The following is an 84,643-nucleotide window of genomic DNA, read 5'->3' on the forward strand; positions in this document are numbered from 1 at the left end:
CGGCCTGTTACTACAGTACCACGACCTGAGATTGAGAATACGTCTTCAATAGGAAGAATGAACGGCTTGTCGATAGCACGCTCTGGCTCTGGAATGTATGAATCAAGTGCTTCACCTAACTCAACAATTTTCTTTTCCCACTCTTCTTCGCCTTCTAGCGCTTTAAGTGCAGAACCTTTGATTACTGGTAAGTCATCACCTGGGAATTCGTATTCATTAAGAAGTTCACGCACTTCCATTTCTACTAATTCTAGTAATTCTTCATCATCAACCATGTCACACTTGTTCATGAATACGATGATGTAAGGTACACCTACCTGACGACCTAAAAGGATGTGCTCACGCGTCTGTGGCATTGGGCCGTCAGTCGCAGCTACAACCAAAATTGCGCCGTCCATCTGTGCCGCACCAGTGATCATGTTTTTAACATAGTCAGCGTGTCCAGGACAGTCTACGTGCGCATAGTGGCGGCTAGGCGTGTCATATTCTACGTGTGAAGTAGAGATGGTGATACCACGAGCCTTTTCTTCTGGCGCGTTATCGATTTGATCAAAAGCCTGAGCTGAACCACCGTAAGTCTTTGCCAAAACAGTAGTGATCGCTGCAGTCAGAGTGGTTTTACCGTGGTCAACGTGGCCGATTGTTCCCACGTTTACATGGGGTTTCGTACGTTCAAACTTTTCTTTTGCCATTTTTCTCGTTTCCTAAGTTAAAAGCCCGACCCAACATAGACCGGACCGAACCTTCATTTAGATTTACATTCTAGCTTCAATAATAGCTTGCGCCACATTATTTGGCGCCTCTGAATAATTGAAGAACTCCATAGAGTACGATGCTCTGCCCTGCGTTGCAGAACGCAAGTCAGTTGCATACCCAAACATTTCCGAAAGTGGCACTTTAGCGCGAACAATTTTAATGCCTGCTACACCTTCTTCCATTCCTTCGATCATGCCGCGACGACGGTTTAGGTCACCTACAACATCACCCATCCAGTCTTCTGGAGTGGTTACTTCAACTTTCATCATGGGTTCAAGCAACACCGGATTTGCTTCAGCGGCGCCCTTTTTGAATCCCATCGAACCGGCGATCTTAAACGCCATTTCAGAAGAGTCAACATCATGGTATGAACCATCAAATAAGGTGACCTTTACATCAAGTAACGGATACCCTGCGACGACACCATTTTGCATCTGCTCCTGAATACCTTTGTCCACCGCAGGGATGTATTCTTTTGGAATCACACCACCAACGATTTCATTGACAAATTTGTAGCCTTCACCTTCTGCCTGAGGCTCAATGCGAAGCCAAACATGGCCAAATTGACCACGACCGCCAGATTGGCGAATAAATTTACCTTCTATTTCAACTTTTTTGCGTATCGTTTCGCGGTAGGCAACCTGTGGTTTACCTACGTTACACTCAACTTTGAATTCACGCTTCATACGGTCTACGATGATATCGAGGTGGAGTTCACCCATACCAGAAATAATCGTTTGACCTGATTCCTCATCAGTTTTAACTCGGAAAGAGGGATCTTCAGCAGCTAATTTACCTAGCGCCATCCCCATTTTTTCCTGATCAGCCTGCGACCTAGGCTCAACCGCGATGGAGATAACCGGATCAGGAAATTCCATACGCTCTAAAGTAATTACGTGATTAGGATCACATAAGGTGTCACCTGTAGTGACATCTTTTAGCCCGATTGCGGCAGCAATATCACCTGCACGTACCTCTTTCAGCTCAGCACGATCATTGGCGTGCATCTGCACAATTCGTCCAAAACGTTCGCGTTTTCCTTTTACTGGGTTGTAAACCGTGTCGCCCGTATTGACCACACCAGAATAACAACGGAAAAACGTCAGCGTGCCCACAAACGGGTCTGTGGCAATTTTAAATGCGAGTGCTGAGAAGGGCTCGTTATCATCAGAGTGACGCTCCGCTTCTGTTTCTTTGCCATCATCTAATATACCGGTAATCGATTTTACATCGGTAGGAGATGGTAGGTATTCAATTACGGCATCCAATACCGCTTGAACACCTTTATTTTTAAACGCACTACCGCAGGTAGCGAGGACTATCTCGTTCTTCAACGTACGTTCTCGCAAACCTTCAAGTATTTCTTTTTCTGAAAGCTCTTCACCTTCCAGATACTTATTCATTAATTCGTCAGACGCTTCTGCTGCGGCTTCAACAAGCTCACTGCGGTATTTATCTGCTTTTTCTTGCAGTTCTGCTGGAATATCTTCATAGGTAAAGGTCATACCCATGTCTTCCATATTCCAGTTGATGGCTTTCATCTTCACTAAGTCGATGACGCCACGGAATTCTTCTTCGGATCCAATATTTAATTGGATGGGTACACAGTTGGCACCTAAACGCTTGCGGATCTGCCCGACAACGCGTTCAAAATCCGCACCAGCACGGTCCATCTTATTAACGAAAACCATGCGTGGTACGTGATATTTGTCCGCCTGTCTCCAGACGGTTTCAGATTGAGGCTCAACGCCCGAAGACCCACAGAACACAACTACCGCACCATCGAGCACGCGCAATGAACGCTCTACCTCGATAGTAAAGTCGACGTGTCCAGGCGTATCTATGATATTGATACGGTGCTGGTGGTACTGCTGTCGCATTCCCGACCAGAAGCAGGTTGTGGCGGCAGAAGTAATCGTAATTCCGCGTTCTTGTTCCTGCTCCATCCAATCCATAGTGGCTGCGCCATCATGGACCTCACCTATCTTGTGTGAAAGTCCTGTATAAAACAAAACTCGCTCTGTAGTTGTGGTTTTACCCGCATCCACATGAGCAACAATTCCAATATTACGATACCGCTCAATTGGGGTCTTACGAGGCATACGTCTCTCTCAATCAGTTTCTTACCAACGGTAATGTGCGAACGCTTTGTTCGCTTCGGCCATACGGTGAACGTCTTCACGTTTCTTAACCGCAGAACCTTTGTTGTCAGCTGCATCAAGCATTTCAGCAGCCAGGCGCTGTGCCATAGACTTCTCGCCACGTTTACGTGCCGCATCTACCATCCAACGCATACCTAGTGCATTACGACGAACTGGACGAACTTCTACCGGAACCTGATAGGTAGAACCACCTACGCGTCGAGATTTAACCTCAACAGTAGGGCGGATGTTGTCTAGTGCATCTTCGAATACATCTAAGTGTGCCTTGCCGGTTTTTTCAGCAACAATATCAAGCGCACCGTAAACGATTTTTTCAGCGACAGATTTTTTGCCGTCGAGCATTACGACATTCATGAATTTAGCAAGCAGCTGTGAACCAAATTTTGGTTCTGGTAGGATTTTACGTTGACCTACGACTCTTCTTCTTGGCATCTTAATTCTCCGTGGAATTCAGGGATAACCCAAAACTCTAAAATTTCAGTTTGGCCTTACTAACGGAGAACCGTTACGATTTAGGCTTTTTCGCGCCGTACTTGGAACGGGCTTGTTTACGATCATTTACACCTGCGCAGTCTAGCGTACCGCGAACAGTGTGGTAACGAACACCTGGTAGATCTTTAACACGACCACCACGAATTAATACAACGCTGTGTTCTTGTAGGTTGTGGCCTTCACCGCCGATATATGAAGAAACTTCATATCCGTTAGTTAAACGCACACGACATACTTTACGTAGCGCTGAGTTTGGTTTCTTAGGCGTAGTGGTATATACACGCGTACATACACCACGTCTTTGTGGGCAAGCTTGTAGTGCCGCTACGTTGCTTTTCGCAACCGGCTTTCTACGTGGCTTACGCACTAACTGGTTAACTGTTGCCATTAACTAGCTCCTGATTAAAAACTACAAAAACCCGATACACATGTTCGGGTCATTCATTTTCGGCTTTTTACTTCCGTTTTCATATTGTGCTCGTCAATATGAAAAATGACTCTGAAAATAAAAATTCCGCTTTCCGAATGGTTACCACTAGGGTTGTCCAATTTTCGGGTCGCGGAATATTAAAGATCAAAGCCGCAGCTGTCAAGCTGTACACTGGATAAGCAAATTAAATCCTGTACAGTTTGACAGATTACGCAGGATTTACCGAGCCTTTCAACCCGGTAAATCTCAACGCTTACTCTTCGTTTGGAGACTGCTCACCTACTTCAGCATTTAATGCTTCAGTAAGCGCCTGCTCTGCTTCAGCGGCAGATACAGACATCTCTTCAATTTCTTCAATACGTCTCTGAGCACGGCGTTCGTGATACGCGAAACCAGTACCCGCTGGTATCAGGCGTCCAACAATTACGTTTTCTTTAAGTCCACGTAAATCGTCTTCTTTGCCCTGAACAGCCGCTTCGGTTAGGACACGGGTAGTTTCTTGGAACGATGCCGCTGAGATGAACGATTCAGTTGAAAGCGATGCTTTAGTAATACCAAGAAGCTGCGTTTCATAAGATGCTGGGATCTTACCTTGCTTCTCAATTTCACGGTTAGCAACTTTCACATTGGAAACTTCAACCTGCTCGCCTTCAAGGAACTGAGTATCACCTGGGTGGGTAATAATACACTTACGCAGCATCTGACGAATAACCACCTCAATGTGCTTGTCATTAATCTTAACACCTTGTAAGCGGTATACTTCCTGAACCTCATTTACGATGTAGTTCGAAACCGCACTGATTCCACGTAAACGAAGGATATCGTGTGGAGACTCAGGTCCGTCAGCAATAACCTCACCTTTTTCAACGTTTTCACCCTCAAATACGTTAAGCTGACGCCATTTTGGAATCATCTCTTCGTAAGGATCACCATCTTTAGGTGTGATCACCAAACGTTTCTTACCTTTGGTTTCTTTACCAAAGCCGATACTACCCGATATTTCCGCTAATATAGCTGGCTCTTTCGGCTTACGCGCTTCAAACAAGTCAGCAACACGTGGTAGACCACCGGTGATGTCGCGTGTCTTCGAGCTTTCCTGAGGAATACGGGCTAACACATCACCTTCGTTGGCAACTTTACCCTCAGATGCTTCGATAGTGGTAAAGCTTGGCAGACGAATTTCTTGTAAACCGTGTTCATCACTTTCAAGGATAAGCTTCGGCTCTTTGGCATTCACTTTGGCCAGGTCTTTAACCACAATACGGGTTAGACCAGTCAGCTCGTCCTGCTGCATCTCAGTGTTAGAGTCATCAATATCTGAGAAGCTGATTTTAGCTTTACGCTCAGTGATGATCGGGTGACTATGCGGATCCCAGTTGGCAACGATATCGCCTGCTTCAACTGAGGCGCCGTCATCTACACTCAAGATTGCACCGTAAGGCACTTTATAGCGCTCTTTCTCACGACCTTGGTCATCGATCATGGTTAACTCTGTTGAGCGCGATACGATAACCACTTTATTATCAGTATTACGAACGTACTTAGCGTTATGCAACTTCAGGTTACCAGATGTTTTTACCTGTACGCTGTTTTCAGCAGAGGCTCTTGATGCCGCACCACCGATGTGGAAAGTACGCATCGTAAGCTGAGTACCCGGCTCACCGATTGACTGAGCAGCAATAACACCAACCGCTTCACCTTGACCAACCATGTGTCCACGCGCAAGATCACGACCGTAACAATTCGCACATACACCGAAGTCGTTGTCACAGGTAATAACTGAACGAACCATAATTTGGTCGATAGAGTTAGCTTCAAGCATGTCCACTAACGCTTCATCAAGCATAACGTTACGCTCAACCAACACTTCGTCAGTGCCTGGTTTCAAAACGTCTTCAGCGACAGTACGACCAAGTACACGTTCACGTAGCGGCTCTACAACGTCACCACCTTCGATAAGTGGAGACATTTGTACACCTTCAAAGGTGCCACAGTCTTCATTGGTGATGACCAAGTCCTGAGCGACGTCAACCAAACGACGAGTCAAATAACCCGAGTTTGCCGTTTTCAAAGCTGTATCAGCCAAACCTTTACGCGCACCGTGAGTAGAGATGAAGTACTGAAGTACGTTTAGACCTTCACGGAAGTTTGCCGTAATAGGTGTCTCGATGATTGAGCCGTCTGGCTTTGCCATCAATCCACGCATACCCGCCAACTGACGAATCTGAGCGGCACTACCACGAGCTCCGGAGTCAGCCATCATATAAACAGAGTTAAACGATGACTGTTCTTCTTCTTCACCGTCCTTGTTGATAACGATGTCTGTTTTCAGGTTATCCATCATCGCTTTCGCGACTTTTTCGTTGGCGTTTGACCAAATATCGATAACTTTGTTGTAACGCTCACCAGCGGTTACGAGACCGTTCTGGAACTGCTCCTGAATTTCGATTACTTCAGCTTCAGCAGAGTCGATAATTTCTTTCTTAGCTTCTGGGATAACCATGTCATCGATACCAACCGATGCACCTGCCACCATTGCGTAATGGAAGCCGGTATACATAACTTGGTCAGCTGCGATAACTGTATCTTTTAAGCCCAGCGTACGGTAACAAGCATTGAGAAGACGCGAAATCTGCTTCTTACCCATCGCCTGGTTAATAATTTCAAACGGCAAACCTTTAGGCAAAATAAGTGAGAAAATTGCACGACCAACTGTAGTATCAGTCAAGGTGACTTTCTCTGTCTTACTGCCATCTTCTGCTACATCGTATTCCGTAATACGAACTTTAACTCGTGAATGTAATTCTGCATTACCTGTACGGTATGCTTTTTCAGCTTCGTTCGGGCTGGTAAATACCATGCCTTCACCCAAGCCGTTTACCTTGTCACGTGTTAGGTAATAAAGACCTAATACAACGTCCTGTGAAGGCACGATGATTGGCTCACCGTTAGCTGGAGACAGAATGTTGTTGGTTGACATCATTAACGCACGGGCTTCAAGTTGCGCTTCGATAGTCAACGGAACGTGTACCGCCATTTGGTCGCCGTCGAAGTCAGCATTATACGCCGCACACACCAACGGGTGTAACTGAATGGCTTTACCTTCAATTAGAGTAGGTTCAAACGCTTGAATACCTAAACGGTGAAGTGTAGGGGCACGGTTTAGCAATACTGGATGTTCGCGGATAACGTCATCAAGTACGTCCCATACTTCAGGAGCTTCACGTTCTACTAGCTTTTTCGCCGCTTTAATCGTTGTTGCTAAACCACGACCTTCTAATTTACCGTAGATGAATGGTTTGAACAGCTCAAGAGCCATTTTCTTAGGTAAACCACACTGATGTAAACGCAGTGTTGGACCAACTGTAATAACAGAACGACCTGAGTAATCAACACGCTTACCTAGTAAGTTCTGACGGAAACGACCTTGTTTACCCTTAATCATATCGGCAAGTGATTTCAGAGGACGTTTGTTAGATCCTGTGATAGCACGCCCACGACGGCCGTTATCTAACAATGCATCAACTGCTTCTTGCAGCATACGCTTTTCGTTACGCACAATAATATCGGGCGCGGCCAAATCAAGTAGGCGCTTCAAACGATTGTTACGGTTGATTACGCGACGGTATAAGTCATTCAAATCCGATGTCGCAAAGCGGCCGCCATCCAGTGGTACCAAAGGACGAAGGTCCGGTGGTAATACTGGTAACACGGTCATAATCATCCATTCAGGTTTGTTACCTGACTGTTGGAATGACTCCAGTAGCTTAAGACGCTTTGTGATTTTCTTACGCTTAGTTTCAGAGTTGATACTCGGCAGTTCTTCACGCATTGAAGCGACATCTGCATCGACGTCAAGATGTGTCAGTAAGTCAAATACTGCTTCAGCGCCCATTTTGGCGTCGAATTCATCTCCATTTTCTTCAAGCGCATCAAGGTATTCTTCTTCAGTGAGAAGCTGACTGCGTTCAAGCGTCGTCATACCTGGCTCGGTAACCACGTATGATTCGAAATAAAGTACACGTTCAATATCACGTAGCGTCATGTCCAACATCAAACCGATGCGAGACGGCAGTGATTTTAGGAACCAGATGTGGGCTACCGGACTTGCAAGTTCAATGTGCCCCATACGTTCACGACGAACTTTAGTCAGCGTAACTTCAACGCCACATTTCTCACAGATTACACCGCGATGCTTAAGACGCTTATATTTTCCGCACAGACACTCATAGTCTTTAACCGGGCCGAAAATACGGGCACAGAATAATCCGTCACGCTCGGGTTTGAACGTACGATAGTTAATAGTTTCTGGTTTTTTTACTTCACCGTATGACCACGAACGAATCATGTCCGGAGAAGCCAAACCAATTCGAATATTATCGAATTCTTCAGTCTTATTTTGTTGCTTTAGAAACTTTAATAAGTCTTTCACATTACTCTCCCAGCGGAGTCAGTCTCTATAACCCGGCGCAAGGCCGGGTCAGTTACGTCAATTACAAGGCCTTCGCCTGCTTAATTCTCTTCAAGCTCAATGTTGATACCCAGTGAGCGGATTTCTTTAAGCAATACGTTGAAGGATTCAGGCATACCTGGCTCCATTCTATGATCGCCGTCAACGATGTTTTTATACATCTTCGTACGACCATTCACGTCATCCGATTTCACTGTTAACATTTCTTGCAGAGTATAAGCTGCACCGTATGCTTCTAGTGCCCATACTTCCATCTCACCGAAGCGCTGGCCACCAAACTGTGCTTTACCACCTAGAGGCTGCTGCGTAACAAGGCTATAAGAGCCAGTAGAACGCGCGTGCATCTTGTCATCAACAAGGTGGTTAAGTTTAAGCATATACATGTAGCCGACAGTTACTGGACGCTCAAACGCACGACCGGTTCGACCGTCAAACATGCTGATTTGTCCACTTTCAGGCAGATCGGCAAGCTTTAACATTGACTTAATTTCTTCTTCGCGAGCACCGTCGAACACAGGGGTTGCAACTGGTAGACCTTTACGAAGATTTTCGGCAAGACGTTTAACTTCGTCATCGCTGAATGAGTCAATATCCACTTCCTGATGGTTTTCACCAAGCGTATACACTTCTTTCAAGAAGTCGCGGAGGTGAGCGATTTCCCGCTGTTCTTTAATCATGTTATCGATCTTCACACCGATACCATGGGCAGCCATACCCAAGTGTGTTTCGAGGATCTGACCGATGTTCATCCGCGACGGAACACCAAGCGGGTTCAAGACGATATCGACTGGTGTACCGTTGGCATCGTAAGGCATGTCTTCAACAGGAACGATGGTTGAGATAACACCCTTGTTTCCGTGACGACCAGCCATTTTATCACCAGGCTGGATATGACGTTTAACCGCAAGATAAACTTTAACAATCTTCAATACACCCGGCGCTAAATCATCACCCTGTGTAATCTTACGACGCTTGCCTTCAAACTTCTTATCGAAGTCCGTTTTAATTTCGCTGTGCTGTTCAGCTATCTGATCAAGATCGTTTTGCATATCTTCATCAGTCAGCGTGATATCAAACCATTTTTCACGCGGCATGCTATCAAGCTTGGCATCATCAATACTGGCTTTGTTCAACAAGTTACGAGCGCGGGAGAAAATACCATCAGCTAAGATGTTAAACTCGTCAGATAAATCTTTCTTAACCTGACGCAATTGCATATCTTCAATTTCTAACGCACGCTTGTCTTTTTCTACACCATCGCGGGTAAAGACTTGTACATCGATTACTGTGCCGTGAACTGAGTTAGGTACGCGAAGTGACGTATCTTTCACGTCAGAAGCTTTTTCACCGAAGATTGCACGTAATAGTTTTTCTTCAGGAGTAAGCTGTGTTTCGCCTTTAGGCGTCACTTTACCTACCAGAATGTCGCCGCCTTTCACTTCTGCGCCGATGTATACGACACCAGACTCATCAAGTTTTCCTAGCGCAGCCTCACCTACGTTGGGTATGTCAGAACTTATTTCTTCTGGCCCAAGTTTGGTGTCACGCGCTATACAGCTCAGTTCCTGTATGTGAATAGTGGTGAAACGGTCTTCTTGCGCTACGCGCTCTGAAATAAGGATGGAATCCTCGAAGTTGTAACCATTCCAAGGCATGAATGCAATACGCATGTTCTGCCCTAGCGCTAGCTCACCTAAATCAGTAGACGGACCGTCTGCTAACACATCACCTGTAACAATCGGATCACCTACGTTACAGGTGGGTCTCTGGTTAATACATGTATTCTGGTTAGAACGGGTGTATTTAGTCAGGTTGTATATATCGATACCTGCTTCACCCGGAAGCATTTCGTCTTCGTCAACCTTGATCACGATTCGACTGGCATCAACGTAGTCAACAACGCCACCGCGTTTAGCTACGACGGTTACACCAGAATCGACAGCTACCGTTTTCTCCATACCTGTACCCACTAGCGGCTTATCTGCGCGCAATGTTGGTACCGCCTGACGTTGCATGTTTGAGCCCATCAATGCCCGGTTTGCATCATCGTGCTCTAGGAATGGAATGATAGATGCGGCAATCGACACGATTTGCTGAGGCGAAACATCCATATACTTGATGTCTTCTTTAGGCATCAAAGTAGTTTCACCACGGTGACGACATGGAATCAAGTCATCTACCAGCTCACCATTTTCTGTTAAGGCTATATTAGCCTGAGCAATTGGATACTGGCCTTCTTCAATTGCAGATAAATAGTCGATTTCATCACCCACTACACCATCGACAATGCGACGGAAGGGTGTTTCTAGGAAGCCAAAATCATTGGTACGTGCAAAGCTTGCCAATGAGTTAATTAGACCAATGTTAGGTCCTTCAGGTGTTTCGATTGGACACAAACGACCATAGTGAGTCGGGTGTACATCTCGAACTTCAAATCCTGCTCGCTCACGCGTCAAACCACCCGGCCCTAATGCAGAAATACGGCGCTTGTGCGTCACTTCTGAAAGCGGGTTGTTTTGATCCATAAACTGTGACAACTGCGAAGAACCGAAGAATTCTTTCACTGCTGCGGAAATTGGCTTCGCATTAATCAAATCCTGAGGCATGATGTTATCAAGATCACCTAAACTTAGGCGCTCTTTAACCGCACGCTCAACACGAACCAAACCTACACGGAACTGGTTCTCGGCCATTTCACCAACCGAACGGATTCGACGGTTACCTAAGTGATCGATATCGTCGACTTCATCTTTACCATCACGAATCAAGATGAGTCGCTTCATGACCGCAATAATATCTTCTTTATCTAATGTACCAGAGCCAGTAAGTTCATCTCTGCCTAAGCGGCGGTTGAACTTCATACGACCGACTGATGACAGGTCGTAACGCTCTTCAGAGAAGAATAAGTTTTCGAACAACGTTTCTGCGGCATCTTTTGTTGGTGGCTCACCAGGTCGCATCATACGATAGATTTCAACTAATGCCTCAAGGCGATTACTTGAATTGTCTATACGTAAGGTGTCAGAGATGTAAGCACCGTGATCCAGCTCGTTAATATAAAGCGTCTCAAACTCTTTGATACCAGCTTTGCTTAGCTCAGCCATAGTCTCGAGTGTGACTTCATCGTTTGCATTAACGATGACTTCGCCACTGTCTTCGTCAATGAAAGATTTAGCGTAGACACGACCAACCAGATATTCCGCCGGTACTTCAAGTTCTGAAATGTTTGCTTTTTCAAGTGCACGCGTGTGACGAGCTGAAATACGACGACCCGTTTCAACTAGTACATTGCCATCAGCATCAAGTATATCGAACTGTGCAGTTTCACCACGTAAACGGTCCGGTACGATTTCCATCATCAGGCGGTCATCATCAATCCGTACCTGGACTTTATCGAAGAAAGTTTCAAGGATCTCTTCGGTGGTCATCTCTAACGCACGCAATATGATAGTTGCAGGCAACTTACGACGACGGTCAATACGTACGAACAAATTATCTTTTGGATCGAACTCAAAATCTAACCATGAACCACGGTAAGGAATAACGCGAGCGTTATAAAGCACTTTACCAGACGAGTGCGTTTTGCCCTTATCATGATCATAGAACACACCAGGTGAACGGTGTAACTGAGAAACGATTACACGCTCAGTACCATTGATAACAAAGGTTCCGTTTTCAGTCATTAACGGAATCTCACCCATGTACACTTCTTGTTCTTTTATATCTTTTACGGTACCGGGTGCGGCTTCTTTATCGAATAATACTAACCGCAGTTTTACTCTTAATGGAGCTGAATAAGTTACACCACGAATTTGACATTCTTTGACGTCAAATACGGGTTCACCCAGGCGATAACTGACAAATTGTAATTCAGAGTTACCTGAGTAGCTTTTAATAGGAAATACAGAACGGAAAGCGGCTTCCAGACCGTATTGCCCGTCGATATCGACTTCAATAAATTTTTTAAATGAATCTAGCTGAATTGAAAGAAGATATGGAATTTCCAATACCTGTGGGCGTTTGCCAAAATCCTTACGGATACGTTTCTTTTCGCTATAAGAGTAAACCATGGGTTCCTCAGCCTGCTGATTTTAGACCCAACCTGCTATCTGAAATACGAACAGATAACAAACTTCCTCAACCCTTTTTCGGGCAATCTCACCAGCATACAACAAATATTGACCAAATTGGTAGAAACTTGTTGGTTTACTGCTACTTAATGTGATATCCCGTTGTGGTTATCCTGTGTACAACTAAGGGTTAAAAACTGTACACCCCACAGCGCAAAAAGGCTGGTGGTTAAAAAAACCACCAGCCTTGCCGTTTAAGGCAGGTAATCCAATTAATTCAGATTACTTAACTTCAACTTCAGCACCAGCTTCTTCAAGCTGCTTCTTAAGTTCTTCTGCTTCGTCTTTGCTTACGCCTTCTTTGATAGCTTTAGGAGCAGACTCAACTACTTCTTTCGCTTCTTTAAGACCTAAGCCAGTCGCGCCACGTACTGCTTTGATAACAGCAACTTTGTTCGCGCCAAATGAAGTCATTACTACGTCGAATTCAGTCTTTTCTTCTGCAGCAGCTTCGCCACCAGCAGCAGGACCTGCAGCTACTGCAACAGCAGCAGTTGCTTCAACGCCGAATTTTTCTTCAGCAGCTTCGATTAGCTCAACCAATTCCATAACTGGCATTTCAGCAATCGCGTTTAAAATATCTTCTTTAGTTAGAGCCATGTCTCTAAACTCCCGGGTTTAATAAGTTAAAAAAATCAATATGCCAAAGAAACCAATTACTTGGTGTCTTTGATCGCCGCCAATACGCGCACAAATTTGGTAGGTACTTCGTTGATAGTGCGAACGAATTTGCCCACCGGTGCTTTGAAGGTTGCAAGAAGTTTTGCAAGCGCTTCGTCGCGAGTTGGAAGTGACGCCACTGCATCCAGTTTTTCCGGACCAAGAAGACCACTACCAATTGAAAGTGCAGTAACTTTAAGCTTATCGTTCTTCTTCCCATAGTCTTTGAAAAGACGCGCTGCACCACCAGGTGCATCAATAGAGAAACCGTAAATAAGCGGACCAGTTAAGGCGCTGTCTAAGTCAGCAAATTTACTGTCTGCCAATGCACGTTTAGCCAGAGTATTACGCACAACCTTTAGGTATACGCCTTGCTCACGAGCTTGAACGCGCAGGTCAGTCAGCTCTGCAACTTCCATCCCACGGTATTCAGCGACGGCAACAGATAGAGCGCGAGACGCAACTTCGGAAACTTCCGCTACGATCTCTTTTTTAGCTGCTAATCCTAGTGCCACTGAGTTCACCTCTTTGTATCTGATGATTAAGCTATTCACTTGCACATCAGGGTTCACAGATTGATATAACCAACATGGTCATACCGCTCTACGGTGTTTGTTACCCCAGAGAGTCTGAGTCAAACCACCGTCTGCGCAGGCTTTTATATTAAGTGAGCATTGAATGTAAAAGTTCTCTTACCTCTTTTACTGCTGCACGCCTGCGGTCTTGGACGGGAGCTAATAGTCAGTTTCCTGACTTTCAGCTCCAACCCATAACCTTAAGAGATGCCGACATGTTGCCACGTCAGCAAATTGCATTACTGACCTACAGAGGCCTTATCAACAGAAACACCAGCGCCCATAGTTGTGCTTAAACTGATTTTCTTGATATAAGTACCCTTTGCTGAAGAAGGCTTTGCTTTCTTCAGTGCTTCAAGTAATGCTTCTAAATTTTCTTGAATTTGGTTCGCTTCAAACGCAATCTTACCAATGCTTGCGTGAATGATACCGTTCTTATCGTTACGGTAGCGTACCTGACCTGCTTTAGCATTCTTAACTGCTGTAGCCACATCTGGCGTTACTGTGCCAGTTTTAGGGTTAGGCATCAGGCCACGTGGACCTAAGATTTGACCTAGTTGGCCCACTACACGCATTGCATCCGGGCTGGCTACAACAACGTCAAAGTTCATTTCGCCTTTTTTCACTTGCTCAGCAAGGTCGTCCATACCGACGATGTCTGCGCCAGCTTCTTTCGCTGCATCAGCATTAGCACCTTGAGTGAATACCGCAACACGAACATCTTTACCCGTGCCGTTTGGTAGTACCGTTGCACCACGTACGTTTTGATCAGATTTTTTCGCATCGATACCAAGGTTTACTGCTACATCTACGCTTTCAGCGAACTTTGCAGTCGCTAATTCTTTTAAAAGAGTAACAGCTTCGTTGATTTCATACTCTTTAGTTGAATCAACTTTGTCGCGGATTAGGCGAGCGCGTTTAGTTAGTTTAGCCATTCGATTAGTCCTCTACGTTCAAGCCCATTGAGCGAGCAGAACCCGCGATAGTGCGAACTGCAGCGTCAAGGTCAGCAGCAGTCAGATCTGGTTCTTTAGTTTTCGCGATCTCTTCTAACTGAGCGCGGGTAACTTTACCCACTTTTTCAGTATTTGGACGGCCAGAACCACTCTTAATGCCAGCTGCTTTCTTAAGCAAATAAGACGCTGGAGGCGTTTTAGTTTCGAATGTGAAAGAGCGATCTTCGTATACAGTAATTTCTACTGGTACCGGAGCGCCTTTCTCAAGACTTTCAGTTTTTGCATTGAAAGCCTTACAGAATTCCATGATGTTTACACCATGTTGACCTAGTGCAGGACCAACTGGTGGACTTGGGTTTGCAGCACCTGCCGCAACCTGTAGCTTAATTAAGCCAGTTACTTTTTTAGCCATAGTGATTGCTCTCTTTAGTGGGTCTAGCGCCTCGCAAATATCGAGAATATTTGCTCAAATGGCTTCCCGTTTCCATTTAAAAGGGCGCGAATTATAGATTAATCCGCACCCCTTCGCAACCCTAAATGTTGATATTTTGAACTTTCGTGTTCTCGCAGCGAGCGAACGAAGTAGTTTAATCGTTTTGTGCTTGCCCGGTTTCCTTCCTGATAGGCAGGGGTTCTTTAAAAGTAAGCGTACGATAAGGAAACGGTATTTCTATGCCTGCATCATCCAGCGCACGCTTAATCGCACTCACCACTTCACTTCGTGATTTACGGTGGCCTAAGGGAGTAGGACTCGTCCACCAGGTTACTTCAATATCGATACTACTAGCCCCGAAGCCATTAAGGAAAACTTCAACCGGATAGTCCTGTTCAACCGATTCACAGTTCTTAAGAGCATTCTCGATTACTTCGACCGCCTGGTCTGCATCTTCATCATAAGCCACGCCCGTCATCACAGTAATTCGTCTCACATCCCTGTCGGTTAATACGTTAACCGGGTTTTTGAATAAAAAGGAATTAGGCATAACAACCAATTCGCCATTTGTCTGCCGAATTTGGGTCATACGCACCGAGATATCTTCGACTTTACCGAGAATTGACTCGCATTCGATAAAATCGCCTGTTTCAAACGGATATTTCCATAGCAACAGTATGCCGGCGAAAAAGTTTTCAAAAATTTCTTTAAATGCAAAGCCGATTGCTACTGACGCTAAGCCCAATCCGCCAAGCGCTTTTGCCGGGGTTAGGCCTGGGAACATAATCATAGCGGCTATCAACAAACCTAGTATCCATACCAGAATTATGGTCAAACGCGAGAATAACTCGCAGAGGGAGCGTCTCAATTTACGTGATTTTGCTATTTTGAAAACTGCGCTACCGACGAGATTAGATAGGATCCAGGTAATGATTATTACGAGCAAGCCTGCACCAAGATAAGGTAAACGCTCTATAAAACCCTGATAAATATCATTTAGTGTCTGTTGCAGCATTTCTATTGGCGACAGATGGGGATCTGTTTCCGCTAGTTCAACTGACCGACCCTCTGCGGTTTGTTCGTTCTGTATTGTTTGGTCTTGCTGACCTAATGTCGAAATCAAGTCTTGTCCAAAAGTAAGTTGCGCGCACATTGCAATCCACGCGATCACAAAAACTCTTACCAACAAAATGATCCCCCTTACGCCGGTTAATTGACTTAAGTGTAGAAGAAGATTCACGAAATTTTGGAAAAAAAGCGGATGGGAGATAGCCAACTTGACTAAAAACAAAAAAAGCGGCTTAAAAGCCGCTTTTTAAAAACGAGGTGAATTAGCCCTTTTCGACTTGACCGAATTCTAAATCCACCGGTGTAGAACGGCCGAAAATCAATACCGATACCTTCACGCGACTTTTTTCGTAATCAACTTCTTCAACCACACCATTAAAGTCAGCAAAGGGACCATCTGTAACCCGTACCACTTCGCCTGGTTCAAATAATGTTTTCGGCTTAGGCTTATCAACCGACTCTTCAAGGCGGTTCAGAATCGCATCTGCTTCACGTTGTGAAATGGGCATAGGACGATCCGATGTTCCACCGATAAAACCAAGAACGCGCGGAACACTTTTCACCAAATGCCATGAATCTTCATTCATTTCCATTTCTACTAACACGTAGCCAGGGTAGAACTTTCGTTCAGATTTACGTTTTTGGCCGGCACGCATTTCAACAACTTCTTCAGTAGGTACTAAGACCTGACCGAAATATTGTTCCATGTTGTGCATTTTGATGTATTCAAGCAAGGTTTTCTTAACCCGTGATTCGTATTGAGAATACGCTTGAACTACATACCATCTTTTCTTTGCTTCTTCTGTCATGGCTTAGGCTCCTATACCAGTAATGAAGCCCACTACGCGGACGATAATACCATCCAGACCCCACAAAATTAATCCAACCACAACTGTCGCTGCAATTACAATAAGCGTGGTTTGATTGGTTTCCTGACGCGTTGGCCAAATAACCTTACGAACTTCTGTTCGCGAGTCCTTAGCGAAGGCAAGGAAGGTGCTACCTTTCTCAGTCGTCGCGGCAATAAATAACGCTATCACTCCGACGGCTACTGCTACCAGGGCACGGTAAAGTACTGAGTACTCACCAAACATATAGTTTGCTGTGATTAAACCAATCAGCAAAGCAAAAACCACTAACCACTTTAAAATGTCGAGTGGATTTGATGTACTTTCCGTTTTTTCGCTCATGTTACGATCCTAACAATACTGCATCGTTCAAACTTACCTTTTCATAAGATAAGCGATAATTTGGCAGGGGTGGAGGGACTCGAACCCCCAACCATCGGTTTTGGAGACCGCTGTTCTACCAATTCGAACTACACCCCTAAAGCTTTCTACGCAAATTTTACTTACATTACCCTTGGGAATTCAGCTTCTTTTATTGGAAAGTGCGGTATCGCAAGGGAGGGAGGCGTATTATACCTAGGAACCTTGTCAATACAAGCCCTCAACCCTTTCTTTTTTATTACTGGGGCAAATTAATCCATATTATTTATTAGGTCTTGATCAGACCGGTTCTTACCCTAACGTGAATGAGTATATGAATATTGCCGGTCTTTGTTTGCGTCGCTGTCAAATCATTCTACCCCTAAGAACCCGCCAGTTTGATGTGCCCAAAGTTTTGCATAGATACCCTGTTTTGCAATAAGTTCGCTGTGTGTTCCTGCCTCGACAATTTCACCTTCATCCAATACAAGTAATCTGTCCATTTTAGCTATTGTTGAAAGCCTATGGGCGATGGCCAATACTGTTTTATTTTGCATAACCTGGTTTAAGCAATCTTGAATAGCGGCCTCCACCTCAGAGTCCAGCGCTGACGTGGCTTCATCGAGTACCAAAATAGGTGCATCCTTAAGTAATACTCTGGCGATTGCAATCCGTTGTCGTTGTCCACCAGAAAGCTTGACGCCTCGTTCCCCAACATGCGCGTCATAACCTGTTCTGCCTGCGCTGTCTGAAAGTGTAAGAATGAATTCATGTGCTTCCGCCTGCTTAGCAGCGCGGATCATTTCTTCTTCAGTGGCATCGGATCTACCGTAGAGAATATTGTCTCTTACTGATCGGTGCATTAGTGACGTATCTTGCGTTACCATACTGATTTGCGCGCGTAAATGTTCCTGGGGAACCAATCTAATATCCTGCCCATCAATTTTAATGCTTCCTGCCTGTATATCGTAAAAACGCATCAACAAATTAACCAATGTGGATTTACCAGCGCCGGACCGGCCCACTAGGCCTACTTTTTCGCCAGGCTTAATTTTCAGGTTAAGGTTTTTAAAGACTTCAATAGGATGCCCCTTTGCGCCAAGGTAACCAAAGTTAATTTGGTCAAAATGCACTTCTCCTCCCTTAACACTGAATAATTCGGGTTTAGTGGAGTCTTTCACTGTTACAGGTTTTGCCAGGGTATTGATACCGTCTTGTACGGTACCGATATTTTCAAATAATGCTGAGACTTCCCACATGATCCAGTGGGACATGCCATTAAGTCGCAGACATAAACTAACCGCCACGGCGATGTCTCCGGGAGTGGTGACGTTGTGTAACCATAAATAAATGGACATAGCAGCAACCGAAAATATAAGTAGCGCATTAGCAATTTCTACACAGGTTTCCAAAATGGTTACCAAACGCATCTGGGGATAAACAGTATGGAGAAAGTTCCCCATACTATCCTTGGCATAATCCGCTTCTCGATTACTATGGGAAAAAAGTTTAACAGTTGTAATATTGGTATAACTATCGACGATACGTCCGGTCATCATGGAGCGTGCGTCGGCCTGTGCCTGTGATACAGTTTTTAGTTTGGGTACCAACACTTTTAAGATAGTCAGGTAAACACCGCCCCATATCACCAGGGGAATGGCCATACGCCAATCAATACTGAAAATCAGGGCTACCATGGAAATGAAGTACACACTAATATAAACCATCAAATCGAGTAACTTCATAACCGTTTCGCGAACGGATAAAGCGGTTTGCATTACCTTTGTGGCAACCCTACCCGCAAACTCATTCTGGAAAAAACTTACACTTTGATTAAGCAAGTACCGATGCGCGTTCCAGCGGATTCGCATCGGATAGTTTCCCATCAAAGACTGACGATTAAACAGGGAGCGTATAAGAATAAGACCCGGAATGAGCACAACTACTACAACCCCCATCCATAACAGGGTCCATTTTTTCTGCGCTAAAAAGGTTTCTCTATCGTAGGAAGCAAACCAATCGACTAATTCTCCCAGAAAGCCAAACAAGGTCACTTCTAGCATAGCTACTAGGGCACCTAAAATAGATACAATCGCAATGACCCACCACATGCCCTGCGTATAATGGCGGCAGAACGCAATTAACTCTTCGGGTGGTTGACTTGGGGGTGGCTCAGGGAACGCTTTTGTCAATCGTTCGAAAAATGAAAACATCGATAAGGCTCAGGATTGTCTAGTAAACTCTAGCTTTGTGAGGGTAGATTTTACTTTTTCAAGATGTTGTTTCTGCCATCCCTCTAAAGTGGTGGCATTGTCTGTTTGGTTTCTTCTTCTTGCAATATCATATGTAGACTGGCGTTGCTCAAAAGGTATTACGGCAATACCGTCTTCGTCGGCAACAACAATATCACCGTTTTCTACATCGACACCACCACATGATATGGGTTGGCGTATAGAGCCTAAGGCTTTTTTTGCTGCAGGTTTGGGAAAACAGCCTTTTGCATAAATTGGAAACTGTAACGCGGTAATTTCAGCTACATCTCGTACATAGCCATCTACAATCATTCCCTGGATACCATTTTTCTGCGCAATTGCACATACATTTGGGCGCGCTGGCGCCAATCTTTCATCGCCTTTTACGACTAAGACATCGCCAGGGCGAACTCGGTAAATAGCTGCATGGAACATTATGTGGTCGTTTGGAGGACACTCAACGGTAAAAGCGGACCCAGCGAGCCGTTGAGTTTGAGGCCATAGCGCCCGAATATCCTCCCGCATAAATAGGTTCGCATTATGTGCGTCAGCATAATCTCATGTGGAAACAGTGGCGTATTGCAAGGATAGCTCCTTTTGTTAAAGCAATCTTTGATAATGGATGCTCGTATTGTTCACCCGTTATGGTGGATGGATGGCGTGTAAAGAATTAACGTACCGCGTGAACAATCTTGAGTTGTTACAAGTTATGTATATTCGCTATAAATAGTTTTACTAGCGCGCTGGCCATGGTATTAAAGAGTATGCAAAGCCCTGCTCGCCAGAAAAGTTCAAACAGATGCGATAATAAAAACGCACCAGACAGGAAACATCATGCAACGTACATTACTAAGTTTAAGTGTAATCTTAGGGTTGGCGGCGTGTAGCCCTCAATCTGCCGATTCAGTTAAGACCGAATCAGCGCAAACACAGCAAGTAAAAGAAACCAAACAACTCACCTCTGGTGTTATTAAAGAAAACATGGATCTTTCCGTAGACCCGGGTGACGATTTCTTCCGATATGTAAATGGAAACTGGGTAGATAATACCGAAATGCCCGCCGATAAATCGCGTTACGGCGCGTTCAATATTTTACGAGACGCCGCGCAAGAAGATGTCAAAGCTATCATTGAAGAGTCTGCAAATGGTAGTTTTGAAGCAGGTTCAGACGAGCAAAAAGTAGGCGATTTTTATGCGTCATACATGGACATGGAAACCCGCGACAAATTGGGCATCGAACCACTTAATAAAGACCTCTCTATGATAGAGGCAATTACTGACTATTCAGAACTGGCGTCATACTTCGCATATGCTAACCGTTATGGTTATGGTTCCCCTTTCGCGCTTGGTCAATACGTAGATTTTAAACAGCCTGATACTTACATGATGTATATATGGCAGTCGGGTCTGGGGTTACCCGAGCGCGAATATTATTTTAAAGATGACGAAAGCTCACAAAAAATTCGTGATGCTTATGTCAAACATATTGAAAAGATGTTTACCCTTGCTGGCTTTGATGAGCCTGCGAAGAATGCTGAAATGCTAATGAAGTTTGAGACCGAAATAGCCAAACTTCATATGAAAAAAGAATTAACGCGCGACTGGGCTTCTAACTACAACAAAGTATCACTGGATGAACTGAAAACCGTAATGCCCGACTTTGACTGGAGCGCTTTTCTTTCTCAAGCGGAAATTACTGACATTGACGGTTTAGTATTTATGCAGACCGACTTTGCTAAAAAACTTGATAGCCTAATTACCAAAACGCCTCTTGAAGAGTGGAAAACGTTTCTACGTTGGCATTTGATTAATGCTACTGCCTCACAGCTTACCAGTGCTATAGATGAAGCCAATTTTGAATTTTATAGCAAAGTGCTTCACGGTGTTGAGGAACAACGGCCCCAGTGGCGTCGCGCAGTGGACTTGTCAAACCAACATGTTGGTGAAATTATCGGTAAAGTATACGTTAAGAAACACTTCCCACCCGAAGCCAAAGACCGCATGATGGAAATGGTAAATAACTTATTGGCCGCGTACGAAGACAGCATCAATGAGCTTGAGTGGATGACCGACGAAACTCGCAAACAAGCATTGGATAAGTTATCCAAATTTACCGTTAAAATTGGTTACCCGGATAAGTGGACAGATTACAGTTCGTTAATTGTCGAAGCCGATGACTTGTTTGGCAATATCAAACGCTCCGCTGATCGCCAATATGCTGAAATCCTTGAGAAGCAAGGCGGGCCGGTTTGGGATCATGAGTGGGCCATGACGCCTCAGACAGTTAATGCTTATTATAGTCCTCCGCAAAACGAGATTGTATTTCCTGCTGCTATCCTGCAACCGCCTTTCTTTGACATGAATGCTGAAGATGCAGTCAATTACGGTGGTATCGGCGCTGTAATCGGGCATGAAATTGGGCATGGCTTTGATGACTCAGGGAGTACATTTGATGGCGATGGTGTACTGAGAAACTGGTGGACTGACACTGACCGCAAAGAGTTTGAAAACCGAACAAAACAGCTTGTTCATCAATATAATGAATTTGAAGCTTTACCAGACTTATTCGTTAATGGTGAATACACTTTGGGTGAAAATATTGGAGATTTAGGTGGCATTAGCATTGCTTTGAAAGCCTACCACATGTCGCTAGACGGCGAAGAAGCTCCCGTAATGGATGGCTTTACTGGCGACCAGCGGGTATTCATTGGTTTTGGTCAGGTCTGGGCGAATAAGTATCGCGATGAAGCGCTTCGCAGTCAGGTTCAAACCAATACTCACTCCCCTGCTCACTTCCGGGCAAACGGTGCAGTAAGAAACGTACCGGAGTTTTACACAGCGTTTGAAGTAAAACCGGATGATGAACTTTATTTAGCACCAGAAAATCGCGTTAAGATTTGGTAAAATCGTGGGTAGTTTGAAAAAGGTCAGCGCATGCTGACCTTTTTTTCTTATTCACCAAAATGTGAACAGCACCCGCAACAAGAAGTATTCTTAACTACGCCGCATTGATGGGAAAACACCGTTGGCTTTCAGATCAATATAATGCACTTTAGATACTTTTTATTTTCTTCTTTCGCCCTCGGCTTTTTACCTTCGAGGTTTTACGTTTCGTTCGCTTAAACTACACTAAACCTTTTCAAACGTGGCGTTTAATAACCCCAGCAATACTTGCTCTGAGTAGACGTCCCTTGGTGCGAAACTGCAGAATCTTAGCGTGTTTAAAAACTATAGCTTAGCCTTACACCGTACTCAAAATCCGTTTTTTCCACCGCCGAGAAAGGTTTCGAGTTATGTTCTAACTCAGTTTCTAATGTGAGCGCTAGCGCTTTGGTAACCTTGAATTCCAGCCCCGAGATAACTACCGAGCGAAAGTTATCCAGTTCATCAAGTGCGGGTTGATAGTAAACGGTTAAATACGCATCAAATGGATATTGAGCAGACTGTGAATAAAGAAGTTTCACATACAAATTGGCTCGTGTGGTATCTACCTCACCACTGCTGGATAGTGCCTTTTCAACTTCATAGAATACGCCTGTACCTAGCGATGTTTTTAATTCAGCGTTGTCGAAACTGTTAGCAAACCGCCAACGCGCACCGCCACCGGCTAATTTTCGGCTGGACAGGTCGGCAAAGTCATCGTATTCGTACTGAGCAAATAACTCGGCATCAACTTTTGGACTAAAAAAGTTAAACCGTGTCCATCGTAAGTGACTGTAGAATTCGTCTTCGTCCTTTATGTCATTCGTTTCAGAGTAATTGTAATCGGTAATCAATACCCACGAGTCTTGGCGTTGGCCATAGCGTAGGATACTGCTCAAGCTATACTCGTGCTCATCTTTGTTGCCCGCTTGGCCATTTATACTTACCCCAACATTCCCGCTGACACCTTCTTCGGCCACATTTGCCTGATCCACTGGCACAATTGCATATGCTTGAGTTGAAAGTAAAACGCCTGCTAGCATGGTTAGCGTTGTGGTGCTTATATATTTCAATGGTCGCTCCGACATTCAGTTAAAGAAATTCGATGTTAAAAAAACGGAGCCTAGGGTATAGATTTAAAAGTTTTTATCAATGGTAGTGGGATATTTAAATATTTTTTAGAACGGCCACTGCGCGGCGGGCGTCCGCTTGCGGAATGAAAATATGGTCATGGTAGTAACCTGCTACAATATTGGCGCTTATATCATGCTCAGCCAGGACTGCTGATATTGCAGCAGTTAAACCAACGGCCTCTAAACTGGAGTGTACTTCACACGTCAGACAACAGAATAATGCTGAATACTCGAGTCCGTTATGGTCGGCGATGCGTTGTTCAATGATACACGTATACCCTTCACGTTCCCGGAACAAACCTTTAATTGGAAAATTGGGAATAAAGCGCTCGTCATCGCTGGGAATTGAGACAAATACGTAAGGTTGCTCGTCTAACGTTGGATTAAGGTTCTTCAATAACGCGGCTAAATTTCGCTCACCCTCATCAGCATTTATCTCAGCTTCTTGCATCGCACTTTTTTACCTTTAATTTTACCTTCACGAAAGTGAGTCACTGCCCTTTTTGCATTGCGGGTTTTCACTGCCACGTAGGAAGTATTGCTCATCACTTTAATATTCCCGATATCATCCGCGGGAATTTCCGCGTCACTGGTCAGCGCTCCTACGATATCGCCTGGCCGGATTTTACTTTTTTTACCCGCTGACAAAACCAGACACGAATACGCAGGTTGCGGGACATTTTTAGGCTGAAAGGTGAGACTTTGCGCATTTTTTTTGACGAACTCCATGTCCCTGAATGCTTCAATTTTTTGCAAAAACGCATGTTCTTGGTCATCGTACATTGTGATAGCCGTTCCTTCGGCACCCGCTCTCCCGGTGCGGCCTATCCGGTGTACGTGCGACTCGACCTCTTCACTTACAGAGTAATTAAAGACATAGTCGACCTGATCAATATCTAGACCTCTAGCCGCAACGTCGGTAGCGACTAGCAACTGGAGTGCTTTTGCGGAAAAACGAATGAGCACCTCGTTGCGCTTCGTTTGTTCCATACTTCCGTCCAAGCCTTGAACGCTAAACCCAGCCGAACTTAATTCCTCCACTACTTCTGCGACCTGCACTCGGCGGTTACAAAATATGATCGCTGAGGCAGGTCGGTAAGTGGTTAGAAGTGCTTTTAGCGCCTGTGGTTTAGACAATGTCCCAACATGATAAGCCATCTCTTTAATGTGCGATTGCGCAGCTTCCGGTTCGTTTATTTCACACTTCAAAGGTTTAGATAGATAGCGTGAAGCCAGAGACTCTACCGCTGAAGGCATTGTCGCCGAAAACATCAACGTCTGTACAGGAGAAGAAACACCAGAGAATATAGCCGCTACGTCATCATGGAAACCTAAATCTAACATGCGATCTACTTCATCGAGAATACGAAAGGCGAGTTGAGTTAAGTCCAACTCCTGCCGTAAAAGCAAATCTTTTACCCGACCCGGTGTACCCACCAGAATGTGCGCGCCATGCTCAAGAGATTGAATGTGATGGCGTATAGGTACACCACCACAAAGGGTCAGTACCTTTACGTTACCCATCACTTGACCTAAGATTCTAGCTTCCTCAGCAACTTGGTCAGCCAGTTCGCGAGTGGGGCATAAAATAATTGCCTGGGGAGAGTATTCATTCAACTTAAGTTTATTGAATACAGGTAGCAGAAAAGCGAGTGTTTTTCCACTACCCGTTTTGGCCTTGGCTAATATATCCCGGCCAGACAATGATTCAGGCAATGTTTTTTGTTGAACAGGCGTCATGTACTCGAAATTGCGCCTTTCGAGTACTTCGCTGAGCGCTTGATTGAGCGTTAACGTAGAAAAAGATATCGACACTAGCGGGTGCCCCTCCATAGATTAATGACCCCATTTTCAACATGCTGTTCCAGACCTTGCTCCATCTTTATATTCCTGCTCCATTGTCTGGCCCATTGCTTGTATTCGTCAGATTGTTTAACAACGACTGAGGCATTTTTAAGTTTTTCGACTAATTCTGGTTGCGTACCAATTTTAGATAGTACGACATATGTAGTGACATAACGGTGAGGCATTACTAGCTCGACTTGCCTACAGGCTTTGCGTAGTTCTTTACACCCATACTGAACGGCACCATGTGAGCCAAAGATATAATCAACTTCACCACTGAGGACAGCAGCCATAGCTGCACCCCATGAGTCAAATTCAATGGTCGCTAACCCGGCCTCTTGACTTACTTGAGTTCGATAATCGGAACGCAGCGTCGCCACTTTTTTATGTTTAGGTATTTCGCTTAACGATTCATAGGTTTTTCCATCGATACCAAACAAAGCATGCATGTTTCGGGTGACCGGAGTTAGCCAATGGAAAAGATCTTCTCTATCTGGTGTTCTTGCAACAGCAAACGCCATTACATTTGATTTGGTCTGGGCCTCCCTTACAATTCTCTCCCAGGGTGCGGCAAGAATTTGTTGCTCCAACCCAGCCTGATTCAATATTTTTCTTACTAAATCAGGTATATATCCAACTATTTGGCCACGAATATCTATTTCAGCAAAATTAGGAACCAGATCAGCTATGACCCATAAATCATCCGCACTTCCAAGTTGCTTATTGCCGACAAAGCTAATAATGCCTTCTTCGACGTTTACGTTAGGTAAATGTTGCTTAAGTTGGGGAACCGTTCTTTCTATAAGCTTTTGATACTTGGTAGAAGCCTTATACTCACTGGCTGCCACTGTTAATTTAGCTGCCAGCTCCGAGTTTTCTACCGTTTTTGGTAATACAATGTAACTGTAGACTGTATCCCAAAGCAGCACATTCACTAAGCTATCACAATCAAGTTGATTCTGCTTGCATACCAGCGCCACCCCCATTTGTGAAAAAAATAGCCCATCCGATTCACCTGAGAGTGTAGCCTTAACTGCGTCTACCCAGCTTTGCTTAGCGTCGATTTGGTCTACTGATTGTTGTTCGAGAATTATTTCTCGATAATCTCTACCCAAGACACTCACTTTCGGTATGTCGCGCAGCGTCACGGTTTCGCGGTTTACAAATGACGAATCTGCTCTAACGAAAAGTGCTACCGGGTTCGCCGTTACTGGCGTAATCCAGTAATAATCATTTTCGCGCTCAGCGGTTCGCGCAAGCACTGAAACCAGACCGGCCTTTCCTGTATCCAGCTCATCTATTATGGCGGCGAAAGGTAATGATTTAAATTCAGCATTGATTCCCGCTGTATTGAGTACGCCTTTAACTAAGCTAACAGTAAACCCTGAAACGTCGCCTTGGGCGTCCACTTCGCTAAATAACGGCGCGCTACTTGTCAGTACTGTGAATGTATTTTTTTGATTATCAGACGCAGCAAAACCAATGCTTACCAACGCAGCTACAACTAATAATGCAAAAAGCCACTTCTTCCACATCAACTTAGCGAATTCTCCAATTTCCAGTTTAGTGTTTGCCCTGCATAAAACGGCACCAACTCAGTACCATCAGCCAAGGTGATCCGGTCGGGTACTTGCCACAATTCCTGAACTAAGGTTATCGTATCTGTATTGCGTTTTAAGCCATAAAAATCGGCACCGTGGTGGCTGGCAAACCCTTCAAGTTTATCCAGCGCACCTAAATCATCAAATACCTGGGCATAAAGTTCAATTGCGCTCCAGGCACTGTAACAACCCGCACAGCCACAGGCGTTTTCTTTATTATCACGGGTATGGGGTGCCGAGTCTGTGCCAAGGAAGAATTTGTTGGAGCCGCTGGCAACCACATCTCGAATAGCTTGTTGGTGGGTATTGCGTTTTAACACAGGTAAACAATAATTATGCGGCCGGATACCACCAACTAATAAATCGTTTCTGTTTAACAACAAGTGCTGAGGCGTAACTGTAGCCGCGACGTTTGCGGAGCTGTTTGAGACAAACTGCACGGCATCCGCCGTGGTGATATGCTCAAAAACTACTTTTAGTTGAGGGAATGCCTCTACAATGGACGCAAGATGAGTATCGATGAATGCTTTTTCACGGTCGAAAATATCAATATGTGAGTCAGTCACTTCACCATGTACTAACAATAACATTCCCTCTTCTTGCATTGCTTGAAATACAGGGTAAAGCGCATCGATTCCTTTTACTGCACTATCGGAATTGGTAGTGGCGCCTGCCGGATAAAGCTTGCACGCATGAATACCCGCTTGTTTCGCATCCACTATGTCTTGCGTAGATGTAGCGTTAGTCAAGTAAAGTGTCATAAGCGGTTCAAACTGACTATTTGCAGGGCTAGCATCTATAATACGCGATCGATACTTCAACGCCATATCAGCAGAGGTAATCGGAGGTACTAAGTTTGGCATAACGATAGCGCGTTTAAAGCAACGGGCGGTTGCGGGTACGGTTTCATTAAGCATATCGCCGTCGCGAAAGTGTAGATGCCAATCATCAGGCGTAGTTATAGTTATGCGGTCCATTTTGCCCCTTACCAAATTTTAGTTAATGACACGTCGCTAAGCGTGTGTCGACCTTTTCTGTCCAATATTGTGCAGAGTTATCATGCATCTTCGCAGCGTGATAATTGTAAATATTAGTAGTCTACTTGAACAGCCACTGGACGATGAAAAAAAATGCGTCCCACGCTGTTCCCTGGATTTCTGTTAAATGTTTACGGGTTCGGATTACTCACCCTTCACTCAGCGCCCTTCGTTATTACAGCTCCGTTTGGAAGCGGACGGTGAAAACAAATTTTTCCTAATTAACGCACACCACGCTGATATTAGTTTACGCTTTTTTTGTGTAAGCTGCGATGATTACAATTCGCGTGCCATTGACTTTCCCCTCGATATGCTCAGGGTTATCACTTAATGAAATATTGCGCACTGCTGTACCACGTTTAGCAGTGAAGTTTGCCCCTTTTACATTAAGGTCTTTGATCAGGTGAACCGTATCTCCGGCAGATAAAAGCGTACCATTGCTGTCAACTGTAGGGGTGTTTTCAGGGCCGTCTACGCCCGCAGATGCCCATGCTAAGGTATCTTCTTCGAGGTACACCATATCAAATAAGTCTTGTGCCCACGTTTCAGTACTTAACCGCTTTAACATGCGCCACGCTACCACTTGCACTACTGGAATTTGTGACCATATTGCATCGTTCAGACAGCGCCAGTGATTTATGTCCAGCGCGGTTTCATTAGTTAACTGCGAATAGCATTTCCCGCACGCATAGATACCAGCATCTTCGTCTTCTGAAGGTGAGTGGGGAACCATATACACCTGAAGTTCTTTTTCACTTTCACAAAGCTCACACTTTCCTGCGGCACGAGCTGCAATTCTATTTTCTATCACCCTGCTTACCTACTTACGCATTTTCAGCTAAGTATACCAGTTCCAGTATAGATTTCTCAGACATCAGGTTCGTGTTTTACAAATATGAGATCATTCACCGGATAACCTAGAGCCGCGGCTTGTTCAACCAGTTTTTCCATTACGTCGCTACTTAACTCTGGGGTGCGTGATAGTAGCCACAGGTAGTCGCGATCAGGCCCGGTTACTAACGCGTGTTGGTAATTTTCATCTACATTAATAATGACGTAGCTGGCATAAAAAGGCCCAAAAAAACTCACTTTCAAGTGGCCAGTATTTTCATCTTTGACAAAATAAGCCTTACCTTCTGCTTCGTCCCATTCTTGTTCTTCTTTGTTATACCCCCGGTTGATAACCTTCACCCCGCCATCCTCTCGCAGACTATATTGTGCGGTAACATGGCTTAGTCCCTCTTCAAAAGAGTGAGGGAGCCTTGCAATTTCATACCATTTGCCCAGATAGCGTGAAAGTTCAAAGTTTGTAACTGGCTTTATATTATCAGGCACACCGGTACAACTGGTTAATGCCGCTATTATTACAAGAATGATCAGTCGCATATCTTCTCCATATTTTTTGCTTTAAGCGTATGCCAGCCATGGTAGGCTATGAGTGATTGAAAGTTGATACGGGCTGAACAATGCTAAAGACTATTTTTCCGCAGGCAAGTAATTTGATATACGGATGTATGGGCCTGGGTGGGGGCTGGGAGTCGTCTCGTTATGATAGTTCTCATATCAATCAAGCAGAGGAAGTTATCGAAACTGCTATTGATTCGGGTATCCGGGTTTTTGATCATGCGGATATTTATACGCACGGTAAAGCCGAAGCTGTGTTTGGTGAAGTGTTGAAAAAAAAGCCATCGCTGCGAGATAAGATGATATTACAATCTAAGTGCGCTATCCGATTTAAAGATGATCTGGGTCCGAAGCGTTATGATTTCAGTACTGAGTGGATAAGGTCATCGGTAGAACATAGTTTACGCAGATTACATACCGAGCAGTTAGACATACTTTTACTACACCGCCCTGACCCGCTTATGCAGCCAGAGCAATTAGCTGACGTGATATCACAACTTATAAGTGAAGGGAAAATCGCTCATATTGGTGTATCGAATATGCACGCTCATCAGATCGCATTTTTAGAAACTGCCCTAAATATGCCAGTGATTGTTAATCAATTAGAGATGAGTCTTGCCCACAGAGATTGGTTGGAAGATGGACTTACCACGGGCAGCAAACTTAACCGACACGTCGGTTATGCTCCTGGTACGTTAGAATATTGCTGGACGCATAACGTACAATTACAAGCATGGGGCAGCCTTGCTCAAGGGCGTTTTAGTGGCAGGCCTACGCAAAGTACTCAGGATGAAGTGACCACTGCGCTCGTTCGCCAACTAGCTGAAAACTATTCCACCAGCGCTGAAGCCATTATATTAGCTTGGTTAATGCGCCACCCCATCGGAATTCAACCCGTGGTGGGGACAACTAACATTCATCGTATACGCGCGTGTGCTCAGGCAAATAACCTGACCCTAAGCAGAGAAGATTGGTACTTACTGCTTGAAACAGCACGAGGGCAGGAGGTGCCATAATGGAGTCGTTAATCACTGGTGTCCATCATGTGGCAATTATTTGCAGCAACTACCGAAGGTCTAAACATTTCTACCATGAAATATTGGGCTTTCAGATTGTCACCGAGAATTATCGCGCAGAACGCAAGTCATGGAAGTGCGATCTACTGACACCCGATGGAACCCAAATTGAGTTGTTTTCTTTTCCTGATCCACCGTCTCGCCCGTCTGAACCAGAAGCTCAGGGTCTACGACACCTTGCGTTTAGTGTCCCGGATATTGAGACGATGATTAACTATTTAGCCGAATACGATGTGAGATGCGAGCACATTCGTGTCGATCCTTACACACAAAAACGCTTTACCTTCTTCAGTGATCCCGACGCTCTTCCATTGGAATTATACGAATTACCTTTATGAAATTTTCTCTTCGGGGAAACCATTTCAACTTTCCTAGAGTAAACCATTTGAACGTGGCTCATTTTTCACGCGACTTTTTAAATATCAGCTATATTTAATTACAGTTGCTCTTCTGTTTTCGACAGTATTGTGTGGTTGTCTAAGTAAGAAATTGAGTCACTGACATCGTTGGGGTGGTTTTTCAAAGGATTTCAAATGAACGCATCGAGTCACCACGAATATATGTGCCCGCAGTGCAACCATATTAATACTTTTCCGGAACGGGCGTTGCGCAACATGTACAAAGAACAAATGACGATCTGTGAAAAATGTGGTTGCCAGCTGGAAGTAACCCCTGCAGATGGTATTAACAACCAAATAAACTTGGTAGTTTCAATTGCAGGTCAGGAATACACCCTCTCCTAAACGGCGTAAAACTCTCGGCGCAAATCTGGGTTACGCATAAATTCCCCGCCCAAAGCAGATGTGCGGGTAAAGGAGTTTGTATCTCTGATACCTCTGGCTTTTACGCAATAATGGGTGGCATTAATGGTAACAGCCACATCTTCTGTACCGGCCAAAGCTTGCAAGGCCACCATAACCTGTTGGGTTAAACGTTCTTGCACTTGCGGACGCTGCGCAAAAAAGCTAACCAAACGGTTTATTTTTGACAGGCCAATAACAGTTTCTTTAGGAATGTATGACACTGTGGCTGTGCCATCAATGGTAACAAAATGATGTTCACACGTACTGGTTAGACTGATATCAGACACTTTTACAGGCTCTGCCAATTGCATCTTATTTTCAATTTGCGTAATTTTGGGAAACTTTCGATAATCAAGCCCCGAAAATATTTCATCAACGTACATTTTTGCTATACGTTCTGGCGTATCCATAATGCTATCGTCATTTCGATCAAGACCGAGCACATCAAGAATCTCGCACATAGCAGCGGCGATTTTGGTGCGTTTTTCATCATCACTAAAATCCACATCAACCATGGGCGTTTCAAGCCCTTTTGCTTCCAATGCATTACGCACCAATAACGCTTCTCTTGATATTGATGTTTCAAGTGCATTTCGCACGATCACTGCTTTATTTACTGACATCCACACAATCCATCTGTTTAAAACAAATTTCTAAGACCGCCTTAGGGTCGCTGGGGGGTGATTTTATCACCACCAGCAAATAAACGCGAGTTACGTAAATTCGCTGCACGTATTTTGTTGCGGGTGATAAGATCATAGCACTGTCAACAACAAAGATAACGTCATGAAAAAGACGATCAAGAAGCTTGATAATAACGTAATTAAGGCGCTTACCGCAGCGTGTGAGACAGCCAAACAGTGGGGAATAGGCTTTGAGTGGTTAACGCACACTGCCCGCTATGAACACTTTCCAGGCAGCTTGATGATAACGTGTATATTTAACACACGTGCGGAAATGGAATATGCCGTCAACAACAATTTCGATAGGCAGCTTCGGCAATTGATCCAAACGGAGTTATTAAAAGCCGGGATTCGAGTCAACGATATTCGCCGCCACGTTCGTGTTGATAACGAAGAAAGCTGCGACATGGAAGATCAAGGTGATTGGCAGGCGCGACTGACACGTTGGAAAGGCTAAGGTCACGCATGTATGCAAATGTGCGACGCTGTATTTTAGCTCGATGCGGAATATTTTAAGTGGTTACCAACCCATCTTCTGAAAAGCTTGCATTACACTTATTCCAGGGCAATGACATGAATAGATTGACATATTGTTGGTGCTGGCGTTAGATAGGTTAAAAAGGACCACCTAGTGATGCAATCTGGAGGCGATGGTGATTTTACGTGTGCCCGTTATTTTAATCATGGTTATGGTGACGCTATCATGCGGTGGCGGCGATTCAACCAATGAAACTACGCCCGCGAAATCGCATCAACTAAATTCCGTTCCAGACCACGTTATCCGCGCGCCATCAGCCGTTATAGAATTATTACTTATTGGAAATAGCCATAGCGCGGTGAATGATTTCCCTATTATCATCGAAAAACTTATTGCAACAGGGACAAATAAATCCGTTAATGTGTTTAACACCAGCGAATCGGCGTACCTTGCAGATAGAAGCAGAAGTAGTGGTAATACTTACGAATTAGTACATAGCAGGGATTGGACCCATGTTGTATTGCAAGCACAACGCTACTCAACTTCAGGTAGTCGCACCTATCCAACCACCGCGGCGCAGGAATGGGTGGCCTTACTCAAGAAGCGCAACGCTATTCCCATCATGTATCCGGAACATCCAAGACTAAATAATACCGAAGAAGGGTATAGAATATTTGAGCTTCACAGCACTATAGCGCGTTCAGCTGAAGCGTGTGTTGCTCCGATTGGTCCTGTATGGGACCTAGCCCTTCAATGGTATCCTGAAATGGCTTTGTATCAGGATGACGGGAATCACTTTAGCCATTTAGGCGCGTTTTTGTCAGCCCTTGTATTCTACCAAATTGTAACCGAACAACCTGTCGACGAACTGCCCGTTATTGATGGATTAAGCGTCGATAAGTCAACTCAATTGCAATTAAAACAAGTGGTGGCAGACTCATTGGCTATTTATCCGCCATGTGAATATCTCTAAATTACACGAATTTGCGTTTTCAAATTCTTTCAAGTCACACGCTTTTCGGTTGAAATTGTCGGTTTACTGTAAGACAACTATTGGTGCCAACTCAACGAATGGCTATACTTGCTGCCTGGATAAATTTAAGGCGCAATATGCATCAGCAACTTTTACCTGAATGGGAATCTTTAGAAGCGGTTATTCTTGCATGGCCCCACCAGAATACGGATTGGGCGCCCTGGCTGAATACGGCCAGACAGACGTATTTAACACTTATTGATCAAATTAATACTGCTGGCGTGGGTGTTATTTTACTTACGTCCAGTGACGATGTAAGTGATGTACAAGCGTGTTTACCCCTTAACGCAAAGGTTCTGATTTTACCCGCGGTTTTCAATGATACTTGGGTAAGGGACTATGCTTTTCTCACCTGTCACAAAGAGGGTGAAAATATTCCTGTTGAGTTTCGATTCAACGGTTGGGGGAATAAGTTTGACGCCGTGGAGGATAATAAAGTTAATCAGCGGTATCTATTTGACTTATGCCGCAATGAAGCAATCCATTCCAATATTGTGGCCGAAGGTGGCGCACTTGAAATTAACGCTACGGGTCACCTGCTCAGCACTTCGCTATGCCTGCTTAATCCCGAACGAAACGGCGATTTCAGCTTAGATCAGTACCGAGATGAGTTTGCGGCTAAGTTAGGGGCTACCCAAATCACTATTTTAGAACAGGGGCATTTGGAAGGCGACGACACTGACGGCCATATAGACACCTTGGTGCGCTTCACGCCAAACAACAGTCTGATAATACAAGCTTCGTATAATAGAAGGGATGATTCGCATTTCTCTTCGCTGGATGCATTATGCAAAGAATGTGCAGTGCAGTTACCGAATCATAGACAATTTCATTTGCCGTTACCTGCTATTTATAGTGCGGACGGTGATAGACTTCCCGCTTCCTACGCAAATTTTTTGATCTGTAATGACCACATTTTGCTACCTGTTTATCAACAGCCGGAAGATGACCTGGCCATTAGCGTAATGCAATTAGCGTATCCACATCATACTATTGTACCGGTGAATTGCGCGATACTGGTGCAGCAATATGGCAGTTTGCACTGTATCTCAATGCAGGTCCCCATCAACACACTTAAGGCCGAAGTGGTCTCCCAACTCAATAATGGAGTAAGCGTTTATGCGACCCAATAAATTGAAAATAGGCTTGGTTCAGCAGGCCGTTGCAGATAACGATAAACAGACTAACTGGCAAAAAAGTGCAGATAAAATAGCCCAATTAGCAAGCGAAGGTTGTGAATGCATTATGCTTCAGGAGCTACACAGCACGCTTTATTTTTGTCAGGATGAAAGTGTAGATGCTTTTGATTTAGCAGAGCCTATTCCCGGCCCGGCAACTGAGTACTTCGGTGCATTGGCTGAAAAGCACAATATTGTATTGGTCACCTCGCTTTTCGAAAAACGAGCCGCAGGTTTGTATCACAATACGGCGGTGGTATTCGACCGCAGTAAAGAGATTGCCGGTCGTTATCGTAAAATGCATATCCCCGACGACCCCGGTTTCTACGAAAAGTTCTATTTTACCCCAGGCGATATGGGCTTTACGCCAATCGATACCAGTGTTGGCAGACTTGGCGTGTTGGTGTGCTGGGATCAATGGTATCCGGAAGCTGCGCGTTTAATGGCGTTGGCTGGCGCAGAAATTCTCTTTTACCCCACCGCTATTGGATGGGACAAACGAGATACCGACGAAGAAAAGGCACGTCAGTTCGGTGCCTGGCAAACGATTCAGCGTGCACATGCGGTAGCGAACTCTTTGCCTGTGATTGTGGCAAACCGAACAGGCTTTGAAGCGTCTCCAGCTGAAAATGATCCGGGCATCCAATTCTGGGGACAAAGCTTTATTGCTGGGCCTCAAGGTGAAATTCTGGCGCAAGCTGGGGTAGATGATGAAACGACCCTCAGTGTTGAATTGGATATGGAAAGAACCGAGCATGTTAAGCGAATCTGGCCTTATTTCCGTGATCGTCGCATTGATGCGTACGACAATTTAACGAAACGTTGGTTGGATTAACACAGTTAATCTGTAGTAGATCATGCACAGGTTGATACATCATCTGACAGGCAGCTACAGACAAAGAGCGGACATTTGATCAATATTTTGAGGATTGTTGATGACATCGATTGTCACGTAGTTATCATCTTTTTAATAACGGGGTATAAAAGTAGGTGAACAGTCGCTGACAATAAGGCAAGAACTAACACAAATGCGGTGGGTAATACTGCGCCAAACGCTACCGACATGCCGAATACAAATCCAAGTATATATTGCGGTTGATAAACCCTCACAATGAGAGATATAGCGAGCAATATTAGCCCAAGCCATGATACCAGTGGCTTAATATTGTTAAGAAACACTACTGATACAATTATGCCAACTAAGATCGCCGATATCCATCCGGCAATTACTTTTTTATCAAAGGGTGAAGCTGAGTATTTTTCGTGTAAACCAGTGCATATGTATGTGAGCATTGGAATTAATAGTGCTCCCCAAGCGTTGGTCAACGAAGGCATGTTTTTGTCATGCAGAATATAATGACTAGGGATTCCTCCGTTTAAAAACTGAAATGCTAATAATAGCCAGATACCTAAACTGGCGAATAACGTCAAACCTATCTTTTTGCTCAAGAATACCGCTCCCTTATGCTATTTAAACTCATATTACCTTGCGGTTAGTGATATCAAATAGCAGTTTTTTGTAACAAGCTTTTCCAGTAGTTACGTTTTGAAATATTGTAAGTAAGAATTTCATCAAGGTATTTTTCGCCGTAGCGAAGAGAAGGTTGTCCTTTTCTCAAGTAAAACTCTGAATAATGTGATAACGCATTATGAATGCTTCGTTTGACCGTCCGAAGTACGTACACAGGAGACAGTCAGAATTGATTCAACCCTGAAATTGATTCTGTCAGGTCAAATTACGACTAATCCCTTGGTAATCACACTAATCCAGTTAATCTACTACAGACTAACTGTACAATCTTGTGCTGCCTGCCCGTTGCAGGTAGCTTTACTGCCTATCTTATACGTTTTCTCTCGTTGATTTGATAGATTGCCCCTTCATACATCAAGTAGCAGTGTCTGGAAGGTTTAGTCGCGTGGCGGGTTATCGCCTCATCGTTAACGTCCAGCCCCCCTGTATATTGACCGAATGAAGGCATAATAAGTAGATTATCTGTACGCACAAAACACTTTCCGGTCAAACGATGGCGATTTACCGTAACTTTACCTTTTGGATGGAAGTGCCCAACTATCTGATAGTGACTATCATTTTCAGGGTCATGTTCAACTTCAGGTTCGTGAAGTATATGAATGGACCCGACAACCACCCGCTGTCTTTTCTGACCAGGCAAAGTGACGGGTAGCTCTGGATCGTGATTACCTAATATCCACACCCACTGATTGGGCATATTGATCACCTCTTCCAGTGCGTGCCGATTTTCTTTCGATAGACGGTTTAACGCGCCTTTGTCATGAAAGCTATCACCAACACAAATAACCTTGGAGGGATTAAATAACTTAATCAGATTAGTCAGTCGCTGTAGGGTGGCATGTGTATCCAAAGGCGAAAGCGGATTACCCGACTGAAGTAAGAAGCTGCCTTTTTCAAAATGTAGATCTGAAACAAGTAAAGTGTCATGGGCGGGACAAAATGCCACACCCTCTGCATGCAACAACCAGCTTAATTCTGCAAGCTTAACCAAAACACCTTTTTTTTGTGTGACCGCTTCACATATCCAGTCAGCTGATACTGCCACCCAATAACTCCCTCACGTCTTCCATCATCGCTTCAGCTTCCGCATATAAGTCTGCTTGTTCTAGAAGCGCATGTGTGCCCGCCCCTTTGATCTGCTCGCTACGCACATCCAGCACAATCGGAATCGCCATAGGAGACACTTTTGGTAGGTTAATCAACTTGGTTTTTCCCACGTAGCGAATTAACATATCAGCCAGTCGCCGTAGATCAAGAAGCTCTCTTTCTGCATCCGCGCGGGCGACACTTAATAATATATGATCCGGGTCATATTCTCGCAGTGTGTCATAAATAAGATCGGTGGAGAAGGTTACCTGCTTCATAGTTTTCTGACTGCTATGGTATCGTTGTTCAGTCAGGCCACTCACCACAGCCACCTGTCTAAACGATCGCTTAAGCATAGGCGCTTGTAACATCCAGTCTTCCAATTCATCCCCAAGGATATCAGGTTGAAATAATGCAGACAGTTGCTCAGCGGAGATCTGTTTTATCGCGCTGATAGAAAGACCATAGTCTGTGACACTGAAGCTGAGTGGTTTAAGTCGCAGTCTTTCCATGCGGCGAGTAAGTAACATGCCTAAAGTTTGATTAGCTTTACGCCCTTCAAACGTATAAAAAAGCGTATAAAAGGTTTTGCGAAAAGGGAATTGTTCCACTAGCACTGTTTCAGGGGTGGGGATCTGTGAAAAGCCCGCTTGTAAATGTAACCATTCAGTAACTTGAACAGGTAATTTCTTCCACTCTTTTTTGTTATGTAGCAGCCGCTTTACATTATCCGCTAAAAACGTCGACATCGGCATTTGACCGCCGACATAGCTGGGAATTTTGGGATCTTTACCTTTCGCGGGACGGGCGTGTAACTGCATATCCCTTATAGCTTCGTATTGCAGAACTTCTCCTGCGAAGATAAAAGTATCGCCGGGTGTAAGCTGCTGGGCGAAATACTCTTCGACCTCTCCAATGATGGTTCCTTGATTTCCTCTACGCAATCGTTTTACCTTTAATCTCCCCGCTTCAACGATAGTACCAATATTTTGTCTATGTCGCTGCATTACACGTTTGTTAGCGGGTACAAGCTTTCCTTCGTCATTCGGCACTAATCGCTGATAGCGTTCGTACGCACGCAGTGCGCTTCCACCATCCCTAGTAAAACTCAGTAATTTTTGGAATTCTTCCCAACTTACCGCTTGATAGGGAGCAGCATTTGTAATCTGTTGATATATTTCTTTTGGGTCGATAGGCTCATGACAGGCACAATTAAGAATAAATTGCGGAAGGATATCCATCGCCCCAGGTTGCGGTGCGTCGCCATCCAGTTGTCCAGCATCGATGGCGTCAATAGCCGCCTGACATTCCAGTACTTCAAATCTATTGGCTGGCACTAAAAGTGCGATACTGGGTTCGTTTAAGCGGTGATTCGCTCGACCTATACGTTGCATCAATCGACTTACGCCTTTCGGCGCGCCCACTTGGATGACCAAATCGACATCGCCCCAATCTATGCCAAGTTCCAACGCCGAGGTGGATACAATGGCACGCAACTGACCAGCCGCCATCAAGGCCTCAGTTTTTCGTCGTTGTTCCTTACTTAACGAACCATGGTAAAGCGCTATAGGTAAACCAAGTTTGTTTTCCTCCCACAGCATTTGGAAAATTAGCTCTGCCTGGGCACGCGTATTGACAAACACCAAACACGTTTTCGACTGTTCAATGGCTGAGTAAATGTCACCCATAGCATATTTCGCCATATAACCACCAAATGGCATGCGGTTAGAAGACGTTAAAATACTGACTTTTGGTTTGACTGGTGAAGGAACGTTGATGATCTCTGCAGGTTCGCCGCTTCTACCCAACCAACTCGCAATAGTATGAGGTTCGGCGATGGTAGCAGAAAGACCGATGCGTTTAACATTTGGCGCAAGGACCGACAATCGGCTAAGGGCTAGCGCAGTAAAATCTCCCCGTTTATTGGCGACGACACTGTGTACTTCATCAATAATTATTCGTTCCACTCTGGCGAACAACGTGCTGGCGTCCGCATAAGACAACATCAACATAAAAGACTCAGGTGTTGTAAGAAGAATATTAGGCGGATTTTTCCGTTGTCGCTGCCGTTTATGTGACGGTGTATCACCCGTGCGGGTCTCTGCCGAAATTTGCAGCTCCATCTGTTCGATAGGTTCAAGCAAATTACGATGAATATCCTGGGTTAACGCCTTTAGTGGTGAAATATACAGGGTATGCAAGCCTTTTCGAGGCTGACTGTCCAATTCAAGTAAGCTAGGTAAAAATCCAGATAAGGTTTTCCCTGCGCCAGTGGGTGCTACTAATAAAGTACTTTGTTTTTTCCAACTAGATTGCAACATTTCCAGCTGATAATCGCGCAGCTTCCACCCTTTTCGAGCAAACCAATCTGCAAATTTTTTCGGTAAAATAGGCTTTCTCAACTTAATAGACTTGGATGCTGTTACGTTCTGATGCCTCCCTGCGATTAAAATTTAAATCAAATGTTTACGTTATGGCGTATATCAAAACATAGAAATTCAGGAGATGCCTTTTGCACCCACAGGAATGGATGTCAGTCGAGTCACCGGGATTATACTGTAAACCCGCGAATCTCTACATCGACCCCATGCAACCCGTTGCGCAAGCGATTGTTACCCATGGTCATGCGGATCATGCTCGTTCAGGTCACGGTTCTGTTTATGCCAGCGGCGATACGATCGCTATCATGCAGACCCGTTATGGTGAAGAGATGGCTAAACAAACCTTCGCACTTAACATGGGGGAAATAAAACAATTTGGAAAGACAAACGACCCCGTTTTAGTCAGTTTGCATCCGGCCGGGCATATTTTAGGTTCGTGTCAGGTAAGGATTGAATATCAGGGGAAGGTATTGGTGATCTCAGGCGATTACAAACGCAGACGCGATCCCACCTGTCCTCCATTTGAAGTGGTTCCTTGTGACGTGTTTATCACAGAAGCAACTTTTGCGTTGCCAGTTTTTACACACCCACCTATTGAACAGGAAATTAAGAAACTGATGGCGTCAGTCGCTATATTTCCTGACCGCTGTCATTTGATAGGAGCTTATGCATTAGGTAAGTGTCAGCGTGTCATCATTGGATTGCGTGAAGCGGGTTACCACAAACCTATTTATCTTCACGGAGCACTGATCAAACTCTGTAATTTGTATCAGGAGAAGGGCATCGAACTGGGTGAGCTCGTCCCGGTAAGTGACGTGGAAGACAAACAATCATTGGCAGGAGAAATCGTAATTGCTCCTCCTTCTGCGTTGGCAGACAGATGGTCCCGCACCCTTCCTAAATTACGTACCGTAATGGCATCAGGTTGGATGCAGGTACGCGCCCGAGCCAGACAGCGTTTAGTAGAACTGCCGCTTATTATTTCCGACCATTGCGATTGGCCAGAACTATTGCAAACGATTGAAGAGGTCAATCCCAAAGAAGTGTGGGTAACTCACGGCCGTGAAGATGCGTTAGTTTATCAATCCACCAAAATGGGCTATAAAACCAAAGCGTTACGGCTGATTGGTTACGAAGATGAGGATGAAACGGGCTAATGCAGGCTTTTAGCGAACTATTAGAGCAGCTGTATTATACCAGCAGTCACAACGCTAAAGCGGCGTTAATCATAGATTACTTAAAACGCACACCTGATCCTGATCGGGGGTGGGCAATCGCTGCTATCGCCGGTTCACTTCGCTTTGAATTTTTCAAACGAAATACGGTAAAACAGCTCATACTGGAACGGGTCGATTCAACCTTGTTCGATTTAAGCTACGACTATGTAGGGGAGATGAGTGAAACGGTAGCTCACCTATGGCCGGAACAATCAGCAACTGAAGTACCGCTACCTACATTAGGCGAATTAGTCGAAAAGTTCAGCCGCGCTACCCGCAAGACTGTACCTGAATTGCTTGCTCACTATTTATCATCAATGAACTCCGCCCAGCGCTGGGCGTTAATTAAATTAGGTACGAGCGGACTACGCGTAGGCGTGTCTGCGCGAAGTATTAAACAAATTCTTGCCCGCTACGGCAATAAGTCAGTAGAGGACATTGAACGGTTATGGCATGGCGTGGAACCGCCCTATACTGATCTGCTGGGGTGGCTTGAAGGCAAGGCTGACATGCCCGATATCAGCGATCAAATTACCTTTTCGCCAGTGATGCTTTCCCATCCATTGACCTTGAATGAGGTATTGCCTTGGGACAACAGCAAATGGCAAGTTGAACATAAATATGATGGCATCCGGGTACAGTTGGTAGTGAAACGCGATGAAAAAGCTTTGTTTAGTCGTAATGCCGACGACATCAGTCACTCTTTTCCCGATCTTCTAGAAGAGGTTTCAGCAGATGCAGTGATAGATGGGGAATTATTAGTGATGCACGGCAGTGACGTCGCCCCTTTTAATGACCTGCAACAAAGATTGAACAAAAAGAAACCGAACAAAATATTGATGCAAACTCATCCAGCTGGACTGATTGCCTACGATATTTTATCGTTAAACGGACAGTCACTCGTCGACAAGCCTCTGTCTGAACGACGCCAATACTTAATCGACTGGGTAGACAAGCAGCATTCTGCTCGCATTCAAATTTCTGAAACGCTGGAGACACCTTCTGAAGCGGCGCTTAAATCACTGCACGAGTTGGCCTCAGAAAACCTCGCGGTAGAGGGATTAATGCTAAAACGAATTGATAGTGCCTACGTACCTGGCCGTCCTAAAGGTCAGTGGTATAAATGGAAACGCGATCCTAAGATAGTTGATGCAGTGATGATGTATGCACAGCGCGGACATGGCAAACGCTCGAGTTACTATTCCGATTTCACCTTCGGCGCATGGCAGGGTGACCAACTACTGCCGATAGGTAAGGCTTATTCGGGATTTACTGATGAGGAATTGAAAAAGCTGGATAACTGGGTAAGACGCAATAGCATCGGCCGCTTCGGTCCGGTACGCGAAGTAAAAAAAGAATTAGTGGTAGAGGTTGCATTCGATGCCGTGCATCCGTCGACTCGCCATAAGTCCGGTGTCGCTATGCGTTTTCCACGTATAAACCGTATCCGTTGGGACAAACCAGCGAGGGAGGCAGATACTTTGGAAACGGTAGTGGATCTTATTGAACCAAAGGAAAAGGAATGAATAGTCTTATAATCATACTTTCCACAAGTCAGTCACACTGTTTAGCTGAAAGTTTTGATATATAAGGCTTCCACTTTATCCCTCGCCCATTGTGTTTTGCGCAGGAATTTCAGCGACGACTTAATTGAAGGATCGTTCACAAAGCAATTCACTCGGATACGTTCATGTAGTCCGTCCCAACCATATTGGTCAACCAGTTGAGTCAATATTTTTTCCAGCGTAAGACCGTGCAGTGGATTGTTTGGTTGTTCGTTAGGCATGTTAAACTCTATTAGGTATCAATTAGTCACTAATGATGTGTGATGGTGTACCGATGTTCGGTCCGTTACGCGTATTACATCAGTTACATTCTACTATTACAAACGTGATTTTAAATTAGTGAAAAACTGTTACCGCTGTTCAGGCGATAAGTTGCCGATTGCACAGAAGCCGCATGGGAGACTGCCGTATCTTTAAGCCCCAACAAGGAGTCTATGAGTATGCTTAAGTGTGTTTCCCGACGAGCGAAGTTAACGCCATTGAAATTGCTGGCGTGCGAGATCGCACCTTTAATTGCTGTTGGACTTATAATAGTGTAGCGGGTGAACCATCATCAGGCGATTTCAGATAGGCTGCCGCAGCCGCCATCCTCTTTTGGCCTGCTTGCACAACGAGCCTAATCCTGCAAAAAAACCACGAAACACAGCCGTATGATTTTAGGGCCGAATTTCATTATCGAATTGTGCCGGTGTGAAATGGCGCCACTCTTGAGTAGGCTGTCCATCTGGTTGCTTGCCTTTCCTCTCAAACGAATTTTAAGCCAGGCTTTACCCGGCGCCATTTGATGCGCTAACGGATTACACCAGATTGAATTATGATTATCTATTTTATGTGAACGAATTACACGGCATCGCAATCCAGTTGAAATTTCAACATCAGGCTAATCCGTGTCCAAGATTTGGTCGTTCCAAAGAAAACCTATTCCGCAGACCAGTTCACTCTCATCACCTATCCCCTAAAATACAAAGCTTTATGATTGCGAAGTTATTTTATGAAACACATTTATTGGATTAGCTCCCTGATACTACTTTTTTCTCAGTGTATCAGTGCTGGTGAAACAACGAGATTTGATACGGGCCCCATACAGTTGGCGAAAGCTTATTCTACTGAAATCAAAGTGAGCGACTACCTGATTAGCGAAAAATTAGACGGTATACGCGCTCGCTGGACAGGAAAAATGCTGCTCAGCCGAAATGGAAACAAGATTAACACACCAGCTTGGTTTACTAAGGGCTGGCCCAACGTAGCGATGGATGGTGAACTCTGGACAAAGCGGAGTGATTTTCAACGGATCGCGTCAATTGTGCTCAGCGACATCCCTGATCAGCGTTGGCAGGAGATCAGAATGATGTTGTTTGATCTGCCAAATGAAAACACGCCTTTTTACCTTCGCGTTGCAAAAATGAAAAAGCTTATTGAACAAACAAAAAACCCCACCTTAGTAATGGTTCCACAAACCACAATGCGTTCCACTCAACAATTAGAAGCAAAACTAAAAGCCGTCACCAATGCTGGTGCGGAGGGGCTGATGCTTCATCACAGGCACGCATTGTATCAGAATGGCCGCACCAATAAGTTACTAAAAGCTAAACGTTATGAAGATGACGAAGCAAAAGTTATTGCTCACTTGGAGGGAAAAGGAAAATTTGTTGGCATGATGGGTTCATTATTGGTCGAAACCCGGGAGGGAATTCAATTTAAAATAGGCAGTGGTTTTACACAATCAGAACGGGGGGCACCTCCGCCTATAGGTAGCTGGATTACCTTTAAACACTACGGTGTTACAAAGCGTGGTATTCCTCGCTTCGCGAGTTTTATGTATGTCCGCCCCCACAAGGAATGACCTGATATGAATGGGCCCGATAGAAGTTACCCTCAGAAAGTCGACCTATTGAGTTATAGCATTAGAGGAGAAAGCCATAAACAGCAGATAGCGGTTATTGCTCGAAAAGGGCCTACAGCCATCTTTACTATGCTTGGATTCGGTATAGGCGCATTAATTTATTATATTTTCGGCGCAGAAATTAGAGTTGCCCCATCAAAAATCAACCAGGTTTTCTTCATATTAAATGGTAATCGTGGTTAAAGCGAAACGCCAATTGGGCTTTGAACCTATAAGAATGATGAGCTAAACATTGGGAAAAGAACGATATACAGACCAGCATTGAAGTAAAAATTAATTCACCAACCGTGTACACCGGTAATGTGGGTAACGTTATATATATGCGAATACATTTTTTCACAGACCTGCATGTAACTGCGCGAGAAGTGCTTGTATACCGACTTAAATAGAGCAGAAATAACCGCTAGTAATCGCCACCTTTTTTCACCTTTGTCTTTTTTCAGAAAATGATTTCCTTTACAATCCGGGCGTCTTACAGGAAGACGTACAAACATGGAATATAAAAAAATGAAAAAAGTTATCTTAGCAACGTTTATCGCATCAGCAATGCTAACTACTGGCTGCGCGACAATCTTAACAGAAGACACTCAGCAAATTAATGTGACCACCTCTAATGGGGAAAGCGTTGAAACAGTTGTTGATGGGCAGTCTCACACAGTTCCGGGTATCGTGAACGTTAAGAAAGAAAATAAAAATAAAGTTCTAGTAGTTCAAGATGAGAGATGTACATCTGAAACTGCTCTAAACAAAGAAGTTGAATCTGCGTTCTTTGTTAATATTTTATCTGGTGGAGTGTTTGGTTCTACTACCGACTACTCGACAGAAAAAATGTGGAAATACCAAGACAACGTTTCTATTAACTGTAAATAAGCGTGTATTATCCTATTAAAGGAAGTCTTTGGGCTTCCTTTTTCTATTTTTTCTCTTTTTCCTGCCTTAGCCTCCCTCACTCCTATGGCTCATTACTCGAACAAGTCGACAAAAAGAAGCTATATGAGCATTCAGTGTGGCACCAACTTATCCATTTTCATGAAGGCAGTCCAATCAACCCGAAAAATAATCTATACGTAAGTGGGGTTCCCGCCAATTCGCGAATGGAGATGCACAGAACTTTAGATCTTATTATTAATCATCCTGCTAAAGCCTGTAACTATCCCGCTCGCAAAAGATTTTTAGAAAAATTCTTAGCCTTGAAAAGTGGTACTCTTTCACCAGTAAAATGTGAAGAATACGATGAGTACGCAGCGCAAGTTCCAGTAGATGAACTTTCTTTAGTTTACGCTGCAGAAAATGTGACTCAGGCTAGTTCAATGCTCGGTCATATTATGCTTAAGCTTTCCGGAACAAGAGGAAATGGCATACCTGTCGAGCATGGTGTTACCTTCTTCACAGAGCTAGATACCATAAATGTTCCATTTTTGCTTTGGGAAACATTATATGAAGGAAAAAATGGATACTTCAAAGTCGGACCATTTAACGAATTTTCGAATTATTACCTGAATGCTGAAGCCCGCAATATTTGGGACTATAAAATAGATGTTGAACCGTTCAAATTAGCACTATTGAAAGACCATATCTGGGAACTCGGAAAAAGTGAGTTGTACTATTATTTTCACAGCTATAATTGTGCTACCGTTACACAGATCCTCATTTCATTAGCAACAAATTCGACCTTTACAAAAGAGTGGTTAACTCCGCTAGATGTAGTTAAATTCGTCAATGATAATAACGTAATCCAACGAGCACATGTGACACCTTCTACTCAATGGAGACTGCGTTCACTCTCTGAAGAGATTTCTAATCAGAATACTAAAGTCATCAAAGATTTTATAACGAAGGAAAAGGCGCTACCACTTCATTCTGGCCAAATCATTGAATATGAATACGCAAAAGCTCTGAACGAATTTATGTATAAGACTGACGTAATTAGTCGACAAAAGTACCAAGGAAATAAATTTGACTTAGAGGAGTTCGGCACAGCTTTACCTGATTATTCGATTGATGCGGCCGACTATAAAAATCCCTTGAATGTATCGCCAGAAGCTGAAATTTCTATGGGCCTTTTGCATCGAGAGCAGGTCAATTGGTTAACCATAGGCTACTTTCCGGTCGCCAGTACATTGGACGACGACAAACGGAATGTTTTCGGTGAAACAGCTTTAACATTATCGTCCGTAAAACTGCTAATAGATGTAGCAAGGCAGAATGTAGAATTAGACTCTTGGAAGATCTACGACATGAAATCCCATATTCCTTTTGATACGGTAACAAAGGGAGTATCGACTGGGTTTTCTTTTGGCTTTGAGCAACGATTACGCCCGAGTATAGGATACAAATTGACGAGTTATATAGACGTCAGTAGTGGTATTGCATTTGAACCACACACTGACTTAGGGGTATTCGCACAACTTAAGTTAGGTGCATCAGCTTCTGATTCCGCAGCGTGGGTATACGGTAAACTAACGCTTGGCTCACACCTTTATGCAATAGGAAACAGCAAATTACGTGTTGAGTCTTCATTTATGTTTAATGACTTTAACTCTTCACATGTTAACCAAGCCTATACGCTACGCTATATTAAATACTTCAAAAAGCAATGGCTAGTCACCCTTTCGGCAAGTAAGGAGAATTTTAACCAGAACAGAGAAGAAGTATACGGATTAGAGCTTAAGTATAGATATTAGCGTTTTCAATAGAATATTTTATGTAATGAGCTTGCCAAATAACTTCGCTATTATAGAAAACTATCTGCCACTATAAGTCCTAATTAGCAGTCTCTCTACTATAGATAAGAAGCATAAATGCACCCGCTCTAATAGATACCGAGCCTACAGGGGCGGCTGGTTTGCCACGCAAAGCATGTAGTTTACCAACACATTGGTACCCGCCGATTGAATTCTTTTTTTAATAGGGCATTCCAATTTGCGTTAAAAGCGATAACAGTTAATTCGATCATCAAACTTCATCGATGTATTACGCTCAGCACGCCTTCCATTCAGTACTTCAGTGAAAAAACTTCTTACCGATTCATTTTCGCGGACCGCAAACATTTCGTGTGTTCTTTCTACTTTTGCACCATTGGTAAAATCGAAATAGATAGCGGCGCGAGCATTTAATTTAGTGGCACTACGTCCTAATCGATCTTTTTGAAAGTTGGTGTCCGACCATTTCAGCACATAATCATTTTCGTTAATCGTAACGTATACCCGCTTCCCAGCTTGGATTTTGTCAACCCAAAGCCTATGCCCTTCATTGTCAACGTCTGCCTGGCAAAGGATAATATTTTCAAAAACATTTGTTTCATCATCGTAGCTTGTGCCACTCACATAACTTTGAAACAAGAAGTTTCCCAAGCTGTAGGCCATGAAAGACAGCTTTACCCCACACCGTTGTAGTTCCTGTTTACTAAAAGGCTCCTTTAGATATTGCCCAAGTTTCTCTAGTGTGGCATCCAACGCGCTCACAGATGCTTGCGCGTGTCTTCGCGCCTGACGATATTCACTCGTTGGAAATCCGCCCGGGTTAGAAGGCCAGGAAAAAACGATAACTTCTACGCCGTGTAAATCTTCAATTCGCTGCGCTTTTTCAAGATTTTTTACAAAAGATTGATTAAACCCGTGCACAAAGAACAAGGCGTTTCTGCGGGTCTCTATGAGTCGATCTCGAATTTGATCGAAGATTCTACGCGAAGGAAGGTTAGAGGCTTTTAAGTTGTTTGGCTCATTCACTAAAGATACTTTCCAGTGTTCGCCATCTCGTTCAGCATGGGCGAGACGAATCTCGTTAGGTCCTTTGGCATTAACATGATCGCCAAAACCATTCTCGTTACCCACTCCATTATTAAAATTTTGAAAATTTATATTTCTATTGGTGATAATTAGCATAAGGTTTTTCCTTTCCATGTTAAGCAACTCGCTAACCTCAAGTTGGATATTATTGGATTGCAACGATAATTACATTCGCACGTAAATACTCATTTATAAATAGACGGGGCAGCAAATGTAGAATTTAAGATTTAGTTAATAATAAGAATTTCTACACGTCGGTTTTGTGCGCGTCCGTCAGGTGTTTCGTTGCTGGCAACCGGCTTCTCTTCTCCGAAGCCTTCGTAGGACAGCCTTTCTTGAGAGATTTTCCCGACTTTATTTAAAAAGCCAGCAACTGTCTCTGCCCGATTCTGGGATAATTTCATATTTAGCTCATCACTCCCTGTAGCGTCGGTATGGCCAGATACGCTCACCTTGGAATTTGGGAAACGACTTACTGCTTCAATGATTTTATTGAGTAAGGCAAAATTAGATGACTCAATTTCACTGCTTCCACTAGGGAATGCGAATCCATGAGCGCGGATTAATACATTATCTCGTTGTCGATATACGGTTGCTTCACTATCATCAAAAAGTGACTGAACACCTTCAAAAAGCGCGTTATTTTTTCGTTTGGCTTGTTGTTCTTGCTCTAATTCCATTTGCGCAACAAGTAGCTCAGCTTCGCGTTGTTTTTGCAATTCGGCTTGTTTTGCTGAAGCCTGTTCTCCCGCTGCTCTAAGCTGGTTTGATAGTGTGGTGATTTGGGTATTTAGCTGAGCCACTGTTGCCATTTCTTCCTGGATCCGCGCGCTGGCTGCCTGCACTGTGTCTTTATAAGGTTTATCAAACGCTAGTTCTCCCATTAAGGGAGCGAGCGCCGTAGCGAATTGGTTTTGAAACCAGACAATTTTTTGCTCTTCGCTAAAGTCCGCATTATCAAAATATTCTTCAAGCGCAGCAACGTATTGTGCTCGTTTCGCCAGAGCAATAGCTTGATTGGAGTGAATATTAGCGCGTTGAGTATTGGTGCGGTCAGCCTCTAACGTATTTAATGCCAATTGGTATTCATCATAGGCTTGGCGAAACAAAATGGGCGTTCTGTCATCCAGGTCTTCGCGCTTAGCCTTATCCAACCAACGTTCAGCTGTACTCAACATGTTTGTTTTAAGCGCAGCAAGCTCAATCGCTAAAAACTCATTTTTGAGTTCGCTTATATTACGTTTCGCCCGTTCATCATCGCCTTGCTCAAGTTGCGCAAACATCATTAGCAGCCGTTCATCGGCGTTGCTAAATCGCTTTCCAACGAGTGAATCAGCATTGGCTTCTATCGCACGCTCCCTTGCAGCAATAACTTCATCAAACACGTATTGCGCTTCTGCCGCTTGTTGTTCAGCGGCGACTACATAATCTACTACTTGTTGAGCACTGTTTGTTGCTTCAGGATTATCGTTCGTCGCTTGCTTCGTAGCCTTCTGGTAGGACGAGCGCGCTTGTTCGATGTGTTCAGGCGCATAGCGTTGCAGTCGCTGCGATTCAGCACGCCTTATTGCTTCTTCAGCCTCTCCCACGAGGGGATATTGGATAGTTATTTGACTTGCTGTAAGTTTAGTTTGACTAGCGCAACCCAGCAGTAGCCCTGAACCAAGAATCAACGCCAACATTAAAATTTTCATCGTGTGCTCATTTTCTAAATTAGATTATCCAGAACGTTGTGACATTTATTGCCAAATCTTTAGCTATTACACGGCCATTTTGCCAAATGACCACCGTCAAAAATGAAGACATATTTATCGTCACTTTGTCGCCGCGCCTACGTAGCAGCATTCGTCTACTTTGTAAGGAATCTAAAGGGTTTGCTAATCGCCCACCATGCAGATTAGTAAACCTCATAACGCGTGCCCTACTCTGAAAATACGAAGAAGGGACAAATATGAAACTGCAAAGACCTACACGTTCTTACATTTTTACCACCTCACTTAGCGTAGTACTTTTTGAAAGAGGTGCAAATCAACGCTAGTGTTGAGCGATATCGAAGCCGCACTGGTATGGGTGAATAAACTCACCCACTTTGTTGAAGTATTAATGAACCGCGAAGACGACGTTAAGCGTTCAGCCGACCAATCGATGTGATCTTTAGCGTTCCTGTTGACCTTGTATTATCACGAAGTCACGAAAAAACTCTACGCTTTTGCACTTTCCCGCTTGCTGACTTCCGCATGCCATCGGGCAAGATTAGAATGTTCTTCTGCAATACGAATATCTACCACTCGCCCAAAGTCAATCGCGCAAAGGGCGGTGATATCAGCGGCAGAGAAAAAGTCTCCCGCGATAAACTGAAATTCACCTAATCGTCGATCAAGTAGCTTCATGTATTGCTGCGCAATTTTGCCCGCTTCGTGTCCGTATTCTGGAATGGGTGTCATCCGGTCCCTAAAATAACCAGTGGTGTGCTGAAAACACATGCCTATTTGTAACATTAACGCTAGTTCTACCTGATGTTCCCACATAACCACTTGGGCATTTTCAACTGCGGTAGTGCCCATAAGTGGAGGTTCTGGAAACTGTGACTCAAGGTAGGTATATATGGCAGTACATTCGCTAATACAGGTACCATCATCTAATTCGAGTACAGGAACTTTACCTAGTGGGTTTTTCGCCCGCATTTCCTGCGTCAGGTTTTCACCCTTTTGTAAATCCAGTTCAACCAGTTCAGCCGTAATAGATTTTTCTGCCATAAACATCCGCACGCGGCGAGGATTAGGAGCCTTGTGCATCTGATACAATTTCATCGTAAATCCCTCTTCATTTGATAATGTTCTGCCAAGATACCGTATTCGAGTGGCAAAATGATAGTATGCTGTCACACTTAAGGTAACTACGAAAAAAGTGTAGTGGGTAATAGATGGCGAACGCAAAAAATGTATTGGGCACACCCCTGAAATTGTGTTGTGGTAATTCAGGTTATACGCGTGAAGGATTCTGTTATGTCCCCAACGATGATATTGGCAATCATAGTGTCTGCGCGGTGGTAGATGATGCCTTTTTGGAATACTAGTTAACGCAAGGGAATGATTTGATAACATCACGGCCAGAGATGCAGTTCCCCGGGTTGAAGGCTGGTGATCGTTGGTGTTTATGTGCTATTCGCTGGTTGCACGCCTATGAGGCGGGCGTCGCGCCTAAAGTTAATTTGGAGGCAACCCACGAAAAAGCACTGGAAGTGATTCCGTTGACTTATCTTGAAAAATTTGGCATCTGAAAAATAGATGGCATTTCATTGCGCGGGATGGTGCTGGCTAAGCGCGATAGTGACGATTGAGCGTCTGGGTGCGTTCCTATTTATAGGGTTGATTAAGAGGCCACCGCTTTCGCGGTGGTGACGATTGGGCACGGTGGTGACGATTGGGCACGGTGGTGACGATTGAACGTGGTGGTCACCCTATACCACTTTTGTCACCGTATAATGCAGTAGCGACAAAAATAAGTGAATTACTGTGGTGTCCGTATCACCAATAATCGCGTTTCTGTCATATCTTCAATGGCATAGCGGATACCTTCCCGACCCAATCCTGAATCCTTCACCCCACCATATGGCATGTTGTCAACTCGCCAGCTGGGCACATCGCCTATAACGACGCCTCCCACTTCAAGCTTGTCCCAGGCCCGGTTAGCTTTGTATAGATCCCGTGTAAAAATGCCCGCCTGTAATCCGTAACGGCTATTATTTATTTCATCCAGCGCGGCGTCAAAATCATCAAAAGGGTACAATACAGCCACTGGACCAAATGCTTCTTCTGCACTGAGATCGGCATCTTTTGGCACGTTCTCCATTACTGTCGCTTCTAACATAGCCCCATTGCGTTCACCCCCACAGAGTAAGGTAGCACCCTGTTTCTCCGCGTTTTGAATCCAGCCTTCCAATCTTTTGGCTTCAGATTCAGAGATCATAGGCCCGATAAACGTATCTTTGTCTGAGGGATCGCCAGATTTCAGCGCTTTTACTTTTTCCACGAATCGCTGCTTAAAGTCATCGAAAATTGAGCGATGAAGTAAAACACGTTGGACGCCTATACAGCTTTGACCTGACTGGTAGTAAGCGCCAACTATTATTCTTTCGAGTGCGTCTTCCAGGTCGGCATCTTCATCGACAATACAGGCAGCATTGCCACCTAGCTCTAATATCACGGGCTTCTTCCCGGCCTTCGCTTTTAGCTCCCATCCGACATCCGGCGAGCCCGTAAAGCTCAATAATTTTAAGCGTTCATCGGTTGTGAATAGATCTGCGCCATCACGGCTACAGGGTAGAATCGAAAAAGCACCTTTCGGCAAATCAGTTTCAGCTAGGATTTCCCCAATAATCAGTGCTCCTATCGGCGTTCGAGAAGCTGGTTTTAAGATAAATGTACATCCGGCTGCGATAGCCGGAGCCACCTTATGAGCCGCCAGATTTAGGGGAAAGTTAAACGGTGAAATGAACGAACAGGGCCCAATAGGAACTTTCTTGGTCATGCCCTGGTAGCCTTTTGCGCGTGCAGAAATCTCTAAGTTAATTACTTCGCCGTTGATACGCACTGATTCTTCAGACGCTATTCGAAATGTATCTATTAAGCGGGTCACTTCTCCTTTAGCATCCTTAATAGGTTTACCTGCTTCGATACACAAAGCGTCTGCAAGCTCTTCTTCGCGTTCCTTAAAGCGTTTTATACAGTGATCCAGCACTGCCTGTCTTTCAAACGGTGACATGGCGGTCATAGCCGGTTGCGCTTTTTCGGCGGCGGCGATGGCCCTATCAATATCTTCAGCATTAGCCTTTGCAACCCGGGTAGCCACTTCCCCTGTGTACTTATTCGTTACTTCTAGATCTTTATTTTTATAAACTGCTTCGTTGGCTAAATAAAATGGGTAGTTATCCTTCATATTTGCTCCTTATAGCTGGCTGCTTAGTTCACGAATGGTGTTGTTAAGCGTCTTATCATTCATGCTGTAATCCACGGGACAATCAATAACATGGACCCCCGGAGCGTTTAAGCAATGTTGAATGCGGTCACGTAATGCTTCGGTAGATTCAATGCGCCACCCATGGGCACCATATGCATTAGCATAGGCTACAAAATCTGGATTTGAGTAATCCAAGCCAAAATTACCAAAATCCATGTGCGCCTGTTTCCACTTGATCATTCCATAGGCATCATCGCGAAGAATAATAACCACTAAATCTAACTTCAGTCTGACGGCGGTTTCTAATTCTTGACTGTTCATCATAAAGCCCCCATCACCGCACACACTCAATACAGGTACATTTGGGTTGACTAATTTAGCTGCAATCGCAGAGGGGAGACCGGCCCCCATGGAAGCAAGAGCGTTATCCAGCAACAAGGTATTGGGTTCATAGGCCGGATAGTTTCTGGCAAACCAAATTTTATACACCCCATTATCCAGCGTTACGATGCCCTCAGGAGGCATTACTGATCTCACATCCCGTACAAACCGTTCTGGTAAGATCGGAAATCTGTTGTCATCTTCCGTTTCTCTACGATGACTAACGTACGCTTCATGCACATCCTGATAGAAATCCAGTTTCCAGGCGCTTTGTGGTGTAACCCGTTCTTTGATTTGCCAAATACTATTGGCGATATCGCCCACTACCTCTAATTGCGGAAAGTAAACCGGATCAACTGCTGCAGGGTCGAAGTTGACATGGATAACCTTCTTGCCGTCGTTATGCATAAAGAAAGGAGGCTTCTCGACCACGTCGTGGCCGACGTTTATAATGAGATCGGCTCGCTTTATTGCTCGATGAACAAAATCACCGTCTGATAAAGCAGTGTTACCCGCAAATAAGTCATCCCCTTCATTAACTACGCCTTTACCCATTTGCGTGGTGACAAAAGGAATTCGCGTTTTATCGATAAATTCTCGCAGCATTTTCGCCGTTAGTTTGCGGTTGGCGCCCGCCCCGATAAGGAGCAGCGGAGATCGTGCTTTCTCAATCATGCTTACCGCTTCATTAATCGCTTTATACTCGGCAATGGGCCGTCGTGAATAACTTGGGGTGAGCAGTGGAGCCGACGTGTTTTCGTCTGCTATATCTTCTGGTAATTCTATATGAACAGCGCCAGGCCGTTCTTCATGCGCTATACGAAAGGCTTCTCGAATAATGGATGGAATACGGTCTCCACTGACGACCTGTGTGGTGTATTTTGTAATGGGCCGCATCATATCGACCGCATCGATGACTTGAAACCTTCCTTGCTTACTGGTTTTGATCGGCTTTTGCCCGGTGATCATCAACATTGGCATGGCGCCCAACTGGGCATAGGCAGCTGGCGTAACCAAATTCGTGGCCCCCGGCCCAAGGGTTGATAGGCACACGCCCACTTTGCCCGTTAACCGGCCATAGGTAGCGGCCATAAAACCAGCACCTTGTTCGTGCCGCGTGAGGATAAGTTTAATAGAAGAAGTTCGGATCGATTCGAGTAGATCTAAATTTTCTTCACCCGGAATACCGAAAATGTACTCTACACCTTCGGCTTCCAAGGCTTTGATAAAAAGATCAGAGGCTTTCATTCAGTTGTGCTCTCCTTTTTATTACTCAGGCGATTTGCCTAAAGTAACAATAAGTACCGAGAACAATAGAGATAAGATCGATTTAATTAGCGCCCTCTAGCATGAGCGCACTAAAATGATTCAGTTAATATACTTTTTCATTCCAGGACGCTAAAGTTTTTTGGGTGTTCGCATCAAGCTGGGTTTTATTTTCCTGCACCCACCATTTTTCCATTAATTTTACGTTTGCGCGATTTGCCTTGTAAAAGAAATCCACTACATCACCAACGAATGGAATAAAGCCAATACCAAAATCTAATGCCGCATTGCGCACCATTTTAGTTATTAACGATTTAGGCATACCCATTTTTTTACCCAGATATACTATGCGCATTGATGCAGCTAACATAGCAGCGTCCCCTACTCCAGGTATCAAGCCGACAATGGAATCTAGGCCGAATTTAAAGGGTATAAAAGGCACTTTAATTGCTGTATCCAACGTATTGGCCATTTTCTGTGCCTTCAGAAGTTCCTGAGGTGCTTTTGTTTGGTCCACTATTGCGTTGCTCCGTGCTTTTTTGATAATTCAGATCTCAATGAAAGTTCATTATCAATACGCCATCCTTGAATATTTTGCTCAATTATCGTCGTGAGTGCCGCAATGTGATTAGCGTGTGCATTTAACGCAGGGATATATTCATACCGTTTTCCACCCGCTTCCATAAAGTAGTCACGGTTCTCCACGGCTATTTCTTCCAATGTTTCTAAACAATCCGCGGAAAAACCAGGACACACCACTTGTATGGACTTTATTCCTTCACCTGGTAACGCTTTAAGCCTAAAGTCAGTATAGGGCTGTAACCATTCTTCTCGACCAAATCTTGACTGGAAAGTTGTTTCGTACTGTTGTTCATTTATGCCTAACGATGCTGCTAAAAGCCTTGATGTTTTATGGCAATGACAGAAGTAAGGATCGCCATTGGTTAAATAACGCTTAGGAATGCCATGGAATGAAAAAATAAGTTTGTCAGCTTTGCCGTGCTTTTCCCAATGCTGACGTACACTGGTTGCCAGCGCTTCGATATAACTGGGGTGATCGTGATAAGCATTTATAAATCGAAAATCAGGTAACCAACGACGACGAGTGAACAAGCTGGCTATTGCATCAAACGTGGAGCCAGTAGTGGAAGCACAATACTGAGGATAAAGCGGCAATACAATCAATTTCCTGACGCCCTGGTCCAGCATCTTGTTGGTAACAACATCGATCGCAGGGCTGCCATAACGCATAGCAAAGTCCACCACTATGTTATCACCATATTTTTCTATCAATTTAAGCCGAAGCGCCGCTGTTTGCTGTTGTGTGATGGTAAGTAGAGGTGAGCCTTCATTTGTCCAGACCGTACGGTACGCTTTCGCTGAGCGCCTAGGCCTGATATTCAAAATGATGCCATTTAATACCGTCCACCAGATCAGTTTTGGTACTTCAACCACTCTAGGGTCAGATAAAAACTGTTTAAGGTAACGTTTTAACGCCTTTGGCGTGGGTTCATCGGGTGTGCCCAAATTTGTAATCAATACGCCAATTTTATCGTTTTGTTTATGCGTAAAGCCGGTCGAATTGATATATTTCATAATGGGCAGGCACCCTCCTAAATGTTTTACTAAGGCTGATAATACGTTGCTGCACCTGGCCCCACTGGCATACCCAGTACAAATATCCAGATATAGAATAATAGTGACCAACCCACCATAAAGACCAATGAATAAGGTAGCATGGTTGCAATGAGGGTACCCATCCCTAAATCCTTTTGATAACGCGCGGCCATCGCGAGAATAAGGCCAAAATAACTCATCATCGGCGAAATGACATTGGTAACGGAATCACCTATACGATAGGCAGCTTGAATGACCTCAGGAGCAAATCCGATCAGCATTAACATGGGAACAAAGATCGGCGCTGTTACTGCCCACTGCGCTGAAGCACTGCCCAACGATAAATTCACGATTCCACACATAATGATGAATAAGATAAAAACTTCAGGACCATCAAGGCCGAGAGTTTGCAATAACGCGGCACCTTTTACGGCTAATACGGTTCCCAGATTCGTCCATTTGAAAAACGCGACAAACTGCGCAGCAAAGAATACTAAAGTGATATAGAGACCCATTGCCCCCATACTTTTGGACATGGCATCAATGATATCGCGGTCATTCTTCATAGTTCCCGCTACACGGCCATAGACAAATCCAGGCACAGCGAAGGTAATAAATATAAAGGCCACGATACCTTTCAAAAAGGGCGAACCTGCTACCTCATTCGTTTCGGGGTGCCTCAATATCCCCCATTCTGGGACGACAGTAAGCGCTAACAAACCGCACATTACCGCAAATGACACGCCCGCCCATTTAAGTGCACTTTTTTCTTGGGCAGTAGGTGGCTCCATCGTTTGCTTTTCTAAATGTACCGAAGCGTCTTTTTCATCAAACTGGCCTAGCCGTGGTTCGACAATTTTTTCAGTAACCAGAGCGCCCAATATTGCGACTAAAAATGTACTGATAAACATAAAATACCAATTCACCTCAGGCCCTACGGAATACATCGGATCGATCATATGGGCGGCGGCTTCGGTGATACCGGATAATAAGGGGTCAACTGTTCCGAGTAACAAATTCGCACTGTAGCCAGCTGACACCCCCGCAAAGGCGGCTGCAAGTCCGGCTAACGGGTGCCGCCCTAGAGAATGGAAAATCATGGCAGCAAGAGGTATCAAAACCACGTAGCCTAGTTCAGACGCAGTGTTTGAGATAATACCCGCAAACACAATGGCAAAGGTAACTACTCTTTTTGACGCGTTCATTACCAAAGAACGTAAAGCGGTAGACAGTAATCCAGAATGCTCCGCGACTGATACACCTAATAAGGCGACCAATACTGTACCTAAAGGAGCAAAGCCCGTGAAATTTGTAACCAGTCCCGTAACAATACGCTGTAAACCTTCAGCACTCATCAAGGAAATTACCTCAATCATGCCGTCTGGGTCACGCCCTTTAGCATCCAAGGGACGGGGATCCGCAACCGCAATATCAAAATACCCTAGAATTCCGCTTAAAATGACAATGAATACGGAAAGTAAAGCGAATAAGGTGACTGGATGGGGTAGTAGGTTACCTAACCATTCAACAGTTGCAAGAAAACGTGAAAACCAGCCTGTTGACGCGGTATTAGTCATAGCTTGGCTATTGGAATTTGAAGACGACACACTACTTCCTCTGACGTTAAGTGACAAAGCACTTTATTGTTAACTCTAATCAGTGTTGTACATTGACTGAATATATCGCGCCAATTCTTTTGCATTACTGGCTTATTTTTGGGGATATTCTAGCAAGATTCTCGATACTTATCAGCATAAGTTAATTTAACGCCGTTAACCTCATTAAAGGCTATTTAGTATCGTTTAATTCAGTAGGTTAGGCAAAACAGATTTATTTATTGCGAGGTAAATCAGGTTTATATTTAACGATAACCATTAGCATTATAAGGGGTTTATAGCTCAATACCGCTTTACATTCTGGAGCAAAAAAAGCCGGTGATTACACCGGCCTCAGGTTGTACAGTGAGCTATTGCCCGTCATTCTTACCATTCATATATTTAAAGAAGTCGTTATCTGGCTGCACCACCAGTATATCTTGCTTACTGTTAAAGCTGCTACGGTAGGCGTCCATGCTACGTAAGAAACTATAAAACTCAGGGTTCTTAGAATAGGTATCGGCATAAATTTGGGCTGCAAGCGCATCACCTTCACCTTTAACCTGTCGTGCATTTCGTTCAGCATCAGCAAGCATAACGGTAACTTTCGCATCAATGTCTGCTCTGATTACTTCTGCTTGTTCTTGTCCTTCCGATCTATGCTCTCTGGCGACCCCGGCACGCTCTGCTCGCATGCGCTGGAATATGGAATTACTCACTTCGGTGGGTAGGTTGATTTGCTTTACCCTTACATCAACAATTCCGATTCCCAGTTCATCTGATGAAGAAGCTGCTTGTTCCATCGCTTGGTTCATTAGCGCTGAACGCTCCCCAGATACAATTTGGGCAATGGTACGTGCGCCGAATTCAGAGCGTAAGCCGTTATTTACTTTCTGTTTCAATAATGCTTCTGCTTGAAGTTTATTGCCCCCTGTCGACAGGTAATAACGAGCAAAATCCTTGATCTTCCACTTTACGTAAGAGTCAACAATTAAGTCTTTTTTCTCGGACGTAACAAAACGGTCAGGAGCATCATCAAGTGTTTGAATGCGCGCATCCAGGTGCTTAACCGTATCGATAAGCGGAATTTTGAAATGCAATCCCGGCTCAAATACTTTGGTTTCGCCAGTTTCTGGGTCGCGATCGACCTTACCAAATTGAATTACAATGGCACGCTCGCCTTCTTTGACTACAAATAGAGAGCCAGACGCCAATACGCCAAGTATGATTAATACAACGATCAATAAGTTTTTCATGGCAATTTACTCCCTTCCATTCCTGAAGCGACTTTCTCGTAAGCCTGATTCATTTTGAGAAGATTGGTCACGATCTATCGTACTTTGATTTTGTAACCCTTGTAGAGAGTTACGCGAGCGCTGTGGCGATATGTTGGACTGACGTTCCATGATTTTATCCAGCGGTAAATACATCATACTGCTGCCTTTTTCGTTGTCGACCAGTATTTTACTGGTGCGGCTGTATACTTCTTCCATGGTTTCCAGATATATACGATCCCGCGTCACTTCAGGAGCTTTCTCATACTGAGGTAGCAGCTCAGCGAAACGCGCTACTTCACCCTGTGCTTCAAGGATGACACGCTCTTTATACGCTTGAGCTTCTTCGTTCATACGGTTTACCTGACCACGTGCACGAGGCTCGATTTCACGGGCATAAGCTTCCGCTTCTCGAATGAAGCGTTGTTCATCTTCCTGAGCGGATATGGCGTCATCAAATGCATCTTTAACTTCTTCAGGGGGTCTGGCATCTTTGAAGTTCATATCTAAAATCGCCACGCCCAAATTATAAGGTTCAAGGATAGACTGGAGCTCTTCCCATACACGCTGGCGGGTTACTTCACGGCCATCTGTTAGCACATCGTCCATGGATGAATGACCCACAACATAGCGTATAGCGCTATCCAATGCCTGACTTAGACTCATTTCTGGACTGGTAACAGCGAATGTCCAGCGATAAGGATCAACGACACGATATTGCATTTCCATTTGTACGCGAACCACGTTTTCATCTTCGGTCAGCATCGAACCTGAAGAAGCCTGGTCGCGAATAGATTGCACATCAACAGGAATAACTTTATCTATAAACGTGGGTTTCCAGCGTAATCCTGGTTCAACTTGTTTGTAGTACTGGCCAAAGCGTAACACGACTCCACGCTCGGCTTCTCGAATGGTGTAGAAGCCGCTAACAAACCATATAACCACTAGCAGGCCAATGATCAGGCCAATACCCAATTTACCCATGTTCGAGCCTGAGCCGCCTTTACCGCCGCCAGATTTCCCGAACTTGCCAAATAAATTTTTGAAAACATCATCCAAATCCGGCGGACCTTGATCCCGGCCGCCGCGATTTTTCCACGGGTCGTTATTTTTGCCACCCGGCTCGTTCCAAGCCATGCTATTACTCCGTAAGTGGTTTTAATTAAGTTTCTTTTTTAAGAACATTGTTGAGTTTAGCGCTTAATGCTGTGCGACAAAAGAAGAGATTCCGTTATCCAGTCTTTTTTCCAGCCTGTTCCAGTCAACAGATGGCATGCGGACTTCTACAATCCAGTCACCTGTCGAATCATACACTTCACTATCAATGCAATTTAATTCATACAAAACGCCGCGCAACTGACTTTGGGATGGTGGTATACGCAGTGTATAGCTTACCATGCTGCGTCCCAGGCACTCAGTTAATGCCTGATGAAGCAATTCGACCCCTTCCCCTGTCTTAGCTGACATCCAGACGCGAATAGGCGCATCTTCATCGTCACGATCTATACGTGCGACAACGCCATCCATGTTATCAATCTTATTACAAATGATCAGTTGTGGAATTTCATCTGCATCAATCTCGTCAAGTACAGCGTTAACCTCATCCATGGTATCGCGGTGGTTCGCTTCACTGACATCGACCACATGCAAAAGTAAGTCGGCTTCCTGAGTTTCTTGTAACGTGGCTTTAAACGCTGCAACCAGATCATGGGGCAAATGTCGTATAAAACCAACCGTATCCGCCAAAATAGTGGTACCTACGTCCTCTAGTTCGATTTTTCGCAAGGTCGGATCTAAGGTTGCAAAAAGTTGATCTGCAGCGTAAACGTCAGAATGCGTAATTTGATTGAACAACGTTGATTTACCCGCATTGGTATAACCAACTAGAGAAACAGTGGGAATTTCAGCGCGTTTACGTGAACGTCTACCTTGCTCACGTTGTTTTTGAACTTTTGCCAAACGGCGCAAAATGGCTTTAATTCGCCCCCGTAACAAACGTCTGTCGGTTTCGAGCTGAGTTTCGCCCGGTCCACGTAAACCGATCCCCCCTTTTTGACGCTCCAAGTGCGTCCAACCACGGATCAATCGGGTAGAAATGTGCCTTAACTGAGCTAACTCTACTTGTAACTTGCCCTCATGTGTACGCGCACGCTGGGCAAAAATATCCAGAATAAGACCGGTACGGTCAATCACCCGACACTGACATATAGCTTCGAGATTTCTTTCCTGAGAGGGTGAAAGTGCATGATTAAAGATAACTACGTTGGCATCATACGCTTTCACTGCCGAAGCTATTTCTTCAGCTTTTCCAGAACCAACAAAATATTTAGCATGCGGAGCCTGGCGCGATGTAGTAAGCACATCTACCGCCTCTACTCCTGCGGACGCAACTAATAATTCGAGTTCGGCTAGATCTTCCTTAGTATTCTCATCAGCAAAATGGACATGAACAAGTACAGCCTGCTCACCGGCTTTATAACGGTCAAACAAGCGTGATTCCTTCTAAATTATTCACCTTTGTTATTATCGGATTCTCCTTGGGTAGGCATCTGAAATGCTCTCGATGGAACAACAGTCGATATCGCATGCTTATATACCATCTGGCTGACAGTGTTTTTAAGCAAAATTACAAATTGGTCAAATGATTCAACTTGCCCTTGCAGTTTGATACCGTTCACCAAGTAAATGGAAACCGGAATACGCTCCTTTCGTAACGCATTCAGAAATGGGTCTTGTAAAGATTGCCCTTTAGCCATTTGTATTCCTTAATTTTTATTATTCCAATGAAAACAAATGTTTTCACCGCGACTTACTATTTATATCACAACCTACAGCTTAACGATCGATTTTTGCTAAAATTTTAGCCAAATTATTGTTGGCAAATGTGTCCAGCCAGTCAAGAGCTTTCCATCCCCGCAACCAGGTAAGCTGTCGCTTAGCCAATTGCCTGGTCGCAATAACACCTCTTTCCTGCATTTCCTTATAGCTAAGCGTCTGATCAAGATACTGCCAAACTTGTCTATAACCTACTGATCGTATAGCGGGTAAATCGATATGAAGATCACCTCGGTGATAGAGATTTCTTACTTCTTCGACAAACCCCACCTCAAGCATGTTCTTAAACCGTCTTTCAATACGCTCATGCAGTACTGCTCTATCCTGCGGTGCAATAGCGAATTGCGCTATCTCAAAGGGCGTTTTAATCACTTCTTGCTGTTGCCAGTAAGTGAGGGATTTCCCTGAACTACGATAAACCTCAAGCGCTCTGGTTAAACGTTGTGGGTCATTTGGATGAATGCGAGCAGCACTGACAGGATCAACCTGTTGTAGCTGCTGATGCATCGCACTCCATCCACTGGCTCGTGCTTCAACACATATTGCTTGACGAATTTCTTCGTTGGACTTAGGTAAGGGCGAAATTCCATTTATCAAGGCGTTAAAGTACATCATCGTACCACCTACCAAAATAGGAAGATTTCCCCGTTGATGAATTTGGTTAATGAGCTGATTTGCGTCGTTGCAAAATTGTGTGACTGAGTAGCTCTCACTGGGATCGAGAATATCGATTAAATGGTGAGGACATATTCGCCGCTCTTCTACGGTGGGTTTAGCGGTACCTATGTCCATATTTTTGTACACTAATGCAGAATCAACACTAATAATCTCACTAGGAAGCTGTTTGGCTAACGTTAGTGCCAGGTCTGTTTTCCCGGAGGCAGTAGGCCCCATAATCGCAACCACAGGAACCGCTTGAGTTTTAGTATTCACTCACTGCTCCCATAACGCGAGCAGTCTAGCGGTAGAAACAACGCCTGCGTTATTTAATACCATTTGTTCTTGTTCCTCTACAGAAAATGTTTTAAACCATTCCCAGCCTTGTTGGACAAGGTGCTGATCCAATCCTGTATCTTTATGAATTATTTCTAAAAACATTGTCTCGGCGCTATCGGATTCGCTCCGCAATAATAGTGGAAAGAGCTTAACCCATGGTAGATGGCGGCAGCCAGCCGGAACGTGTTGTAACCGGACTTTCCCAGCAACTCGGTCAATTTTAAAGTGTACACCACGTAGCAAATCAATTTGTGGTTGGTGAGTGGTCGGCATTTCAAGGGCGACAGGCATCAGTAAGGGTTGTGAGGTGGAAGCAGCGTTTATTTGGGCAATGACTGATTTAGCAAACACCAGATAACTTGAAAGCAAATAGGCCTTATCGTTAAGGATGAATAAGCGATAATCCTCAGATAAGCTTATCGATTCCAACTCAGACCTTCCAGCGACAGACTCATTGTTGGTAGTTGTCATTAACGCAGTAAAATAACTATTATAGTTGGCCTGCCCGCGAGGTGTCGCTACGGAGGCGCGGCTCGTTGAATTACCTGAACCAGCGTTTAAATTAGTAGGTCTCGCTGCCGGGGTGGGTATTCTTTCCTGTACAGAATGTGACAAAGGCTGAATGTAATCATGATTAGGTTGATGCTGATAGCCTTCTAGATTATTCATACCAGACGGTTCTGGGTTTAGCGCCTGACTGACCACCTGTACAAGAAAATCATGAATGAGGCGGGCTTGCTGGAAGCGAACTTCATGTTTTGCGGGATGTACATTTACATCAACATCTCGGGGGGGGACTGTTAAGAATACGACGAACGCTGGTTGCTCGGCGATACCCCAGGTCATTTCATATGCTTGCCTTAGTGCATGCAAAATCAATTTATCACGCATCCCACGCCCATTTACAAACGAAAACTGACAATCGTTACTGCTACGTACTTCACCCAAGCTGCCCAGCCACGCTTCGATTTTAACGCCATCATAATCTGTTTTTAAGTATGTACTGTTACCAATAAACTTTTGCCCTACCACATCGGCAATTCGTTTACTTCTTTCTTCCTGAGAACGGGTAACCCATCTGCGTATTGTCTTTGCGTTGTGTCGCAACGTAAAGCCCACGTCATTATGGCTTAGCGCAATTCGTTTGATAATGTCGTCGATATGCTGGAATTCTGTTTTTTCTGTGCGTAAGAATTTACGCCGAGCGGGTGTATTATAAAAGAGGTCAGCGACATCGATTGTAGTGCCATTGGGATGGGCTGCTGGATTAAGCTTAACATCCATATCGCGACCATGACAATGGGCTTGCCATGCTTGCTCTTGTCGTGCTGGTTTTGAGGTTAACGTAAGTCGACTAACCGAACTGATACTCGCCAATGCTTCACCACGAAAACCTAACGATAAGATTTGCTCTAAATCGTCCAGGGTAGCTATTTTACTAGTCGCATGGCGGCTCAAAGCAAGCGCTAACTCATCTTTGGCGATCCCCTGTCCATTATCGCGAATTTTTATTCGTTTATGCCCCCCTTTCTCGATATCAATTTCAATCTGAGTTGCACCTGCATCAATACTGTTTTCGACCAACTCTTTCACTACCGACGCAGGACGTTCAACCACTTCGCCAGCGGCAATCTGGTTAGCAAGTTGGGGGGGGAGAAGTTTAATGGGCAACGTAGTATCCGTTACGGTTAAGTGCTGGGAATAGTAAGCACCTGGCCAATTCTGACCACATCAGTGCGTAAGTTATTAGCTTCTTTGATACTGCTTACTTTGACATTATATCTTTGCGCCAGCAATGAAAGGGATTCACCGCTTCGTACTTTGTGCGTGCGATTTTTCTCTTTCCACGATGCCCAAAGCGTACCATCGGGCGGCACTTGCATGAAATATTTTTTTATAGCGTTAAACATGGATTGTGCTAAGCGCTGTCGATGTGCGGCCCAGTTAAGATTTTTCTCTTCCTGAGGATTTGAAATAAAACCTACTTCCACCAAAATGGAAGGAATATCGGGCGAGGTTAAAACAGCCAGGCTCGCAGACTGCGGGCGTCGTTTATGCATTTTCGTAATTCGGCGCATCTCAGAAATGACTTTCTCACTTAGATCGTAGCTGGAAGCCATGGAGTGATCCATAGACAATCCTAAAATAGTTTCTGCTAAATAGCGTTCAGATGCTTTATCTGTAATAACTTCCGCAGCGCCGCCCAACAGTTCTGAATGCCGTTCGGTTTTTTCCATCCAGCGACCCAACTCTGTATCAGCACGACCCATCGATAAGACCCATACCGAACCACCGCGGGGTTGTGGGGTAGTGAAGGCATCTGCATGAATAGATACAAACAAATCGGCTTTATTTTTACGCGCTTTTTCTGTTCGCTGATTCAAATTGACAAAGTAGTCACCATCACGGATTTGTATGGCTCGCATACCCGGTTCTGCATTCACTAGTGCTTCGAGCTTTTTGGCAATACTTAAAGTAATATTCTTCTCATAAGTGCCTTTCGGACCCACAGATCCAGGGTCTCTGCCGCCGTGACCAGCGTCAATAGCAATAAGGATATCTTTATCACGGGTGTTACTGGTACTGCTCACCAAAAAATCTGCAGAAGGTGCATTACTGTCTACTAAATCAACCACTAACCTATGCCCAAGCCCTGCAGCTGGCGCTATAGGGAAAATAGTTGGTTCAGCTTTTCTTGCTAAATCGATAACAAGCCGAGCTGAGTGATTATTTTTCGGCGTCGAATAGCGAATTCGTCTGACTAATGAACCTAATTCATCCTGACTGGTTAGGCTGGTAATATCACTGGTTCTAGCTAAATCAATGACTAACCGATTGGGGTTAGTGAGGGTGAAGTAAGTGTATTCAGGTGCGTTTTTTAAATCAAAAACAAGACGGGTTTGTCCTTCTTCCTGGGACACTCTCACCGCTTGAATAGCATTCTCTGACGCCTCCATCGGTAAAGCAATTGCCCACAAAACTAAACCTAACAAGAAGCCGCGCCACATACTTCGCCCTTAATTGATCAACTATTACTTCATAATCATGATTCGGCCTCTACGTGCCGTTATTTAACTGGGAAAGCAATGATTTTCCAGTATCACTTGATGCCATCAGGGCAAAATCCCGTGTATCACCATGCATCGCTATGTTAATCGTAATGTCGGCCGATGCCAAGCACCCGCTTCCTTTCTGCGGCCATTCGACAATACACAATGACCGTTCAGCAAAGTAATCCCGGATCCCCATAAATTCTAGCTCCTCAGGATCCGCTAAACGATATAAGTCAAAATGATACACAGACACATCACCTAAATCATAAGGTTCAACAAGGGTATAGGTGGGACTCTTAACATTTCCGTTGTGGCCCAGCTGCTGAATCAAATAGCGAGTAAACGTAGTTTTTCCGGCACCTAAGTCACCGTTAAGATAAATAACCAGCGCGGCAAATCCGGTTTCTTTCCACCCATTGGCTATTTGCGACGCTAATTGTTTAGTATCGTTTTCATTTTTAACGCATATTGAAACATTATTACTGGCCATATTGTTCTATTCTAGTGGGTGGTTTACTGGTTTAACAAGTTACGAACTGCTGCAAACAAATCGCTCGCAATCATACCACGCTGACCATATGTTTCAGCAACCTCGTCGCCTGCTTTTGCATGTAAGGTGACACCATACTTACACGCAAGTTCTGTGGACATACCTTGTGCTAATAAAGCACCTAAAATTCCACTTAGCACGTCACCGCTGCCCGCTGTGGCCAACCCCGGGTTACCATGGGCGCAGACCCACGTGGTTGATTCGTTATCGATAATCGTGCCTGCCCCCTTGAGCACGCAAAGCGCATGGTAACGTTGCGCACACTGACGCGCGTAATTAAAGCGTTCACCCTCTATATCTTCTACCGACACACCTAATAATCTGGCCGCCTCACCTGAGTGGGGGGTTAAAATGCAATCATTGATGGTATACGCTGTCGCTTGTTTACTTAGTAAATTAAGCGCATCAGCATCTATGACCAAGGGTTTGCAATGATGCTGGCAATGCTTTAGCGCCATTTGGAACGCTTCTTCGGCCCAATCATCCTGCCCCAGGCCTGGCCCTATAATCACACACGTTGACCATTCCAGTGCTTTTTCCAAGCCCTCGTCTGTAACCATCAGCTCAGGTCTACCAGCACTAACCTGAACTACTGAACTTGAATGCACATAAGTGCGTACCATTCCCGCTCCGCTTCGTAATGCTGCTTCACTGCTTAAACGAATGGCGCCGGCAGTTCCTTTATTGCCTCCTATACATAACAACCGCCCGTAAGAGCCTTTATGGCTATTGATGTTTCTGGGTTTCATACTATCAAATTGTTCAATTGTCAGCACCGATGCACAGGATTTGGCAAGAGACTTAAAGGCTTTACCAATACCTAAATCATCGAAGGCTAGTTTCCCACAAAACTGTTTGCCCGCACCTGTGGTTAAACCGATCTTTATGCCCACCAGGGTTAGGGTGACATCTGCCTGAACACACTGCCCCAATGCTTGACCGGTGTTAGCGTCTAATCCTGACGGGACGTCGATACTAATCACAGCCACATCTGAAGCATTGAGGTTATCAATGATTAGGGAAAATTCTTTTCTGACCGCACTATTAATTCCCGTCCCCAACAGTGCATCGACGACTAAATCTGCTTGTTCTAAATAGCTGTTGGAATAAGTTTCTATTTTTCCGCCTGTGCTTAACCAGTACGCTTGGGCGCGTCCGGCATCCCCGTTAAGTTCACGTTCAGGTTCAACAGCACACAAAACAACCTGTTTTCCGGCGTTTTTAAAATGCGTAGCGGCAATATAGCCGTCTCCTGCATTATTGCCCTGCCCTACCAATACCAGAATGGATTGCGCGTCTGGTACAAGTTGCTCGCTTTGACGAAACACCGAAGCACCAGCCCGTTGCATTAACGCAAACATATCACAGCCACTATTTTCAGCTGCGGTGCGTTCATTATCTCGAACCTGGTCGGCCCGATAAAGTTTGTATGGTAAACTGGTCGCGATTTGATTATCTAGCATGAGCACATGTCCACTATTAATTCGGTAGATTTAGTCCAATTAGCAAACGATATCAAGGCTTGGGGTCGTAAGCTAGGATTTCAGCAAGTCGGCATTAGTGATATTGATTTATCGAAACATGAAGCCGCTCTGCAAGCGTGGCTGGACAACGGTTACCATGGCAATATGGCTTACATGGAAAGTCACGGCATGAAGCGCGCGAGGCCAAATGAGCTGGTGCCAGGCACTTTACGCGTAATAAGTGTGCGCATGGACTACCTCCCGCCAGATGCTTCTTTTGCCGCCAACCTTAAGAATGAAAATAAAGGCTATGTCAGTCGCTACGCGGTAGGTCGCGATTATCATAAGCTAATTAGAAAGCGACTGAAAAAACTCAGTGAAAAAATTCTTGAACAGTGTAGTCATCTGGAAAGCCGACCCTTCGTCGATTCTGCACCGGTGCTGGAACATGCTCTCGCAGAAAAGGCGGGAATAGGATGGACTGGTAAACACTCACTTACGCTCAATCGCCACGCAGGGTCTTGGTTTTTTTTAGGCGAACTATTTGTCAATCTACCCTTGCCGGTCGACTCCCCTGTTGAAGAAGGCTGCGGCTCTTGCACAGCATGCATGACTATTTGCCCGACGAACGCTATTGTCGCTCCTTACAAAGTAGATGCAAGGAAATGTATTTCATATTTAACAATCGAGTTTGATGGGATTATTCCGGAACAGCTGCGAGAATTAATGGGTAACAGAATTTATGGATGCGATGATTGTCAGCTCATCTGTCCATGGAATCGTTATGCTTCAGTGACGGAAGAAGTAGACTTCTATCCGAGAGAAAAATTGCATGGTCGGCCATTAATAGAGTTGTTTGAATGGACTGAAGAAGAATTTTTAACCAATACGGAAGGTTCGGCTATTCGCCGGATCGGTTATCAAAAATGGCTACGCAATATCGCGGTGGCTATGGGTAATGCACGTTATGATGAAGCCATTGTAACCTCCCTGATTAATAAACTAGGCGACACCACTGAGCTGGTCAAACACCATGTAGAATGGGCCCTATTAAAACAAGCGCAAAACAGGGCAAAAACAGAAAAAGAAAACGTAACCTCGCGCAAAACACTAAGGTTAACCCGAGCGATAGAAAAAGGCTTGCCTCGGGATGCATAGTACCATTTTGCAATAAGGGGGGGATTAGTCAGCGTACCCATCGCATCCTACTCACAGGCTCTTTGAAGGCTTGAAATAGGATATGCCTACAATGAAGGCGTATGCCATTTGATCTTGTGCAAAACGCGAGATGTTTTATAAAAATTCGGTGCGTTTTACCGATTGAATAGTCTGTTAATTTTACTTTTTACTTTTTACTTTTTACTTTTTACTTTTTACTCGTTGGTATGGCACCGATCCAATTCGTTCCCCAAAACCAACACAAAAATGAAGTATCAAGTATCAAGTTAAGGAACCACCCAAACGTCTTCTCGCGTGAAAATGCTATGAAGTCGTCTTTCTGTCGGTGAGATGAAGAATGAAATGCGTTTGCGAGTCGTCGCTACTGGTATTGCTCGAGGTGCTACCAAAAGGATACCAATCCTGTTGTTTCATTTTTTCCATCATTGTTGCAAAATCCTGGTCCTTGCCATCAAACTGGCCCACAAGATTACATTGCCTGGCATCGCACCTAACGTGATGGAAATACACCTTATCCCCATCTAGATGTTGTGTGAAAAAGTTTGTTATTTGGGTAGCTATTTCAATATCAGAACCTTCATCCCGATAGTTATCCACAAAGTCTTCCATAGCTTTATTACTTTCGAATTGGTGCTGTGACGTTTTTGCAACTTTATCAATGACGCCCTCCACATTGGAAGGTGTGTCCTTAGCACTCGGCTTTTCATTTTGCGGATGATCGCTGCTTTTTTTATTTACCAATATTTTTTGCGCACTTGCAGGTATTTCAGCGGCAGTCACTTTATGCACGACCTTATCTGCTAAAAGCCTATCTGATTCTTCATTGGAACTAGCCAAGCGCGCTTTTTGTGCATCGCTGATTTCTATCTTGGCGTGATAATAACCAAACTGATAACCAGCAATCGCTATAAAAATGACAAGTGGAGTTAACATCCAAACTTTCATGTACGTGCCCTGCTAATATTTATTTTTGATGGTATGGTCTGCTTAGTTGGTGAACAGCTTCTACAAACACGCCAGCATTTTCGGGTGGAACATCCAGATGAATGCCGTGTCCCAGATTAAATACATGTCCGCTGCCATATCCGTAGCCAGCCAAAATGTCGGATACTTCTTGTTGAATTCTTGCTGGTTGCGCATAGAGCATGGAGGGATCCATATTACCCTGTAATGCCACCTTGTCACCTACTCTTTTTCTTGCCTCTGCAATATCGATTGTCCAGTCCAGTCCAATCGCATCACATCCGGTGGCCGCAATCGATTCAAGCCACATACCACCATTCTTAGTGAAAAGCGTGACGGGTACTTTACGGCCATTATTTTCCCGTGTTAAACCGTCTACAATTTTATGCATGTATTGTAAGGAAAATAACCGGTAATCACGTGGTGATAAAACCCCACCCCATGTGTCAAACACCATGACAGACTGTGCACCGGCTGCAATCTGGGCATTCAAATAAAGAATGACGGAATCTGCCAGTTTATCTAAAAGAGTATGCAGCATATCCGGTTCTGCAAAGGCCATCTTTTTTATTTTAGTAAACGCTTTGCTGGAGCCACCTTCTACCATGTAGGTCGCTAGCGTCCAAGGGCTGCCGGAAAAACCAATTAGGGGTACATCGCCGTTTAGTGCCTTTCTTATTGACCGAACTGCATTCATTACGTATTGCAATTCTTGTTCAGGATCGGGTGTACCTAGCTGCTCGATATCGCGGGCAGTTTGAATGGGTCGTTCGAACTTAGGGCCTTCACCCGTCTCAAAGTATAGTCCCAACCCCATCGCATCCGGTATGGTAAGAATATCGGAAAACAAGATCGCAGCATCAAGCTTAAAGCGACGTAAAGGCTGAAGGGTGACTTCGGTTGCGAGTTCGGTGTTTTTACATAATGACATAAAGTCACCCGCTTGCGCCCGGGTCTGTTTATATTCAGGAAGATACCTTCCAGCTTGACGCATCATCCAAACCGGGGTGACATCAACAGGCTGTTTTAGAAGCGCACGTAAATAACGATCGTTTTTTAAATCAGAACCCGTTTTTGAAGCGGAATCGCCTGCCATAATTACCCCTGTTCATAGATACTTTCTTTGCGAGCCGCGCATTATAGCAACTTTTAGCCATTGTTATTAACGAATAACCGTAAAATTTTTTATCGCCACATATAACAGAAAAACAAATAGTTAATAAGTTTCGAAACATTTGTCCGATAAATTTTCATACAAAAATTTGCAAAAAAAGTAAGTGTTTGCTACAACTATATCTACCGAACATAAAGAAGCCCGCTAACGGGACCGGTCAAACTACTTGAAACCCTGTGTTTATTGCAGGGTTTTTTATTGCCGATTTTTCACTGCCTGAATCAATTGACCAGCGATTGAGAAAGTGGGCGGAATCAAGGGTAAGTTGTCCAAGTTGAACCACTCTGCTTCAACTATTTCGGTTTTATCTATCTGGATCTCACCCTGTTTGTACTTAGCTATATATCCCACCATGAGTGAATGAGGGAAGGGCCAGGGCTGCGAACCAAAGTATTCCAAGTTTTCGATTTCTACTCCCACCTCCTCTTTCACTTCCCGATGCACTGCTTGTTCTAAACTCTCCCCACTTTCAACGAACCCAGCAAGCGTAGAGAACATACCACTTTCTTTATGACGCACACCTTTGGCTAATAGAATTTCATTATCTTTGTATATAGCCATAATCACGCAGGGAGACACCCTTGGGTAGACACGATGAGAGCAATGATGACAATGGATTGCGACTTCCCAATCTACCTTTGTTGTAGGCATTCCGCATTGGCCACAATAGCGATGGGTGCGATAAAAATGGGTATATTGCCACGCCCTGGATATCACGCTAAATTCTAAAGGGAACGCCATTAGTACGCTACGCAGAGAAGCGGTGTTAAACGGTAGCGTCGCTATGTTCTCGTTACCCAAATCTATGACGTAATGATGCGAGGAGTAATTCTCGTTTTCGAGAGGAAGCAATTGGTAAATTGAATCCTGATGGTGGTGTAATTCTTGTAAATTTTCCCATGCTGCGACGGGCGGTAATTGCGTTTTCGGGTCGATTAACAATTTTCCTTCGCTGAATAAAAGCCATCTAGCGGTTTTTCCTATAGCATGTGAAGAAAGCTTTTTTAACATCTAACGACCCTATAATTGTGCTGCTGTCCACTCATTATTCCTACAATATTAACTCATTGACAAGCGAGAAGAATGGATTGAACATACCCGCATACTGGCGGATAGTGTAAGTAACTGTTTATATGAAATATTAGAAAATTGTTATAGATTCATTGTCAATAAGTTTAATTGGTCTGATACCTGCTGGGTGTTATACTCAGGAGAATAACAAATGCACTGTTCACGATTGCCTATACGGCGGGGTTAGCATGTTAAATAAGTTGGAAAAAGCAAAATCCAGTTGGGGTGGCCGTTCTGAAACTATCGATAAATGGCTTCAGGAACGACAATCTCTGCTGATAAAATACTGCGATTTGGCGGGTTTAAATCAACCGGACGCTTCCAAATTACCGACGGCTAACGATGTGAGCGATTTTTGCGCGGTGCTGATGGACTATATTTCTGCAGGCCATTTTGAAGTTTACGAAATGTTGGTAAGTGATGACGAAGCAGGGATTCAATTAAAACGCACTGTCTATCCACAAATTGCGCAAACTACCGACAATGCGCTACGCTTCAATGATCATTTTGCGGAAGCGCTTTCTGCAGAACAAGCCAAAAATTTTGATAGCGAATTAGCTGATTTAGGTAATGTGCTTGAGGAACGGTTTGCACTTGAAGATCGGCTAATTCATCACATGCACCAGAAAACCAAAAGCGATAACACACTGACTTCTGCATGAAGTTGTACATAGATTAAAACGGGTTGGTTCGATTTTAAGCTGATGAAACATGCTACGATAATATCTAAAGCTAGAGCGTACTGCGATAAGCGGGGAGCCCGCTTCACACCACTGCGTGAAAAGGTATACCAGATCTTATTGGATAAACATGGCCCAATGGGCGCATACGATTTACTGGACAACCTTAAACAAACTGAATCGAGTGCAAAACCCGCCACAGTTTACCGCGCATTAGACTTCCTACTTGATTTTAGCTTCATTCATCGTTTAGAGTCCACCAATGCTTTTGTTGCTTGTCACCATTTTGGTTGCCAGCATCCTGTTCAGTTTTTGATCTGCGATAGCTGCGGAGACGTGGCTGAAATCCAGTCTGAAGGGTTACAGGATACGCTGGAAAAACAGGCCAAGAGTCACGGTTTTAAAGTATCTAAACAAACTATTGAAGCACACGGGTTGTGTGCAGAATGCCAACTTGCTGAATCAACCAGCTGTGAGGAACCAGTTCATGAAAGCTGATTTTGTAAACCCTTTTATTCAAGGCTTGCTGAACGTAATGTCGACTATGGCACAAACAACGCTAACGCCGGGCAAGCCGCAGCGTAAGCAAAGTGATGTTGCTAAAGGCGACGTGTCGGGCCTAATCGGGATGGTGGGCCCGGATGTGAAAGGTTCAATGTCGATCACTTTTGATGAACAACTTGCACTAACTATTATGGAACGGATGGTGGGTGAAAGGCCTGGCAAAATAGATGCAGAGGTGGGCGATATGGTGGGTGAAATTACCAACATGATATGCGGCAGTGCGAAACGAGACTTGGGCGAAAGAGGTTACGAGTTTGGTATGGCTACCCCTATTGTGGTCTCAGGCAAATCGCACTCTATCAGCCACCAAGTTGATGGCCCTAAAATTATACTGCCTTTTATGTGTGACGAAGGCCACGCGCATCTGGAAATCTGTTTCGATAAATAGGTATGTGGTACTCTAGCACCCTATCCCTCAGTCCAAAATCTCGTGGGTTTCACCTTGTCACCGATGAAATAACGTCAGCCTTACCGCAAATTCAAAAAATCGAGATGGGGCTGTTACATCTCTTCTTGCAACATACCAGCGCCAGCCTCTGTATAAATGAAAATGCCGACCCTTCTGTGAGGCGTGATTTAGAACAGTGGTTTAATCGTAACGTCCGCGAAAATGAACCTTACTATGAACATACGTGTGAAGGAAGTGACGACATGCCCGCGCACATTAAATCCAGTTTGCTCGGTTGTGAACTGTCTATTCCTGTGAGGGATGGAAAGTTACAGCTGGGTACATGGCAGGGTATTCTCTTAGGCGAACACCGAGACCACGGTGGGGCAAGAAAAGTCGTCGCCACATTATATGGTTCAGAGTTCTAACTGCATTCTTAAGGCGCTCACCGCCTTCCATCCTAGTAAAATGGCATAACCTGTGCTTCCTCTGTGTTGTTTACAATACGAAAAAGGATATGGAAATGCACACAAAATTACACTTAACATCCATTTGTCTTGCCTTCCTTTCGGCGGGCGTGGGTGCACAGGATACCCAACCAGGGCCTGCTTACGATAGCTGGCTAGGATTATACGGGGCAAAGTATAACGGAGATACTAACAAAAGCTCTCCCTTGGGCGTGTATGATAATGGCCTTGAGCGTGGTATTGAATATGGCTTCAGGATGGACAATAAGTGGGGCGGACGTTTTGAGTACAGTAATTTAAAACTAGATTACAGGGTCTCTGCAAACCTTACACAGGACCAGGGCCAGATGTTCGGCGCAGATGCTCTCTATTTCCCGAATAATAGCGATACATTTTTATTTGCAGGTTTAAGACGCCAGCACCTACAAGATCATTATACCCTTGGTGATGTTGGTATTGGGCGACACTGGCAAATTTCAGAGCGCTTTCGGTTTGTGACAGAAGCCGGCCTATTTCACGACTTTTCAAACAATACTAACGATCTACGTTTTAAAGCGGGATTAGCTTTCACATTTGGCTCTGTACCGTCCACACCGAAAATAGCGGATGCTGACGACGATGGCGTTAACGATAACCTGGACCAGTGTCCGGGAACTCCTCGTGGAGCGCAAGTTGACGCTAAAGGCTGCGAACTAGATTCCGATAATGATGGGATTACCAATCAGTATGACCAATGCCCAAATACCCCTCCAAACACCCGTGTGGATTCCACCGGCTGTGCTATCAAAGAAGTGGGCGATGCTGATAAAGATGGTGTGAAAGATGATCGTGACCAATGTGCCGATACCCCCGCTAATGATAAGGTGGATGCAGATGGCTGTACGGTTTTCACTGAGAAAGAAGTCGCCCATACTATTCGCGTAATGTTTCCTCATAACAGTGCTGAAATTCAAGATCCCGATTCTGAAAAAGTACAGCAATTTGTGAAATTCATTAGGCGTTACGGTAAAACCTCGGTACTTATTGAAGGTCATGCTTCAGCGCCAGGGGACGCCGACTATAATATGATGCTTTCTGAAAAGCGCGCAAATGCGTTCAAAAATATGTTGGTCAGCCGCTACGGCATTGAGGAAAGTCGCTTACAAGCAAAAGGCTTTGGCGAAACCCAGTTGCTGGATACCTCAAACACTGCGGAAGCGCATAAAAAGAACCGTCGAATATACATTCGGGTAACTGAGACGGTAAAACGCCCAAAGAAGAAATAAGCTAGCAATCTATAAAGAAAAGGTCCGAACTTAATTCGGACCTTTTTCTTTTTATCAATTAAATATTCGCTTACTCATCATCCAGCGTAAGTATATCGCGACAAGCCTGGTCGTCAGCAGGTACATTTTGAATAGCCCGTAATCCATAGTCGGTATTTTGTGATTTTTCATCTGAATACCAAACTTCACTATCCTCTTCCAGCACAAAACGATACTTACCATACAGTGAGTTCGCCTCTGGGGGCGTGCCTACCTCCTCGTCAATTTCAGAGCCTAACACTTCACCCATAATTTTTACTTGCAAAGAATAACCTTCAGCCAGCATCGAAAGACTATTAGGATTATTGACATCAAGCAATGACCAACTTCCATCTAAACGCTGACCGACAATATCATCCTTAGGATCAGTGCTACGGTAGCTCAGACAGATGACTAAATCCCCGTTTTCACCGCTACCATCATCCTCAAGAAAGAATAGTTTTATTTCAGCGTTGTCGCCATCATCTACCACGCCCGAAAAGTCGAGCCGTTTATCTGGCCAGAAGGAGGTAGCAGAGCTAGCCGTTAAGTCTGCAAGTTCAGCGTTTTCTATAACCGTATTTATATCGGCTGTTATAGTGTCATTATCATCCGCTAATGAAAGTAAATTCTCGCTAATTGTAAGTAAATCAAGGGTTGCGAATGAAGTGCCGTTATTTTTATTCAGCTCTCGTACACTAAGCTCGTTTAGTAAACTCATGTCATTGATAAGGTACGTTGCGACTTTACTGACTGATGTTAAACGGGCGTCTCCCTGACTCTGTTTTTTCACCGCAGCGTAAAATATTTCGGCCCCTTTAGCCGCAGCAACCAAGTCGTGTATGTTAGAAGCTGCGTTGAAAAAAGCTTTATTTACTGCGATAGTAGCAGCTCCGCTGGTTTCCATTTCAGAAGCCAGGGTCTCGCTTTTTATTTTCGTTATAGCACCAGATGACTCCGATATACCCGCAGCAGTTATCTGAGACACAAAATTATTTACCGCGTCATTGGTGATGGGGTTAATACCCTCGCCCAAATCTACACCTGGATTAGCTTCAGCCCATGCTACCACTGACTTCCATACCGCATCAGCACTGCTTTCCGGTAACCCATCTTCACCCAGCCCGAGTGGTTCACCCGCCATATTCAAATACGTAGATACTGTATCTACAAGTTTTTGCAGCTTCACAGCAGTGGCAAATAAACCCGCTGAATAGCTGCCAGCTGCATCGAGTTTGGCGATATAGTCCTGCTGCATAAGGACAGAATCCTCAACCCCTCCTGGAACAGCAACGCCCATTGCGGTTAACACAGTGGTCAATTCGGTATCAGCAGATAAATAACTTTTTATCGTTGTCAGCGGTGTTACCAGTGTCGCGAAATCATCAGCCTGCACTTGCCAAGTACCATCGTCATTAGCTGGTTTTGCACCTAACGCTTTGAGATCTTCCAGTCGGCTTACTGCATCTTCAGTAGAAATATTCAGCGTTAACGTACCGTCGAATTGTTCGCCTGTATTTAAATCGACGCCACTGGTTAATTTTACGCGGGACGTATCCAGATCCGCTCCCGTTTCCAGACAGAACTTTCTCAAGGAAGCAGATTCCTGCGCACAGTAATCTACCCCCGTGTTCGGGTTATAACTGTAAAAACCTTGCGCGTCCGTATACGCGAAAGGCTCAAAGCTATCTATTCTGTCATTAGCTTTAACGTCTACCCACACTATTGCGTTAGCGATGTAACCATCAACCCCTCTTCCTGCAAATTGAATCGGCTCTTCTGCAATAGCGATGTCTTGCTCTTCGGTTCCACCGCAACCCGCTAAGGCGCTTACAACTGCAACGGCTACTATGGAGAATTGTCTTTTAAAATATTTCATAGGTATACTCCACTATTAAAAACGGGTTTGGAAACCGATATTTATAAATGCTGAACGGGGACCGGAACTATCATCAATTGCAGTATTTTCGTCTGACCAGCGCACATCCATATACAGGTTGTTTAGCACGGTAATTCCGACATTATAGTAACCGAGCTCACTACCAGCACTATTATAGCTATAGCCTGCTCTTAGTTGAGGTAGCACCCAGTTGTCAAAATTATACGTCATAGCGATTGTCGACCATTGGTACAAATCGCCCACAGGATCATTTTTATCATTCAGGTCAACTGAAGCATGTAGCCCAAACTGCTTATCGCCACCAAATAGCACCGAACCTTCTAACGTGACCTGGCTATTTGCGACATGGGTCTCTTGACCATTGATACGCCCAGCGGTAATAAATTGCTGTGCGGCATAACAATTGTCTATCCCCACCCCAGTTTCATTGGCACAATTACTGATTAAGTCGCCATACTCAAACTCTGGTTCATTAATGTCGGTTACTGTGATGCCGAAAGAATAGTTGTCAGCTACCCAAAGTAGCCCTAAATCTAAGGCCAATGCCGATGTTCGGTCTGCCCCTTTATCGTATTCGTCTTCGATCACGTCGGCTAAATCATCGCTGCTGTCCAGTGCACTAAACGACAATACGCTTTTTGACAATTCCATGGTCACCAATTTTGCCCTTAAGCCACCAATTAATTGCCCATAGTCACGCTCCCAGAACGCCTTAGCGTATCCCAGTGATGCATTTAGCTGGACTGCACTTTTAACATACATAGAGGCATTGGTGTTCAGTTCATAACCGCCATCTAGAACGATAATTTCGATATCGTCAGCAAGTACATTGCCTTTTAGTTGGCCGTGCGACGACACTTCAAATGTAAATGTTCCTAATGTTGGATGGTTATATACCACGGGCAATAACGGTATCGTAAAGGCTGTTGAAGCTTTTACGTAACCATCTTTTTCCGCATTGACCAAAAACGGCTCAAAACGATCGACTGCATCAAGTGCGTCATCAGCACTTAAGTTCTCCGAATCGAGAATATCAATAAGTTCATCTAGTTCATCAACCAGATCATCGACTTGGCCGACTTCATAACCTATTCCAAACGGACCAATAGCACCTATGCGCCAATTTTCGTCTTTGGTTTTATCAAAAACGAGTGGCGACGCGGCGGGGTTATTCATAACGGACGTCAAATCGTACTTGCTGCTTATTTTACCTTGCGTGAGCGACGGTCCGATAGGATGGTAAATGGGCTGGTCAGCCAACGTATAAGTGGAAAATAAGGTAGCGATTACTAAAGTTAATTTAGTTGGGGTGCGCATAGCGGAATACCCATATTGAAAGTGAATAATTCTGTCCAAACCTTAATACAACTCAAACGCACTGATCATCTAACTATGCGCTTAAGGTCGGGATCAACTTCCTTTCCCATCGTCGATCATAAGATCGACTACTTGAATATTTTGTATCGACTAATGCCGGGATTCCTGAAACTTAAATTAAATTAATAATCATCGGTATAGGTAGGGCCTGCATAATTATCGAAGCGGGAAAACTGCCCTTGGAAGGTCAATCGCGAGGTACCAATGGGTCCGTTACGCTGTTTACCGATGATAATTTCCGCTACCCCTTTCTCTTCACTATTTTCGTGATATACCTCATCACGATAGATGAACATGATTAAATCCGCATCTTGCTCGATTGACCCTGATTCTCTTAAGTCGGAATTAACGGGCCGTTTATCAGCGCGTTGTTCCAAACTTCGGTTTAACTGTGATAGAGCAACCACAGGGACTTCTAGTTCTTTAGCTAAGGCTTTAAGTGAGCGGGATATTTCAGCAATTTCAAGCGTTCGATTGTCACTTAACGAAGGCACTCGCATAAGCTGCAAATAATCCACCATTATCAAACTGATACCGCCACGTTCTCTGGCAAGTTTTCTGGCGCGGCTGCGTACATCCATAGGCGTCAGGCCAGACGAGTCATCGACAAATAAGTTATCTTTGTCTTTTAGCATGGCCATCGTGTTAGAGATACGCGCCCAGTCTTCATCATCCAGTTGCGCAGTACGAATTTTGGTTTGATCCACTCTGCTTAATGATGCAAGCATACGCATCATAATCTGTTCAGAGGGCATCTCAAGGCTGAAAACCAACACGGGTTTTTCTTCTGCCATCATCGCATTTTCACACAGGTTCATGGCAAAGGTGGTTTTACCCATAGAGGGACGAGCAGCAACGATGATTAAATCGGAAGGTTGTAAGCCACTGGTCTTCTTATCTAAGTCAGTAAACCCTGTGGTAACCCCGGTAACTTCTTTGTTAGTTTTGATTAATGCTTCGAGTCGATCGATTGTTTTACCTAAAACCGACTCAACATTTCTCGGACCTTCGTTTTCACCTGTTCGCTTTTCGGCAATTTCGAATACCTTGCTTTCTGCAAAGTCGAGAATATCTGCACTCTCGCGCCCTTCCGGATTGTAACCTATCTCTGCAATTTCATGAGCCACACCAATCAATTCGCGAGTCACAGCGCGTTCAGAAATAATTCGGGCATAGGCGGTAACGTTGGCAGAGCTAGGTGTGTTCTTTGCGAGCTCCCCCAAATAAGCAAACCCTCCAGCATCATCCAATTGGTCATGGTTTTCTAACTCTTCAGAAACCGTGATTAAGTCTACCGGCATATTTTGCGACAATAAGCGCAAAATGGCTTTGAAGATAATTTGGTGTGAACGATTATAGAAGTCATTTTCAGTCACCAGCTCTGCTACTTTATCCCAGCTTTCAGGATCGATTAGCATACTTCCCAGCACCGACTGCTCCGCCTCAATACTGTGAGGTGGAACTTTTAATTTTTCAATATTTTTGTCAGTGCCTGACGTGGGTACAACTTTCACAATGAATACTTTAACGCAATAAAATGATGATGGACATTATGACTTACTTACCTATGTTATACCATTGGCCGACGCCAATTAGTATGTGTATGAATACGATGCGTTTCAATTAAAAAGCTTTTAGAATTATCTCGTACTGCTACTCACTAATGTATCAACACCACATCGCTGTAGAATTTTCAATAAAAACCAGCTTTGCGCCTAAGAATGCGAGGCAGCGTTTACTTACGTTAGCGTTACCGCACTAGGCAACTTAGTCAGCAACATTTAAATTCGCCAACAATTTTTTCAATTTCGCGAAGTTGACTGGCTTAGTAATATGCTCATCAAAGCCTGCATCTCTCGCTAACTGTTTATCTTTATTCTGCCCCCAGCCCGTTATTGCAACTAAATAAAGGTTTTTCCCATCGAAATGGCTGCGCACCGATTTTGCTACTTCATAACCTGTAATATCCGGCAAGCCAATGTCTGATAAAATAACATGAGGCGTAAACTCTTTTGCTAGCTCTATCCCCGTGCCCCCATCAAAAGCACACCGTACAAGATGGCCATTATACTCGAGTAATTGAGCTAAGCTTCTAACTGTGTCTTTGCTATCATCGATCACCAAAACTCGAAGCTGAGAAGCCTTGTTTGGACGGATTGAGGATCCACTATTTTCGATCTTAGCAGGCGGGGGTAAGGAGGTTAAAGCGGGCAGCCTGACAATAAATTCACTTCCCTTATTGCGCCCCTCACTACGCACCTCAATTTTTCCACCGTGTAAATCGACCAGCTGATAAACAAGGGCTAGCCCGATGCCTAACCCCCCTTGGGAGCGTTCCAACGCCGGAGTAAGCTGGGAAAACATAGTAAATATATTGGTAAGGTCGCCAGCGGGAATGCCAATACCTGTATCTTTTATTGAGATTATCACTGTGTCACTATGGTGGCTTACCGTTATATTAATTTTGCCACCCGCCGGGGTATATTTCGCTGCGTTAGTGAGCAAATTAGAGAAAATCTGAACGATCCGGGTGCCATCTGCGTCTATGTAAATCGAAGAAGAAGGTTTATCAATTGTAAGCTCATGACGATTTGATCTTATCAATGGATTTGCTTCTTCAATCGCATCCTCAAGCGCGGGAAATATATCCATGGTTTTACGGCGTAATTTGACGCGGTTATTAGAGACTCGAGATATCTCCATTAAATCTTCGATTAAACGACTGATGTGTGACACATGACGTTCAATAATTTCCCGGGACCAATTCACTAACTCGTTATCGGTCGACTTTAAACGCATAATTTCCAGTACATTTCGGATAGGAGCGAGGGGATTACGTAATTCGTGACTTAACGTGGCAAGGAATTCAGTCTTACGCCGGTCGCTTAATGATAGCTTTTTGTTTAGTTCGGATAATTTTTTAACGGTGGCCTTGCGTTCGGACACGTCCATAAAAATGCCATATACGGCTTCGGGCTTTCCTACTTCTGAATATGATACATGCCCTCTGATCTCCATCTCAACCCAGGCGTCCAGGTTATTTTTAAGCCGGAACTCGACGGTGTAATTAGACTTATTCTCGATTGCCTGTGTCAGCTCCTCAGCAAAATGTTTTCTATCTTCTGGATGGAGTAGGGAGCAAAATTCTTCCCGATCCAACCAACGGGTTTGTTGATCAAAGCCTAGTAAAGATTGAAGCTCTTTGTTCCACTCCACCTTCCCGGATTTTACATCTAATGACCATACGGCCATTTTGGCGCTTTGCATGGCTAAATTCAAAATAGCCTGATTACGGCTAAGTTCTTCTTGCGTCTCACGTAATGAAGATAGCGAGGCTTCTACTTTTTTTCTCGCACTCACTAATTCTTGTTCGAATTTTTTCCTATCATTAACCACGTAAAAAGCGAGTTGGTCGAAAATCTGCCCTTCATGCTTATTGCGTGACGCGTTCACTAGCATCGGCAAAACCTGATCGTCTCGCGTTTTTAAGTCAAGTTGAACTTCTGAAACCGATCCCTGCATCTGTAAAAGAGGCGACCAGTGCGTGTGATGGAAAAATCTTCCGCCAATAGTAAACAGCTCTTGTATTTTTTTTCGATTAACAAGCTCGTCAGAGTGATAACCTAACCATTTTGTAAAGGTCGCGTTTACCCGACGGATAGTGCCGTCACCCTCAGTAATTACAAGCCCACAGGCGGCATTATCAAAGCAAAAGGATAGATCGGGCAAACTGCTCATTTTATTTTATGACTTTTAGAGAAGACGTTTTAAAAACGCATTGATAGCATCAATGCTCGCATGAGGTGCACTTAGATGTGGACAATGCCCCACATTTTCTATAATCACCATTTGCGCATCGGGCATTTGTTCGTTCATATACTCGCCAACCGAAAGAGGCGCAATAAAATCATCACTGCATTGCAGGATTAAAGAAGGTATAGAACATTTAGCTAATGCGTCCCGATGATCAGAAAAGAACGTGACGCGCGCGAAATGCGTAGCAATAGTAGGATCGGTTCGACAAAAGCTATTAGTTAACTCAACTGCAAGCTCAGGTTGGTCGGGCGCCCCCATTATCGCTGGCGCCATATTACTAGACCACCCCAGGTAATTACAGTCAATCGTGTCACATAGTTCTTCAATATCAGCACGTGTAAAGCCGCCAGTATAATCACCATCGTTAATGTAGGAGGGAGATGGCCCTACCATGACTAAGCATTTAAATTTTTCTGGTTGATCGACAGCGGCCAGCATTCCAATTGTTGCACTTACTGAGTGTCCTACAAAAATGACGGGGCTATCGCAGAATTCATCGATAATTTCGATAAGGTCATCTGCGTAACCTTGTAAACTGTCATACTTGTCAAAATCGTAAGCAGAGAGATCGGATTTACCGCTTCCTACCAAATCAAACAATACGATTCGGTAATGCGGTTCGTAGGACGGTACTAAATATTTCCACATATTTTGATCACAGCCAAATCCATGAGCAAAAACAATTGTTTCAGACCCACTACCTAGAACTTTCACGTTGTTACGGTGTTCAACACTCATCAGCAAACCTATTGATATCAAATGGAAATTATCGTAAGAACTACGATTTAAAGATGTATGTAAACTAGAGTACGCTCTAATAATATAAGGAAATCTATGATATTGGTATAGTAACGATACCAACCAGTGTTGTTTTTACGAAAAGTTTGAAAGCCACTTCTACCGCTACATCTTGTGCCATGGGCGTATACGTGCTTTTAAGCATTGTTGACCACTTTTTTGATTTCGCCGGTTAATTTGCTTAAAAATTGTAAGCGCTATGAAACGGCCTCACGAAAATGTCGGTCTTACAAAAAAGTAGTTAAAGTTACGGTGGGCGCAGGGCCATATAAACATTCTTTAACGGAAGGGCAGTTTAAAGCGTGTGGAATGTTTCGAATGACTGAGGAAATGAAGCGGTGCCAAAGCTTTCCAAATCAATTTGATTGTAGTGGTGTTAACACATTTTTCAGTTTTGGATTCGAACGAATAGTACAGTTGATTAGGTCTGCTGTGAGCGTGAAGCAGACATTGATTCGCCTGCTTGTGAGGGGACTGCTGAAGACAAGGCGCGGTCGTAACAGGTGCATCTACGCAGAGTAGTCATCGTGGCGGAAGTCAGGACCTCCTTACCTGTTATCGTAAGTTCTAAAAGAAAATTACTAGGAACATGCAATGCTAGAGCTCACCGCCATCGCGGTGAGGGTTATGATGTTTCAAGATACGATCTAACGATGGAGGTTGCAGCCTTCGCCGATGTATGGACTCCCTCCCCATGGGGGAGTAACGTAATAAGTGCCTAAACTTTTACTAAGAGT

73 protein-coding genes, 1 tRNA gene and 1 pseudogene are annotated in these 84,643 nt (G+C 44.4%); 21 read left to right on the top strand and 54 right to left on the bottom strand.

The features are described from left to right. The 16 genes from OPS28_RS02705 to OPS28_RS02780 all read right to left on the bottom strand — a co-directional run. Window positions 1–692, bottom strand: a 692-nt coding sequence (locus OPS28_RS02705; RefSeq protein WP_265607897.1) for an elongation factor Tu, incomplete at its 3' end; no start/stop codon positions are given. A gap of 63 nt (window positions 693–755) precedes the next feature. Then, on the bottom strand, window positions 756–2,858 hold the full coding sequence (fusA, locus tag OPS28_RS02710) for an elongation factor G (protein WP_265607898.1): 2,103 nt from the start codon (window positions 2,856–2,858) through the stop codon (window positions 756–758). Window positions 2,859–2,879: 21 nt separating this feature from the next. Beyond that, window positions 2,880–3,350 (bottom strand): 30S ribosomal protein S7, encoded by a 471-nt coding sequence (gene rpsG, locus OPS28_RS02715; RefSeq protein ID WP_265607899.1) that lies wholly within the window; start codon window positions 3,348–3,350, stop codon window positions 2,880–2,882. A 73-nt stretch (window positions 3,351–3,423) separates the two neighbouring features. Further along, window positions 3,424–3,798: a 30S ribosomal protein S12 gene (rpsL, locus tag OPS28_RS02720; protein WP_265607900.1), complete on the bottom strand. Its 375-nt coding sequence runs from the start codon at window positions 3,796–3,798 to the stop codon at window positions 3,424–3,426. A 295-nt stretch (window positions 3,799–4,093) separates the two neighbouring features. Then, window positions 4,094–8,272, bottom strand: a complete 4,179-nt coding sequence (rpoC, locus tag OPS28_RS02725; RefSeq protein ID WP_265607901.1) for a DNA-directed RNA polymerase subunit beta' — start codon at window positions 8,270–8,272, stop codon at window positions 4,094–4,096. An 80-nt stretch (window positions 8,273–8,352) separates the two neighbouring features. Then, window positions 8,353–12,381, bottom strand: a complete 4,029-nt coding sequence (gene rpoB, locus OPS28_RS02730; protein ID WP_265607902.1) for a DNA-directed RNA polymerase subunit beta — start codon at window positions 12,379–12,381, stop codon at window positions 8,353–8,355. A gap of 282 nt (window positions 12,382–12,663) precedes the next feature. Next, window positions 12,664–13,041, bottom strand: coding sequence for a 50S ribosomal protein L7/L12 (gene rplL / locus OPS28_RS02735; RefSeq protein ID WP_265607903.1), 378 nt, complete (start codon window positions 13,039–13,041; stop codon window positions 12,664–12,666). A gap of 56 nt (window positions 13,042–13,097) precedes the next feature. After that, window positions 13,098–13,616, bottom strand: coding sequence for a 50S ribosomal protein L10 (gene rplJ / locus OPS28_RS02740; RefSeq protein ID WP_169211504.1), 519 nt, complete (start codon window positions 13,614–13,616; stop codon window positions 13,098–13,100). A gap of 299 nt (window positions 13,617–13,915) precedes the next feature. Beyond that, window positions 13,916–14,611, bottom strand: a complete 696-nt coding sequence (rplA, locus tag OPS28_RS02745) for a 50S ribosomal protein L1 (RefSeq protein ID WP_265607904.1) — start codon at window positions 14,609–14,611, stop codon at window positions 13,916–13,918. A 4-nt stretch (window positions 14,612–14,615) separates the two neighbouring features. Next, on the bottom strand, window positions 14,616–15,044 hold the full coding sequence (gene rplK / locus OPS28_RS02750) for a 50S ribosomal protein L11 (protein WP_169211502.1): 429 nt from the start codon (window positions 15,042–15,044) through the stop codon (window positions 14,616–14,618). A gap of 175 nt (window positions 15,045–15,219) precedes the next feature. Next, complete coding sequence (locus tag OPS28_RS02755) at window positions 15,220–16,236, bottom strand: mechanosensitive ion channel family protein (RefSeq protein ID WP_265607905.1); 1,017 nt, start codon at window positions 16,234–16,236, stop codon at window positions 15,220–15,222. Window positions 16,237–16,396: 160 nt separating this feature from the next. Beyond that, window positions 16,397–16,942, bottom strand: a complete 546-nt coding sequence (nusG, locus tag OPS28_RS02760) for a transcription termination/antitermination protein NusG (protein WP_265607906.1) — start codon at window positions 16,940–16,942, stop codon at window positions 16,397–16,399. A 3-nt stretch (window positions 16,943–16,945) separates the two neighbouring features. Continuing rightward, window positions 16,946–17,323, bottom strand: coding sequence for a preprotein translocase subunit SecE (gene secE, locus OPS28_RS02765; RefSeq protein WP_265607907.1), 378 nt, complete (start codon window positions 17,321–17,323; stop codon window positions 16,946–16,948). Window positions 17,324–17,384: 61 nt separating this feature from the next. Beyond that, window positions 17,385–17,461: transfer RNA gene (locus tag OPS28_RS02770), tRNA-Trp, on the bottom strand. A 251-nt stretch (window positions 17,462–17,712) separates the two neighbouring features. Next, entirely contained in the window at window positions 17,713–19,554 is a 1,842-nt protein-coding gene (locus OPS28_RS02775; protein ID WP_265607908.1) for an ABC transporter ATP-binding protein, read from the bottom strand. A gap of 9 nt (window positions 19,555–19,563) precedes the next feature. Beyond that, a complete protein-coding gene (locus OPS28_RS02780) occupies window positions 19,564–20,118 on the bottom strand; it encodes an RraA family protein (RefSeq protein WP_265607909.1) in 555 nt (184 codons plus the stop codon). 309 nt (window positions 20,119–20,427) lie between these two features. Here OPS28_RS02780 and OPS28_RS02785 point away from each other — a divergent pair, with 309 nt between their 5' ends. Further along, entirely contained in the window at window positions 20,428–22,497 is a 2,070-nt protein-coding gene (locus tag OPS28_RS02785; RefSeq protein WP_265607910.1) for a M13 family metallopeptidase, read from the top strand. Window positions 22,498–22,814: 317 nt separating this feature from the next. Here the strand turns inward: OPS28_RS02785 and OPS28_RS02790 are convergent, their stop codons facing one another. From OPS28_RS02790 to OPS28_RS02820, 7 genes are all read right to left on the bottom strand, one after another. Then, entirely contained in the window at window positions 22,815–23,588 is a 774-nt protein-coding gene (locus OPS28_RS02790; RefSeq protein ID WP_265607911.1) for a DUF481 domain-containing protein, read from the bottom strand. Window positions 23,589–23,682: 94 nt separating this feature from the next. After that, window positions 23,683–24,099: an ACT domain-containing protein gene (locus OPS28_RS02795; RefSeq protein ID WP_265607912.1), complete on the bottom strand. Its 417-nt coding sequence runs from the start codon at window positions 24,097–24,099 to the stop codon at window positions 23,683–23,685. Continuing rightward, on the bottom strand, window positions 24,081–25,463 hold the full coding sequence (gene dbpA, locus OPS28_RS02800) for an ATP-dependent RNA helicase DbpA (RefSeq protein ID WP_265607913.1): 1,383 nt from the start codon (window positions 25,461–25,463) through the stop codon (window positions 24,081–24,083). Before dbpA ends, OPS28_RS02795 begins: the two co-directional genes overlap by 19 nt. Then, window positions 25,463–27,028 (bottom strand): substrate-binding periplasmic protein, encoded by a 1,566-nt coding sequence (locus OPS28_RS02805; RefSeq protein ID WP_265607963.1) that lies wholly within the window; start codon window positions 27,026–27,028, stop codon window positions 25,463–25,465. Before OPS28_RS02805 ends, dbpA begins: the two co-directional genes overlap by 1 nt. Beyond that, window positions 27,028–28,071, bottom strand: coding sequence for a dihydroorotase (gene pyrC / locus OPS28_RS02810; protein ID WP_265607914.1), 1,044 nt, complete (start codon window positions 28,069–28,071; stop codon window positions 27,028–27,030). Before pyrC ends, OPS28_RS02805 begins: the two co-directional genes overlap by 1 nt. A 307-nt stretch (window positions 28,072–28,378) precedes the next feature. After that, window positions 28,379–28,942: a PhnA domain-containing protein gene (locus OPS28_RS02815; protein WP_265607915.1), complete on the bottom strand. Its 564-nt coding sequence runs from the start codon at window positions 28,940–28,942 to the stop codon at window positions 28,379–28,381. 56 nt (window positions 28,943–28,998) lie between these two features. Beyond that, complete coding sequence (locus OPS28_RS02820) at window positions 28,999–29,517, bottom strand: lipocalin family protein (RefSeq protein ID WP_265607916.1); 519 nt, start codon at window positions 29,515–29,517, stop codon at window positions 28,999–29,001. Between the two features lie 80 nt (window positions 29,518–29,597). Between OPS28_RS02820 and OPS28_RS02825 the strand changes: the two genes are divergently transcribed. The 3 genes from OPS28_RS02825 to OPS28_RS02835 all read left to right on the top strand — a co-directional run bounded on the left by OPS28_RS02825 (window position 29,598) and on the right by OPS28_RS02835 (window position 31,354). Continuing rightward, the gene (locus OPS28_RS02825; RefSeq protein WP_265607917.1) at window positions 29,598–30,551 is read left to right on the top strand and encodes an aldo/keto reductase; all 954 of its coding nucleotides are present in this window, start codon (window positions 29,598–29,600) and stop codon (window positions 30,549–30,551) included. Further along, the gene (gene gloA2, locus OPS28_RS02830; RefSeq protein WP_265607918.1) at window positions 30,551–30,949 is read left to right on the top strand and encodes an SMU1112c/YaeR family gloxylase I-like metalloprotein; all 399 of its coding nucleotides are present in this window, start codon (window positions 30,551–30,553) and stop codon (window positions 30,947–30,949) included. Before OPS28_RS02825 ends, gloA2 begins: the two co-directional genes overlap by 1 nt. A gap of 195 nt (window positions 30,950–31,144) precedes the next feature. Further along, window positions 31,145–31,354 (top strand): hypothetical protein, encoded by a 210-nt coding sequence (locus OPS28_RS02835; protein ID WP_265607919.1) that lies wholly within the window; start codon window positions 31,145–31,147, stop codon window positions 31,352–31,354. Here the strand turns inward: OPS28_RS02835 and folE are convergent. Beyond that, window positions 31,351–32,037 (bottom strand): GTP cyclohydrolase I FolE, encoded by a 687-nt coding sequence (folE, locus tag OPS28_RS02840; RefSeq protein WP_265607920.1) that lies wholly within the window; start codon window positions 32,035–32,037, stop codon window positions 31,351–31,353. The two genes, OPS28_RS02835 and folE, sit on opposite strands and share 4 nt — an antisense overlap. Before the next feature lie 163 nt (window positions 32,038–32,200). On the opposite strand from folE, the gene OPS28_RS02845 reads away from it, so the two are divergent. From OPS28_RS02845 to OPS28_RS02860, 4 genes are all read left to right on the top strand, one after another. Then, on the top strand, window positions 32,201–32,554 hold the full coding sequence (locus tag OPS28_RS02845) for a Fis family transcriptional regulator (RefSeq protein ID WP_265607921.1): 354 nt from the start codon (window positions 32,201–32,203) through the stop codon (window positions 32,552–32,554). A 193-nt stretch (window positions 32,555–32,747) separates the two neighbouring features. Next, window positions 32,748–33,548, top strand: coding sequence for a hypothetical protein (locus OPS28_RS02850; protein WP_265607922.1), 801 nt, complete (start codon window positions 32,748–32,750; stop codon window positions 33,546–33,548). Between the two features lie 137 nt (window positions 33,549–33,685). Continuing rightward, window positions 33,686–34,741, top strand: coding sequence for an agmatine deiminase family protein (locus OPS28_RS02855; RefSeq protein WP_265607923.1), 1,056 nt, complete (start codon window positions 33,686–33,688; stop codon window positions 34,739–34,741). After that, complete coding sequence (locus OPS28_RS02860; RefSeq protein WP_265607924.1) at window positions 34,728–35,621, top strand: carbon-nitrogen hydrolase; 894 nt, start codon at window positions 34,728–34,730, stop codon at window positions 35,619–35,621. Before OPS28_RS02855 ends, OPS28_RS02860 begins: the two co-directional genes overlap by 14 nt. Window positions 35,622–35,734: 113 nt before the next feature. On the opposite strand, the gene OPS28_RS02865 is transcribed toward OPS28_RS02860, so the two are convergent. The 3 genes from OPS28_RS02865 to OPS28_RS02875 form a co-directional block, all read right to left on the bottom strand. Next, a complete protein-coding gene (locus OPS28_RS02865) occupies window positions 35,735–36,235 on the bottom strand; it encodes a hypothetical protein (protein ID WP_265607925.1) in 501 nt (166 codons plus the stop codon). A gap of 386 nt (window positions 36,236–36,621) precedes the next feature. Then, window positions 36,622–37,362: a ligase-associated DNA damage response endonuclease PdeM gene (gene pdeM / locus OPS28_RS02870; RefSeq protein ID WP_265607926.1), complete on the bottom strand. Its 741-nt coding sequence runs from the start codon at window positions 37,360–37,362 to the stop codon at window positions 36,622–36,624. Then, window positions 37,346–39,805, bottom strand: a complete 2,460-nt coding sequence (locus OPS28_RS02875) for a ligase-associated DNA damage response DEXH box helicase (RefSeq protein ID WP_265607927.1) — start codon at window positions 39,803–39,805, stop codon at window positions 37,346–37,348. The genes pdeM and OPS28_RS02875 overlap by 17 nt, the downstream gene beginning before the upstream one ends. Window positions 39,806–39,915: 110 nt before the next feature. Here OPS28_RS02875 and OPS28_RS02880 point away from each other — a divergent pair, with 110 nt between their 5' ends. Together OPS28_RS02880 and OPS28_RS02885 are read left to right on the top strand one after the other, a co-directional pair. After that, the gene (locus OPS28_RS02880; RefSeq protein ID WP_265607928.1) at window positions 39,916–40,941 is read left to right on the top strand and encodes a ligase-associated DNA damage response exonuclease; all 1,026 of its coding nucleotides are present in this window, start codon (window positions 39,916–39,918) and stop codon (window positions 40,939–40,941) included. Continuing rightward, window positions 40,941–42,527, top strand: a complete 1,587-nt coding sequence (locus OPS28_RS02885; RefSeq protein WP_265607929.1) for a cisplatin damage response ATP-dependent DNA ligase — start codon at window positions 40,941–40,943, stop codon at window positions 42,525–42,527. The genes OPS28_RS02880 and OPS28_RS02885 overlap by 1 nt, the downstream gene beginning before the upstream one ends. Window positions 42,528–42,568: 41 nt before the next feature. Here the strand turns inward: OPS28_RS02885 and OPS28_RS02890 are convergent, their stop codons facing one another. Beyond that, window positions 42,569–42,787, bottom strand: a complete 219-nt coding sequence (locus tag OPS28_RS02890; protein WP_265607930.1) for a VF530 family protein — start codon at window positions 42,785–42,787, stop codon at window positions 42,569–42,571. 770 nt (window positions 42,788–43,557) lie between these two features. Between OPS28_RS02890 and OPS28_RS02895 the strand changes: the two genes are divergently transcribed. From OPS28_RS02895 to OPS28_RS02910, 4 genes are all read left to right on the top strand, one after another. Then, the gene (locus OPS28_RS02895) at window positions 43,558–44,409 is read left to right on the top strand and encodes a DNA ligase (RefSeq protein WP_265607931.1); all 852 of its coding nucleotides are present in this window, start codon (window positions 43,558–43,560) and stop codon (window positions 44,407–44,409) included. 6 nt (window positions 44,410–44,415) lie between these two features. Continuing rightward, window positions 44,416–44,652 carry a hypothetical protein gene (locus OPS28_RS02900; RefSeq protein WP_265607932.1) on the top strand — a complete coding sequence of 79 codons (237 nt, stop codon included), beginning with the start codon at window positions 44,416–44,418 and terminating at the stop codon, window positions 44,650–44,652. A gap of 309 nt (window positions 44,653–44,961) precedes the next feature. Beyond that, window positions 44,962–45,339 carry an adenosine deaminase gene (locus OPS28_RS02905; RefSeq protein ID WP_265607933.1) on the top strand — a complete coding sequence of 126 codons (378 nt, stop codon included), beginning with the start codon at window positions 44,962–44,964 and terminating at the stop codon, window positions 45,337–45,339. Between the two features lie 134 nt (window positions 45,340–45,473). Continuing rightward, window positions 45,474–47,153 (top strand): lipoprotein N-acyltransferase Lnb domain-containing protein, encoded by a 1,680-nt coding sequence (locus tag OPS28_RS02910; protein ID WP_265607934.1) that lies wholly within the window; start codon window positions 45,474–45,476, stop codon window positions 47,151–47,153. 243 nt (window positions 47,154–47,396) lie between these two features. Here OPS28_RS02910 and OPS28_RS02915 read toward each other — a convergent pair whose 3' ends face one another. From OPS28_RS02915 to OPS28_RS02930, 4 genes are all read right to left on the bottom strand, one after another. Continuing rightward, window positions 47,397–48,353, bottom strand: a complete 957-nt coding sequence (locus tag OPS28_RS02915; protein WP_265607935.1) for an alpha/beta hydrolase — start codon at window positions 48,351–48,353, stop codon at window positions 47,397–47,399. A gap of 131 nt (window positions 48,354–48,484) precedes the next feature. Next, window positions 48,485–49,951 (bottom strand): OmpA family protein, encoded by a 1,467-nt coding sequence (locus OPS28_RS02920; RefSeq protein WP_265607936.1) that lies wholly within the window; start codon window positions 49,949–49,951, stop codon window positions 48,485–48,487. 19 nt (window positions 49,952–49,970) lie between these two features. Then, window positions 49,971–50,168 (bottom strand): hypothetical protein, encoded by a 198-nt coding sequence (locus tag OPS28_RS02925; protein ID WP_265607937.1) that lies wholly within the window; start codon window positions 50,166–50,168, stop codon window positions 49,971–49,973. 290 nt (window positions 50,169–50,458) lie between these two features. After that, a complete protein-coding gene (locus tag OPS28_RS02930; RefSeq protein WP_265607938.1) occupies window positions 50,459–51,067 on the bottom strand; it encodes a glutathione S-transferase family protein in 609 nt (202 codons plus the stop codon). A gap of 113 nt (window positions 51,068–51,180) precedes the next feature. Here OPS28_RS02930 and OPS28_RS02935 point away from each other — a divergent pair. Further along, a pseudogene (locus OPS28_RS02935) lies at window positions 51,181–51,537 on the top strand (DUF2237 family protein). 230 nt (window positions 51,538–51,767) lie between these two features. On the opposite strand, the gene OPS28_RS02940 reads toward OPS28_RS02935, so the two are convergent. The 14 genes from OPS28_RS02940 to OPS28_RS03005 form a co-directional block, all read right to left on the bottom strand. Further along, complete coding sequence (locus OPS28_RS02940) at window positions 51,768–53,195, bottom strand: aldehyde dehydrogenase family protein (RefSeq protein WP_265607939.1); 1,428 nt, start codon at window positions 53,193–53,195, stop codon at window positions 51,768–51,770. Between the two features lie 9 nt (window positions 53,196–53,204). After that, complete coding sequence (locus OPS28_RS02945) at window positions 53,205–54,845, bottom strand: acetolactate synthase large subunit (RefSeq protein WP_265607940.1); 1,641 nt, start codon at window positions 54,843–54,845, stop codon at window positions 53,205–53,207. A gap of 124 nt (window positions 54,846–54,969) precedes the next feature. Then, window positions 54,970–55,335, bottom strand: coding sequence for a DUF4112 domain-containing protein (locus OPS28_RS02950; protein WP_265607964.1), 366 nt, complete (start codon window positions 55,333–55,335; stop codon window positions 54,970–54,972). Window positions 55,336–55,379: 44 nt separating this feature from the next. Next, entirely contained in the window at window positions 55,380–56,459 is a 1,080-nt protein-coding gene (gene hemH, locus OPS28_RS02955) for a ferrochelatase (RefSeq protein ID WP_265607941.1), read from the bottom strand. A gap of 29 nt (window positions 56,460–56,488) precedes the next feature. Further along, on the bottom strand, window positions 56,489–58,057 hold the full coding sequence (locus OPS28_RS02960; RefSeq protein ID WP_265607965.1) for an AbgT family transporter: 1,569 nt from the start codon (window positions 58,055–58,057) through the stop codon (window positions 56,489–56,491). A gap of 389 nt (window positions 58,058–58,446) precedes the next feature. Next, window positions 58,447–59,331 carry a protease modulator HflC gene (gene hflC / locus OPS28_RS02965; protein ID WP_265607942.1) on the bottom strand — a complete coding sequence of 295 codons (885 nt, stop codon included), beginning with the start codon at window positions 59,329–59,331 and terminating at the stop codon, window positions 58,447–58,449. Window positions 59,332–59,337: 6 nt separating this feature from the next. Next, window positions 59,338–60,486 (bottom strand): FtsH protease activity modulator HflK, encoded by a 1,149-nt coding sequence (gene hflK, locus OPS28_RS02970; protein ID WP_265607943.1) that lies wholly within the window; start codon window positions 60,484–60,486, stop codon window positions 59,338–59,340. A 63-nt stretch (window positions 60,487–60,549) separates the two neighbouring features. Beyond that, window positions 60,550–61,839: a ribosome rescue GTPase HflX gene (hflX, locus tag OPS28_RS02975; RefSeq protein ID WP_265607944.1), complete on the bottom strand. Its 1,290-nt coding sequence runs from the start codon at window positions 61,837–61,839 to the stop codon at window positions 60,550–60,552. A 17-nt stretch (window positions 61,840–61,856) separates the two neighbouring features. Then, complete coding sequence (gene hfq / locus OPS28_RS02980) at window positions 61,857–62,105, bottom strand: RNA chaperone Hfq (RefSeq protein WP_265607945.1); 249 nt, start codon at window positions 62,103–62,105, stop codon at window positions 61,857–61,859. Between the two features lie 79 nt (window positions 62,106–62,184). Beyond that, the gene (gene miaA / locus OPS28_RS02985) at window positions 62,185–63,078 is read right to left on the bottom strand and encodes a tRNA (adenosine(37)-N6)-dimethylallyltransferase MiaA (RefSeq protein ID WP_265607966.1); all 894 of its coding nucleotides are present in this window, start codon (window positions 63,076–63,078) and stop codon (window positions 62,185–62,187) included. A 39-nt stretch (window positions 63,079–63,117) separates the two neighbouring features. Further along, the gene (mutL, locus tag OPS28_RS02990; RefSeq protein ID WP_265607946.1) at window positions 63,118–64,851 is read right to left on the bottom strand and encodes a DNA mismatch repair endonuclease MutL; all 1,734 of its coding nucleotides are present in this window, start codon (window positions 64,849–64,851) and stop codon (window positions 63,118–63,120) included. A 17-nt stretch (window positions 64,852–64,868) separates the two neighbouring features. Further along, window positions 64,869–66,188 carry an N-acetylmuramoyl-L-alanine amidase gene (locus OPS28_RS02995; protein ID WP_442863963.1) on the bottom strand — a complete coding sequence of 440 codons (1,320 nt, stop codon included), beginning with the start codon at window positions 66,186–66,188 and terminating at the stop codon, window positions 64,869–64,871. A gap of 49 nt (window positions 66,189–66,237) precedes the next feature. After that, the gene (gene tsaE, locus OPS28_RS03000) at window positions 66,238–66,723 is read right to left on the bottom strand and encodes a tRNA (adenosine(37)-N6)-threonylcarbamoyltransferase complex ATPase subunit type 1 TsaE (RefSeq protein ID WP_265607947.1); all 486 of its coding nucleotides are present in this window, start codon (window positions 66,721–66,723) and stop codon (window positions 66,238–66,240) included. Window positions 66,724–66,746: 23 nt separating this feature from the next. Continuing rightward, entirely contained in the window at window positions 66,747–68,246 is a 1,500-nt protein-coding gene (locus OPS28_RS03005) for an NAD(P)H-hydrate dehydratase (protein WP_265607948.1), read from the bottom strand. A 6-nt stretch (window positions 68,247–68,252) separates the two neighbouring features. Between OPS28_RS03005 and queG the strand changes: the two genes are divergently transcribed. Beyond that, the gene (gene queG / locus OPS28_RS03010; protein ID WP_265607949.1) at window positions 68,253–69,404 is read left to right on the top strand and encodes a tRNA epoxyqueuosine(34) reductase QueG; all 1,152 of its coding nucleotides are present in this window, start codon (window positions 68,253–68,255) and stop codon (window positions 69,402–69,404) included. Window positions 69,405–69,728: 324 nt separating this feature from the next. Here queG and OPS28_RS03015 read toward each other — a convergent pair whose 3' ends face one another. The 3 genes from OPS28_RS03015 to nudC form a co-directional block, all read right to left on the bottom strand. After that, on the bottom strand, window positions 69,729–70,370 hold the full coding sequence (locus OPS28_RS03015) for a hypothetical protein (protein WP_265607950.1): 642 nt from the start codon (window positions 70,368–70,370) through the stop codon (window positions 69,729–69,731). 19 nt (window positions 70,371–70,389) lie between these two features. Then, on the bottom strand, window positions 70,390–71,484 hold the full coding sequence (gene hemE, locus OPS28_RS03020; RefSeq protein ID WP_265607951.1) for a uroporphyrinogen decarboxylase: 1,095 nt from the start codon (window positions 71,482–71,484) through the stop codon (window positions 70,390–70,392). A 273-nt stretch (window positions 71,485–71,757) separates the two neighbouring features. Further along, window positions 71,758–72,573 (bottom strand): NAD(+) diphosphatase, encoded by an 816-nt coding sequence (nudC, locus tag OPS28_RS03025; protein WP_265607952.1) that lies wholly within the window; start codon window positions 72,571–72,573, stop codon window positions 71,758–71,760. Window positions 72,574–72,821: 248 nt separating this feature from the next. On the opposite strand from nudC, the gene rsd reads away from it, so the two are divergent. The 5 genes from rsd to OPS28_RS03050 all read left to right on the top strand — a co-directional run bounded on the left by rsd (window position 72,822) and on the right by OPS28_RS03050 (window position 75,997). Beyond that, window positions 72,822–73,295 carry a sigma D regulator gene (gene rsd / locus OPS28_RS03030; protein ID WP_265607953.1) on the top strand — a complete coding sequence of 158 codons (474 nt, stop codon included), beginning with the start codon at window positions 72,822–72,824 and terminating at the stop codon, window positions 73,293–73,295. Between the two features lie 42 nt (window positions 73,296–73,337). Further along, complete coding sequence (locus tag OPS28_RS03035) at window positions 73,338–73,811, top strand: transcriptional repressor (RefSeq protein WP_265607954.1); 474 nt, start codon at window positions 73,338–73,340, stop codon at window positions 73,809–73,811. Beyond that, window positions 73,801–74,265, top strand: a complete 465-nt coding sequence (locus tag OPS28_RS03040; RefSeq protein WP_265607955.1) for a chemotaxis protein CheX — start codon at window positions 73,801–73,803, stop codon at window positions 74,263–74,265. Before OPS28_RS03035 ends, OPS28_RS03040 begins: the two co-directional genes overlap by 11 nt. Before the next feature lie 2 nt (window positions 74,266–74,267). Then, window positions 74,268–74,693, top strand: a complete 426-nt coding sequence (locus OPS28_RS03045; RefSeq protein WP_265607956.1) for a secondary thiamine-phosphate synthase enzyme YjbQ — start codon at window positions 74,268–74,270, stop codon at window positions 74,691–74,693. 95 nt (window positions 74,694–74,788) lie between these two features. Then, window positions 74,789–75,997, top strand: a complete 1,209-nt coding sequence (locus OPS28_RS03050; protein ID WP_265607957.1) for an OmpA family protein — start codon at window positions 74,789–74,791, stop codon at window positions 75,995–75,997. A gap of 70 nt (window positions 75,998–76,067) precedes the next feature. Here OPS28_RS03050 and OPS28_RS03055 read toward each other — a convergent pair whose 3' ends face one another. The 5 genes from OPS28_RS03055 to OPS28_RS03075 form a co-directional block, all read right to left on the bottom strand. After that, window positions 76,068–77,894 carry a hypothetical protein gene (locus tag OPS28_RS03055; RefSeq protein ID WP_265607958.1) on the bottom strand — a complete coding sequence of 609 codons (1,827 nt, stop codon included), beginning with the start codon at window positions 77,892–77,894 and terminating at the stop codon, window positions 76,068–76,070. Between the two features lie 15 nt (window positions 77,895–77,909). Then, window positions 77,910–79,232: a conjugal transfer protein TraF gene (locus tag OPS28_RS03060; protein ID WP_265607959.1), complete on the bottom strand. Its 1,323-nt coding sequence runs from the start codon at window positions 79,230–79,232 to the stop codon at window positions 77,910–77,912. A gap of 182 nt (window positions 79,233–79,414) precedes the next feature. After that, window positions 79,415–80,806 carry a replicative DNA helicase gene (dnaB, locus tag OPS28_RS03065; RefSeq protein WP_265607960.1) on the bottom strand — a complete coding sequence of 464 codons (1,392 nt, stop codon included), beginning with the start codon at window positions 80,804–80,806 and terminating at the stop codon, window positions 79,415–79,417. Between the two features lie 253 nt (window positions 80,807–81,059). Then, complete coding sequence (locus tag OPS28_RS03070; RefSeq protein ID WP_265607961.1) at window positions 81,060–83,030, bottom strand: PAS domain-containing hybrid sensor histidine kinase/response regulator; 1,971 nt, start codon at window positions 83,028–83,030, stop codon at window positions 81,060–81,062. A gap of 15 nt (window positions 83,031–83,045) precedes the next feature. Beyond that, window positions 83,046–83,846, bottom strand: a complete 801-nt coding sequence (locus OPS28_RS03075; protein WP_265607962.1) for an alpha/beta fold hydrolase — start codon at window positions 83,844–83,846, stop codon at window positions 83,046–83,048. Window positions 83,847–84,643 lie beyond the last annotated feature (797 nt).

The sequence above is a fragment of the Alteromonas sp. ASW11-130 genome (genome assembly GCF_026183735.1).
Classification (GTDB): Bacteria; Pseudomonadota; Gammaproteobacteria; order Enterobacterales; family Alteromonadaceae; genus Alteromonas.

Excerpts from the sequence above, each read along its gene's own strand:
- fusA (WP_265607898.1), bottom strand. The coding sequence starts at position 2,858 with ATGCCTCGTAAGACCCCAATTGAGCGGTATCGTAATATTGGAATTGTT.
- rpsG (WP_265607899.1), bottom strand. The coding sequence starts at position 3,350 with ATGCCAAGAAGAAGAGTCGTAGGTCAACGTAAAATCCTACCAGAACCA.
- rpsL (WP_265607900.1), bottom strand. The coding sequence starts at position 3,798 with ATGGCAACAGTTAACCAGTTAGTGCGTAAGCCACGTAGAAAGCCGGTT.
- rpoB (WP_265607902.1), bottom strand. The coding sequence starts at position 12,381 with ATGGTTTACTCTTATAGCGAAAAGAAACGTATCCGTAAGGATTTTGGC.
- rplL (WP_265607903.1), bottom strand. The coding sequence starts at position 13,041 with ATGGCTCTAACTAAAGAAGATATTTTAAACGCGATTGCTGAAATGCCA.
- rplA (WP_265607904.1), bottom strand. The coding sequence starts at position 14,611 with ATGGCTAAACTAACTAAACGCGCTCGCCTAATCCGCGACAAAGTTGAT.
- rplK (WP_169211502.1), bottom strand. The coding sequence starts at position 15,044 with ATGGCTAAAAAAGTAACTGGCTTAATTAAGCTACAGGTTGCGGCAGGT.
- nusG (WP_265607906.1), bottom strand. The coding sequence starts at position 16,942 with ATGACAGAAGAAGCAAAGAAAAGATGGTATGTAGTTCAAGCGTATTCT.
- secE (WP_265607907.1), bottom strand. The coding sequence starts at position 17,323 with ATGAGCGAAAAAACGGAAAGTACATCAAATCCACTCGACATTTTAAAG.
- OPS28_RS02775 (WP_265607908.1), bottom strand. The coding sequence starts at position 19,554 with ATGTTTTCATTTTTCGAACGATTGACAAAAGCGTTCCCTGAGCCACCC.
- OPS28_RS02780 (WP_265607909.1), bottom strand. The coding sequence starts at position 20,118 with ATGCGGGAGGATATTCGGGCGCTATGGCCTCAAACTCAACGGCTCGCT.
- OPS28_RS02785 (WP_265607910.1), top strand. The coding sequence starts at position 20,428 with ATGCAACGTACATTACTAAGTTTAAGTGTAATCTTAGGGTTGGCGGCG.
- OPS28_RS02795 (WP_265607912.1), bottom strand. The coding sequence starts at position 24,099 with ATGCAAGAAGCTGAGATAAATGCTGATGAGGGTGAGCGAAATTTAGCC.
- OPS28_RS02805 (WP_265607963.1), bottom strand. The coding sequence starts at position 27,028 with ATGTGGAAGAAGTGGCTTTTTGCATTATTAGTTGTAGCTGCGTTGGTA.
- pyrC (WP_265607914.1), bottom strand. The coding sequence starts at position 28,071 with ATGGACCGCATAACTATAACTACGCCTGATGATTGGCATCTACACTTT.
- OPS28_RS02820 (WP_265607916.1), bottom strand. The coding sequence starts at position 29,517 with ATGCGACTGATCATTCTTGTAATAATAGCGGCATTAACCAGTTGTACC.
- OPS28_RS02825 (WP_265607917.1), top strand. The coding sequence starts at position 29,598 with ATGCTAAAGACTATTTTTCCGCAGGCAAGTAATTTGATATACGGATGT.
- gloA2 (WP_265607918.1), top strand. The coding sequence starts at position 30,551 with ATGGAGTCGTTAATCACTGGTGTCCATCATGTGGCAATTATTTGCAGC.
- OPS28_RS02835 (WP_265607919.1), top strand. The coding sequence starts at position 31,145 with ATGAACGCATCGAGTCACCACGAATATATGTGCCCGCAGTGCAACCAT.
- folE (WP_265607920.1), bottom strand. The coding sequence starts at position 32,037 with ATGTCAGTAAATAAAGCAGTGATCGTGCGAAATGCACTTGAAACATCA.
- OPS28_RS02845 (WP_265607921.1), top strand. The coding sequence starts at position 32,201 with ATGAAAAAGACGATCAAGAAGCTTGATAATAACGTAATTAAGGCGCTT.
- OPS28_RS02850 (WP_265607922.1), top strand. The coding sequence starts at position 32,748 with ATGGTGATTTTACGTGTGCCCGTTATTTTAATCATGGTTATGGTGACG.
- OPS28_RS02855 (WP_265607923.1), top strand. The coding sequence starts at position 33,686 with ATGCATCAGCAACTTTTACCTGAATGGGAATCTTTAGAAGCGGTTATT.
- OPS28_RS02860 (WP_265607924.1), top strand. The coding sequence starts at position 34,728 with ATGCGACCCAATAAATTGAAAATAGGCTTGGTTCAGCAGGCCGTTGCA.
- OPS28_RS02885 (WP_265607929.1), top strand. The coding sequence starts at position 40,941 with ATGCAGGCTTTTAGCGAACTATTAGAGCAGCTGTATTATACCAGCAGT.
- OPS28_RS02890 (WP_265607930.1), bottom strand. The coding sequence starts at position 42,787 with ATGCCTAACGAACAACCAAACAATCCACTGCACGGTCTTACGCTGGAA.
- OPS28_RS02895 (WP_265607931.1), top strand. The coding sequence starts at position 43,558 with ATGAAACACATTTATTGGATTAGCTCCCTGATACTACTTTTTTCTCAG.
- OPS28_RS02900 (WP_265607932.1), top strand. The coding sequence starts at position 44,416 with ATGAATGGGCCCGATAGAAGTTACCCTCAGAAAGTCGACCTATTGAGT.
- OPS28_RS02905 (WP_265607933.1), top strand. The coding sequence starts at position 44,962 with ATGGAATATAAAAAAATGAAAAAAGTTATCTTAGCAACGTTTATCGCA.
- OPS28_RS02915 (WP_265607935.1), bottom strand. The coding sequence starts at position 48,353 with ATGCTAATTATCACCAATAGAAATATAAATTTTCAAAATTTTAATAAT.
- OPS28_RS02920 (WP_265607936.1), bottom strand. The coding sequence starts at position 49,951 with ATGAAAATTTTAATGTTGGCGTTGATTCTTGGTTCAGGGCTACTGCTG.
- OPS28_RS02925 (WP_265607937.1), bottom strand. The coding sequence starts at position 50,168 with ATGAGGTTTACTAATCTGCATGGTGGGCGATTAGCAAACCCTTTAGAT.
- OPS28_RS02930 (WP_265607938.1), bottom strand. The coding sequence starts at position 51,067 with ATGAAATTGTATCAGATGCACAAGGCTCCTAATCCTCGCCGCGTGCGG.
- OPS28_RS02940 (WP_265607939.1), bottom strand. The coding sequence starts at position 53,195 with ATGAAGGATAACTACCCATTTTATTTAGCCAACGAAGCAGTTTATAAA.
- OPS28_RS02945 (WP_265607940.1), bottom strand. The coding sequence starts at position 54,845 with ATGAAAGCCTCTGATCTTTTTATCAAAGCCTTGGAAGCCGAAGGTGTA.
- OPS28_RS02950 (WP_265607964.1), bottom strand. The coding sequence starts at position 55,335 with ATGGCCAATACGTTGGATACAGCAATTAAAGTGCCTTTTATACCCTTT.
- hemH (WP_265607941.1), bottom strand. The coding sequence starts at position 56,459 with ATGAAATATATCAATTCGACCGGCTTTACGCATAAACAAAACGATAAA.
- OPS28_RS02960 (WP_265607965.1), bottom strand. The coding sequence starts at position 58,057 with ATGACTAATACCGCGTCAACAGGCTGGTTTTCACGTTTTCTTGCAACT.
- hflC (WP_265607942.1), bottom strand. The coding sequence starts at position 59,331 with ATGAAAAACTTATTGATCGTTGTATTAATCATACTTGGCGTATTGGCG.
- hflK (WP_265607943.1), bottom strand. The coding sequence starts at position 60,486 with ATGGCTTGGAACGAGCCGGGTGGCAAAAATAACGACCCGTGGAAAAAT.
- hfq (WP_265607945.1), bottom strand. The coding sequence starts at position 62,105 with ATGGCTAAAGGGCAATCTTTACAAGACCCATTTCTGAATGCGTTACGA.
- miaA (WP_265607966.1), bottom strand. The coding sequence starts at position 63,078 with ATGGGGCCTACTGCCTCCGGGAAAACAGACCTGGCACTAACGTTAGCC.
- OPS28_RS02995 (WP_442863963.1), bottom strand. The coding sequence starts at position 66,188 with ATGTGGCGCGGCTTCTTGTTAGGTTTAGTTTTGTGGGCAATTGCTTTA.
- tsaE (WP_265607947.1), bottom strand. The coding sequence starts at position 66,723 with ATGGCCAGTAATAATGTTTCAATATGCGTTAAAAATGAAAACGATACT.
- OPS28_RS03005 (WP_265607948.1), bottom strand. The coding sequence starts at position 68,246 with ATGCTAGATAATCAAATCGCGACCAGTTTACCATACAAACTTTATCGG.
- queG (WP_265607949.1), top strand. The coding sequence starts at position 68,253 with ATGTCCACTATTAATTCGGTAGATTTAGTCCAATTAGCAAACGATATC.
- OPS28_RS03015 (WP_265607950.1), bottom strand. The coding sequence starts at position 70,370 with ATGAAAGTTTGGATGTTAACTCCACTTGTCATTTTTATAGCGATTGCT.
- hemE (WP_265607951.1), bottom strand. The coding sequence starts at position 71,484 with ATGGCAGGCGATTCCGCTTCAAAAACGGGTTCTGATTTAAAAAACGAT.
- nudC (WP_265607952.1), bottom strand. The coding sequence starts at position 72,573 with ATGTTAAAAAAGCTTTCTTCACATGCTATAGGAAAAACCGCTAGATGG.
- rsd (WP_265607953.1), top strand. The coding sequence starts at position 72,822 with ATGTTAAATAAGTTGGAAAAAGCAAAATCCAGTTGGGGTGGCCGTTCT.
- OPS28_RS03035 (WP_265607954.1), top strand. The coding sequence starts at position 73,338 with ATGAAACATGCTACGATAATATCTAAAGCTAGAGCGTACTGCGATAAG.
- OPS28_RS03040 (WP_265607955.1), top strand. The coding sequence starts at position 73,801 with ATGAAAGCTGATTTTGTAAACCCTTTTATTCAAGGCTTGCTGAACGTA.
- OPS28_RS03045 (WP_265607956.1), top strand. The coding sequence starts at position 74,268 with ATGTGGTACTCTAGCACCCTATCCCTCAGTCCAAAATCTCGTGGGTTT.
- OPS28_RS03050 (WP_265607957.1), top strand. The coding sequence starts at position 74,789 with ATGCACACAAAATTACACTTAACATCCATTTGTCTTGCCTTCCTTTCG.
- OPS28_RS03055 (WP_265607958.1), bottom strand. The coding sequence starts at position 77,894 with ATGAAATATTTTAAAAGACAATTCTCCATAGTAGCCGTTGCAGTTGTA.
- OPS28_RS03060 (WP_265607959.1), bottom strand. The coding sequence starts at position 79,232 with ATGCGCACCCCAACTAAATTAACTTTAGTAATCGCTACCTTATTTTCC.
- OPS28_RS03070 (WP_265607961.1), bottom strand. The coding sequence starts at position 83,030 with ATGAGCAGTTTGCCCGATCTATCCTTTTGCTTTGATAATGCCGCCTGT.
- OPS28_RS03075 (WP_265607962.1), bottom strand. The coding sequence starts at position 83,846 with ATGAGTGTTGAACACCGTAACAACGTGAAAGTTCTAGGTAGTGGGTCT.